104 protein-coding genes and 2 pseudogenes (2 of these 106 running past the window's edge) are annotated in these 112,279 nt (G+C 71.1%); 44 read left to right on the top strand and 62 right to left on the bottom strand.

Going from position 1 to position 112,279, the window contains the following annotated elements; all coding sequences use genetic code 11:
• On the bottom strand, nt 1-84 hold the beginning of the coding sequence (locus OHA64_RS45095) for a dienelactone hydrolase family protein (RefSeq protein ID WP_405623043.1). 624 nt of this gene lie to the left of the window's left edge; only the first 84 of its 708 coding nucleotides appear in the window; the start codon lies at nt 82-84; the stop codon falls past the left edge of the window.
• 186 nt (nt 85-270) lie between these two features.
• On the opposite strand from OHA64_RS45095, the gene OHA64_RS45100 reads away from it, so the two are divergent.
• Complete coding sequence (locus OHA64_RS45100) at nt 271-666, top strand: VOC family protein (RefSeq protein WP_405623044.1); 396 nt, start codon at nt 271-273, stop codon at nt 664-666.
• 29 nt (nt 667-695) lie between these two features.
• Nucleotides 696-1,793, top strand: coding sequence for an adenosine deaminase (locus OHA64_RS45105; RefSeq protein WP_405623045.1), 1,098 nt, complete (start codon nt 696-698; stop codon nt 1,791-1,793).
• On the opposite strand, the gene OHA64_RS45110 is transcribed toward OHA64_RS45105, so the two are convergent.
• Both OHA64_RS45110 and OHA64_RS45115 read right to left on the bottom strand, forming a co-directional pair.
• On the bottom strand, nt 1,757-2,272 hold the full coding sequence (locus OHA64_RS45110) for a DUF664 domain-containing protein (RefSeq protein WP_405624380.1): 516 nt from the start codon (nt 2,270-2,272) through the stop codon (nt 1,757-1,759). The genes OHA64_RS45105 and OHA64_RS45110 overlap by 37 nt on opposite strands.
• Nucleotides 2,273-2,300: 28 nt before the next feature.
• Complete coding sequence (locus OHA64_RS45115) at nt 2,301-3,185, bottom strand: LysR substrate-binding domain-containing protein (protein WP_405623046.1); 885 nt, start codon at nt 3,183-3,185, stop codon at nt 2,301-2,303.
• 126 nt (nt 3,186-3,311) lie between these two features.
• On the opposite strand from OHA64_RS45115, the gene mgrA reads away from it, so the two are divergent.
• Nucleotides 3,312-4,307 carry an L-glyceraldehyde 3-phosphate reductase gene (gene mgrA, locus OHA64_RS45120; protein ID WP_405623047.1) on the top strand — a complete coding sequence of 332 codons (996 nt, stop codon included), beginning with the start codon at nt 3,312-3,314 and terminating at the stop codon, nt 4,305-4,307.
• Nucleotides 4,308-4,479: 172 nt separating this feature from the next.
• Here the strand turns inward: mgrA and OHA64_RS45125 are convergent, their stop codons facing one another.
• A complete protein-coding gene (locus tag OHA64_RS45125) occupies nt 4,480-4,863 on the bottom strand; it encodes a nuclear transport factor 2 family protein (protein WP_405623048.1) in 384 nt (127 codons plus the stop codon).
• 336 nt (nt 4,864-5,199) lie between these two features.
• Here OHA64_RS45125 and OHA64_RS45130 point away from each other — a divergent pair, with 336 nt between their 5' ends.
• Complete coding sequence (locus OHA64_RS45130; RefSeq protein ID WP_405623049.1) at nt 5,200-5,610, top strand: hypothetical protein; 411 nt, start codon at nt 5,200-5,202, stop codon at nt 5,608-5,610.
• A gap of 128 nt (nt 5,611-5,738) precedes the next feature.
• Here OHA64_RS45130 and OHA64_RS45135 read toward each other — a convergent pair whose 3' ends face one another.
• Nucleotides 5,739-6,155: a nuclear transport factor 2 family protein gene (locus OHA64_RS45135; RefSeq protein WP_405623050.1), complete on the bottom strand. Its 417-nt coding sequence runs from the start codon at nt 6,153-6,155 to the stop codon at nt 5,739-5,741.
• A complete protein-coding gene (locus OHA64_RS45140) occupies nt 6,152-7,480 on the bottom strand; it encodes a streptophobe family protein (protein ID WP_405623051.1) in 1,329 nt (442 codons plus the stop codon). Before OHA64_RS45140 ends, OHA64_RS45135 begins: the two co-directional genes overlap by 4 nt.
• A 224-nt stretch (nt 7,481-7,704) precedes the next feature.
• Here OHA64_RS45140 and OHA64_RS45145 point away from each other — a divergent pair, with 224 nt between their 5' ends.
• The gene (locus OHA64_RS45145) at nt 7,705-8,172 is read left to right on the top strand and encodes an ATP-binding protein (RefSeq protein ID WP_405623053.1); all 468 of its coding nucleotides are present in this window, start codon (nt 7,705-7,707) and stop codon (nt 8,170-8,172) included.
• A gap of 124 nt (nt 8,173-8,296) precedes the next feature.
• Here the strand turns inward: OHA64_RS45145 and OHA64_RS45150 are convergent, their stop codons facing one another.
• Entirely contained in the window at nt 8,297-9,187 is an 891-nt protein-coding gene (locus OHA64_RS45150) for an RNA polymerase sigma factor SigF (RefSeq protein WP_405623054.1), read from the bottom strand.
• Nucleotides 9,188-9,724: 537 nt separating this feature from the next.
• Here OHA64_RS45150 and OHA64_RS45155 point away from each other — a divergent pair.
• The gene (locus tag OHA64_RS45155; protein ID WP_405623055.1) at nt 9,725-10,177 is read left to right on the top strand and encodes a helix-turn-helix domain-containing protein; all 453 of its coding nucleotides are present in this window, start codon (nt 9,725-9,727) and stop codon (nt 10,175-10,177) included.
• A gap of 22 nt (nt 10,178-10,199) precedes the next feature.
• Here the strand turns inward: OHA64_RS45155 and OHA64_RS45160 are convergent, their stop codons facing one another.
• The 3 genes and pseudogenes from OHA64_RS45160 to OHA64_RS45170 form a co-directional block, all read right to left on the bottom strand.
• Nucleotides 10,200-10,802, bottom strand: coding sequence for a ClpP family protease (locus tag OHA64_RS45160; protein ID WP_405623056.1), 603 nt, complete (start codon nt 10,800-10,802; stop codon nt 10,200-10,202).
• Between the two features lie 2 nt (nt 10,803-10,804).
• Complete coding sequence (locus tag OHA64_RS45165) at nt 10,805-11,443, bottom strand: ATP-dependent Clp protease proteolytic subunit (protein WP_405623057.1); 639 nt, start codon at nt 11,441-11,443, stop codon at nt 10,805-10,807.
• Nucleotides 11,444-11,562: 119 nt separating this feature from the next.
• Nucleotides 11,563-12,775 (bottom strand): annotated as a pseudogene (locus OHA64_RS45170) (epoxide hydrolase family protein).
• Between the two features lie 123 nt (nt 12,776-12,898).
• Between OHA64_RS45170 and OHA64_RS45175 the strand changes: the two are divergent.
• Entirely contained in the window at nt 12,899-13,381 is a 483-nt protein-coding gene (locus tag OHA64_RS45175; protein WP_405623058.1) for a VOC family protein, read from the top strand.
• Nucleotides 13,382-13,527: 146 nt separating this feature from the next.
• Here OHA64_RS45175 and OHA64_RS45180 read toward each other — a convergent pair whose 3' ends face one another.
• Nucleotides 13,528-14,445 (bottom strand): SGNH/GDSL hydrolase family protein, encoded by a 918-nt coding sequence (locus OHA64_RS45180; RefSeq protein WP_405623059.1) that lies wholly within the window; start codon nt 14,443-14,445, stop codon nt 13,528-13,530.
• 197 nt (nt 14,446-14,642) lie between these two features.
• Here OHA64_RS45180 and OHA64_RS45185 point away from each other — a divergent pair, with 197 nt between their 5' ends.
• Nucleotides 14,643-15,443: a VOC family protein gene (locus tag OHA64_RS45185; RefSeq protein ID WP_405623060.1), complete on the top strand. Its 801-nt coding sequence runs from the start codon at nt 14,643-14,645 to the stop codon at nt 15,441-15,443.
• A gap of 31 nt (nt 15,444-15,474) precedes the next feature.
• On the top strand, nt 15,475-16,203 hold the full coding sequence (locus OHA64_RS45190) for a ribonuclease H (RefSeq protein WP_405623061.1): 729 nt from the start codon (nt 15,475-15,477) through the stop codon (nt 16,201-16,203).
• 10 nt (nt 16,204-16,213) lie between these two features.
• On the opposite strand, the gene OHA64_RS45195 is transcribed toward OHA64_RS45190, so the two are convergent.
• Nucleotides 16,214-16,666, bottom strand: coding sequence for an SRPBCC family protein (locus tag OHA64_RS45195; protein WP_405623063.1), 453 nt, complete (start codon nt 16,664-16,666; stop codon nt 16,214-16,216).
• A gap of 204 nt (nt 16,667-16,870) precedes the next feature.
• On the opposite strand from OHA64_RS45195, the gene OHA64_RS45200 reads away from it, so the two are divergent.
• Nucleotides 16,871-18,082, top strand: coding sequence for an FAD-dependent monooxygenase (locus OHA64_RS45200; RefSeq protein ID WP_405623065.1), 1,212 nt, complete (start codon nt 16,871-16,873; stop codon nt 18,080-18,082).
• 130 nt (nt 18,083-18,212) lie between these two features.
• Nucleotides 18,213-19,196 (top strand): aldo/keto reductase, encoded by a 984-nt coding sequence (locus OHA64_RS45205; RefSeq protein ID WP_405623066.1) that lies wholly within the window; start codon nt 18,213-18,215, stop codon nt 19,194-19,196.
• 74 nt (nt 19,197-19,270) lie between these two features.
• On the opposite strand, the gene OHA64_RS45210 is transcribed toward OHA64_RS45205, so the two are convergent.
• Together OHA64_RS45210 and OHA64_RS45215 are read right to left on the bottom strand one after the other, a co-directional pair.
• Complete coding sequence (locus tag OHA64_RS45210) at nt 19,271-19,618, bottom strand: hypothetical protein (protein ID WP_405623067.1); 348 nt, start codon at nt 19,616-19,618, stop codon at nt 19,271-19,273.
• Between the two features lie 140 nt (nt 19,619-19,758).
• The gene (locus tag OHA64_RS45215; protein ID WP_405623068.1) at nt 19,759-20,184 is read right to left on the bottom strand and encodes a hypothetical protein; all 426 of its coding nucleotides are present in this window, start codon (nt 20,182-20,184) and stop codon (nt 19,759-19,761) included.
• 143 nt (nt 20,185-20,327) lie between these two features.
• Here OHA64_RS45215 and OHA64_RS45220 point away from each other — a divergent pair, with 143 nt between their 5' ends.
• Nucleotides 20,328-20,828, top strand: a complete 501-nt coding sequence (locus OHA64_RS45220) for a DUF6328 family protein (RefSeq protein WP_405623069.1) — start codon at nt 20,328-20,330, stop codon at nt 20,826-20,828.
• A 211-nt stretch (nt 20,829-21,039) separates the two neighbouring features.
• Here the strand turns inward: OHA64_RS45220 and OHA64_RS45225 are convergent, their stop codons facing one another.
• From OHA64_RS45225 to OHA64_RS45235, 3 genes are all read right to left on the bottom strand, one after another.
• Nucleotides 21,040-21,465 (bottom strand): SsgA family sporulation/cell division regulator, encoded by a 426-nt coding sequence (locus tag OHA64_RS45225; RefSeq protein ID WP_405623070.1) that lies wholly within the window; start codon nt 21,463-21,465, stop codon nt 21,040-21,042.
• Nucleotides 21,466-21,527: 62 nt separating this feature from the next.
• Nucleotides 21,528-22,559 carry a hypothetical protein gene (locus OHA64_RS45230; RefSeq protein ID WP_405623071.1) on the bottom strand — a complete coding sequence of 344 codons (1,032 nt, stop codon included), beginning with the start codon at nt 22,557-22,559 and terminating at the stop codon, nt 21,528-21,530.
• A gap of 93 nt (nt 22,560-22,652) precedes the next feature.
• Nucleotides 22,653-23,624 (bottom strand): LLM class F420-dependent oxidoreductase, encoded by a 972-nt coding sequence (locus OHA64_RS45235; protein ID WP_405623072.1) that lies wholly within the window; start codon nt 23,622-23,624, stop codon nt 22,653-22,655.
• 87 nt (nt 23,625-23,711) lie between these two features.
• Between OHA64_RS45235 and OHA64_RS45240 the strand changes: the two genes are divergently transcribed.
• A complete protein-coding gene (locus OHA64_RS45240; protein WP_405623073.1) occupies nt 23,712-25,157 on the top strand; it encodes a serine hydrolase domain-containing protein in 1,446 nt (481 codons plus the stop codon).
• Here the strand turns inward: OHA64_RS45240 and OHA64_RS45245 are convergent.
• The 5 genes from OHA64_RS45245 to OHA64_RS45265 all read right to left on the bottom strand — a co-directional run bounded on the left by OHA64_RS45245 (nt 25,149) and on the right by OHA64_RS45265 (nt 31,533).
• A complete protein-coding gene (locus OHA64_RS45245) occupies nt 25,149-26,786 on the bottom strand; it encodes a serine/threonine protein kinase (protein WP_405623074.1) in 1,638 nt (545 codons plus the stop codon). The genes OHA64_RS45240 and OHA64_RS45245 overlap by 9 nt on opposite strands.
• Before the next feature lie 198 nt (nt 26,787-26,984).
• Nucleotides 26,985-28,010 (bottom strand): polyprenyl synthetase family protein, encoded by a 1,026-nt coding sequence (locus OHA64_RS45250; RefSeq protein WP_405623076.1) that lies wholly within the window; start codon nt 28,008-28,010, stop codon nt 26,985-26,987.
• Entirely contained in the window at nt 28,007-29,110 is a 1,104-nt protein-coding gene (locus OHA64_RS45255) for a tetratricopeptide repeat protein (RefSeq protein WP_405624381.1), read from the bottom strand. Before OHA64_RS45255 ends, OHA64_RS45250 begins: the two co-directional genes overlap by 4 nt.
• A 175-nt stretch (nt 29,111-29,285) precedes the next feature.
• Nucleotides 29,286-29,963 (bottom strand): AIM24 family protein, encoded by a 678-nt coding sequence (locus tag OHA64_RS45260; RefSeq protein WP_405623077.1) that lies wholly within the window; start codon nt 29,961-29,963, stop codon nt 29,286-29,288.
• Nucleotides 29,964-30,009: 46 nt separating this feature from the next.
• A complete protein-coding gene (locus OHA64_RS45265) occupies nt 30,010-31,533 on the bottom strand; it encodes a CAP domain-containing protein (protein WP_405623078.1) in 1,524 nt (507 codons plus the stop codon).
• Between the two features lie 199 nt (nt 31,534-31,732).
• Between OHA64_RS45265 and OHA64_RS45270 the strand changes: the two genes are divergently transcribed.
• The 3 genes from OHA64_RS45270 to OHA64_RS45280 all read left to right on the top strand — a co-directional run bounded on the left by OHA64_RS45270 (nt 31,733) and on the right by OHA64_RS45280 (nt 36,091).
• A complete protein-coding gene (locus OHA64_RS45270) occupies nt 31,733-32,905 on the top strand; it encodes an ROK family protein (RefSeq protein ID WP_405623079.1) in 1,173 nt (390 codons plus the stop codon).
• Nucleotides 32,906-33,022: 117 nt separating this feature from the next.
• The gene (locus tag OHA64_RS45275) at nt 33,023-34,711 is read left to right on the top strand and encodes an alpha-galactosidase D (protein WP_405623080.1); all 1,689 of its coding nucleotides are present in this window, start codon (nt 33,023-33,025) and stop codon (nt 34,709-34,711) included.
• A 156-nt stretch (nt 34,712-34,867) separates the two neighbouring features.
• On the top strand, nt 34,868-36,091 hold the full coding sequence (locus OHA64_RS45280; RefSeq protein ID WP_405623081.1) for an SGNH/GDSL hydrolase family protein: 1,224 nt from the start codon (nt 34,868-34,870) through the stop codon (nt 36,089-36,091).
• 44 nt (nt 36,092-36,135) lie between these two features.
• On the opposite strand, the gene OHA64_RS45285 is transcribed toward OHA64_RS45280, so the two are convergent.
• The 5 genes from OHA64_RS45285 to OHA64_RS45305 form a co-directional block, all read right to left on the bottom strand.
• Entirely contained in the window at nt 36,136-39,108 is a 2,973-nt protein-coding gene (locus OHA64_RS45285; RefSeq protein WP_405623082.1) for a helix-turn-helix transcriptional regulator, read from the bottom strand.
• Between the two features lie 84 nt (nt 39,109-39,192).
• Nucleotides 39,193-39,555, bottom strand: a complete 363-nt coding sequence (locus tag OHA64_RS45290; protein ID WP_405623083.1) for a UBP-type zinc finger domain-containing protein — start codon at nt 39,553-39,555, stop codon at nt 39,193-39,195.
• Nucleotides 39,552-41,018, bottom strand: coding sequence for an ATP-binding protein (locus tag OHA64_RS45295; RefSeq protein WP_405623084.1), 1,467 nt, complete (start codon nt 41,016-41,018; stop codon nt 39,552-39,554). The genes OHA64_RS45290 and OHA64_RS45295 overlap by 4 nt, the downstream gene beginning before the upstream one ends.
• A complete protein-coding gene (locus tag OHA64_RS45300; protein WP_405623085.1) occupies nt 41,015-42,691 on the bottom strand; it encodes an FAD-dependent oxidoreductase in 1,677 nt (558 codons plus the stop codon). Before OHA64_RS45300 ends, OHA64_RS45295 begins: the two co-directional genes overlap by 4 nt.
• Nucleotides 42,692-42,862: 171 nt before the next feature.
• Nucleotides 42,863-43,216, bottom strand: a complete 354-nt coding sequence (locus OHA64_RS45305; RefSeq protein WP_405623087.1) for a VOC family protein — start codon at nt 43,214-43,216, stop codon at nt 42,863-42,865.
• 64 nt (nt 43,217-43,280) lie between these two features.
• Between OHA64_RS45305 and OHA64_RS45310 the strand changes: the two genes are divergently transcribed.
• Nucleotides 43,281-44,153 (top strand): universal stress protein, encoded by an 873-nt coding sequence (locus OHA64_RS45310; RefSeq protein ID WP_405623088.1) that lies wholly within the window; start codon nt 43,281-43,283, stop codon nt 44,151-44,153.
• A 1-nt stretch (nt 44,154) separates the two neighbouring features.
• Here the strand turns inward: OHA64_RS45310 and OHA64_RS45315 are convergent, their stop codons facing one another.
• The 3 genes from OHA64_RS45315 to OHA64_RS45325 all read right to left on the bottom strand — a co-directional run bounded on the left by OHA64_RS45315 (nt 44,155) and on the right by OHA64_RS45325 (nt 47,006).
• Nucleotides 44,155-45,393 (bottom strand): DUF4032 domain-containing protein, encoded by a 1,239-nt coding sequence (locus OHA64_RS45315; protein WP_405623089.1) that lies wholly within the window; start codon nt 45,391-45,393, stop codon nt 44,155-44,157.
• Between the two features lie 41 nt (nt 45,394-45,434).
• Entirely contained in the window at nt 45,435-46,181 is a 747-nt protein-coding gene (locus OHA64_RS45320; RefSeq protein WP_405624383.1) for an MBL fold metallo-hydrolase, read from the bottom strand.
• Between the two features lie 198 nt (nt 46,182-46,379).
• Nucleotides 46,380-47,006: an alpha-ketoglutarate-dependent dioxygenase AlkB gene (locus OHA64_RS45325; protein ID WP_405623091.1), complete on the bottom strand. Its 627-nt coding sequence runs from the start codon at nt 47,004-47,006 to the stop codon at nt 46,380-46,382.
• A gap of 140 nt (nt 47,007-47,146) precedes the next feature.
• Here OHA64_RS45325 and OHA64_RS45330 point away from each other — a divergent pair, with 140 nt between their 5' ends.
• Together OHA64_RS45330 and OHA64_RS45335 are read left to right on the top strand one after the other, a co-directional pair.
• The gene (locus tag OHA64_RS45330) at nt 47,147-47,770 is read left to right on the top strand and encodes a TetR/AcrR family transcriptional regulator (RefSeq protein WP_405623092.1); all 624 of its coding nucleotides are present in this window, start codon (nt 47,147-47,149) and stop codon (nt 47,768-47,770) included.
• 79 nt (nt 47,771-47,849) lie between these two features.
• Entirely contained in the window at nt 47,850-49,523 is a 1,674-nt protein-coding gene (locus tag OHA64_RS45335) for an FAD-binding dehydrogenase (RefSeq protein ID WP_405624384.1), read from the top strand.
• 19 nt (nt 49,524-49,542) lie between these two features.
• Here OHA64_RS45335 and OHA64_RS45340 read toward each other — a convergent pair whose 3' ends face one another.
• Nucleotides 49,543-49,893, bottom strand: coding sequence for a DUF488 domain-containing protein (locus OHA64_RS45340; RefSeq protein WP_405623094.1), 351 nt, complete (start codon nt 49,891-49,893; stop codon nt 49,543-49,545).
• A gap of 162 nt (nt 49,894-50,055) precedes the next feature.
• On the opposite strand from OHA64_RS45340, the gene OHA64_RS45345 reads away from it, so the two are divergent.
• Genes OHA64_RS45345 through OHA64_RS45360 form a run of 4 tightly spaced genes read left to right on the top strand, consistent with a single transcriptional unit; the run spans nt 50,056 to nt 54,850 of the window.
• Nucleotides 50,056-51,468 (top strand): M1 family metallopeptidase, encoded by a 1,413-nt coding sequence (locus tag OHA64_RS45345; RefSeq protein WP_405623095.1) that lies wholly within the window; start codon nt 50,056-50,058, stop codon nt 51,466-51,468.
• Nucleotides 51,469-51,525: 57 nt separating this feature from the next.
• Complete coding sequence (locus tag OHA64_RS45350) at nt 51,526-52,296, top strand: L,D-transpeptidase family protein (RefSeq protein ID WP_405623096.1); 771 nt, start codon at nt 51,526-51,528, stop codon at nt 52,294-52,296.
• A gap of 38 nt (nt 52,297-52,334) precedes the next feature.
• The gene (locus OHA64_RS45355; protein WP_405623097.1) at nt 52,335-53,033 is read left to right on the top strand and encodes a response regulator; all 699 of its coding nucleotides are present in this window, start codon (nt 52,335-52,337) and stop codon (nt 53,031-53,033) included.
• The gene (locus OHA64_RS45360; RefSeq protein WP_405623098.1) at nt 53,030-54,850 is read left to right on the top strand and encodes a sensor histidine kinase; all 1,821 of its coding nucleotides are present in this window, start codon (nt 53,030-53,032) and stop codon (nt 54,848-54,850) included. The genes OHA64_RS45355 and OHA64_RS45360 overlap by 4 nt, the downstream gene beginning before the upstream one ends.
• A 95-nt stretch (nt 54,851-54,945) precedes the next feature.
• Here OHA64_RS45360 and OHA64_RS45365 read toward each other — a convergent pair whose 3' ends face one another.
• A complete protein-coding gene (locus OHA64_RS45365; protein WP_405623099.1) occupies nt 54,946-55,197 on the bottom strand; it encodes a WhiB family transcriptional regulator in 252 nt (83 codons plus the stop codon).
• 124 nt (nt 55,198-55,321) lie between these two features.
• A complete protein-coding gene (locus OHA64_RS45370; RefSeq protein WP_405623100.1) occupies nt 55,322-56,542 on the bottom strand; it encodes a saccharopine dehydrogenase family protein in 1,221 nt (406 codons plus the stop codon).
• 136 nt (nt 56,543-56,678) lie between these two features.
• Here OHA64_RS45370 and OHA64_RS45375 point away from each other — a divergent pair, with 136 nt between their 5' ends.
• Entirely contained in the window at nt 56,679-57,449 is a 771-nt protein-coding gene (locus OHA64_RS45375; protein ID WP_405623101.1) for a TetR/AcrR family transcriptional regulator, read from the top strand.
• Nucleotides 57,450-57,796: 347 nt separating this feature from the next.
• On the opposite strand, the gene OHA64_RS45380 is transcribed toward OHA64_RS45375, so the two are convergent.
• The gene (locus OHA64_RS45380) at nt 57,797-58,696 is read right to left on the bottom strand and encodes a LysR family transcriptional regulator ArgP (RefSeq protein ID WP_405624385.1); all 900 of its coding nucleotides are present in this window, start codon (nt 58,694-58,696) and stop codon (nt 57,797-57,799) included.
• A 69-nt stretch (nt 58,697-58,765) separates the two neighbouring features.
• Here OHA64_RS45380 and OHA64_RS45385 point away from each other — a divergent pair, with 69 nt between their 5' ends.
• Nucleotides 58,766-59,383, top strand: coding sequence for a LysE/ArgO family amino acid transporter (locus OHA64_RS45385; protein WP_405623102.1), 618 nt, complete (start codon nt 58,766-58,768; stop codon nt 59,381-59,383).
• Between the two features lie 93 nt (nt 59,384-59,476).
• Nucleotides 59,477-60,796 carry an MFS transporter gene (locus tag OHA64_RS45390; protein ID WP_405623103.1) on the top strand — a complete coding sequence of 440 codons (1,320 nt, stop codon included), beginning with the start codon at nt 59,477-59,479 and terminating at the stop codon, nt 60,794-60,796.
• A 51-nt stretch (nt 60,797-60,847) separates the two neighbouring features.
• Here OHA64_RS45390 and OHA64_RS45395 read toward each other — a convergent pair whose 3' ends face one another.
• The 3 genes and pseudogenes from OHA64_RS45395 to OHA64_RS45405 form a co-directional block, all read right to left on the bottom strand.
• On the bottom strand, nt 60,848-61,303 hold the full coding sequence (locus tag OHA64_RS45395) for a cyclic nucleotide-binding domain-containing protein (protein WP_405623104.1): 456 nt from the start codon (nt 61,301-61,303) through the stop codon (nt 60,848-60,850).
• Nucleotides 61,304-61,594: 291 nt separating this feature from the next.
• A pseudogene (locus tag OHA64_RS45400) lies at nt 61,595-63,039 on the bottom strand (aminotransferase class I/II-fold pyridoxal phosphate-dependent enzyme).
• Between the two features lie 60 nt (nt 63,040-63,099).
• Nucleotides 63,100-63,321, bottom strand: coding sequence for a hypothetical protein (locus OHA64_RS45405; RefSeq protein ID WP_405623105.1), 222 nt, complete (start codon nt 63,319-63,321; stop codon nt 63,100-63,102).
• A gap of 200 nt (nt 63,322-63,521) precedes the next feature.
• On the opposite strand from OHA64_RS45405, the gene OHA64_RS45410 reads away from it, so the two are divergent.
• The 5 genes from OHA64_RS45410 to OHA64_RS45430 all read left to right on the top strand — a co-directional run bounded on the left by OHA64_RS45410 (nt 63,522) and on the right by OHA64_RS45430 (nt 66,831).
• Nucleotides 63,522-63,965: an ATP-binding protein gene (locus OHA64_RS45410; RefSeq protein WP_405623106.1), complete on the top strand. Its 444-nt coding sequence runs from the start codon at nt 63,522-63,524 to the stop codon at nt 63,963-63,965.
• Between the two features lie 181 nt (nt 63,966-64,146).
• Nucleotides 64,147-65,004 carry a SigB/SigF/SigG family RNA polymerase sigma factor gene (locus OHA64_RS45415; protein WP_405623108.1) on the top strand — a complete coding sequence of 286 codons (858 nt, stop codon included), beginning with the start codon at nt 64,147-64,149 and terminating at the stop codon, nt 65,002-65,004.
• A gap of 20 nt (nt 65,005-65,024) precedes the next feature.
• A complete protein-coding gene (locus tag OHA64_RS45420) occupies nt 65,025-65,249 on the top strand; it encodes a DUF5133 domain-containing protein (protein ID WP_405623109.1) in 225 nt (74 codons plus the stop codon).
• Between the two features lie 284 nt (nt 65,250-65,533).
• Nucleotides 65,534-66,367, top strand: a complete 834-nt coding sequence (locus OHA64_RS45425) for a DUF1206 domain-containing protein (RefSeq protein ID WP_405623111.1) — start codon at nt 65,534-65,536, stop codon at nt 66,365-66,367.
• 29 nt (nt 66,368-66,396) lie between these two features.
• Entirely contained in the window at nt 66,397-66,831 is a 435-nt protein-coding gene (locus tag OHA64_RS45430; RefSeq protein WP_405623113.1) for a hypothetical protein, read from the top strand.
• A 46-nt stretch (nt 66,832-66,877) separates the two neighbouring features.
• Here the strand turns inward: OHA64_RS45430 and OHA64_RS45435 are convergent, their stop codons facing one another.
• The 8 genes from OHA64_RS45435 to OHA64_RS45470 all read right to left on the bottom strand — a co-directional run bounded on the left by OHA64_RS45435 (nt 66,878) and on the right by OHA64_RS45470 (nt 76,002).
• On the bottom strand, nt 66,878-69,124 hold the full coding sequence (locus tag OHA64_RS45435; RefSeq protein WP_405623116.1) for an FUSC family protein: 2,247 nt from the start codon (nt 69,122-69,124) through the stop codon (nt 66,878-66,880).
• Nucleotides 69,125-69,289: 165 nt separating this feature from the next.
• Entirely contained in the window at nt 69,290-70,666 is a 1,377-nt protein-coding gene (locus tag OHA64_RS45440; protein ID WP_405623118.1) for an NAD(P)/FAD-dependent oxidoreductase, read from the bottom strand.
• A gap of 210 nt (nt 70,667-70,876) precedes the next feature.
• Nucleotides 70,877-72,595 (bottom strand): PP2C family protein-serine/threonine phosphatase, encoded by a 1,719-nt coding sequence (locus OHA64_RS45445; protein WP_405623119.1) that lies wholly within the window; start codon nt 72,593-72,595, stop codon nt 70,877-70,879.
• Nucleotides 72,592-73,638 carry a SpoIIE family protein phosphatase gene (locus OHA64_RS45450; protein ID WP_405623121.1) on the bottom strand — a complete coding sequence of 349 codons (1,047 nt, stop codon included), beginning with the start codon at nt 73,636-73,638 and terminating at the stop codon, nt 72,592-72,594. Before OHA64_RS45450 ends, OHA64_RS45445 begins: the two co-directional genes overlap by 4 nt.
• A complete protein-coding gene (locus OHA64_RS45455; protein WP_405623123.1) occupies nt 73,638-74,075 on the bottom strand; it encodes an anti-sigma regulatory factor in 438 nt (145 codons plus the stop codon). Before OHA64_RS45455 ends, OHA64_RS45450 begins: the two co-directional genes overlap by 1 nt.
• Nucleotides 74,075-74,494, bottom strand: a complete 420-nt coding sequence (locus OHA64_RS45460; RefSeq protein WP_405623124.1) for an STAS domain-containing protein — start codon at nt 74,492-74,494, stop codon at nt 74,075-74,077. Before OHA64_RS45460 ends, OHA64_RS45455 begins: the two co-directional genes overlap by 1 nt.
• Nucleotides 74,491-75,390, bottom strand: coding sequence for an STAS domain-containing protein (locus OHA64_RS45465; RefSeq protein ID WP_405623126.1), 900 nt, complete (start codon nt 75,388-75,390; stop codon nt 74,491-74,493). Before OHA64_RS45465 ends, OHA64_RS45460 begins: the two co-directional genes overlap by 4 nt.
• A gap of 186 nt (nt 75,391-75,576) precedes the next feature.
• The gene (locus tag OHA64_RS45470) at nt 75,577-76,002 is read right to left on the bottom strand and encodes an STAS domain-containing protein (protein ID WP_405623127.1); all 426 of its coding nucleotides are present in this window, start codon (nt 76,000-76,002) and stop codon (nt 75,577-75,579) included.
• Between the two features lie 370 nt (nt 76,003-76,372).
• On the opposite strand from OHA64_RS45470, the gene OHA64_RS45475 reads away from it, so the two are divergent.
• Nucleotides 76,373-76,699: an STAS domain-containing protein gene (locus tag OHA64_RS45475; protein WP_405623129.1), complete on the top strand. Its 327-nt coding sequence runs from the start codon at nt 76,373-76,375 to the stop codon at nt 76,697-76,699.
• A gap of 71 nt (nt 76,700-76,770) precedes the next feature.
• Here OHA64_RS45475 and OHA64_RS45480 read toward each other — a convergent pair whose 3' ends face one another.
• Together OHA64_RS45480 and OHA64_RS45485 are read right to left on the bottom strand one after the other, a co-directional pair.
• Nucleotides 76,771-79,224 carry a SpoIIE family protein phosphatase gene (locus OHA64_RS45480; RefSeq protein WP_405623130.1) on the bottom strand — a complete coding sequence of 818 codons (2,454 nt, stop codon included), beginning with the start codon at nt 79,222-79,224 and terminating at the stop codon, nt 76,771-76,773.
• Nucleotides 79,221-83,498: a HAMP domain-containing protein gene (locus OHA64_RS45485; RefSeq protein ID WP_405623131.1), complete on the bottom strand. Its 4,278-nt coding sequence runs from the start codon at nt 83,496-83,498 to the stop codon at nt 79,221-79,223. Before OHA64_RS45485 ends, OHA64_RS45480 begins: the two co-directional genes overlap by 4 nt.
• 415 nt (nt 83,499-83,913) lie before the next feature.
• Here OHA64_RS45485 and OHA64_RS45490 point away from each other — a divergent pair, with 415 nt between their 5' ends.
• Nucleotides 83,914-84,285: a PRC-barrel domain containing protein gene (locus OHA64_RS45490; protein ID WP_405623132.1), complete on the top strand. Its 372-nt coding sequence runs from the start codon at nt 83,914-83,916 to the stop codon at nt 84,283-84,285.
• 346 nt (nt 84,286-84,631) lie between these two features.
• The gene (locus tag OHA64_RS45495; protein ID WP_405623133.1) at nt 84,632-85,087 is read left to right on the top strand and encodes an ATP-binding protein; all 456 of its coding nucleotides are present in this window, start codon (nt 84,632-84,634) and stop codon (nt 85,085-85,087) included.
• A 20-nt stretch (nt 85,088-85,107) separates the two neighbouring features.
• Here OHA64_RS45495 and OHA64_RS45500 read toward each other — a convergent pair whose 3' ends face one another.
• The gene (locus tag OHA64_RS45500) at nt 85,108-85,542 is read right to left on the bottom strand and encodes an ATP-binding protein (RefSeq protein ID WP_405623134.1); all 435 of its coding nucleotides are present in this window, start codon (nt 85,540-85,542) and stop codon (nt 85,108-85,110) included.
• A gap of 206 nt (nt 85,543-85,748) precedes the next feature.
• Here OHA64_RS45500 and OHA64_RS45505 point away from each other — a divergent pair, with 206 nt between their 5' ends.
• Both OHA64_RS45505 and OHA64_RS45510 read left to right on the top strand, forming a co-directional pair.
• Nucleotides 85,749-85,925, top strand: coding sequence for a hypothetical protein (locus tag OHA64_RS45505; RefSeq protein ID WP_107056526.1), 177 nt, complete (start codon nt 85,749-85,751; stop codon nt 85,923-85,925).
• A gap of 160 nt (nt 85,926-86,085) precedes the next feature.
• Nucleotides 86,086-86,373 (top strand): DUF4190 domain-containing protein, encoded by a 288-nt coding sequence (locus tag OHA64_RS45510; protein ID WP_405623135.1) that lies wholly within the window; start codon nt 86,086-86,088, stop codon nt 86,371-86,373.
• 111 nt (nt 86,374-86,484) lie between these two features.
• Here OHA64_RS45510 and OHA64_RS45515 read toward each other — a convergent pair whose 3' ends face one another.
• From OHA64_RS45515 to OHA64_RS45545, 7 genes are all read right to left on the bottom strand, one after another.
• Complete coding sequence (locus tag OHA64_RS45515) at nt 86,485-88,389, bottom strand: AMP-dependent synthetase/ligase (protein ID WP_405623136.1); 1,905 nt, start codon at nt 88,387-88,389, stop codon at nt 86,485-86,487.
• A gap of 264 nt (nt 88,390-88,653) precedes the next feature.
• Nucleotides 88,654-89,742, bottom strand: coding sequence for a glutamate--cysteine ligase (locus OHA64_RS45520; RefSeq protein ID WP_405623137.1), 1,089 nt, complete (start codon nt 89,740-89,742; stop codon nt 88,654-88,656).
• Nucleotides 89,743-89,856: 114 nt separating this feature from the next.
• Nucleotides 89,857-92,067 (bottom strand): 1,4-alpha-glucan branching enzyme, encoded by a 2,211-nt coding sequence (glgB, locus tag OHA64_RS45525; protein ID WP_405623138.1) that lies wholly within the window; start codon nt 92,065-92,067, stop codon nt 89,857-89,859.
• Nucleotides 92,068-92,070: 3 nt separating this feature from the next.
• Nucleotides 92,071-93,429: a maltokinase N-terminal cap-like domain-containing protein gene (locus OHA64_RS45530; RefSeq protein WP_405623139.1), complete on the bottom strand. Its 1,359-nt coding sequence runs from the start codon at nt 93,427-93,429 to the stop codon at nt 92,071-92,073.
• 28 nt (nt 93,430-93,457) lie between these two features.
• Nucleotides 93,458-95,194 carry a maltose alpha-D-glucosyltransferase gene (gene treS / locus OHA64_RS45535; RefSeq protein ID WP_405623140.1) on the bottom strand — a complete coding sequence of 579 codons (1,737 nt, stop codon included), beginning with the start codon at nt 95,192-95,194 and terminating at the stop codon, nt 93,458-93,460.
• Nucleotides 95,191-97,188, bottom strand: coding sequence for a maltotransferase domain-containing protein (locus tag OHA64_RS45540; RefSeq protein ID WP_405623141.1), 1,998 nt, complete (start codon nt 97,186-97,188; stop codon nt 95,191-95,193). The genes treS and OHA64_RS45540 overlap by 4 nt, the downstream gene beginning before the upstream one ends.
• A 77-nt stretch (nt 97,189-97,265) precedes the next feature.
• Nucleotides 97,266-97,565, bottom strand: a complete 300-nt coding sequence (locus OHA64_RS45545) for a DUF5133 domain-containing protein (protein WP_405624388.1) — start codon at nt 97,563-97,565, stop codon at nt 97,266-97,268.
• 297 nt (nt 97,566-97,862) lie between these two features.
• Between OHA64_RS45545 and OHA64_RS45550 the strand changes: the two genes are divergently transcribed.
• Complete coding sequence (locus OHA64_RS45550; RefSeq protein WP_405623142.1) at nt 97,863-98,375, top strand: pep a2; 513 nt, start codon at nt 97,863-97,865, stop codon at nt 98,373-98,375.
• On the top strand, nt 98,372-100,510 hold the full coding sequence (gene glgX, locus OHA64_RS45555; protein ID WP_405623144.1) for a glycogen debranching protein GlgX: 2,139 nt from the start codon (nt 98,372-98,374) through the stop codon (nt 100,508-100,510). The genes OHA64_RS45550 and glgX overlap by 4 nt, the downstream gene beginning before the upstream one ends.
• A 150-nt stretch (nt 100,511-100,660) precedes the next feature.
• Here the strand turns inward: glgX and OHA64_RS45560 are convergent, their stop codons facing one another.
• The gene (locus OHA64_RS45560) at nt 100,661-101,464 is read right to left on the bottom strand and encodes a VOC family protein (protein ID WP_405623145.1); all 804 of its coding nucleotides are present in this window, start codon (nt 101,462-101,464) and stop codon (nt 100,661-100,663) included.
• 165 nt (nt 101,465-101,629) lie between these two features.
• Between OHA64_RS45560 and OHA64_RS45565 the strand changes: the two genes are divergently transcribed.
• Nucleotides 101,630-101,965, top strand: coding sequence for an ANTAR domain-containing protein (locus OHA64_RS45565; RefSeq protein WP_405623146.1), 336 nt, complete (start codon nt 101,630-101,632; stop codon nt 101,963-101,965).
• A 19-nt stretch (nt 101,966-101,984) separates the two neighbouring features.
• Here OHA64_RS45565 and OHA64_RS45570 read toward each other — a convergent pair whose 3' ends face one another.
• A complete protein-coding gene (locus tag OHA64_RS45570) occupies nt 101,985-102,776 on the bottom strand; it encodes an RNA polymerase sigma factor SigF (RefSeq protein WP_405623147.1) in 792 nt (263 codons plus the stop codon).
• A 262-nt stretch (nt 102,777-103,038) separates the two neighbouring features.
• On the opposite strand from OHA64_RS45570, the gene OHA64_RS45575 reads away from it, so the two are divergent.
• From OHA64_RS45575 to OHA64_RS45590, 4 genes are all read left to right on the top strand, one after another.
• Nucleotides 103,039-103,494: a MarR family winged helix-turn-helix transcriptional regulator gene (locus tag OHA64_RS45575; protein WP_405623149.1), complete on the top strand. Its 456-nt coding sequence runs from the start codon at nt 103,039-103,041 to the stop codon at nt 103,492-103,494.
• The gene (locus tag OHA64_RS45580; protein ID WP_405623150.1) at nt 103,491-104,339 is read left to right on the top strand and encodes an ABC transporter ATP-binding protein; all 849 of its coding nucleotides are present in this window, start codon (nt 103,491-103,493) and stop codon (nt 104,337-104,339) included. The genes OHA64_RS45575 and OHA64_RS45580 overlap by 4 nt, the downstream gene beginning before the upstream one ends.
• Complete coding sequence (locus OHA64_RS45585) at nt 104,299-105,159, top strand: ABC transporter permease (RefSeq protein ID WP_405623151.1); 861 nt, start codon at nt 104,299-104,301, stop codon at nt 105,157-105,159. Before OHA64_RS45580 ends, OHA64_RS45585 begins: the two co-directional genes overlap by 41 nt.
• A 190-nt stretch (nt 105,160-105,349) precedes the next feature.
• Nucleotides 105,350-105,865: a hypothetical protein gene (locus OHA64_RS45590; protein WP_405623152.1), complete on the top strand. Its 516-nt coding sequence runs from the start codon at nt 105,350-105,352 to the stop codon at nt 105,863-105,865.
• Nucleotides 105,866-105,908: 43 nt separating this feature from the next.
• On the opposite strand, the gene hemC is transcribed toward OHA64_RS45590, so the two are convergent.
• From hemC to OHA64_RS45615, 5 genes are all read right to left on the bottom strand, one after another.
• Nucleotides 105,909-106,844 carry a hydroxymethylbilane synthase gene (hemC, locus tag OHA64_RS45595; protein ID WP_405623153.1) on the bottom strand — a complete coding sequence of 312 codons (936 nt, stop codon included), beginning with the start codon at nt 106,842-106,844 and terminating at the stop codon, nt 105,909-105,911.
• Between the two features lie 90 nt (nt 106,845-106,934).
• The gene (locus OHA64_RS45600; protein ID WP_405623154.1) at nt 106,935-107,951 is read right to left on the bottom strand and encodes a questin oxidase family protein; all 1,017 of its coding nucleotides are present in this window, start codon (nt 107,949-107,951) and stop codon (nt 106,935-106,937) included.
• Nucleotides 107,952-108,064: 113 nt separating this feature from the next.
• The gene (locus OHA64_RS45605) at nt 108,065-108,841 is read right to left on the bottom strand and encodes an NPP1 family protein (protein WP_405623155.1); all 777 of its coding nucleotides are present in this window, start codon (nt 108,839-108,841) and stop codon (nt 108,065-108,067) included.
• Between the two features lie 197 nt (nt 108,842-109,038).
• Nucleotides 109,039-110,019 carry an ATP-dependent DNA ligase gene (locus tag OHA64_RS45610; RefSeq protein WP_405623157.1) on the bottom strand — a complete coding sequence of 327 codons (981 nt, stop codon included), beginning with the start codon at nt 110,017-110,019 and terminating at the stop codon, nt 109,039-109,041.
• A gap of 305 nt (nt 110,020-110,324) precedes the next feature.
• Nucleotides 110,325-111,806 (bottom strand): MFS transporter, encoded by a 1,482-nt coding sequence (locus tag OHA64_RS45615; protein WP_405623158.1) that lies wholly within the window; start codon nt 111,804-111,806, stop codon nt 110,325-110,327.
• 187 nt (nt 111,807-111,993) lie between these two features.
• Here OHA64_RS45615 and OHA64_RS45620 point away from each other — a divergent pair, with 187 nt between their 5' ends.
• A protein-coding gene (locus OHA64_RS45620; RefSeq protein WP_405623159.1) for a TetR/AcrR family transcriptional regulator crosses the window boundary here: on the top strand, nt 111,994-112,279 show its start. Its footprint extends 371 nt past the window's final position; the window shows 286 of its 657 coding nt (coding positions 1-286); it begins with the start codon at nt 111,994-111,996; the stop codon falls past the right edge of the window.

Here is a 112,279-nt window from a genome sequence, read left to right on the forward strand (position 1 = left end):
ATAGCCGTGCGCGGTGGTCCCGCCGCTGGGAAAGGTGACGTTCTGGCGGGCGGGGGCACCGGTCGACTTCGGCAGTTCGGTCATGACGCTCGACTCCTGTGCGGAAGTGCGGGTGGGGGCACCGGGGCGGTTTCCCCCGGTGTGATCACCAGCCTGCCACGCCCGGGACGGCCCTCTCGGGGCACCCGCGGTCTCCCCGCCCCGACCGACTGGCGCCCGCGAAGTTTTACGTATAACCTCTCCCGTCATCACCCGCTCCGAAAGGTCCCGATGAGACGCGTCGCCCTGGTCACCCTCGTCGTCGACGACTACGACGAGGCGCTCCGCTTCTACACCGAGGCGGTCGGCTTCCATCTCGTCGAGGACACTCCGCGTCCGGACGGCTCCCGTTGGGTGGTCGTCCGGCCGGGCCCTCACCAGGAGGCCACCGAACTGCTGCTCGCCCGCGCCAAGGACGAGAGCCAGCGGGCCCGCGTCGGGGACCAGACCGGCGGGCGGGTCGGCTTCTTCCTGCACACCGACGACTTCGCCCGCGACCACGCCCGGATGCTCGCCGCCGGCGTGACCTTCCTGGAGGAGCCCCGTCACGAGCCGTACGGCTCGGTCGCCGTCTTCCAGGACCTGTACGGAAACCGCTGGGACCTGCTGCAACCGACCACCGGCTGAGTCCCGACCCGAGAGAGAACACCACGCACATGACCGCGCCCCGCATCGACACCGACACCATCCGCCGGCTGCCCAAGGCCGTGCTGCACGACCACCTCGACGGCGCGCTGCGCCCCGCGACCCTGGTGGAGCTCGCGGACGCGGTCGGTCACACCCTGCCCACCACCGATCCGGACGCCCTCGCCGCCTGGTACGTCGACGCCGCCAACTCGGGTGACCTGGTGCGTTACATAGCCACCTTCGAGCACACCCTCGCCGTGCTGCAGACCCGGGAGGGCCTACTGCGCACGACCGAGGAGTACGTCCTCGACCTCGCCGCGGACGGTGTCGTCTACGGGGAGGTGCGCTACGCGCCCGAGTTGATGCTGAAGGGCGGGCTGGCCCTGCCCGAGGTCGTCGAGATCGTGCAGGAAGGCCTGGCGGCGGGCATGGCGAAGGCGGCTGCCGCGGGGACACCTGTGCGGGTCGGCACCCTGCTGTGCGGGATGCGGATGTTCGACCGCACCAAGGAGACCGCCGAGCTGGCCGTGGCCTTCCGGGACGCCGGTGTCGTCGGCTTCGACATCGCGGGCGCCGAGGACGGGTTCCCGCCCGCCGACCACCTCGCCGCGTTCGAGTACCTGCGGCGCGAGAACGTCCCGTTCACCATCCACGCCGGCGAGGCGCACGGTCTGCCCAGCATCCACCAGGCGCTCCAGGTGTGCGGCGCCCAGCGCATCGGACACGGCGTCCGCATCACGGACGACATCCCCGACCTCGTCGGCGGCAAGCTCGGCCGTCTGGCGGGCTGGGTGCGCGATCGTCGCATCGCCCTGGAGATGTGCCCGACGTCGAACCTGCAGACCGGCGCGGCCACCTCGATCGCCGAGCACCCGATCACCCGGCTGAAGGACCTCGGCTTCCGGGTCACCCTCAACACGGACGGCCGTCTGGTGTCGGGCACCACGATGACCCGGGAGATGTCCCTGCTGGTCGAGGAGGCGGGCTGGACGGTTGAGGACCTGCGCACGGTCACGGTGAACGCCCTGAAGAGCGCGTTCCTGCCGTTCGACGAGCGCAGGGCCCTCATCGAGGACGTCGTCCTGCCGGGCTACGAAGCCGCGCTCCGCAGCAGCCCCCTGAGGTAGGCGGCCTGTCCGACGTGCTGGAGATCGTCGGACAGGACGCTGATCAGGCGTACCGCCAGAGTCACCGGTGGATCCCAGTGCTCGTCCACGACCTGCTCGAAGTCCTTGGCGGCGAGGGTGCGCAGATATCCGAGTGTCTGCTCGTGCACGGCGTCGTAGTACCCGGTCAGCAGTTCACCGGAGTCGACCCGCACCTTGGCGACCTTCACGGCGCTGTGCCCGTAGCCGGTGTCGCGGCGCGGAAGGTCGAGGCCGAACCGCTTCTCCCAGCCCTGGGCCGTCCAGACCTGGTCGAGCCCGGAGACACCGGCCACATGGTCGTCCTGGACCCGGGTGAGATGCCAGATCAGCCAGGCGACGGAGTTGGCGTCGGGCGCGGGGCGGGCGTGGAGGTCGTCGGGACCCAGGTCCTCGACGGTGGCGTGGACCTCTTCCTGGATGCGGCTGAACGCGTCGATGAGGATGTCCTTGGCATGCATACGGTCCACCATCGCGCATCTTCGTCCGTCATGCGCCCTCGGTTTCCAGAAGCGTCATCAGCGCCCGGGCGGCGGGACTGGCCGCCTGCGGAGGCGGCAGCAGCGCCACCGTCTCGTACGCCGCGTCGTCGGTGCCCTTGAGGGGGAGGGCGGTGAGGGCCTCCCGCTTGTGCCGGAAGTGCCGGGGCACGACGGCGATGCCGAGGTTCTCGTCCACCAGGTCGAGGAGGCTGTGCACGTCGTTCACCTCCAGTGCGACCGTTCGCCGCACTCCCGCCGAGGCGAACGCGGCGTCCGTGATCCGGCGCGGCCCCCAGTCCGGGTGGAAGTCCACGAAGACCTCGCCGCCGATCTCCTCCGGCGTGACCGCCGCGCCGACGGTCGCGAGCCGGTGGTCGGGATGGCACAGCACGGTCATCGGCTCACTGGTCAGCGGTACGGAACGCAGCTGGTCGGAGTCGGCCCGGGTGCGCACCGCGAAGGCCAGATCGAGACGGCCGGCGGCGACCTCCTCGGCGAGCGCGCCCGCTCCGGCCTGCCGCAGCCGGATCTCCACGTCCGGGTGATGCCGTCTGAAGACGGCCAGCAACCGCGCCACCTGCACGCCCGCGATGCACTGTTCGGTGCCCAGTGCGAGGGTGCCGCGCAGCACGCCCTGCACGGCGGCGACGGCCTCGTGCGCGGACCGGACCTGTGCGAGGATCCGTTCGGCCTCGCTCAGCAGCGCCCGCCCGGCCTCGGTGAGCGTCACCCGGCGGGTCGTCCGTACGAACAGCGGGGTCTGGAGCTCCCGCTCCAGCGCCCGGATGGAGGCCGACAGGCCCGACTGGGACACCATGAGGCGTTCCGCGGCCCGGGTGAAGTGCTGGTCCTCGGCGACCGCGACAAAGTGCTGGAGATGACGCAGTTCCATGATTGAGAAGCCTATCCGCTGAATTCCATCGGATTCTTCTGTTGGACCACTGTCCCAGGTCACGACAGAGTGGGCACCGGTTCCCTGGGAACCAGGTTCCACCGTGCCAACCCCTCTGGAGTCGCGTTGTACACCGCACACCCCGACCGTTACGCGGACATGCCCTACCGGCGCACCGGACGCAGCGGTCTGAAGCTTCCCGCGCTGTCGCTCGGCCTGTGGCACAACTTCGGCCCGGCGGACCGCACGGTCGAGACGCAGCGCGTCATCCTGCGCCGTGCCTTCGACCTCGGGGTCACCCACTTCGACCTGGCCAACAACTACGGCCCGCCGCCCGGCGCCGCCGAGTCCGCCTTCGGCGAGGCCCTGAAGGCCGACTTCGCGTCCTACCGCGACGAGCTGGTCGTCTCCACCAAGGCCGGCTACCTGATGTGGCCCGGTCCGTACGGCGAGTGGGGCTCGCGGAAGTACGTGCTGTCCTCGCTGGACCAGAGCCTGAAGCGGATGGGCCTGGACTACGTCGACATCTTCTACTCGCACCGCCCCGACCCGGAGACTCCCCTGGAGGAGACGATGGGCGCGCTGCACTCGGCTGTCCAGCAGGGCAAGGCGCTGTACGTCGGGATCTCCAACTACTCGGCCGAGCAGACCCGCGAGGCCGCCCGCATCCTGGGCGAGCTGGGCACCCCGCTGCTCATCCACCAGCCCCGCTACTCGATGCTCGACCGCCGCCCGGAGGACGAGGGCCTCCTCGACGCGCTGGACGAGCTCCAGGTCGGCTCGATCGTCTTCTCCCCGCTGGAGCAGGGCCTGCTGACCGGCCGCTACCTCGACGGCATCCCCGAGGACTCGCGGGCGGCGAGCGACAGCCCGTTCCTGAACTCGGACGCGGTCACCGAGGACCTGGTGGGGCAGTTGCGTGAGCTGAACGACATCGCCAAGTCCCGCGGCCAGACCCTGGCCCAGCTCGCCCTGGCCTGGGTGCTGCGGGGCGGCCGGGTCACCTCCGCCCTGGTCGGCGCGAGCAGCGCGCAGCAGCTCGAGGACAGCGTCGGTGCCATCCGCAACCTGGACTTCGACGCGGAGGAGCTGGCGCGGATCGAGGCGATCGTTAGGCGGTGAGCCTCAGGGTGTGCGGGGCATGACCCCGCACGATCTCGTCACCGGCCGGGCGCCGACCTCCAGGTCGGTGCCCGGCCGCGTCAGCCGGGCCGCTCTTCCAGCCGCAAGGTCATCGTGTCCCCCGCTCCCAGAAGACCACCGGCAGCGCGGAGACTCATCGTGGCGACGTCCCTCAAGCTCCTGCGGGCACCCGGTCCAGGAAACCCAGCACGGCCTTGATCCGGCCGTCCGCGTCCAGGGTGATCACGTCGGAGCCGGCCACCGGCGCCGAGCCGTCGGTCTCGTTCACCAGCTCCCAGGAGAAGCGGGCGGTGTCGTGGTGCCCGTCCACCGCGCCGGTCAGCCGGAAGACGAAGCCCGGGAACTGCTCATGGGCCCCCGCGATCACCGCCGCGATCTGCTCGTGGCCGCCTGCATCGGAGACCGGGTCGGTGTAGGTGCCGTCCTCGGTCCAGACGGCGGCGACCGCCTTGGCCCGTGCCTCGGGCTCCCGGGTGTTCCAGGCCTCGAAGTAGTGGGCGACGGCACTCTCGTAACGGTCGGTGTTCGCGGGCATGGGAGATCAGCCTCCATCGAGGACGTACCTGCTGGTCGGAAGCCGGATCCGGGCTCTCGCCGATCCGGTACCGCAACTCTGCCCGGATCGGCGGCGCCGGTCGATTACCCCTCAGGTCATGACGGCCGTGCAGAGCACCCATGGCATTTCGGCCATGTCGGGCGGTGAATATGCCAGGAGACTGGCCGGAAAGATGTGGTGACAGTGTTTCAGTAGTGAACATACTCAACAGCTAGGCACTTCACATCCAGCGAAGGGTCGATCACGCACAGCGCATGAACCGCACCGAGGGCGAGGCCCGGCCGACAGGCCGGCAGAGCAACGGGGGAGTGGATCGTGCACGACGAGTTCCTGTGTCACGTCACGGGGTACGGCACCTGCGACGGTCGGCGCATCGGCGTACCCCTGGGGACCTACCGAGCCCCCACCCTCGCTCTCGCCCTGTGGTGGCTGCGCGACCGAGCCTCCTGGATGGCCGACCGGCTCGACCCCCGGCCGGAGGCCGAGCACTTACCGGCCGGTGCGCTCGTCCCCGTCGGCGACACGGTGACCGACGTGCCCGCCGTACTGCGCGCCTGGTGCGCGGATCCGACCCAACAGGAGCGGGTCGCCGATGAGCTGGCCGCCGGGCGACTGGTCCGGATCGCCGCCTTCGACGACACCACCGAGTACGAGCTGCTGGCGGAGTCGGTCGACGCCCTGCGGATGCAGCGCACCGCCGCGGCACTCTTCACGCCCGTCGCCTGAGCAGCGCCCTCGAGAAAGCCGCATCAGGCGCGCGAGTTGACGTATCGGTAGATTTCAGCCACGACGGAGTGGCCGGTCGTACCGAGGTCACTGGTCGTCTCGCGTCGGCCTGCCGAGCTTCGTGCCCATCAGGCCTGACCGAGCCCGTTCAGCGGCACCCGCCGTGCCACCACCCTGCGGCGGCTGATCCGCCAGCCGTCGGCGACCCGCACCACGAGGTCCTCGTACGTCACGGACCCGCACGAGCCGTCCGACATGACGCCCAGTCCCTTGGATCTGACCCGCAACCCGCCATCAGCCGTCCGCCCCTCGATCACCACATCGGTGACGTGGTGTGCGACCGGGTTCCGCGCGCCCCGGGCCAGCGCCGCCTTCATCAGGGCGGCGAGGCCGACGACCTCGCCCTGTCCGAAGTCGGACAGGTCGTAGACGACGTCCGTGGTGAAGACCTCCGCCGAACGCTCCAGCTCCCCGGCGTCGACCAGGTGCCCGTACAGCGCGATCAACTCGTGGACGGCCAAGCGGTCTTCGAGCGTCGGTGTCATGCCCTGCCCTTTCGTCGACGGATCGCACGCTCCCACATCCGGCCGCACCGGTTCCAGCCGTTTTTGGCCGCGACGCGCCGCCGTACGGGGCGCGCCGGCAGCCCGCCGAGAAAGCCGGTGACCAGGCCCCACAGCGCGGCCAGACCGAGCGCCGCCCACAGCTCGGGCTCGAGGAACAGCTCCCCGCGGAGGCCGCCCCCGAGATCGCCGATGCCGAGCAGGGACAGGCCGTAGTGCGCGGAGATGGGGCCGACGAGGCAGATCATGAGCACCGTGAGGGTGAGGGCCACCGCCATGTGCAGGGCGTGCTGCCAGGAGCGCGTCCGGGCCGGTGACCGGGCCGCCATGGCGAAGGCCGCGGCCGACAGCAGGACCGCGTTCACAGCCACCAGCCACCACACCCGGCTGTCGTACTCGGCGATCGTGCCGAGGTTCAGCGACGCGGTGTCCCGGCCACGCAGCACCTCGTCGAGCACATGCGGCACGGGCAGCCCGAACGGTCCCTCCACCCGGCCGTTCCAGGTGGCGCCCAGACCGATCGTGAGTGTGAGCCAGGCCAGGTTCGGCATACCGAGCAGGATCAACGCGCAGGTCTCCGCCGCGTGGCCTCGGGTCGCCGCGACGACGAGGCCGATGAGGACGCCGAGGACCACGCACGCGAGCAGCAGCACCGCCATGGCGTGCGCGGCAGGGCGCACCGACTGCTGGAAGCGGAGCAGCCCCGGCGGCAGCGGAGCCCCACGCGACACCAGCAGCGCCAGCACCAGCACACCGCCGAGCCACAGTAGGCCGAGGACGAGGGTCAGCGGTACGTCCGTGGTGAAACCCACCTTCGGCGCCACGCCGAGCAGGTCTCCGAGGTCGGCCGGCATGCCGTCCCCGAGGGAGAGTGCGAAGGTCTGGCGTGCCCCGTAGGCCAGACCGAGGAGCGCCGCCAGCCACAGCACGGCGATCCGGGCCGCCCAGCCGGCCAGTTCGGTGGTCCGGGCGACCGCTCGGTGCCGCAGCGGACGCAGGAAGCCCGCGCCGAGCGCCAGGACACCCACGAGCGTGACCGACAGCGGGATCACAGTCAGCCCCGCGCGCGTGTCCGCCAGCGCCCCGGCGTTTGCCGACAACTCGATCGTGCCGCCCACGGCCGTCACGATCGTGGCCGCGACCACCCGGGGGAACGCGTTGTCGGGGAGGTCCGCCGCACCAGCCGCCCACAGTCCCAATGCGGCCGTCACACCCATGACGATCACCGCGCCCACCACCGTGGCCGCGGCCTGCACCCAGCCGTGGCGTGCGAAGACTGCCTGGTCATCAGGGGGCGGCGGACTCACGCTGCCACGCTAAGCAGCCGTCGGGTCACGCGCCCGCCGGGAGGGCCGTCCGCGTCGGCCTGCCGGCGACCGGTAGGGCGGCGCGCCCCTCGGGCCGGGCACCACGATCACCACCGGTCCGGCGTAAGGGGCGTCACGGGGACTCGGGGACTGCGATGCTCGGCTTGGGGTACGAGCACTGGTGCAGCAGCGTCCGGCCAGTCCGGCTTCCGAGAGAGAAACGCATGATCGAGCACCTGGACGGGGCAGTGATACCGACTGGTTTCGACGTGCCCGTGGAACCGCTATGGCGGGCGGCACACTACACCGGTGAGCCGGGATGTATTGCCGAGGCGCGGGCTTTCGCCGCGGGCTTCCTGGAGCAGCTCAGGACCGAGTGGTGCGCCGACGTGGGCCGTCGCACCGAGGGGGAGTTGCTCCTCGTGGTCAGTGAACTGGTCACCAACGCGGACCGGCACAGCGACGGTCCGTACATCCTTGAACTGGAAGGCACGGACACGTCGGTCGCGGTGGTGGTCTACGACAGCAGCGCCGCCCTGCCCCGGCGCTTCCCCAAAGACCCGCAGCGCATCGGCCGGCACGGACTGGAGATCGTCCACGCGCTGGCCGCCGAGATCGCTGTCGAGCGGGTGCCGGTCGGCAAGCGGGTACGCGCCGTCATCGGGCTGAGCGGGGAACGACCGACGCCCTGACCGCTGACTGCGGCCCACCGAGGTCCTGGGACATTGAGAACATTGACGGCACACTGAATCGCGGGTGCCGCCCCCCCCTTCCGTGTGGGGGCGGCACCCGCGATTCAGTGTCCGGTCCGGGTGGTCAGGCGCAGCCCAGCTCGCCCAGCATGCCCTGGCGCAGTCGGGTGATGATCCGCTTGATCAGTCGGGACACGTGCATCTGCGAGCAGCCGAGACGCTCGCCGATCTCCGCCTGGGTGGCCTCCTCCACGAACCTCATGTGGATGATCTCCCGATCGCGTTCGCTCAGCTCGGCCATCAGCGGGGCGAGGGACTGGAAGTCCTCCACGAGCCGCAGCCCGTCCTCCTCGACACCGATGAAGTCGGCGAGGACGGCCTCGCCGCCCTCCGCCCCGTCTCCGGTGAGCGCCGCGTCCAGCGAGGAGGAGTTGTAGCCGTTGGAGGCGATCTGGGCCTCGACCACCTCGTTCTCGGCGATGTTCATCAGGGTGGCGAGCTCGGCCACGGTCGGCTCGCGGTCCAGGCGGCTGGCGAGCTCCTCCCGGGCCTTCGCCAGCTCCACGCGCAGCTCCTGCAGCCGCCTCGGCACGTGCACGGCCCAGGTGGTGTCACGGAAGAACCGCTTGATCTCGCCGACGATGTAGGGGAGCGCGAACGACGTGAACTCGACCTCGCGTGACAGCTCGAAGCGGTCGATGGCCTTGATCAGACCGATCATCCCGGTCTGGACGATGTCCTCCATGTCGTCGCCGCGACCGCGGAACCGGCCCGCCGCGAACCGCACGAGGGACATGTTCATCTCGATGAGCGTGTTCCGCGCGTACTGGTACTCGTGCGTGCCTTCCTCAAGCTCGGTCAGTCGCTTGAAGAACTGGCGGGAAAGCGCTCGGGCGTCACGAGGTGCCACGGTCCGCGGGTTCTCGACTCCAGGCAGCGGCCCGTCACCCGTCGTCCTGGTCCCGGCGGTCTGCCTCACGACCTGTGCCTCAGACCGGATCACGGCGGTGTCCATTACCTCTCCCTCGAAAGTCACGGCTCGACCTCTGCCTCTTCGTCCTGGGTCGTCTCGGGTCCTGCTCCGGCTTCGCGGCCTACGGGTACCCGCATCGCGGTGACATATGCATGTCGGCCGCGAACCGACGAACCGTTCCAGGTCCTTCGGTCTTGCGCCTACCCGGGCCATCATGACGCATTCCCATGAAGTTGCCGAGAGGCGGAAAATCGGCGGTGGGCCGCAGCCGCGACCACGCACGCCTGCCCGTGTCACCGATCTCCCGGAGACAGACGGGATTTCTGCGGGCCCCGGACCTTCACCCCTGGAGATGGCAGGGCGAAGGTCCGGGGGCCGCCGACCGCTCGATGCCGCCGCCGAATCTCTCGCTGCCGGGGTCGCTGCGCCATCTGGCCGAAAAGGTGCGATTCCGGTTCCGCGGAGTGCCGGCCGAGGAGCACGGTCGTGAACGTCCTACGGCACCACCGCATCGCGCCGTGATTCCACCCAGGGCGGAATGCCGGGCCGTTCACGGTTGAGGAAACCTAGTCTTGAGAGGTGAGCGACCAAGCGCCGAACCAAGCCCGCGTGATTCCCCTGCGCCCGCCTGCCGCGCGCCCGGGGAACGCCCGCCCCGCGTCCGAACGGCCCGCCGCGTCCCCGCCCCGCCAGGCGCCGCCGGCCCCCTCTCCCCTCGAACCCCGCGCGCCGAAGGAACCCCTGTGGCGCGACCTGGTCGGCGACGTCCTGCGCCGTGAACGCCTCGCCCAGGACCGCACCCTCAAGGACGTCGCCGACGCGGCCCGGATCTCCATGCCGTACCTCTCGGAGGTCGAGCGCGGCCGCAAGGAGGCCTCCTCGGAGGTCCTCGCGGCCGCCGCCCACGCCCTCGGCCTGGGGCTCGGCGACCTGCTGTCGCTGGCGCAGGGCGAGCTCACCCGCCAGACCCGGTCCGTCCGGAGCCGCGGCCGGTCCACCGCTCCGTACAACGGGCTCTGCCTGGCCGCCTGACGAACCGCTCGGGGCCGGCGCCTCAGACCGTCACGAGGCGCCGACTCACCACCTCGTCGGCCAGGCCGTACGCCACCGCCTCCTGGGCGGTGAACACCTTGTCGCGGTCCATGTCCGCGCGCAGCGTCGCGACGTCGTGGTGGGTGTGCCGTGCCAGCACCTCCTCCACCTGGGAGCGGATCCGGACCATCTCCTTGGCCTGGAGGGCGAGATCGGACACGGTGCCCTGCCGTCCGCCGCTGGCCGGCTGCCCGAGCAGCACGCGCGCGTGCTCCAGGACGAACCGCCGTCCGGGGTCCCCTCCGGCCAGCAGCACGGCCGCCGTGGAGGCCGCCTGTCCGACGCAGAACGTCGAGATCGGAGCCTGCACGTACGTCATCGTGTCGTAGATCGCCATCAGCGAAGTGAACGATCCGCCGGGCGAGTTGATGTAGATCGCGATCTCGTTCTCCGGGGCGGAGGACTCCAGGTGGAGGAGTTGCGCGATCACGACGTTCGCCACGCCGTCGTCGATCTCGGTCCCCAGGAAGATGATCCGCTCCGACAGGAGCCGGCTGAACACGTCGTACGACCGCTCGCCCTGCGGGGTCCGCTCGACGACGTTCGGAATCGTGTAGCTCCCCATGGTCACAGCCCCATCCGTCGCTTCGAGGCGGCCGGGCGGACGTCCGCGAGGGACTCCACGACCCGGTCCACCAGGCCGTACTCCCGGGCCTGTTCGGCCGTGAACCAGCGGTCGCGGTCGCCGTCCCTGGAGATGGTCTCCGGGCTCTGGCCGGTGTGCTCCGCGGTGATCCGCTCGATGGTCCGCTTGGTGTGCTCCAGGTTCTCCGCCTGGATCTCGATGTCCGCGGTGGTGCCGCCGATGCCCGCCGACGGCTGGTGCATCATGATCCGCGAGTTGGGGAGCGCGTAGCGCTTGCCGGGGGCACCGACGCTCAGCAGGAACTGGCCCATGCTCGCGGCGAAGCCCATGGCGAGGGTGGAGACGTCGTTCGGGATCAGCCGCATGGTGTCGTAGATGGCCAGCCCCGCGTGCACCGAGCCGCCAGGGCTGTTGACGTACAGGCTGATGTCGGTGCGCGGGTCCTCCGCGGACAGGATCAGCAGCTGGGCGCAGACCCGGTTCGCGGAGACCTCGTCGACCTGGGTGCCCAACAGGACGATGCGCTGCCCGAGCAGCTGTGCGGCCAGCTGGTCGTCGAAGCGGGAGGGCGCGGTGTCGCCCTCCTCGGCCCGCGGAGCGAGCGTGGTGAGTGGAGTCATCGGTTCTCCTTGTGGTCGCGGGGATGCCGTCGACTCCACTCTTGACCTCGGACGGTGCCAGGACGCTGAATCTCTGCCCGCGGCAGATTCGCTGAGGGCAGAGGGCCGGAGGCGGGCGGTCAGCCCTTCTCGCGCAACTGCCGGAAGAAGGCGCGCACGTCGCCCACCAGCAGGTCGGGCTCCTCCATCGCCGCGAAGTGACCGCCCCGGTCGAACTCCGTCCAGCGCACGATGTTCTCCGTCCGCTCCGCCTTGTGGCGCAGCGGGATCTGCGGGTCGCCGAAGAAGGACGCCACCGCCGTCGGCGCGGTGGAGGGCTCGTGCGGGGCGGCGATCCGCTCGCCCCGGGCGTGGGCCCGCTCGTAGTAGACCCGGGCGGACGAACCCGCCGTGCCCGTCAGCCAGTACAGCATCACGTTCGTCAGCATCTGGTCCCGGTCGACGGCCTCCTCGGGCAGCTCCCCGGAGTCCGTCCACTCCTGGAACTTCTCGACGACCCAGGCGAGTTGGCCCACCGGTGAGTCCGTGAGCGCGTACGACAGGGTCTGCGGCCGGGTGGACTGCACGTGGAAGTAGCCGGTGCTGTCGCGGGACCACTCCTCCCACCGACGCCAGGAGATGAGCGTGCGCTCCCTCTCCGCGGGACCCAGTGCCTGAAGCTCCTCGGCGGTCGGCTCGGTGGCCTGCTGCCCACCGGGCAGCAGGTTGAGGTGGATGCCGAGGACCCGGTCGGGGTGGGCGCGTCCCAGCTCGCGGGAGATGCCGGCGCCCCAGTCGCCGCCCTGCGCGCCGAACCTGTCGTAGCCGAGGCCCGTCATCAGCTCCACCCACGCGTCGGCGATCCGGCGCGCCTCCCAGCCGGTCTCCCGGGTGGGCCCCGAGAACCCGAAGCCGGGAATGCTCGGCAGCACGACGTGGAAGGCGTCGGCGGGGTCACCGCCGTGTGCGGCCGGGTCCGTCAACGGCCCGACGATGTCCAGGAACTCGACGATCGACCCCGGCCAGCCGTGTGTGATGACCAGCGGGGTGGCGTCCGGCTCGGGGGAGCGGATGTGCGCGAAGTGCGCCCGCGCGCCGTCGATCTCGGTCGTGAACTGCGGCCACTCGTTCAGCCGCGCCTCCGCCGCCCGCCAGTCGTACTCGTGCCGCCAGTACCGCACCAGGTCGCGCAGGTAACCCGACCGGAACGCCGTACGCCCAGCCCACCCCTGGCAGCTCGTCCGGCCACCGGATCCGGTCGAGGCGGTCGTGCAGGTCGTCCAGTTCCCTCTGCGGTATGTCGATGCGGAACGGATGGAAACTGATGCCACCGTGGGCGGGAGAAGACGTCATGATCGCGATGGTAGGTGCGAACGGTGTAGCGGCCACCTGGATTAATCGCCCACGCGACCGATGAGTTTCGGGGCGAGGATCGGTCGACACAGGTGACCGTGTTCCACACGCCCAGGAGGACTCATGACCACCGACGGATTCACCACGTGCCTCTGGTTCGACGGCCAGGCCGAGGAAGCCGCCCACTACTACGTGTCGATCTTCAAGAACTCCAGCGTCGGACGCGTCGGCCGCAACGTCGAGGGAGGAGCAGGGCCCGTAGGCTCCGTGCTGGCCGTGGAGTTCACCGCCAACGGCCAGAAGTTCGTCGCGCTGAACGGCGGCCCGCAGTTCAAGTTCAACGAGTCGGTCTCCTTCCAGATCTTCTGCGCGAACCAGGAGGAGATCGACTACTACTGGACCAAGCTCACCGAGGCCGGCGGCGAGCCCGGCCCCTGCGGCTGGCTCAAGGACAAGTACGGCCTGTCCTGGCAGGTCGTACCCGACCACCTGATCGACATGATCAGTGACCCGGACCCGGAGAAGGCGGCCCGTACGACCAAGGCCTTCATGGCGATGGGCAAGTTCGACATCGCCGCCCTGGAGAAGGCCTACGCGGGCGAGTGACGTCCCGGTGCCGGGGAGCGGCCACGGACCACGTAGGGCCCGTGGCCGCCCGCAGTCATCCCGCCTCGGCCAGGACCTCCGCGATCACATGCCGTGAGTCCCGGCGATTCCACGGCCCCCGTGTCGAAGGTTTTTGCCCCCTCCGCTCACGGCTCGCCGGCCCGTTCCGCGATCGCCCGCGTGATCTCGCGGGCGATGCGCAGGATGCCCGGTGAGCGAACCGGACACGGCCGGGGAGTGGACGTGGTGGGCGCCAGGCAGAAGTGCAGGTAGTCCTTGTCGAGGTGAAGGGCCGTGCGGTCGCGGTCGGGCTGGGTGCAGTAGTCGGGGTGGGCGTGCTCGTAGTCGGTGCACGGCAGGTACTGGACCCAGGTCTGGCGGGCGCCGGCGGGGCTCACCGCCCGGCCCGCGTCGACGACGAGATCGCCGGAGGCCGCGGCCTGGTTCTCGTAGAGCGTGTTCACCCGGCGGACGCGGTCGGGGGTGAGCGGGTCCGGGCCCTGCGAGACCCACACGATCCGGGGCCGCTTCGCCCCGCCGGCCGCCGTGATCTGCTCGGTCAGCCGCTCGGCGTCGGCCGCGTACCGCGCGAAGTAGGCGGTGCGGGAACCCGCGTACGTGATGCCGTCCATGCACCAGGTGTAGCCCCACGCGTTGCCCCAGAACTGCAACACCACGAAGTCCGGGTGCGAGGCGCGCACCAGGGCGGCCGCCTTGTCCCGGTCCGGCACCAGGGAGCGCGCCCCGGTGCCCTCCAGGTAGTCGCACAACGTGGTCCCGGAATACGGCGCGCTGGTGTACCGCGCGTCCAGATCCCGCCGTAACTCCTGGCCGAGGACCCGCTGGCTCTCCATCGCCAGCGAGTCGCCGAGGTACAGCACGGTGGGCGCCCGCGCGGGGGCGCGTGAGGTGGCGGGTGGGCTGGTGGCCGGCCTGCGGTGTTCGGTGGCGGCCGAGGGTACGTCCGGGGAGGGCGGCGGCTCCTTGGGGCCGGACGCCGGGTCCGTGCACGCACTGAGCAGCAGCCCGGCGAGGAGCACCACCACGATCCACGCACGGCGCATGCGACCACTCCCGTCCCGGCCGGCGAAACGGCTCCCCAGGCAAGCACAGCCGGGTCCCAGGAGGAAGACGTACGACCCCTGGGGCAGCCGCCCCACCGACAGGACGCAGCGGATCTACGCGTTCGGCGCGCGGCGGGGCGAGCGGATGGATAGCGTGAGAAACCGGACCATTCACCGATCGGGAGAGGGCCGCAGCCATGGCCGTACAACCTGAGGGAACCCCCTGTTGGGCCGATGCGATGTTCAGCGACATCGAGGGAGCGAAGAGCTTCTACGGTGACGTTCTCGGCTGGACCTTCGGCGAGTCGTCGTCGGAGTACGGCAACTACACCCAGGCCTACGCCGACGGAAAGGCGGTCGCCGCCGTCGTACCGCCGATGCCGGGTCAGGAGGGGCACTCGCAGTGGTGCCTGTATCTCGCCTCCCCGGACGCCTCGGCCACCGCCGGCAAGATCCGTGAGAACGGCGGCGAGGTGGTGATGGAGCCGATGCAGGTGGGCGACTTCGGCACCATGTGCCTGGCCCGCGACCCCAGCGGCGTCGTCTTCGGCGTGTGGCAGGCGGGGACCCACGAGGGGTTCGAGGCGCCGCCCGAGCAGGCCGGCGCGTACTGCTGGGCCGAGGTCTTCACCCGTGAGCCCGGGAAGTCGGATCCGTTCTTCCCGGCCGTCTTCCCGTACACCGTGAAGCAGATGCAGGACGAAGCGGTCGACTTCCGTATGTTCGAGGTCGACGGCAACATGGTGCTCGGCCGGATGAAGATGACGGAGGAGTTCCCGCCCGAGGTGCCGCCGTACATCAACGTGTACTTCACCGTCGACAACTGCGACGACGCCGTCGCGCGGGCCACCAAGCTCGGTGGCGTGCTGCGATTCGGGCCCATGGACACCCCGTTCGGGCGCTTCGCCGCCATCAGCGACCCGCAGGGCGCGAGCTTCTCGGTGATCGACGTCACGACGACGACGGGGGAGATGCCGCAGGTCGCGGACGTCTCCTGACGGGTGTCCGGACGCCCCGCGCGGCCATGGCATGATCGGGCGTATGCGTGAACGTGTTGTGGCCGCGTGTGACGGGGCTTCGAAGGGAAACCCCGGGCCGGCGGCCTGGGCCTGGGTCGTCGCCGACGAGTCGGAGTGCCCGACCCGGTGGGAGGCGGGGCCGCTCGGCAAGGCCACCAACAACGTGGCCGAACTGACCGCTCTGGAACGGCTGTTGGCGTCGACCGACCCGGACGTGCCGCTGGAGGTCCGGATGGACTCCCAGTACGCGATGAAGGCCGTCACCACCTGGCTGCCCGGCTGGAAGCGCAACGGCTGGAAGACCTCCGCGGGCAAGCCGGTCGCCAACCAGGAGCTGGTCGTCCGTATCGACGAACTGCTCGACGGCCGCTCCGTCGAGTTCCGTTACGTGCCCGCCCACCAGGTCGACGGGGACCGGCTCAACGACTTCGCGGACCGCGCCGCGAGCCAGGCCGCGATCGTGCAGGAGCCCGCGGGCAGCGGACTCGGTTCGCCGGAGCCGCCGGCCGCACCGGACACGCCCACAACGCGCGCCCCGCGGGCGCGTTCGAGCGGGACGAAGACCGGAACCAAGGCCGGCGCCAAGGCATCCGGCGGGCGCGGCGGCTCCGCACGGACCATCAAGGCGAAGTTCCCCGGCCGCTGCGTCTGCGGACGCCCGTACGCGGCCGGGGAACCCATCGCCAAGAACGATCAGGGCTGGGGCCATCCGGAGTGCCGTACGGCGGCCGCCGGATAGCGCGCGGCGGTCACACGACCGTGCCGCGCCACTCCCCGGTCTCCTGACCGCGCTCCTCGATGAACTTCTTGAAGCGTTCCAGGTCGCCCTTGGTCTGCCGCTTCACGACCCCGAGCTTGTCGCCGACCTTCTCGGTGACGCTGTCGGGATGGAAGTCCATCTGCAGCATCACCTTGGTGTGCTGCTCGTCGAGACGGTGGAACGTCACCGCACCCGCCTGCTTGGCCTCGCCGCCGACCGTGGTCCAGGCGACCCGCTCGTCCGGGATCTGCTCCGTGATCTCCGCGTCGAACTCCCGGTGCACCCCGTTCACACTGGTCACCCAGTGCGTCAGCGTGTCCGTGCGCTGCTCGATGCGCTCCACCCCGTTCATGAACTCGGGGAACGACTCGAACTGGGTCCACTGGTTGTAGGCGGTGTGCACGGGGACACCGACCTCGATGGATTCCTCGACCTGGGACACAGGTCATCGCCTCCTTCGTCTCGTCGGATGGTCCCGCGCGGGTACCCGTGACCTGCGGGGCAAACCGCGAACCGGAGATCGTCAGTCGGTGTCGAAGGTGTTGGGGGCGGCGCGATTCACGAGCCCGTGGGCCACACCTCTCCTGCTACCCTGCGTTGCCGATCGACCACTTTGAGTAATCGAGCAACTGAACTAGGGGTGCGCGTGAAGGTCGCCTGTGTCGGTGGCGGGCCCGCCGGGCTGTATCTGTCGATCCTGCTGAAGCGGCGGGATCCCTCCTACGACATCACCGTCCATGAACGCGACCCGGAGGGATCGACCTACGGCTGGGGTGTGACCTACTGGCGCGGACTGCTCGACAAGCTGTACACGCACGACCCCGAGTCTGCCGCCGCCGTCCTGGAACACTCGGTGCGCTGGAACCACGGCGTCGCCCACGTCCGGGGCGTCGCCACGCGACACCCGGGCGACGAAGGCTTCGGCATCGGCCGGCACCGTCTGCTGGAGATCCTTGCCGGGCGCGCCCGGTCCCTCGGCGTACGGCTGGAGTTCGAGCACGAGGTGACGGAGCGGAACCTCCCGGAAGCCGACCTGGTGGTGGCGGCCGACGGGGTGCGCAGCGCACTGCGCGGCGGGCGCGCCGACCGCTTCGGCGAGGAGATCAGAGCCGGCCTCAACCACTACGTCTGGCTCGGCACCACCAAGGTCTTCGACGCCTTCACCTTCGCCTTCGTCGAGACCGACCACGGCTGGATCTGGTGCTACGGCTACCCCTTCAGCCCCGAGCGCAGCACCTGCGTCGTCGAATGCGCCCCGGAGACCTGGGCCGGACTCGGGCTGGACCGGGCCGACGAGGCCGACGGACTCGCCCTCCTGGAGAAGCTCTTCGCCGATGTGCTCGACGGGCACGCCCTGATCGGCCGCTCCGCGGGCCAGGGCGGCGCCCAGTGGCTGAACTTCCGTACCCTCACCAACCAGACCTGGCACCACGACAACCTCGTCCTGCTCGGCGACGCGGCCCACACCACGCACTACTCCATCGGCGCCGGAACCACTCTCGCCCTGGAGGACGCGATCGCTCTGGCCGAAGTCCTGCACGAGCACGCGGCCCTCCCGCAGGCTCTCGCCCACTACGAGCGGGAACGCAAGCAGGCCCTCCTCTCCATCCAGAGCGCGGCCCGCCACAGCGCCCAGTGGTACGAGAACCTGCCCCGCTACATCCAGTTGCCCCCGGACCAGATGTTCGCCCTGCTAGGCCAGCGCCACTCGCCCCTGCTGCCGTACGTCCCGCCCCAGCTGTACTACCGGATGGACAAGGCTGCCGGGCAGCTGGAGGCGTTGCGCCGGTTCAAGCGCTGGCTGGGCCCGAAGGTGGCGCGGACCGTGCACGCGCGGGCGCTGGCCTCCCGCAGGTAGCTCCCGTACGGCGGCTGCGGTGGTGGCGGGGCGCGGGAAACCGCGACGGTTCCAAGAGGTGTCCGCCGACGGGTCACCGGGCGGAGCGTCCCCTTCCGCGGGTCCATGGGACGGATGACAGACTGACGCCATGGACGAGCGCACATTCGGTAGGTCGCAACAGCACGCATCCGTCGTCGGTCTCGGGACCTGGCAACTCGGCGCCGACTGGGGAGACGTCGACGACAAGGAAGCGGTGGCGGTGCTGGAGGCGGCGGCCGAGTCGGGGGTGACCTTCTTCGACACGGCCGACGTGTACGGCGACGGACGCAGCGAGCAGACCATCGCCGCCTTCCTGGGCGGGCGCCCTGATCTGCATGTGTTGGTCGCGACGAAGATGGGCCGCCGTGCCGACCAGCTCCCGGAGAACTACGTCCTCGACAACTTCCGTGCCTGGAACGACCGTTCACGCCGCAACCTCGGCGTCGACCGTATCGACCTGGTGCAACTGCACTGCCCGCCGACGCCCGTCTACTCCACGGACGAGGTCTTCGACGCCCTCGACACCCTCGTCGAGGAGGAGCGCGTCGCCGCGTACGGCGTCAGCGTGGAGACCTGTGCGCAAGCCCTGACGGCCATCGCGCGGCCGGGTGTGGCGAGCGTGCAGATCATCCTGAACCCGTTCCGCATGAAGCCCCTGCGTGAGGTGCTCCCGGCGGCCCGGGAGGCCGGCGTCGGGGTCATCGCCCGGGTCCCGCTGGCCTCGGGCCTGCTGTCGGGCAAGTACACCAAGGACACGATGTTCCCCGAGAACGACCACCGCACCTACAACAGGCAGGGTGAGGCCTTCGACGTGGGGGAGACCTTCGCAGGCGTGGACTACACGACGGGCGTCGAGGCCGCCGCCGAGTTCGCCGCGCTCGCCCCGGAGGGATACACCCCGGCCCAGCTGGCGCTGCGCTGGATCGTCCAGCAGCCCGGTGTGACCAGCGTGATCCCCGGTGCCCGCTCGCCCGAGCAGGCCCGCGCCAACGCGCAGGCCGCCAAGTTGCCCGAGCTGTCCGAGGCGACGCTCACCGCGATCGACGATCTCTACGACCGGCGGATCAAGGAGCAGGTCGAAGCACGCTGGTAGGACGCCGGAACGGGCTCGGCGGCCCGGCGCACCGGCCTTCAGAGCCCGACCTTCAAGGCCTGCCCTTCGTGGGTTCAGGGCTCCAGGACCAGCTGCCTCTCCTGTTCCTGGTCGCCCGAGGCCACCCCCTGGTCGTGCGTCGGGAAGGCCTGGGCCAGTGTGCTGCTCGCCTTCTCCACGGCCTGCGGTGTGCCCTGCACGGTGACGGTCACCGGCGCGGATAGGCGATCGGCGGTGTCCTGCGCGACCGCGGCCGACCGGTCGGTCGTACCGCTGTCGAACGTGGCCGTGTGGACCGTGGCGTTCTTGTCGGCGGGCAGTTCCCGCGCGGAGCCGAAGGCAGGCTCCAGGGCCCGCACGACCGCCCGTGCGTCGGCGGTGCTGCCGCCGCTGAGTGTGACAGTGAGCTCGGTGCCGGACATGGTCAACGGGACTCCTCGGATAGTGGACGTCGGACGGGCCGGAGGCGTGCCGGCCAAAGCCGACACGCCATCCGTCCCGCGGTCCGTGTAACCGTCCGGTGATCGCTGAAACAGTCGCCCGGCCGGCCGGTGTCCACCGCTCAGAAGCGGCCGCCGGTCAGGCGGGTGACCGGCCCCTGGGTGTGGCGCTCGGTGCGGCGGCCCGCCGCGAAGGACACGGCGCCCAGTGCGGTCAGACCGGCACTGACGCCCGCGGCGACGAGCTTGCGGTGGCTGATCACCGTCCAGGCCGTCTTCGCGCCGGCGGCCACCTGTCCCGAGGCCGAGACTAGCGCCTGGCGCCCCACCTCCACGCTCTTGGCCGCGGTGTGCGCGGCCGTGCTGGTCGCGTCGGCCGCCCGCTGGGCGCCCGCCTTCGCGGTCGAGGCCGCCTCGTCGGTCTTCGTGGCGGCTGCCCGCGCGGTCCGTGTCGTCGGGGCCGTCGCCTTGTCCGCGTTCTGCCGTGCCTTGGCGGCGGTGGTGGCGGCGGCTGTCTTCTTGTTCGTTTCCTTGTCCGAATCCGTCATGGGAACCGGTTTGCCGTTCACCTCCGTCGCAAACACGTTCGTTGCGCCGCCTTGTGGTCCCCGTCATGACCGGTCAAGAAGGCGTAAAAGAGGGAACTCGGTGCACAAGAACGAAGCGAGGTTCGATCGGGAAGGGAGGAAGCTTGTCGGCCATCGGGAAAGAACCGGACACGAACAACACGGGGCGCAACGAGACGGAGGAGGAGAGAGCCGACCGCAAGTGGGGGGAGCTCATCCAGGAGGTCAGGGTCGCCCAGACGGGCGTGCAGATCCTGTTCGGCTTCCTGCTGACGGTCGTGTTCACACCGAGGTACGCGGACCTGGCTGACACGGACAAGACCATCTACATCGTGACGGTGGTGCTGGGCGCGTGCGCCACCGGCGCGCTGATCGGTCCGGTGTCCCTGCACCGTCTGGTGTCCGGTCGGCGGGTCAAGCCGCAGTCGGTGGAGTGGGCCTCCCGGATGACCTTCGTCGGCCTGGTGCTGCTGCTCGCCACCATGACGTCGTCCTTGCTGTTGATCCTCCGGGTGGCCACGCACGACGGGTATGTGCCGTGGCTGGTCACCGGAGTGGTCGCCTGGTACCTGCTGTGCTGGTTCCTGGTACCGCTGCTGGTCCGGCAGCGTCATACGACGAAGTGACACCGAGCGCGGCGAGTTGACGGTCGTGCGGGCGGCCGAACAGCAGGACGGACACGCTCGCGGCGATCAGCGCGGAACATGTCCCACAGGGGGTCGGACATCACCCGGGTGGCCAGGAAGGCGTCCGCCGCCTGGCCACCGATCACCGCGGCCACCCACTCAGGCACGAGCCCGCCGGCACGACCAGTACGGCCGCCGGCCCGCGCCCGCGTCAGCCGCCGGCGAGGACGTCCTGGAGGAAGTCGTCGATCCGGACCTCCTCCCGACCCGGGGGCACCGCCTCCCGGGTCTCCCGCAGGAAGGCCGCCACCGCCGGAGCCCACGCGAACACCACGGCGCGCTGACGGCCGCCGTCGGGGCGGGCGTCGCCGAGGAACTCGACGCACAGCTCCTCCCACATGCCGGTCGACACCGGCCGCATCCGCACGTCCCCCACCCCGACCCGCCGCCGCAGGCCCTCGGTGAGCATCTCCCGGTCCAGCCGCCACCGCGCGAGCACCCGGCCGTCATGGCTGAACACGGCGGTGACGGCGAACGGGTCCGCCGCGTCGTAGCTGAGGTGGGCGAGCACCGGGCAGCGGTCGGCGGCGCCGGCCTGGAGCTGCACGACGAGCGTCTTGTGGACCAACGAGTTCACGAGAGGGCCTCCGGGGAGAACAGTCGTAGAGACCTCTAGTACCCCCGTCGTGCCCAAGATGCTCAGCTCTCCGGGTGATTCCCTCGCGCTCCGCGCAGCGAGGTGATGCAGGAGGCGATGGCCTGCTGGAGTTCCTCGAGCTGTTGGACCATGTCGTCCTCGTAGAACTCCTGGGCGTCGTCGAAGGTGAGCTCCTCGAACACCTTGGTCGCCCGCTGGAGGCTGCTGTAGAACTTCGTCCGCCGTTCCTGGACGCGCAGTTCGGGATCGGACTCCACCGCCTCGACGACGAGCGACTTCATCGTGTCGTAGGCCTCCGTGGCCCACTCGTTTGTGCCCTCGTCCTCCTCCAGCTCGTCGAGCAGGGACAGGTGTCGTTCGGCCTCCTGGCGGATGTCGACGGGCGCGTCGATGGTCTGCCCCGCCGGGGTCTTGACCTGGCCCGACTCGGCGATCTGGCGGACGTATCCGATCCGGTCGGCGGACCTGCTCTCGCTGGCGACGGCCTTCTTCAGATCGTCGGTGCGCACCACGTCCCGGGCCAGCTCCGCCTGCAGCTCGGGGTCTTCGCGGACCCGGTCCAGCAGGGCCTGGCGGGCCGCCCGGGCGGTGGAGGGGTCGGCGAGGATCGCGGCGCGCAGCGCGGTCGGGTTCTCGGCGACCTCCAGTGCCTTGGTCGGCCGGATGCCCTCGGCCTCGGCCGCCTCCGTGATGGCGGTGCCCCGTTCGGAGGTGGCGCTGCTGCGGGAGACGTAGTAGCCGAGCCACACGTCGGCGTCCGGCAGTTCCACCTCCTGGCCGGGCGTCAGCGCCTCGAAGTGCGGGACGAGACCGTCGTCGGCGGCCCGGTCCCACGCCTTGTAGTAGCGCAGGACGCGCTCGGGCGAGCAGCCGGCCAGTTCGGCGAACTCCTTCGCCGACACCTTGGGCGTCTCGTCCGCGCCCTGGCCGCCGGGCCGCACGCTGCGCGCCACCATCAGGCCGAAGGCCCATCCTCCGGTGCGCGCGTAGACGCCGAACTCGCGCGCGTCCCGCGCCACGAGGTCGGACAGGGGCACGGGGGACGTCTCGGACGGGACGATCGACAGTGTCACGGGTGCTTCTCCTGGGCAGGCTGGTCGAACTGCGCTGGTGCGGTTCGGAAGCCTATTGCACCTCCGGCGACGCCCCGGCCGGCCCCTGTGCCGTCAGTCCAGCGCGTCGTGCAGCGCGGGGAGCAACGTCTTCGCCGACCAGTCCAGGTACTCGGGCTGGGACTCGCCGCCTATCTGCACCAGGGCGACCTCGGTGAACCCGGCCTCGGCGTACGGCCGTACCGCCTCGACGAAGTCCTCCGGGTCGTCGCCGCACGGGATCGAGGCGGCGACGTCGTCGGGCGTCACGAACTGGGTGGCCGACTCGAAGGAATCCGGGTGCGGCAGCTCGGAGTTGACCTTCCAGCCGTTGCCGAACCAGCGGAACTGGGAGTGGGCGCGCTTGACGGCCGCGTCCCGGTCCGGGTCGTAGCACACCGGCAGTTGGCCCACCCGCGGCTTGTCCTGGCCGCCGTGCCGGTCGAAGGCGTCCAGGAGGCCCGCCTTGGGCTCGGTGGCGATCACCAGGTCGGCCAGCCGGCCCGCGAGAGCGCAGGACTGCTCGCCGGAGACGGCGATGCCGATCGGCGGCGGCTGGTCCGGCAGGTCCCACAGACGGGCCGACTCGACGTCGAAGTGCGTACCGCGACGGTTCACATGGCCGCCCTCGAAGAGGTCACGGATGATCTGCACCGCCTCTTCGAGCATCTCGTGCCGTACGTCGACCGACGGCCAACCACCGCCCACCACGTGTTCGTTGAGGTTCTCCCCGGAGCCGAGCCCCAGTCGGAACCGGCCCTCCGACAGCAGCTGCATCGTCGCCGCCTTCTGCGCCACCACCGCGGGGTGGTAGCGGAAGCTCGGACACGTCACGTACGTCATCAGCGGAATGCGGGAGGTCGCCTGGGCGGCGGCTCCCAGCACACTCCACGCGTACGGCGAGTGACCCTGCGCGCGCAGCCACGGGAAGTAGTGGTCCGAGGTCACCGAGAAGTCGAAACCCGCCTCCTCGGCCTGGACCAGGTGGTCGACCAGGTCACGGGGGCCGGCCTGTTCGGTCATCATCGTGTATCCGATTTGCACCATAACGGCTGGGTCCCCGGTCAGCGGAAGGGGAAACGGACCGATCGAAACCCCCTCGATCGCCGCGCCCGATCGGGAGAGGATGCTTCCATGAGTAGCCGCGCCCTGCCCGCCAGTGCCCCCGCCGCCCAGGCAGTCGCCGCGTCCGGCGTCCACGCCTTCCTCGACGCCCTGGAGGCCGCCCCGGGCATCGAACCGCACAGCCTGATGATCCTGCGGCACGACCATGTGGTCGCGTCCGGCTGGTGGGCGCCGTACAGCCCGCAGCGCGTCCATCTCCTCTACTCGCTGAGCAAGAGCTTCACGGCGACGGCCGCCGCTTTCGCCGTCGCCGAGGGACTGATCCGGCTGGACGACCCGGTGATCTCGTACTTCCCGGAGTTCGAGGCCGACATCACCGATCCGCGCAGCCGCGCGATGCTCGTCCGGCACGTGGCGTCGATGGCCGCCGGACACGAGGACGAGGCCCTGGACGGGGCACGCGCGCTCGATCCCGAGGAACTGGTCCGCGGCTTCCTGCTGCTGCCTCCCGACCATGAGCCGGGGACCGTCTTCGCCTACAGCCAGCCCACCACCTACACGCTCGGCGCCATCATCCAGCGCGTCACCGGCCAGTCGTTGACCGAGTATCTGCGGCCGCGGCTGCTGGACCCGCTCGGCATCGGCGAGGTGGCGTGGACTCGTGACCGGGCGGGCCGCGAGCTGGGTTTCAGCGGGCTGCACGCCGCCACCGACGCGATCGCCCGGCTCGGGCAGCTGTATCTGCGGGACGGGGTGTGGGAGGGCGAGCGCGTGCTGCCCGAGGGGTGGGCGGCCGAGGCCACCCGCGTGCACATCGCGAACGCCGACGGCACACCTGAGGGCGAGCTGTCCGACTGGCAGCAGGGCTACGGCCTCCAGTTCTGGAGGTCCCGGCACGGATACCGCGGGGACGGGGCCTACGGGCAGTTCTGTCTGGTGCTGCCCGAGTACGACGCGGTGGTCGCGATGACCTCCCAGAGCGAGGACATGCCGGGGATCCTGAACTTGGTCTGGGAGCATCTGCTGCCCGCCTTCGGACCCGAACCGCTGCCCGGGCGGCAGGAGGAGGACGCGGCGCTGGCCGAGCGGTTGGCGCGGCTGGCGCTGCCGCCCGCCCCGGGCAAGCCGGCCCCACCGGAGCGGGAACAGTCCTGGTCCGGCGTCGAATTCGTGCCCGACGAGGTGGTTCGCGCGAACGTTCCGAGCGAGACCCGGGTGCTGGTCTCGGCGACCGGGAGCGGCTGGCGGGTGACGCTCGTCGAGGACGGCCACCGGCTGGAACTGCCGCTCGGGCAGGGGGACTGGGCCGTGGTCGAGGAGCCGGTCCCCGTCGCGGTCAGCGGGGGGTGGGCCGACGCGGAGACCCTCGTGGTCGAGGTGGCCTTCCTGGAGACGCCCCATCACCTGGTGGTGAGCTGCTCGCTGACGGACCGGACGTTCACCGCGCGCTGGCGCACCCAGCCGCTGCAACCGGCACGGCTGCGATCCATGCGGGCGCCCCGCGGCTCAGTCTGAGGTCTGCCGGAAGGTTCTCAGGAAGGTGTCCAGGGCCTGCCGGTTCGCGGCGTCGTCCCAGTCCGCGGCCGGCGTGGTCCAGCGAAGCGAGAAGCTGCGGCTCTCCCCGATGAGGAAGCCACGGCCGAACGTGCGCAACCGGGCGCCGTGAGAGTCGTCGGCGAGCCATTCCATGTCGGCGGCCTTGCGCCCCTGGTAGGTCGTCGCGCGGATCTCGCCGATCCGCCGGAAGTCGATGTCCGCCTGCTCCAGCTGCGGTTGGACGTCGTCGCGCCAGACGGCGACGGGGTCCGGGCCCACGCGTTCGCTGTAGGTGACGGCGAGTGTGCGCGGGTCGTCGTCCTTTCCGAAGGTCACGCGATACGCCAGGTCGCCCGCGCGCGAGGTGTCCAGCGCCTTCCAGCCCGCCGGGAGCGCCACGGAGAAACCCTCCGGTGACTGGTACACGCGGAAGCCGGCCGGGAGCGCGTTGCCGGTGGGAGACGGTGTCGGTTTGGGGGGCGGTGTGTCGGACCGTGTCGGCGTGGGGGTCGGTGTGTCGGAGGGCGTCTGCGTGGTGGGTGTCGGCGTCGGTGTCCTGGGCGGGAGGGAGGTCCGTCCGTCGGTGACCGGGGTCGAGGCGCTCGGCCGGGATGCCGCACCGCTGGAGCCGGAGTCGGTGCCCGGCAGTTGACGGGTCACGGCGAGGACCGCGACGGACACCGTGACGACGGCCAGGGCGGTCCCGGCGACCATGGTCCGTCGACTCCACACCGGGCCCGTCTGGTACAGGCCGCGCAGACGGGGCTTGGGCAGCGCCCGCAGAGCGTCCCCCGGCTCCTCGTTCAGGACCCGGGTGAGAGCCTCACGAACCACCGGGCGGGTCAGCCGTTCCCGGGAGTCCTTGCGCAGCAGCCCCTGCACGGTCTGGGCGAGGGGCCCGGCGTGCACGGGGCTGCGCAGCGGAAGCCGGTCCACCCCGCGCAGAGTGGACTCCGGCCGGTCCCGGTCGCGGAACGGGGGCCGGCCCTCGACCATCGTGTACAGCATCGCCCCGAGCGCCCACAGGTCGGCGGCCGGTCCGATGCGCTCGTCGCGGGCCTGCTCCGGCGAGGCGTACGACGGTGCGGTGACGCGGGGCGCCAGGGTCGCGCCGGTCAGCCCGAACCCGGTGAGGACGACGGAGCCCTGGTCCCCCACGAACACCTGGCCGGGACTGAGTTCGCCGTGTGTGATGCCCTCGCCGTGCGCGGCCTCCAGCACGTCGAGCACCTCCAGGCCGATGCGCGCAGCCCGGGCGTAGTTGAACGCGCCCTGCTGGACGAGGAGTTCCGTCAGAGGTACGCCGTCGATCCATTCGGTGACGACCCACAGGTTGCCGTACTCCACGACGGCGTCGACCACCTCCGCGACCTGGCCCGGACACACCCGGCCCATGGTCTCGGCCATCCGGACGACACGGGCGGTGGCCCGGCGCGCGTCCTCCCCGTCCAGGTCGGCCGGCAGCCCGATCTGGGTGAGGAGACGGGGCCGGCCGGCCCCGACGTCCTCGCCGTACCAGCAGACGCGGTTGGTTTCGCGGTGGAGGACCTCCATGAGCCGGTACCTTCCGGCGACCAACTCGTGTGTGGACACGTGCGCCTTGACCATGTCATCCCTCGCTGAACCCCTGGCTCTCACCTTTCCCAGAGGTACGAGGGGTACGACGGGGTGCGTTCAATGAAATCGCAACTGAAGAGCAGTGCTTCCCTTTTGTTCAACTGTTGTACGGCAGGTCAGCAGAACTGCGCGGGCGCTGAACGGGGTTGACACACTCCCGGCGCGGACCGGGTCGGCGACGGCACGCTCTCAGAGATCGCGGCGCACCAGGAAGTCCAGCAGGGACCGCAGATCGCCCCTGGCCGCCGGTTCCAGCGGCACCTCGGCCAACAGCGCGTCCACGGCGGCGATGTGCCGCCGCGCCTCGGTCACCGCGGCCGACCTGCCGCCCGCCTCCTCGATCAGCGCGGCCGCCCGCGCGGGCTCCGCGTCGGACTCCAGGAGGGCGGCCAGCCGGCCGGCCACCGGAGAAGGGGAGTCGAGCGCGGACAGGACGGGGAACGTCTTCTTCCGCTCCCGCAGGTCGCCGTGCACGGGCTTGCCGGTGACTTCGGGGTCGCCCCAGATGCCCAGCACGTCGTCGACGATCTGGAACGCGACCCCGAGATGCCGTCCGGCCCGGTCGAGTGCGGCGACCACGGTGGGCGGCGCGCCGCCGAGCAGGGCGCCCAGCGCGACCGCGCAGCCCAGCAACGCACCGGTCTTGTGCTCGGCCGTCGTGCGGTACTCGACCGGCCGCACCCGGCGCGGCCCCGTCCAGGGGCGCGCGGCGAGCAGGAGGTCGTCGGCCTGGCCGCGCACCAGGTCGCCCAGCGCCACGGACAGCAGGCGCAGCGCCTCGGGGCCCGCCGACACGCCGGCGAGGGTCTCGACGGCCAGCGCGAACAGCGCGTCGCCCGCGAGGACCGCGGGGCCCGTGCCGTACGCCTTCCACACGGTGGGGCGGCGGCGCCGGGCCGCGTCGCCGTCCATGATGTCGTCGTGCAGCAGCGAGAAGGTGTGCACCAGTTCCACCGCGACCGCCGCGGGCACCCCGGTCAGTCCGGGCGAGCCGGCGGCCTCGGCCCCGAGCACGGCCAGCGCCTGGCGCACCCCCTTGCCGCCGGCCGCCCTGGTGGGCGCGCCTCCGACCTCGCACCAGCCGAACGCGTATCCGGCCATCTCGCCCACCCACGGGTGCAGGCGCCCCACCGCATCCTGGAGCGCGGGCCGCACCAATCCGCGGCAACGGTCCAGTACTTCGGGGGCGGCGACCGCCGACGTCAGCACGGTCACCGTACGGCCTCCGCCCGCGCGCCGAACGCTTCCCGCGGCTGCTGTGGTGTCCCCGGTGAGCACTCGGGCGAGTCCGCCCGGATACCGAACTCCTCCTGTGCCCGCGCCACCATCTCCCTGGCGTGCCGCAGCCCGAGCCGTTCCAAGGTGCGGGCCAGATCGGCCAGTTCGGCGGCGGTCTCGGCGCGGTCGCGGCCCAGTCGGGCCCGGCACTTGGCCAGTCCGAGCCGCGCCAGCGCCGTACCGCGAGGTTCGCTCATGTCACGGAACTCCGCGAGTGCCTGCTCGTAGCAGTCCCGCGCCTCGGCGTGCCGCCCGGCGCGGTACAGGACGTTGCCGCGCATCTTGTGGTTGTACGCCAGCGCGCTGGACAGCTTCATCGCACGGCAGGTCTCCTCCGCCTCGGACAGCAGGACCAGCGCGCGCTCCGTGTCCCCGTCGCGCACGGAGACCACGTCGGCGAGCCCGCGCAGGGCCCAGGCGTGCCCGCGCCGGTCGTCGGCGCCTGCGGCTATCTGGGCCGCCTCCTCGAACAGGGCGTACGCCGTGTCGAAGGAGCCGGTGTTGCGGTGGATCTGCGCTATGCCCTCCAGCGCCCACACGGTGTGCCGCGCCTCGCCCCGCCGCCGGGCCTCGGCCAGCAGCTGCTCGTGCAGCCGGCCCACCGCCTCGTAGTCGCCCTGGATGCGTCCGGTCTCGGCGAGTCCCGCGAGCGAGTAGCCGCGGACGACGATGTCACCGCCGCGTTCGCCGAGTTCGGCCGCCAGCTCCAGCAGCCGCCGGGCCAGGGCGAAGGCACCGCGCTGCCGGGCCAGGGTGCCGCCGCTCCACAGCGCCCAGGCCATCGCCGCGGTGTCCCCGGCCTGTCGGGCCGCGCGGTAGCTCGCCTTCCACGCCCGGTCGGCCTCCCCGATCCGGCCCAGTCGGCGGTGTGCCTCGGCGACCGCGAGCCCGGAGCGAGCCGCCTCCCCGTGCTGCCCCGCCCGTTCGGCGGCCCGCAACTGCTCGGTGCCGGCGGCCAGTACCTCGGTCAGCGAGGAGTTCACGGACAGGGTGGTGAGGGCGCCCTGGTACTCCGGGGCGAATGCCTTGCCGTACATGCCTGCCTCTCGGTCGGTGGACGCGCCCTGTGTACACACCGCGTCTACATGGGGTGTATACGTCATGTGCATAGCGCGTCGGGAACCTGCCCCGGCCTATTGGACCGGGGCATCGTCTGATGTCGATCAAGACGTCGAGACAGTCCTCGGGGTTGCCCGTGAGGCGTAGATCACCTCAGTGCTGCTGGGCCTTCTGCGGGGTCGCCTCACTCGGCCGTACGACGACATGGCCCTGGCCCCGCAGCACCAGTTGCACCGCCTCGCCCGAACCGCCGCGCAGCATCGAGCCTATGGACTGCGAACGGTGCAGCGAGGTCGCCAGGCCCGCCGTCCAGCCGACGACCGCGTCCGTGTCGACGTACACCGGGTACTGCTCGGAGACCGGGATGACCAGCGGGTTTCCCTCGCACACCAGGCCCAGTCGGCCCTGCCCGGTGAAGACACTGTTGAACAGGCCGCCGCCGGCGATCCCGGCGCCCTTCACCGTCGCGATCCGGTACGCCAACGTGGCGTCGAAGCACAGGACGTTGCGGCCGTTGACGGTGAACTCGTCGCCCTGCTCGACGTCCACGACGAAGCAGTTCTGCGCCTCGTGCGCGAACCAGGCCTCGCCCTGTCCGCGCACAGCCATCAGCGGCAGGCCCTCACCGGTGACCGCGCGCTTGAGCATGCCGCCCACGCCCTGGCCCTTGCGTTCGAACTGGAGGTTGCCGCGGTAGGCGATCATCGCCCCCTGGCGGGCGAGCATCTCGCCGTTCACCGTGTACCGGACGCACTTGGAGTTCTCGACCGTCATGCCCGCCTGTGTGGCCGGCTGGACCAGGTGCTCGCTGGAGAAAAGATCGCTCTTCATGGGGGCATGGTGGCCCGGAGGGATGCGCTCCGCCAAGGTCGTGACCTCAGGCGCCGAAGAGCTGTGTCCAGTAGGTGCCCGCGGGGCCCCCGCCCGCGAAGCCGACCCCCAGGTGGGTGAAGCCCGGTTTGAGGATGTTGGCGCGGTGGCCGGGACTGTTCATCCAGCCCGTCACGACCTCGGCGGGGGAGCGTTGACCGCAGGCGATGTTCTCGCCGATGGAGCGCCGGGTGGAGCCCGCCGCGGCGGCCCGGTCCCAGGGCTGGGTGCCCTCGGGTGAGGTGTGGGAGTAGAAGGCGCGGGCCGCCATGTCCGCGCTGTACGCCTGCGCGGCGGCGCCGAGCGAAGGGTCCGCCGCCAGCGGGGCCAGCCCTGCCCGGGCACGCTCCAGGTTGGTCAGGTCGACGACCTCGTCCTGGGTCCGCGCCAGACCGGCCGGGCTGAACGGTGTGGCCCACAGCGCCGTCCAGTACGTGTCTCCGGAGCGGCCGTCGGTGACGTGTGCCAGCCCGGCGTGGCGGAACACCGGGTCGTGCAGGGTGTGGCGGGGCTGCTCGGTGCGCAGACAGTACGCGACGAATTCGGCCGGCGTACGCGGGCCGGAGACCAGGTGCTCGCCCACGGTGAGATACGCGTATCCGGCGGCGACGACGCGCTGGTGGACGGAGACGCCGTCCGGGCCCTCGACGCCGAGGCGTCCCGCCGAGGCCATGGCGGACGCGTGCGCACGCGCCGCGGCGGTCAGCCGCCCGTGGAGCGAGACCGGGGGCGAACCGACGGTGGAACGGGCGGAGTTGACCAAGCCGAGGAAGCCCTCCGGGTCCCCGGCCCGTTCGACGTGTCCGCGCTCGTCACCGGCGACGGCGGCAAGGGAGTGGCTGTGGGTTGCGAGGCGTATGCGCGAGGGCTGTTGGGGTGCCGGAGCAGTGGACGAGGGTGTGCCGGGTGCCGGGCGGGCCGGGGAGGACATGCCCGTTGTCGGCAGGGTCGCAGATCCCCCGTGCGACGCCCGGCCTGTCGTGGAGTGGGCGTTCGGTGCCGGGTGCGCCGGTGGCGGTGCCGGTGTGGTCGGGGCGGGGGGCGGTGCCGGTTCGTCGGCGACGTCCACCCCGAAGTCGCGGGCCAGTCCCGCCAGTCCGTCGGCGTACCCCTGTCCCAGCGCCCGTAGTTTCCAGCCGTCGCCACGCCGGTAGAGCTCCGCGAGCAGCAGCACCGTCTCCTGACGGGGGCGCGGCGGGGTGAACCGGGCGAGCGGGCGGTCACCCGGGCCGGTGACATGCAGGGTGGGGGCGGGCAGGCGGCCCAGGGGAGTGGCCGGGTCGGCGGGGCTGATGACCACCGTCACCCGGGCCGCGCCCGCGCGCAGCCCCGGCGGGTCCACGGTGAGCGTGTCGCCGTGCAGTCGGGCGCCCGGGGCGGCCGGCTGGTTGTAGAAGACGAAGTCGTCGTCGCTCCCGACCCTGCCGCTGTCGTCCGTGATGAGCGCGGACACGTCGAACGGGCCGGGGACCCGGACGGTGACGACACCGCCCGGAAGGGGCACATTGCCCCCGGGGACCAACTCGCTCATCGCGCCGCCCAGATGTCGTCCTACGGGACCTCGAGGGGTCGTCCGGACAACGCGCACCGGGGCGCGGGGGGTTCCCAGCGCGAGGGCTCCCCGCCCCCGCCGGTCGGTCCAGGGCGGTCCAGGGCGGTCCCCGGAGCCCGGACACCGGATCCTGTTTCTTTTATTGACGACGGAAAATAATGCCCCTAGGTTCCCGGGCATGCTTCCGACACCCAGGGCGGAGAGGTTCCCGGCCAACACGCCCGCCGCCTCGCAGATCTTCACCACCGTGCTGTCCCAGGGGCCCCTCACCCGCCTGGAGGTGGCCCGGCGGGCGGGGCTGTCGGCGGCCGCCGTCACGAAGGCGGTCCGGCCCCTGATCGAGGCGGGCTACCTGGTGGAGGACGCTGACGCGCAGGCGCAACCCGCACTGGGGCGGCCCGCGAACCTGGTGCGGGTCGACGGCGGACGGGCCCTGTTCGTCGGGATCAAGGTGACCGGCGACGAGATCATCGGCGTGCTCACCGACCTGTGCTGCCGGATCCGCGTCGCTCGCCACGCGCCGCTGACCAGCCGCGACCTCACAGCGGTGCTGTCGGCCGTCGCGGACGTGGTCCAGGAACTACGCACCGAGGCGGACGAGTCGGGGGCGGCCGTGCACGGCGTCGGCATCGCGGTCTCCGGCGATGTGGACCGGGGCGAGGGCACCGTCCGCTACTCGCCGTTCCTGGAGTGGCGTGACGTGCCCCTCGCCGAACTCGCCGCCACGACCACGGGGTTGCCGGTCACCGTCGACAACGACGTGCGCGCCCTGACCGTCGCCGAGCAGTGGTTCGGCGCGGGGGCCGGGCTGTCCGACTTCGCCGTGGTGACCGTCGGCGCGGGGATCGGCTGCGGTCTCGTCGTGCACGGGCAGGTCGTCGCCGGTGCCCACGGGGTGGCCGGTGAGATCGGGCATGTGACCGTCGACCCGACCGGGCCGCCGTGCCACTGCGGCAACCGGGGATGCGTGGAGGCGATCGCCGGCGACGCCGCGATCGTCCGGCGCATCCGCGAAGCCACCGGCGTCGAGGTCGAAGACACCGCCGAGGCGGTGCGCCTCGCCCACCGCGGGGTCGCCGGGGCGCGGGAGGCCTACGCCAGGGCGGGCGAGGCCATCGGCCGCGGCATCGCCACCGTCGCCAACCTGCTCGGCCCCGAACGCGTGATCATCTCCGGCGAGGGCCTGGCGGCCTACGACCTGTTCGCCGAGCAGATCCGTGACGCCTTCGCCGCGGCCGCCTTCGGCTCCGCCGCCCAGTGCGACGTCCAGACCCGTCCGCTCCCCTTCGAGGAGTGGGCCCGCGGGGCCGCCGCCACCGCGATCCAGTCCTTCATCCGAGCCGACACCTAGTGCCGTGGCAGGCGTCGCGACGGGGCGAATGCCTGCCGCGGCACTGGTCATGACCCGTCCCCCTGCCCACAGTCACTTCCCCCGCCGAGCCGATCCGACCTTCAGGAGGTACGCCCCATGCGCTCACCCTCGTACGCCCTCCCACCCGCGCGTGCCCTGAGAGCCGTGGTGGTCCTGGCCCTCGCGGCCGGCGCCACCACCGCCGTTCCCGCGGCCCACGCCGAGACCTCCACCCCCGCTGCGGCTGCCGCCCCCGCAGTCGTCGCCGCGAAGCCCTATATGGGCTGGTCGAGTTGGAGCATGCAGTCGTCCAAGTACCCCGGCCTCAACCCGGACGGCGACTACAGCTACCTGACCGAGGCGAACGTCCTCAAGCAGACCGACGCCCTGGCCGGCAAACTGAAGAAGTACGGCTACGAGTACGTCAACATCGACGCGGGCTGGTGGAGCGACAACGCCTGGAAACCACACTACGACCAGTACGCACGCCAGCAGGCCGACCCGGTCCGCTTCCCCAGCGGCATGAAGGCCGTCGCCGACCGCATCCACGCCAAAGGCCTGAAGGCCGGCATCTACCTGCCGGCAGGCCTGGAGAAGGGGGCGTACGGCGACGGCACGGTGCCGGTCTGGAACGCGGACGGCTGTACCACCGCCGACATCGTCTACAGCGACCTGCGCACCACCAACGGCTGGGACAGCTCCTACAAGCTCGACTTCTCCCGCCCCTGCGCCCAGAAGTACATCGACTCGCAGGCACAGCTCATCGCCGACTGGGGCTACGACTTCCTCAAGCTGGACGGCGTCGGCCCCGGATCCGGAAAGAGCGGCGCCCAGTACAACAACGTCGCCGACGTGGCCGCCTGGAACAAGGCGATCGCGGCCACCGGCCGACCGGTCCACCTCGAACTCTCCTGGTCCCTCGACATCGGCCACGCCGCCGACTGGAAGAAGTACTCCAACGGCTGGCGCGTCGACACCGATGTCGAGTGCTACTGCAACACCCTCGTCAGCTGGGAGAACTCCGTCAACGACCGCTGGGACGACACCCCCGCCTGGACCCGGCACGCGGGCCCCGGCGGCTGGAACGACCTCGACGCCCTGGACGTCGGCAACGGCGAGATGGACGGCCTCACCAAGGCCGAGCGGCAGAGCTACGCCACCCTGTGGGCCATCGCCAAGTCCCCGCTCTACACCGGCGACGACCTCACCCGCCTCGACTCCTACGGCCTGTCCCTGCTGACCAACCGCGAGGTCATCGCCGTCGACCAGGGCGCCGCCCCGCCCGCGCGCCCGGTGACCGCCTCCGATCCCCAGCAGGTGTGGGCCGCGAAGAACCCGAACGGCACCTACACCGTCGCCCTGTTCAACCTCGCCGACGCGTCCGCCGCCGTCACCGCCGACTGGTCCACCCTCGGCTTCACCGGCAAGGCCGCCGTCCGTGACCTGTGGAGCCACGAGGACCTCGGCACGTACAAGAACAACATCACCCAGACCCTGCCCGCGCACGGCTCGCGCCTGTTCACCGTCACCCCGCCCAGTGGTCGCCTCGACTGGAACGGTTACGAGGCCGAGGCCCCGGCGAACACCCTCAGCGGCAACGCCACCGTCGCCGACTGCGCCACCTGCTCCGGCGGCAAGAAGGTCGGCAACCTCTACCTCGGCGGCAAGCTCACCGGCGACTGGGGAACCGTCAGTAGCGTCAGTGTGCCCGTCACGTTGAAGGCCGGCCCCAACACGATCACCTTCGACAGCGGCACGAGCTACGCCCCGGACATCGACCGGATCGACGTCCCCCGACTTCCCTGACCGACTCGGCCCTACGAGTTCACCCGCTCGTCATCGGGTCGGCCCGGGCACGATCCGCGGCGCGGGTGGGCGAACACCACGGTGGCGTACGACGGTAGGGTCCGGAACGTGATGTTGAAGCCCGGAGAGTCCGTCCCGTTGAAGGGCCTTTGCACGATGACGGTTCGGTTCGCCGCGAAGGTGGGATCGGTGGCCGGGGTGCTGCTGGTCGCCAGTGCCTGCCAGTCCACGTCCATGCGGGCCGGGGCGATCGACGCCCCGGCCGGCGTGATCACCTGGGGGGCGAGCGCCAGCAGGCTCGGCGAGGCCGTGGCCGACCGCGGATACCGGCTCGTCGTGCACACCAGCGTCGCGGGCAGCGACGCGCGGATCCGGCTCTCCAACGCCTTCGGGGACCGGCCCGTGACCTTCGACAGTGTCTACGCCGGCCTCCGCAGGACCGGTGCCGAACTGGTCCGCGGCAGCAACCGCCGGCTGACCTTCGGTGGGGCGCGCTCCGTCACCGTCCCCGCCGGGGAGACCGTACTCAGCGATCCGCTGCCCGGCCACCTGCCCGCCGCGAGCGACCTGGCGGTCAGCATCCACACGCCCGACGCGGCCGGCCCGGTGACCGGCCACTGGATGGGGATGCAGACGTCCTACGTCACCTCGGGCGACCACACCGCCGAGGAGAGCTCCACCTCCTGGGCTCGGACCACCGGTTCCTGGTTCTACCTCGACGCGGTCTCCGTGCGGGCGAGACGCGGCACTGGAGCCGTCGTGGCCCTCGGCGACTCCATCACGGACGGCTGGCACTCGACCGCCGACCGGAACCGCCGCTGGCCCGACTACCTCGCCCGCCGCCTGCGACGGGCGGACACCGGCGTGAAAGGCGTCGCCAACGAGGGCATCGCGGGCAACAAGGTCCTCGCGGACGGCGCCGGACAGAGCGCGCTGAACCGGCTGGACCGGGACGTGCTGTCCCAGCCCGGCGTACGGACCGTGTTCCTCTTCGAGGGCGTCAACGACATCAAGGCCCCCACCGGAGTCACCGACGATGACGTGATCGGCGGCTATCAGGAGGTCGTCGAGCGTGCGCACGCGGCCGACAAGTGCGTGGTCGGAGCCACCGTCGCCCCCTTCAAGGGCTGGTCAGAATGGGACCAGGACACCGAAGCCGTACGCCGAAAGGTCAACACCTTCATCAGGACCAGCGGCGAGTTCGACGCCGTCACCGACTTCGACCGCATCCTGCGCAGTCCCTCCGACCCCGCACGGATCCGGCCCGCCTTCGACGGCGGCGACCACATTCACCCCAACGACAAGGGAATGCGGGCGATGGCCGACGCCGTCGACCTGAAGAGCCTCGACTGCGTCGACCCGGGCCCGGACCCGGACTAGGACGACGGCCGCAAGCCGCAAGCCGCAAGCCGTGGCCCAATTGTTCAGGGCGCCCCGTGCCCCGATCCGCTCCGCTCCGGACTGATCAACCCCTGCCGATAGGCGACCGCCACCGCCTCCGTGCGACTCGCCGCGCCCAGCTTGGCGAGGATGTTGGAGACGTGGACGCTCGCTGTCTTGGCGCTGATGAACAGGTCCTCGCCGATCTGCCGGTTGCTGCGGCCGAGGGCGAGGAGCCGCAGGACATCCTGTTCACGGGCCGTGAGGATCGTGGTGCGGGCGTCGGCGCCCGGAGTCTGAGCCAGACGTCCGCGGCGGATCAGGGCGTCCACCTGCTCCAGCAGAGGCGTGGCGCCCAGCCGGACGGCCGCCGCCCGGGCCTCGCGAGCCGCCACGCCCGCCTCCTCGCGCCGCTCGCCCGCCAACAGGGCTTCCGCGAACCGCACTTGGCAGCGCGCCCGCTCGTACACGTCACCGAAGTCGAACGCGTCGACTGCCCTGCCCCAGGCCGCCGCGTCGGGCCCGGACACCGCCCGCGCCCACTCCGCCTCGGCCCGCGCCAGCCACGCCTGTCCCTCCGGCCCCTGCGGCGTGCGGTTCTCACCGCGGACCGATGAGACCTGGGCGAGGTCGCGCAGTTCGGTCGCGGTGTCCGTCCAGCGACGCGTCTGCGCCTCGTCACCGGTCGACCGCAGCGCGGCGGCCCGGTCGGCGACCGCGGACAGCGCGAGGGCGGCCAACCGGACCGTGACGTCCGGCGCTCTGCCCGCGTCGTCGGTGAGGGCCGCCACCGTGGACCGCATCCGCTCCACGGCAGCCTCCGGCGCGCCCCGCTGTGCCGCCGCGTCGGTCAGCACGATGCCCGCGACCATCGTGCCCATCCAGTCGAACGGCCCCTCCAACAGGGCCTCGGCCCGGTCGGCGGCCGTGCGGTCACCGCGTGCCAGCGCCGCGTACAGCGCGGGCCCGGCCGTGTACCCGCCGGCCGCCGGAAGCAGCTCGGCGTCCGCGGCCGCCGCGCGTACGCACTCCTCCCAGCGGCCCAGTGTGTAGAGCACCAGCAGCCGGAGATAGCGCATCTCCAACGGATACGTCGAGGACAGCAGGCCGGCACGGCGGGCCCGGTCGAGCCCCTCGGCCAGCCACGGCAGGCACTCGTCGAGGTCACCGGATTCGAAGCAGCCGATGGCCAGGCTGAACAGGGCGCGCAGTTCCACCAGTGCGTTGCCCGAGCCGCGCGCGAGATCCCGGGCCTCCCGCAGCCGCTCCCGGCCCTCCGGCGTCCGGCGGCCACCGCCCTCCAGGACGGCCAGCGAGATCAGCAGATCGGCCCGCGCGTCGGGCATGTCCAGCCGCTCCGCGACGCTCAGGGCCTCCCGGGCCACCCGCAGCGCAGTGTCGTATTCCCCGACCTGGCGGGCCGCCAGCGCATGGGTGGCCGCCGCCCACACCCAGGTGCGCGACGGAGGTTCGGCCGGGATCATGGCGAGCGCCTCGCTGCTGTACCGGAACGCCGCCGTCAGGCTGTCGACGCTGATCAAGTTGTCGGCGAGCGTGTACCGCACCCGGGCGGCCAGCTCGGAGTCCGCGTCCTGGCCGACGCCCGCGAGCGCGGCGCGGGTGAGGGCGACCGCCCGGTGCAACTGTCCGGCGTGCGCGGCCGCCGCCGAGGCGCGCAGGGTCAGGGTCACCCGGTCGACGCCCTCGCCGGTGGGCCGCGCGGACGGCTCCACCGCCGACCACAGGTCCAGGGCCGCTTCGAGGTGCCGCAGTTCCTCGGCGGGCGCGCCGAGCGACCCGGCGTGGCCTGCCGCCTCCAACGAGGCGGTCAGCGCCTCGGCCAGGTCATGGCTCTCCCGGTAGTGGTGGGCCCGCTCCGCCGCGCTCTCGGCACGACGGCCCCGCCCGGCGAGCAGCCGGGCGAACGCGCCGTGCAGCCGGGCCCGTTCACCCGGAAGCAGATCGGCGTAGACCGCCTCGCGGGCCAGAGCGTGCCGGAAGGCGTACGTGTCTCCGTCCCCGGAGACCAGCAGTTGCCGGCCGATCGCCTCCCGCAGGGCCGACTCCAGCTCGTTCTCCGGAAGCCCGACCGTGTCCCGCAGCAGGTCGTGCTCGACCCGGCGGCCCGCCACCGCGGCCGTGCGCAGCACCTGCTGGGCGGTGTCGGAGAGCTGCTCGAAGCGGATCAGGAGGACGTCCGCGAGGCCGCTGGGCACGCCCCCGGCCTCCGTGTCGGTGGCCGCGAGCAGCTCCTCCGCGTAGAAGGCGTTGCCCTCTGCGCGCTCGACGATCCGCCGGACCGTGGCGTCCGGCAGCGGACTCGCCCGCAACGCGCGCACCAGACGGGCCACTTCGGGATCGGCCATGGGCCGCAGCTCCAGCCGCTCCACTGCGGGCAGCCGCACCAGCTCGGCCAGCAGCGGACGCAACGGGTGGCGGCGGTGCAGGTCGTCCGCCCGATAGGACGCGAACACCGCGAGCCGGTGGGTGGGCGCACCGCCCGCCGACCGCTGGAGGATGCCCCGGCTGAGCAGGAACCGCAGCAGGTCCCGGGAGGACTGGTCCGCCCAGTGCAGGTCCTCCAGGACGAGCAACAGGGGCGCGATGTCCGAGAGGCCGGCCAGCAGCCCCGCGATGCCCTCGAACAGCCGCAGCCGGCCGCCGGTGTCCCGGGCCGTGTCCGTGCCGCCGCCCAGCAGCCGGTCCACCACCGGATGCGTGGCGAGGACGTCCGCGAACCGCTCGTCGGCGGCGAGCAGACCCAGGATCTCGGTGAACGGCAGATACGGCAGACCCACGTCACCGAGGTCGACGCAGTGCCCGGTGAGTACCGTCATGCCGGCGCGGTCGGCTTGACCGGCGACCTCGTCCAGCATCCGGGTCTTGCCCACGCCCGCGTCCCCGGCGATCAGGACCGCCCGGGCCTCACCGCCCCGGGCGCGCCCCAGCACACCGGCGAGGCGGGCGAGTTCGTCCTCCCGGCCGATGAGCGGTGCGGTGCTTGAGATCGTCGGCACGGTTCCATCCTGGTACGTGGCACTGACAGAGCTTCTGTGGCCGAGGGCGACCGGGCCGGCCGGTGAGGTGGCGGGGCCGGGCGCTCACTGCCGCAACGACCGAGCCCAGTCGGCCGGCACCCGCCCCGCGGGGCCCGGGGTGGGCTGGTCCGCCGGGTGACTCGCCGGCGGCGCGAGCTCAGGTCCCGACTCGTACAGCTCGTTCGTCGCGAAGTTCCAGTACCAGCCCTCGCCCGGCTCGAAGCTCTGCACCAGGGGATGCCCGGTGGCCTTGTAGTGGCCGGTCGCGTGCTGGGCGGGGGAGGAGTCGCAGCAGCCGATGTGCCCGCACTGCGCGCAGCGCCGCAGATGGAACCACCAGCCGCCGGCCGCGTCGCACTCCACGCATCCGGCGCCGCTCGGCGGGTTGGCCGGGTCGAGGCCGTCGATCGGGTTGTCGCTGGTCATACGGTCTCCTCGGACGGTGTGTCGGTGTCGGGTTCCGCGGCCGTGAGCGGCAGCAGGACCTGGAAGCGGGTGTCGCCCGGCTCGGACTCGACGTGGAGGGAGCCGTGGTGTTTGTTGACGACGATCCGCCAGGAGATGTCCAGGCCCAGCCCGGTACCCTCGCCCACCGGCTTCGTGGTGAAGAACGGGTCGAAGATGCGGCCGCGGATCTCCTCGGGCACACCGGGCCCGGTGTCGCGGAACTCCACCAGCAGCCGGTCGTGTTCGAGCGCCGTCCGTACCGTCAACGTCCCTTCTCCGCCGACGCTGTTGACGGCCTGTACCGCGTTGTCGATCAGGTTGGTCCACACCTGGTTGAGCTCCGCCGGGTAGGCCGGCACCTTGGGGACCGTACGGTCGTACTCCTTGACCAGCTTGATCCGCGGGCCGATCTTGCCCGACAGCATCAACAGGGTGCTGTCGAGGAGTTCGTGCACGTCGGCGACCTGGTAGGGGGCCCGGTCCAGCTGCGAGTACTGCTTGGCGGCGTCGACGAGATGGGAGATGCGGTTGGTCGAGTCGTTGATCTCGTCCATCAACAGCTCGGTCTCGACGGTGTAGTTGAGCCAGCCGATCGCGTTCGGCAGGATCTCCTCGTCGACGGCGGCCGCGACCTGGTCCAGCCAGTCCGCGTCGAGACCGGCCTGGACGAAGGTGGGCGCGATCCGCCAGCCGTCCACGATGCCGTGGTCGTCGAGCCAGTCCGTGAGGGCGTCCTCCCGGTCGGAGGCCTCCAGCGGGCTCAACGTGGGGGCCTTGGCCACGCGTTCGGCGGTGCGTTCCTGGATGTCGATGAGGTTCGCCAGGGCCTCGGGGGAGTAGGAGCCCTGGGTGATGACGGCGAGCTTGTGCCGCATCTTGCCCACTCGTTCCCGCAGGGTCGCGGTCGCCCGCACGGCCGCGGCGGCGGGGTTGTTGAGCTCGTGCGTGAGCCCCGCCGACAACGAGCCCAGCGCCAGGAGCCGTTCGCGCTGTCCGATGGCCCGCTGGGTGCTCTTCGCCCCGAAGAACAGTCCCTCCAGCAGATGAACCGCCATCGGGAACCATTCCTGCATGAAGTCCGAGAACTTGTCCGCGGGCAGCACGAAGAAGCGCGTCGGCTCGGTGACCCGCATCGAGTTGTTGTACACCTGGCGCACCCGGTCACCCAGGTACGCCTGCATGGATCCGGCGTAGACCCCGCGCTGGGAGGTGCGGCTGACCTCCACGTCATCGCCGCCGACCCGCCGGTAGAGCACGACCGTGCCCTCGAGCATCACGTAGAAGCAGGTGGCGGGGTCGCCCTCGGTGTAGACCGGGCCGGGCTCGAACCTCTCCACCCGGCCCTGGGTGCACAACTGCCCGAGCTGCTCCGGGGACAGCTTCTCGAACAGGAACAGCGACCCGACCTCCCGCGGGCTGCACGGCATCGGCTGCCCGCTCACGACTGCTCCAGATACCGGTGGACGAGCATCACGGCCATGGCTCCCTCTCCGACGGCGGACGCGACCCGCTTCGCGGACTCGGCTCGGGCGTCGCCCGCTACGAACACGCCCGGGATGTTGGTCTCCAGGTGATACGGGGGCCGGTCCAGCTCCCAGTCGGCCGGTGGCCGCCCGTCGGGGGTCAGATCGGGACCGGCCAGGATGAACCCGTGCTCGTCGCGAAGCACCGCCCCGTCCAGCCAGTCGGTCAGCGGGGCAGCGCCGATGAACACGAACATCCACTGCGCGTCGACGAGTTCGGTCCGCCCGCTCTCCACGTCGCGCAGCGTGAGCTGCTCCAGGTGCTCGGAGCCGTGCGCGGCCTCCACGACCGTCCCGCAGCGCACCGAGATGTTCGGCGACTCCTCGATCTGCTGGATCAGGTAGTGCGACATCGACGCCGACAGCGAGGCCCCGCGCACCAACAGGGTCACCGACTTCGCGCCCCGCGCCAGGTACATCGCGGCCTGTCCGGCGGAGTTGGCGCCGCCCACGATGTACACGTCGTGGCCCTGGCAGGAGGCCGCCTCGGTCAGTGCCGAGCCGTAGAACACCCCGCAGCCCGTCAGGTCGGTCGCGCCGGGCGCCTGGAGCTGCCGGTACGACACACCGGTCGCCAGGATCACGCTGTGCGCGGCGATGGCCGAGCCGTCCGAGAACCGTACGACCCGCGCGGCGCCGTTGATCTCCAGTCCCGTCACCTGCCGCGCGGTGAGGATCTCGGCGCCGAACTTCGTCGCCTGCCGCCGCGCCCGGTCGGTGAGCTGGGCTCCCGACACCCCGTCCGGGAAGCCGAGGTAGTTCTCGATGCGGGAGCTCTGCCCGGCCTGCCCGCCGGTCGCCGACCGTTCCACGAGCACCGTCCGCAGCCCTTCCGAGGCCCCGTACACGGCCGCGCCGAGCCCGGCCGGGCCGCCGCCGATGACGACCAGGTCGTAGAAGTCCGCCTCGGGTGTCGTCGCCAGACCGACCCGCGCGGCCAGCTCGGGCGCCTCCGGTTCGACCAGCGGGGTGCCGTCGGGGGTGATCACCAGCGGCAGCCGCCGCGTGTCCTGTCCGGCCGCCGCCAGCAGCCGCCGCCCCTCCGGCTCGTCCGCCGAGTACCAGCGGTACGGCACCTGGTTGCGCGCGAGGAACTCCCGCACGTCCGAGGAACGCGCCGACCAGCGGTGTCCGACCACCTTGGTGGCGGGTACCGGCCGGAAGTCGCTGCACCGCCACGCCTCCAGGAGGTCGTCCAGCACCGGGTACAGCTTCTCCTCGGGCGGGTCCCAGGGCTTGAGCAGGTAGTGGTCGAGGTCGACGACGTTGATCGCGTCGATCGCCGCGTTCGTGTCCGCGTACGCGGTCAGCAGCACCCGCCGGGCACCCGGATACACGTCCAGCGCCTGTTCCAGGAACTCGATGCCGTTCATCTGCGGCATCCGGTAGTCCGCCAGGATCACCGCCACCAGGTCACCGCGCAGCTTCAGCTCCCGCAGCGCCTCCAGTGCGGACTCGCCGGACTCCGCGCGCACGATCCGGTACGACTCGCCGTAGCGTCGCCGCAGGTCGCGGGCGACGGCTCGGGAGACCCCCGGGTCGTCGTCCACGGTCAAGATGACGGTCCGCGCTGCGTCCGCGGCCTGTGCCATACGTCTCCCACCCCGAGGTCGGACCGACGGCGCGGCGGTTCACGTGGTGCTTCGATCACCGCGCCGGCTCCAGGCCATCGTATGTTCGATCGTCGCGGTTCGCTCCGGGATACCCGGAGGGGTTCGCTCCGGGCACAGGGCCGGGCGCGGGGAGTCAACAGGGGCGGGACGTCAGCCGCGTCGCGGGCCCAGCACACAGAACTCGTTGCCCTCGGGATCCGCCAGCGTCACCCACGGCTGCTCGCCCTGGCCGACGTCCGCGTGCCGCGCCCCGAGAGCGATCAGACGGGCCACCTCGGCCTCCTGGTCCTCGGGCCGGAAGTCGAGGTGGAGACGGTTCTTGACGGTCTTGGCCTCCGGCACCGGCACGAAGAGCAGCCCCGGGAGGCGGTCCTTCTCCGGGCGGATCTCGTACTCGTCCGGGAAGTCACCCACGACCACCCACCCGAGCGCCTCGGCCCACCAGCGTCCCAGCGCCGCCGGATCGGCCGCGTCCACGATGACCTGCTCCCATTCCAAAGTCATGTCGTGAGCGTAGTGAAGACTGGGTTACCCGGCACATGGACGACGACACAAGGAGGCCGACAGCATGACGCGCCCGATCACGGCAGGGGTCGACGGAACCGAGGAGAGCCTGGCCGCGCTGGCCTGGGCGGCTCGGGAGGCGGTCCGCCGCAAGCTGGCGCTGCGGGTCGTGCACGCCTGGCAGTTCCAGGCGCACGAGGCGATCGAGGCCACGGACCCCGAGGTCCAGGTCGGCTGGGCCCGGGAGGCGGTGGGCGAGGCCGCCCGGACCGTCACCGAGCGCCATCCGGAGCTGGAGGTCTCCACCGACGTGCTCGAGGGCGCCGATGCCGAGACGCTGGTCGCCGCCGCGGCGGAGGCCGAGATGCTGGTCCTCGGCTCGCGCGGCCATGGCCGGGTCATGGGCTTCCTGCTCGGATCGGTGGGCCAGCAGGTGATCGTCGAGGCCGCCCGGCCGGTCGTCCTGGTGCGGGCCGGTGACGAGCCCGCGGCCGAGGCGGCGGGCCGCGAGATCGTCGTCGGCCAGCGGGGTGAGCCGGAGGACACCGCCGAGGCGCTGCGGTTCGCGTTCGAGACGGCGGCGACGCGCGGTGCCACGGTGCGCGCGGTACGGGCCTGGACCCTGCCGCCGGTCTTCGCCTACAGCCCCGGCTCGCTCAAGCTCCTCGACGAGACCGGTGGCATGGAACCGTACGAGAAGAAGGCCCTGGCGACGGCGTTGCAGCCGTGGCGGGACCGCTTCCCGGACGTGCCGGTCGTCGAGCACGTGGAGATGGGCAGCGCGGGGCAGGTGCTGCTGTCGGTGGCCGGCGGGGCCCAGCTGATGGTCGTCGGGCGCCGCGCCCACCGTACGGCCGCGGGCGCCCGTATCGGATCGGTTGCCCATGGCGTGCTGCACCACGCGGGCTGCCCGGTGGCCGTGGTGCCGCACGCCTGAGTCAGTCGCTGGCGGGGCTGGGCTGGAGTGTCTCCCGGGCCTTGGGAAGGATGTTCTTGATGTAGTCCGCCACGGCCATGTCAAGGCCCAGGTCGTGCTGTGCGCGCTCGGACAGGTACCAGCGGTGTTCCAGCAGCTCGTGGTAGATCTCGGCCGCGTCCATCGAGCCGCGCATTTCGAGGGGGACGGCCCGCACGGTGGGGCGGAAGACATCCCGCACCCAGCGGTGGGCGAGCACCTCCGGACGGGCCGCGAGGGGGTCGCCCGGGGCGTAGTCGTCCTGGGTGGCCATCCAGCTCTCCAGGTCGTTCAGGAGCCGGCGGGCCTGGTTCTCCTCGGCGTCCAGGCCGGTCAGCCGCAGCAACTGGCGCTGGTGGTGGCCGGCGTCCACGACCTTGGGCACGAAGGTGACGGAATCGCCGTTCGAGGAGTGCTCGATCTGCATCTCGGCCACATCGAACCCGAGGTCGTTCAGACGGCGGATCCGGCGCTCGATGAAGTGGTACTTGCCCGCCGGATAGACGGACCTGCGGGTCAGCTCCTCCCACAGGCCGCCGTAGCGGGCGCAGATCTCCATGCCGAACTCGATCGGGTCCACGGACGGGTGCAGGGCCCCGGACGCCTCCAGGTCGAGCAGTTCGCCGCTGATGTTCACCCGGGCGAGGTCCAGGTCGTAGTCGCGCTGGCCGACGCTGAGTTGCGGGTGCAGGTCGCCGGTCTCCGCGTCGACCAGGTAGGCGGCGTACGCGCCGGCGTCCCGCCGGAACAGTGTGTTGGACAGCGAGCAGTCTCCCCAGGCGAAGCCGGCGAGGTGCAGCCGCACCAGAAGCACGGCCAGGGCGTCCATCAGGCGGTGCATGGTCGCGGGCCGCATGGTGGTCTCGAACATCGACCGGTACGGCATGGAGCCGCCCAGATGCCGGGTGACCAGCACCGGCTCCAGCGGGGCGTCGTCCCCGGCGGTGCGTCCGGTGACCACGGCCAGCGGGTCCACGGCGGGGATGCCGATCCGGTCCAGGTCGCGCAGCAGCTCGTACTCGCGCAGCGCAGGGCGTTCGGCGAGCTCCTTGACGGCGATGACCTCGTCGCCGGCGCGGGCGTAGCGCACGACGTGGCGGGAGATACCGCGCGGCAGCGGCACGAGGTACTCCTCGGGCCACTCCTCCAGGGGGAGGTGCCAGGGCAGTTCGAGCAGGAGCGCGGGATGCTCCGGGTTGGTCGCGCTGATCTGCAGGGCCATGGGTCGACTGTCCTTGCTTCGCCGGTGATCGTCACCTCACCTTAGAACGCGCGCTCCCTTGCCTGAAGTGCCGCTTCACGGACCGGACCGCGGTGCACGGGACCGTGCCCCGGCAGGAGCAGGTCCGCGTCCAGCGCCGCGATCACGTCCAGCGAGGCCACGGTCCGGGGCCGCTCGTGGTGGAACATGTCGGGCAGCAGCTGCGGGCCCTTGATCCGGGAGGTCGGGTGGCCGCTCACCAGGGCGTCGCCGGAGATCAGTACGCCCCGGTCCGGGAGGTGGAAGGCGGAGTGCCCGTCCGTGTGGCCGGGCGTGTGCACGGGGACGGGCCGGCCGGGCAGGTCGAGCGCGCCCGGCGCCGGGAAGGTCTGGGGGGAGGCGACCGGGACATGGGCGGTGCCGCCCGAGCGGATCGCGTGCACGGCCCACGGCAGGACACCGGGCCGCCAGCCGTTCTTCACGACCGTGCCGACGCTGACCTGGTGCAGGAACTCCCGCCGCGCGTGCGGCACTTCGGCCTCGTGCAGATACACGGGCATGCCGTAGGCGCCGCGCAGGTACTCGGCGGAGCCCAGGTGGTCGTTGTGGGCGTGGGTGATCAGCACCGCCTCGACGGCCTCCGGTGAACTGCCCAACTCCGCGAGCGAGGCGAGGAGTTGCTCCCGGTCACCGGGGTAGCCGGTGTCGACCAGCGTCACGGCGTCCCCCTCGGTGAGGATCACCCAGTTGGTGTTGCTGCCGTGCACCAGGTAGGCGCCGTCGGCTACTTGCTGCACATCTGCGCGCATCATCGTCCCGCGTGTGAGGTACCTGCTCGACGGAGACAGCAAAGCAGACCAGGAGGCGGGCGGAGTCGCCGGGTCCGGCAAGGATCATCGGGCGGCGTTCCCCGGAGTGAGGCCGCCTCCGGCACCTGTGCCGGAGGCGGCCCCCCGCGCGCGGCCGGAGCGGCCGCCTTTCCGCCCGGCCGCGCGCCGTCCCGCGTGTCAGTGCACGTCGTGCGGGCGGAACTGGACGCTGATCCGCGGCCCTGTGGCGCTCGTCGTCTTCGGTACGGAGTGCTCCCAGGTCCGCTGGCAGGAGCCGCCCATCACGATCAGGTCGCCGTGTCCCAGGGGCCGGCGGACCGAGTCGCCGCCCCGCATCGGCCGCAGCAACAGGTCACGGGGCGTGCCCACGGAGAGGATCGCGACCATGGTGTCCTGGTGCGCGCCGCGTCCGGTCCGGTCGCCGTGCCAGGCGACGCTGTCGCGCCCGTCGCGGTAGTAGCACAGCCCGGCCGTGGTGAAGGGCTCGCCCAGTTCCTCGGCGTAGTGCGCGGACAGTGCCTCGCGGGCCTCCGTCAGCAGGGGGTGCGGGAGTGGGTCGCCGGCGCCGTAGAACGCCAGCAGGCGTGGTACGTCGACGACCTGGTCGTACATCTTCCGGCGCTCCGCGCGCCACGGCACGTCGGCGGCCAGCTGCTCGAACAGGGCGTCGGAGCCGCTCAGCCATCCGGGCAGTACGTCGATCCAGGCATCCGTGCCGAGCGCGGTCCGGCGGATCCCGTCGAGGGGACCGAGGCTCAGCTGGTCACTCTGGTCGAAGAGGGAAGCCTGGAGGTGCCTGGTCATGGGTTCAGCGTACTCCTTATTCGAAAATATGTTCTCACTGATGTCTCGGTCTCTGGGGCGGTGTCCGACAGGGGCTCCAGGGCTTTCGATACATCGACGTATCGGATACATTCCCGTATCGAACGGAAACAGGGAGTGGCATGGCGGTGCGGGAGACGACCGGACGCGTGACCAGACGCCGTGTCCGCACCCGGGCCAACCTCCTGGACGCGGCCTTCGCGGTCTTCGCCGCCAAAGGATTCGGGCGGGTCTCCATCGAGGAGGTCTGTGAGGCGGCCGGGTACAGCCGGGGTGCCTTCTACTCCAACTTCGACAGCCTGGACGAGCTGTTCTTCGCCCTCTACCAGCAGCGGGCCGACCTGATCGCCGAGCAGGTGGCACAGGCGCTGGCTCTCGACGGACCCGAACTCGACGTGCCCGCCTCGGTGGACCGGGTCTCCGAGGTGCTTCTGCTCGACGTGGACTGGCTGCTGGTGAAGACCGACTTCCTCGTCCACGCCGCCCGCGATCCGGCCGTCGCTCAGACCTTGCTGGAACACCGGGAACGGCTGCGGCGGGCGATCGAGGAACGGCTCGCGCGCGCCACCGGACCCGCCGCCCTGCCCGCCGCGCTCGGCGACATCGACGGCGCGGCCCGCGCGGTCGTCGCCGCGTACGACGGAGTCACCACCCAACTGCTGCTGGACAAGGACGTCGAGCGCGCCCGCGTCTGGCTGGGACAGCTGCTCACCGCGCTGTTGACCGACGGCGGCGCATCCGAATGACATCCCACGAACACACACCCGAAGCCCCCAAGACCCACCCGAAGCCCCAAGAAACCCCATGAGAAAGGCAACGGTCGCCATGGATGCGGACGTCATCGTCGTCGGAGCCGGACTCGCGGGCCTGGTCGCGGCGCACGAGCTGACCAGCCGGGGCCGCCGGGTCGCGCTGGTCGACCAGGAGAACGCCGCCAACCTCGGCGGGCAGGCCTTCTGGTCCTTCGGCGGGTTGTTCCTCGTCGACTCCCCGGAACAGCGGCGCCTGGGCATCAAGGACTCCTTCGACCTCGCCTGGAACGACTGGCAGGGCAGCGCGCGGTTCGACCGCGTCGACGACGAGGACTCCTGGGCGGTGCGCTGGGCGCGCGCCTACGTCGAGTTCGCGGCGGGGGAGAAACGTTCCTGGCTCCAGGGGCACGGCATCTCCTTCCTGCCCACCGTCGGCTGGGCCGAGCGCGGAGACCTGACGGCCCACGGACACGGCAACTCCGTACCCCGCTTCCACGTCGCCTGGGGCACCGGAACGGGTGTGGTGGAGCCCTTCGTCGACCACGCCAAGCAGGCCGCACGAGACGGACTGCTCACCTTCTACCACCGCCACCAGGTCGACGAACTGGTCATCGAGGAGGGCGCCGCACGCGGGGTGCGCGGCACCGTGCTGGCCGAGGACCACTCGCCCCGGGGCGTCGCCTCCAGCCGTGAGCGCCTCGGCGACTTCGAACTCACCGCACAGGCCGTGGTCGTCACCACCGGCGGCATCGGGGCAAACCACGAGATGGTCCGCCGCCACTGGCCGGAGCGCCTCGGCACCCCGCCCGCCGAGATGGTCACCGGCGTGCCCGCCTACGTCGACGGCCGGATGCTCGACATCAGCGCCGGCGCCGGGGTGCGTCTGGTCAACCGGGACCGCATGTGGCACTACACCGAGGGGCTGCGGAACTGGGACCCGATCTGGCCGGGGCACGGCATCCGCATCCTGCCCGGCCCGTCCTCGATGTGGTTCGACGCCCTCGGCCGCCGGCTGCCCGAGCCGTGCCTGCCCGGCTACGACACCCTCAGCACCCTCGAGTACCTGCGCACCACCGAGGACATCGCCGGATACGACCACTCCTGGTTCATCCTCACCCAGAAGATCATCGAGAAGGAGTTCGCCCTGTCGGGCTCCGAGCAGAACCCCGACATCACCGCCAAGGACCGCGCCGGCTTCCTGAAGGAGCGCGTGCTCGGCAAGGGGGCGCCGGGGCCGGTCGACGCCTTCCTGCGCAAGGGTGCGGACTTCGTGACCGCTTCGAACCTGGAGCAACTCGTCGACAAGATGAACGACCTGACCGACAAGGCGCTCCTCGACGCGACCGGGATCCGGCGCCAGATCGAGGCCCGCGACCTGCAGATCGCCAACCCCTACAGCAAGGACGCCCAGGTGCAGGGCATCCGCAACGCCCGCCGCTACATCGGCGACCGGCTCGGCCGGGTCGCCACCCCGCACCGCATCCTCGACCCGGCGGCCGGACCGCTGATCGGCGTCAAGCTGCACACCCTCACCCGCAAGACACTCGGCGGCATCCAGACCGATCTCGACTCCCGCGCCCTCGGCGCCGACGGCAAGCCCCTGGAGGGTCTGTACGCGGCGGGCGAGGTCGCCGGCTTCGGAGGCGGGGGCGTCCACGGCTACAACGCGCTGGAGGGCACCTTCCTCGGCGGCTGCCTCTTCTCCGGGCGGGCGGCGGGGCGGGCGGCCGCTCGGCAGACCGACTGACCGCGAACGGCCCGTCTGCTCACGTTGTCAGGAGACGGGCCAGCACCGGCGCGTGGCTCTGTTCGGGGGACTTGGCGGCGGTCAGCAGGGTGACGGCGCCCCGGTCGGCCAACTCACGCAGATGGTCGAGGAGTTCGGCCGCCTCGGGAGCGGCAAGCTCCGCCTCGTACCGCTCGCTGAACTCCTCGTACGACCCCTCGCCCGCGTGGTACCAACGGCGCAGTTCGGTCGACGGGGTGAGGTCCTTGGGCCACTCGTCGACGTGTGCGGCGTCCTTCGACAGGCCGCGCGGCCACAACCGGTCGACCAGGACACGTACGCCGTCGTCCGGCTCGGGCGGTTCGTAGACGCGACGGACACGGACGCTCACGGGCGGGCCTTTCTCGGGCGGCGGGCGGTTTCCGCAGCGTATAGCCGTGCCCCGGTCAGAACGGGTGGGCGCGACGGGACTTGACCCGGTAAAGGTCGATACGGGGGAGGCGGCCCCTTTAGTGTGAGCGCCGTTGGTACCCCCCACCGTGTAGGAGCCCGCGTGAGACCGTCCGTCAGACGCACCGCCGTCCTCCGCCGAGAGGCCGTGATCGTCACCGTCCCCGTCGCCCTCGCGGCGCTGCTCGCGGCCGCCGGGCCCGCTTCGGCGGGCCCCATCGGCTCGGCCGGCGTCGGTGACCCGTACTTCCCGCTGGCCGGCAACGGCGGCTACCACGTCGGCCATTACGACCTGACGCTCGGTTATGACCCGGGCAGTCGGCACCTCACCGGCAAAGCGGTGATCACCGCCCGTGCCACCCAGCGGCTCAGCCGCTTCGACCTCGACCTCGAAGGGCTGAAGGTCACCGGGCTCACGGTCGACCACGCCAAGGCGGAGTACCGGCGCGACGGCCAGGAACTCGTCGTCACTCCGCGCCACACCCTGCGCAAGGGCGAGCGGTTCAAGGTCACGGTCACCTACGCAGGCAAGCCCGCGCCGGTCACCGACCCGGACGGCTCGCTCGACGGCTGGATCCCCACCGACGACGGCGCCTTCGTCGTCGGTGAACCACAGGGCGCCATGACCTGGTTCCCGGCGAACAACCACCCCCTCGACAAGTCGTCCTACGACTTCACGATCACCGTCCCCAAGGGCCGCACCGCCGTCGCCAACGGCGTCCTGCTCGGGCAGCGCACCAAGAACGGCACCACCACCTTCCGCTGGCGCCAGAAGGAACCCATGGCCGCCTACCTCGCCACCGCGACCGTGGGGACGTTCCAGGTCGAGCAGTACACGACCCGCGACGGCATCAAGGTCTACGACGCCGTGGACCCGCGGGAGGCCGCCGCCGCGAAGCCCGTACTGAAGAAGCTTCCCTCGGTGCTGGAGTGGGAGAGCAAGCTGTTCGGGCCGTACCCCTACCGCGCCGCCGGCTCCATCGTCGACCACGCCCCGAACGTCGGCTACGCGCTGGAGACCCAGACCCGGCCGGCGTACGACAGGGCCCCCGACCTGAGCACCCTCGTCCACGAGAGTGCCCACCAGTGGTTCGGCGACTCCGTCTCCCTCACCTCCTGGAAGGAGATCTGGCTCAACGAGGGATTCGCCACGTACGCGGAGTGGCTGTACAGCGAGCAGCACGGCGGCCCGAGTGCGCAAACGGCCTTCGACGAGCTCTACCAGCGTCCGGCGAGCGACGATCTGTGGGCCTTCCCGCCCGGCGACCCCGGCAGCGGCGCCAACATCTTCGGCACCCCCGTCTATGCCCGCGGCGCCATGACCCTGCAGGTCCTGCGCACGGCCGTCGGCGACCGGACGTTCTTCCGGATCCTGCGGGCCTGGGCCGCCGAACACCGCTACGGACACGGCACGACCCCCCAGTTCGTGCGCCTCGCGGAACGGCTCTCGGGCAAGGACCTGGACGCGCTGTTCCACACCTGGCTGTACACGGCGGGAAAGCCGAACACGCCGTAGTCCGAAGAGGATTGCGATCCTGACGAGTTCCTCACAAGTGTCGGTCAAGGTCGAATCGTGATCAGACACAGCCCTCCGGCCGCGCTGCTGGCCGCGTCCCTGTTACTCACCGGATGCGGCGGTGGCGCGGCGGCGGTTCAGGACCACCGGCCCGGCCCCGACCCGGCGGCGAGCACGTCGCGGGCGCCCGGCCGGCCCTCACCGCCCGCGGCCTCGCCGGAGACCTCCGTCGAGGCCGCCCCGCGGCAGTTGCCCGGGCTGGGGCCGAAGACGCTGTCCGAGGTCCCCTCCGACGCCCGCCAGGCCGTCCTCGTGACCGGACGGGGCAGCAACTCCCCGATGTCCACGGTCGTCCTGTACGAGCGCACCCCGGCAGGCTGGCAGGCCGGCGAGAGCTGGCCCGCGCACAACGCGCTCAAGGGCTGGACCGACCATCACCGGGCCGGCGACCTGCGCTCACCCGTCGGCGTCTTCACCCTCACCGACGCCGGCGGCCGGCTCCGCGACCCCGGTACCCGGCTGCCGTACGACCGGGGGAGCGGTTTCACCGCGACCGGCACGGGTTTCGAGGGCGAGCCGCTCGCCGGGTCCTTCGACTACGTGATCGCCATCAACTACAACCGCAAGCCCGGCACGACCCCGCTGGACTGGACCCGGCCCCTCGGCGCGAGCCGCGGCGGCGGCATCTGGTTCCATGTCGACCACGGCGGCCCCACCCACGGCTGCGTCAGCATCGCCGAACGGCACATGATCGAACTGCTGCGGGCGCTGGATCCCGCCCGTCACCCCGTCGTCGTCATGGGCGACGCCGACTCCCTGGCCCGCTGAGTCCGCCGAGGTCTCCCCAACCGCTTAGGATCCGCCGGGTGTGCGCACATGTGCTGGTCGCCGAGGACGATGAGATGCAGGCCGAACTCATCCGCCGGTCCCTGCTGGCGGAGGGACACACCGCCACCGTGGTCCACGACGGCCGGGCCGCCCTGGAAGCGGCCCACCGGCTCCGGCCGGACCTCGTCGTCCTGGACCTGATGCTGCCGGTGATCGACGGCTTCGGGGTGTGCCGGGTGCTGCGCCGGGACGACGACATCCCCGTCCTGATGCTCACCGCCCGGACCGCCGAGGACGACGTCCTGCTGGGTCTGGAACTCGGCGCGGACGACTACATGACCAAGCCGTACAGCCCGCGCGAGCTGATGGCCCGCATCCGCACGGTCCTGCGGCGCAGCTCTCGTGCCCCCGCCGAGCGGCGGGACGACTCCGTCGTACGGGCCGGGGGAGTCACGGTCGACCGGGTACGGCACGAGGTGCGCTGCGAGGGAGCCCCCGTGGAGTGCACGCCGGCCGAGTTCGAGATCCTGCTGGCGATGGCCGGCGAACCGGAACGGGTGTTCTCCCGGCGGCAGTTGCTGGAGGTCACCCGGGGCACCGACCGGGCCTCCACCGAACGGGCCGTCGACGTCCACGTCATGAACCTGCGCCGGAAGATAGAGGCGGACCCGCGCCGGCCCGCCCGGCTGCTGACCGTCTTCGGGGTCGGCTACAAGCTGAGCGGCGGCCACGGATGAGCGGCTGGATACCCCTGCGCAAGCGCCTGCTGGTGCGGCTGCTCATCGCCTCCGGCCTCATCGCCGTGTGCTCCGTGGCGGCGACGGCCTGGCTGGCGGTGGAGACCACCACCCGCGCCCTGCGGGAGGAACAGGGGCAGGTCCTCGCCGACGACATGGACGTCCTCGCCCGGCTCAGCGGGTACGCCGCGACCCACGCCGACTGGCGGGGAGTCGGGACGACCGTACGGGAGCTGTCCGCCCGGACGGGGCGGCGTATCGCCCTGACCACCGCCGACCGCACCCCCCTCGCCGACTCCGCGCCGCGCGGTACCGCACTGCCGGTGAGCGCCGCCGCCACCGTCGACCCGCTGCGCACCGACACGTTCAGCGAGCGTGGCGCCCAACTCAGCGGCACCGACCCCCGCGTGGTGGGCCCGTACCGGCTCACGGCGGTCGAACGCACCAAGGTCGACGCGCTGGCCGAGGCACGGCAGCGCTGCTTCGCCCGCCACGGCATCGACCTCAGCCTGACCCACGCGCCGAGCGGCCGCGCCGTCCTCACCGAGACGGACGGCACCGCCGAACCCGGCTATGTGCCGGACGAGTGCGCCGACGGCCTCTTCAACACGCCGACCCCCACCGAGGAGAAGGCGCTGACGGCACTCCAGAAGGACGCCCGGGGCTGTCTGACCCGGGTCGGCCTGGACCCCAGGACTCCGTTGTTCTTCGGGATGGACGACACCAGCCCGGCCTCGCGGGGCCCGAGCTACGCGCCCGCCTTCGTCAAGGTGGGGGACCGGACCAAGCGCGCGGCCCAGGCCTGCCTCGACACCGCCCGTCGCGTGCAGCTGGACCCGTACGTGGCTCCCGCGGCCCAGCTGTTCCTGGGGGGCGGCGGAGACACCCCCGCCGTCCGCTTCGACATGTCCACGGGCAACAAGGCCAAGGTCGTCGGCACCGCGGGCCTCGTCTTCGCCGTCACCGTGGCCGTGACGGCGGTGGTCGCCACCCGGCTCGTCCGGCCGCTGCGGGCGCTGACCGAGGCGGCCCAGCAGCCGCCGGAACGGCACGTTCGGGTCCCCGTCACCACCCGGGACGAGACCGGCATCCTGGCCGCCGCCTTCAACGAGCTGACCGAGCGCCGCGAACGCCTGGAGGCCCAACGCAAGGCGATGGTCAGCGACATCGCCCACGAACTGCGCAGCCCGCTGACCAACATCCGCGGTTGGCTGGAGGTCACCCGCGACGGCGTCGTCGACCCGGACCCGGCCCTGCTCGCCGCCCTGCACGACGAGGCCCTCGTCCTGCAGCGGGTCATCGACGACCTGCGCGACCTCGCCGACGCCGACGCGGACGCGCTGCGCCTGCACCCGGAGGCGCTGCGCTGCGACGAACTCCTCGACCAGGTGGCGGCGGCCCACCGCGTCGCGGCCGACGCGGCCGGCGTCCGCCTGCGCACCAGCGTGGACGGCATCCCGTGGCTGGACGCCGACGTGGTGCGGATGCGGCAGGCGCTGGGCAACCTGGTCTCCAACGCGCTGCGCCACACGCCCGCCGGCGGCACCGTCACCCTGGCCGCGCGTCGCGCCGACGGCGACGTCCTGCTGGAAGTCACCGACACCGGCACCGGAATCGAGGCCGACGACCTGCCGCATGTCTTCGACCGGTTCTGGCGCGCGGAGAAGTCCCGCAGCCGCCGCACCGGCGGCAGCGGCCTGGGCCTGCCCATCGTCCGTCACCTCGTCGCCGCCCACGGCGGCAGCGTCGAGGCGGCGAGCGAGCCCGGTGCCGGAAGCGTCTTCACCCTGCGGCTGCCGGGCGGTTCGCCGCGGTAGCGGTCCGATGGTCGTGGCTGTCGGCCGACGTCCTGGATGCGCGGGCCCGCTGTCGCACGACACCGGGCCCGCGCCTGCCGCCTCACGTCACCGCGTCACGCGGAGCGCCTCCGGGCCGCCGTGCGCCGCTTGATCGCACGGCGTTCGTTCTCGCTCGTTCCGCCCCAGACGCCGAGGGTCTGCCCGGTGTCGAGCGCCCACTGCAGGCACTCGTCCCGGACCGGGCAGGGCCGACACACGGCCTTGGCCTGTTCCTCCTGCACCAACGCCGGGCCAGTGGTGCCGATCGGGAAGAAGAGATCGGGGTCCTCGTGGCTGCACGCGGCGTGTTCGCGCCAGTTCTCCATGAAAAGTCACCTGCGATCGAATCGAACGTGCCCTCGGGGAAGCCTTACTCGTTTCCGGGTCACCTGTCGATGCTTGGGTGAAACAACCGAGCCCAGTGGGACCTCGTGAAGATATGGCGGGGGTTCACTGCTCGCGCATGCCCCAGGGCGAGCCGTACGCGGTCAGCAGGTCGAGGAAGGGGCGGGCCGGGAAGGCCTCCGGGCCCAGGACACCCGCGCCGGTCCAGGCGCCCGTGGCGAGCAGTTCGAGGGCGACGACCGGATTGACGGCGGTCTGCCACACCACCGCCTGACAGCCGTACTCGGCCATGGACCACTGGTTGTCGACCACGTGGTAAAGGTAGACCTCGCGCGGCCTCCCGTCCTTGACGCCCCGTACCCAGGTGCCCGCACAGGTCTTTCCGTGCATCCGCTCGCCCAGCGTCGCCGGGTCCGGCAGACATGCGGCGACGACGTCCCGGGGCGAGACCGAGACCGGCCCGGCGAGGCCCGGCACCGTCACCGGGTCGGTGCGGTCCAGACCCAGCAGGTGCAGCGTCCGCAGGGTCCGGATGAACTCCTCGCCCAGCCCGTACTTGAAGGTGACCCGGCGGGCGTCCACCCAGCGCGGCACCAGCAGCACCTCCTCGTGCTCCACGTTCACGCACTCGACCGGACCGATTCCCTCGGGGAAGTCGAACACCTCGGGCTCGCTGAACGGCTCGGTGGTGAACCAGCCTCGGTCGGCCTCGTAGACGACCGGAGGGTTGAGGCACTCCTCGATCGTGGTCCAGATGCTGAAGGACGGGGCGAACTCGTAGCCGTCGACGGTGAGGTTCGCGCCGTCGCGGACACCGATCTCCTCGATCTCGTCGAAGAGTTCGTCGGCCGCGTGCCGGGCGAAGACGTCCGACAGGCCCGGCTCCACGCCCATCCCGACCAGGGCCAGAGCGCCGGCCATCTCCCACTCGGGCGCCCGCGTGAACTGCTCGTCGCCCAGCTTGACCCCGCACTCCTCGTACGGGCGCTCGGTGTGCGGCCGGGACAGTGACATCGCCATGTCGACATAGGTCGCGTCGGCGGTACGCGCCGCCAGGAACAGCGGCATCACGAACCGCGGGTCGGTCGCGTTGAGGAGGACGTCACAGCGGTGACGCACCATCAGCGCCGCCACGGCGGCCTCGTCGCCGGCGTCCACGCGCTCGGCCAGGAACCGCGCCCCGTCGTCTCCGAGCGCCGCGACGGCCGTCTCCGCCCGCGTCGGATCGTGGTCCGCGACCACCATCGCCTCGAAGAACGGCCGCCGGGCAGCGATCCGGGTGATGGCGGTGCCCACACCGCCTGCGCCCACGAGCAGTACACGCATGACAAGAACTCCCTGCCGGTTCGAACGTCGCTGATGTGTCGTCGATGCATCGCTGATGTGGGGGCCCTTGGCGCAGATACAACGCCGTACGCTCACACAAGGTCAATGCCGTTGGCATAAGAAAGGGAGGTCGGCGATGGCGCCGAAACCCGTGGTCCCCGAGGAGAAGCGGCGCAGGCGCCGGCCCACCAGAAGCGGCACCGTGCTGTCGGAGCGGCTGATCGTCGAGACCGCGCTGCGCATGCTGCGCGAACACGGCAGCGACGGACTCACCGCCCGCCGCCTCGGCCTCGCCCTCGACGCCGACCCGTCCACGCTCTACCGGTACTTCCGCGGCATGGACGACCTGACGCTGGCCATCGGTGACGCGCTCATCGGCCAGGCTCTCGAGGGCTGGGAGCCGACGGGGGAGTGGCGGTCGGACCTGCGGACCGTCGGGTTGCGCATCCACGCCGCGTACCTGGCGCACCCGCAGGCCGCGCTGCTGACCACGAACCGGGTCACCGGCCGGGCGAACGAACTCGCCGCCGACGAGACCGTGCTGGACGTCCTCAGAACCGCGGGGTTCCCGCTGCCGGACACCGTGCGGGTGTACCACGCCTTCATCGACCAGACCCTCGCCTTCGCCGCGCTCGACGCGGCTTCGCTGACCTTGCCGAGTGCCTCCCAGCACGCCGACGAGGAGATGTGGCGCTCGACGTACGCCCGCCTCCCTCGCGCCACCCACCCCCGCATCGCCGAAGCGGCCCCTCTCCTGGCCACCCGCATGGTGACCAGCGCCTACCCGACGGCCCTGGAGATGCTCCTGGAGAGCGCGGAGGTCCGGCTCACGGCGCTCAAGGCCCGGCCGCGCCCGCGAGGACACGGCCGAGCGCCGCACGCCCAGCATCCCGGCCGCAAACCGTGAACCGCCGACGGCACGCCGTTTCGGTGCGGGCGGGGAGGACGGGGCCGTGCGTCGCTGCGGCCCGTACGGGCGGTGACTGGGCAGGGTGTCGGCGGACCACGGGATACGGCCGGCCGCGCGTTGCCGTGGCTCGTACCGGCGGGCGTTGACCGCGCACGTCTTGGTTCAGGTCGGCGGGCGTTGACCGCGCACGTCTTGGTTCAGGTCGGCGGGCGGCTCACCGGACAGGATCGCGGCTCGTGCCGGTGGTCGGCGGGCCCCGCGCCATCGCGGCTCAGTCGGCGGACGGTCGCCCGTGCGCCTTCTCGCCCAAAGGCCGTCAGGCCGAAAGCCCGCACCGCGCACCGCTACCCGCGCAGCGTCTCCGCGGCGGTTGTCGCCACCGCCTTCGCGACCGCGGCCAGTGCCGGTGAGTCGAGCTTCCACTGCTGCCAGTACAGCGGCACGTCGACCGTGCGCTCCGGCGCCAGGGGGACGAGGCGGCCCGCGTTCAGCAGGGGCCGCGCCTGTACCTCGGGCACCAGTCCCCAGCCGAGACCGGCCGCCACGGCCTCGGCGAAGCCCTCGGAGGCGGGGACGTGGTGCCGCACCTGACTCGTCCCGTGCCGGCGGCCGCGCAGCCCGCGCACGAACGCGTCCTGGAGGTCGTCGTCGCGGTCGAAGGCGAGCACCGGCGCTGTCGCGAGCGCGTCCGGCAGCGGTCCGCCGAGATGCCGCGCGGCGAAGTCCGGGTTCGCCGCGGCCACATAGCGCATCCGCCCCAGTGCCCGCACCGAACAGCCCGCCACCGGATCGGCTGACGAGGTGACGGCGGCCATCACCAGTCCCTCCCGCAGCAGTTCCGCCGTACGGGTCTCGTCCTCGCGGCGCAGCTCGAAACAGAGCCGCAATTCCTGGGGGACCCGCGTGAGCGCCCCCAGGAACCAGGTCGACAGGGAGTCCGCGTTCACCGCGACCGTCACCCGGGTGGGCTCCGAGGCACCGCTCATCCCGAGCTCGGCGCGCGCGTCCCGCTCCAGCCGGGCCAACTGCCGGGCGAACCGCACGACCACCTCGCCGGACTCGGTGGGCCGCACCGGCTTCGTGCGCACCAGCAACACCCGCCCCGTGCGCTGCTCCAGAGCCTTCACCCGCTGGCTCACCGCCGACGGTGTCACATGCAGAACGGCGGCCGCCGCGTCGAACGTGCCCTCGTCCACCACCGCGAGAAGCGTCCGCACCTGGTCGACAGGAAGCTCGGTCATCATCACGACAGCTAATGGTACGTAAGAATCCTTAGCTGTACACGCAGTGATCGTTTCCCTAGCGTCGACGTCATGACCGCTTCCCTCTCCGCCGCGGCCGCCGGCTTCGGTACCGGCCTCTCGCTGATCGTCGCCATCGGGTCCCAGAACGCCTTCGTGCTGCGTCAGGGGGTCCGTCGCCACGCGGTCCTCGCCGTCGTCGGCATCTGTGCCCTGTCCGACGTTCTCCTCATCGCCCTCGGTGTCGGAGGGGTCGGCGCGGTGGTGGTCGCCTGGCCGGGAGCGTTGACCGCGATCGGCTGGATCGGCGGCGCGTTCCTGCTCGGGTACGGAGCCCTGGCCGCGCGTCGGGTGTTCCGGCCCGGCGGCGCCCTGCGTACCGAGGGGGAGTCGGAGGGATCGGTCCGGCGTGCGGTGCTCACCTGTCTGGCGCTGACCTGGCTGAACCCGCACGTGTACCTCGACACCGTCTTCCTGCTCGGTTCGGTCGCCGCCGACCGGGGCCCGCTGCGCTGGACGTTCGGGTTCGGAGCCGCCCTCGCCAGCCTGTGCTGGTTCGCCGCGCTCGGCTTCGGAGCCCGGCTGCTGGGCCGCTTCCTGACCCGCCCGGCCGCCTGGCGAGTCCTGGACGGCCTGATCGCCGCGACGATGATCGCCCTTGGCGTCACGCTCGTCGCGGGGACGACCTGATGTCCACAACCTGAGATATCGCGTCCCGACTCTCGGGCTCTGCTGCGATAGTGAACCCGGACCCGGTAGGTGTAACAAGCAACCAGGAAGCCCGTGGACACCAGCGAGAGCAGCAGCACCGAACCACAGACGGCCGCGGCGGAAAAGGCGGAAAAGGCCGAAGAGGCGAGACGGCCCCGGCGCGGCTGGCGCCGCTGGGCCATGGACACCCGCCCGCTGCGCATTCCGGCTTACCGCAGACTGTGGTCCTCGACGATCGTCACGGCCGTCGGCAGCCAACTCACCGCCGTCGCCGTGCCGAAGCAGATCTACGACATCACCGGGTCCTCGGCCTGGGTGGGCGCCGCGAGCCTCGCCGGGCTGCTGCCGCTGATCGTGTTCGCCCTGTGGGGCGGGGCGGTCGCCGACACCATGGACCGGCGCAAGCTGCTGCTGATCACCAACAGCGGTATCGCCGTCACCTCGGTCCTGTTCTGGCTCCAGGCCGTCAGCGGGCTCGACTCGGTGGCCGTCCTGATGGTGCTGCTCGCGGTGCGGCAGGCGTTCTGGGGACTGAACGCCCCGGCCCGCAACGCCTCCATCGCCCGCCTGGTGCCCGAGGACCAGCTGCCCGCCGCCAGTGCCCTCGGCTCCACCGTCATGCAGACCGGACAGGTCGTCGGACCGCTGCTCGCCGGTGTCCTGATCCCCGTCATCGGCCTGCCGGAGCTGTATCTCGTCGACGCCCTGGCGTTGTGCGTCACGGTGTGGGCGGTCTACCGGCTGCCCTCCCTGCCGCCTCTGGCATCGGCCTTGGCGCGCCGGGCGGGAGTGCGGGAGATCGTGGCCGGGTTCCGCTACATCTCCGCCCACAAGGTGCTGCTGCTGTCCTTCCTCGCCGACATCATCGCGATGGTCTTCGGTATGCCCCGCGCCCTGTTCCCGCAGCTCGCCTCCCAGACGTACGCCCCCTACGGCGAAGGACTCGCGCTCGGCCTCCTGTTCGCGGCGATCCCCATCGGCGCGGTGGTCGGCGGGCTGTTCTCCGGCACGTTCTCCCGGGCCCGTCGGCACGGCTGGATGGTCATCGGCGCGGTCGTGGCCTGGGGCGCCGCCATCACCGGCTTCGGCCTGAGCGACAGCCTGTGGCTCGCCGTCCTGTTCCTCGCCGTGGCCGGCGTCGCCGACATGGTCTCCATGGTCTTCCGCGGGGCGATCCTGCTGTCCGCGGCGACCGACGAGATGCGCGGCCGTATGCAGGGCGTCTTCACCGTCGTCGTCGCGGGCGGTCCGCGGCTGGCCGACGTCCTGCACGGCACGGCGGGCTCCGCGTTCGGCGCGCGCACGGCGGTCGTGGGCGGCGGGCTCCTGGTGGTGACCGTCATGCTGAGCCTGGCGTTCGCGGTCCCCGCGCTGCGCCGCTACCGGATCTGAACTGGGCGCCCTACCGGATGCCGTGCCACCTCCGGGTCTGACCCCGGCGCGCTACCGGCCGCTGCGGCGCTTCAACGCGTACTGCTCCATCAGCTTGCCCCGGGTCGTCTCCAGCCGATGCGCCAGGATCTCGGCCACGGTCCGCACCAGGATCATCCCGAGCTGTCGGTCCTCCTCGCACAGCCGGAGCACCGCCGCCGCGTCGAACTCGTAGGCGCGCACCGGGCTGAAGGCCTCCCCGCCGAAGTCCCACCGGTACGGCGGGAACAGCCAGGACCAGCCGAGCAGGTCACCCGCGCCGAGACTGGCGACCGTCACGCGCTGCTGGGACGTCACCTGCTGGGTCAGCGAGACCGCGCCCGAGCGGATGACCCAGAAACGGTCGGCCGTGCCGCCCGCCTCGAAGATCCGGGCGTCCTCGGCGAAGGAGACCTCCCGGGCCAGGGCCATCAGGCGCTGGCGCTGCGGCGGCGGAAGGGCGCTCAGCAGTTTGATCGCTTTGGTCATGGCACGGGGCTCCTCGCCGGCGACGGATTCCGGTTCTTCCCTACGTCCATTGGAGCGGCTCGCCACGCACCGGGCACCTCGGCGGACATGAGAATCGAACACGTTCGTGCGGGAACCGGCTCCGGGGCATTAAAAAGCCCTGGCTGGACGGGGGAGGCCAGCCAGGGCCGTTGAGCGGTGGCTCAGGAGGACGGTACGGTCGACTCCGTGGCCACGTATAAATGAACCGTAAACCACCCACCGTGCTGGTGCGAAGCCAAATGCGGGGCAAGTGACCTGTTTCACTCGGTGTCACTCTGTGTCACGGCTCAGGACCCTGATCGTCTCCATCTCGGAGTCGGTGGCGTCGGGGAGGTTCATGTCCGCGTCCAGTCCGGTACGCAGATGGCGCAGCACCGGCTCGCTCAGCCGCTCGCCGGGCAGCACCGCGGGAATGCCGGGCGGATACGGCGTGATCATCTCAGCCGCGACCCGCCCCGCGGCCTCGGACATCGGAACCTTCTCGGCGGGCCCGAAGAACGCGTCCCGCGGCAGGCGCGCCTGCACCATCCACAGCTCGCCGGGCGACGGCACCTCCACCCGCGGCGCCGGGCGCAGTTCGGGCGCGGCCCGCACCAAGTCCTGGAGCGCGGCGAGCAGTTGCCGGGTCGTCTCCCGGTCGTCGCCGTGGGTGATCTGCGCGCCGATCCGACGGTGGTCGGCCAGATGCACGTTGATGTCACGGTGCTCGCGCAGCCAGTCCGCCGCCTGGTACCCGGTGATCCCGAGCGCCTCGATGTCGATCACGGCGGGCAACGGGTCGAAGTCGTCGGCCACTCCCGCGCCGCAGAAGTCGTCCCGGTCGTTGACATGCATCCCGTCGAACTTCTCGATCTGCTCCCGCACCTCGGCGGCGAGCTCCAGCGCGCCGCCCATGAGTTCCTTGCCGTGCAGGGCCATCTGCCGACGCCACCCGTCGAGGCCCGCGTACAGCAGCACCGACGGACTGGTGGTGCCCAGCAGATCGGCGCGCATCCGCAGCAGGTCCGCCGGGACCAGGCCGCCCTGCAGATGGAAGACGGAACCCTGCTCCAGTCCGCTGCCCATCTTGTGGATGCTGGTCACGCAGATGTCGGCGCCCGCGTCCATGGCCCAGGACGGCAGATCGGGGTGGAAAGGCAGATGGGCACCCCATGCCTCGTCCACGATCAGCGGAACCGAACGACGGTGACAGACCTCGGCGACCGCCCGTAGATCCGCACAGGCGCCGTACGGCGTCGGGATGGGCGTCGAAGGCCGCGTCGAACTCGGCGGCGGACGGCGGATGCGCCAGACGCCGCCCGGCGTCCCATCGCGGCTCGACCCAGACGGGCTCGACACCGGACAGGATCAGTCCCGACACGACGGACTTGTGGGCGTCCCGTCCGATCAACAGCTTCTCGTGCTTCCCGGCGACGGCCAGCATCGCCGCCTTGACGGACAGGGAACTCCCGCACGTGGTGAAGAACGTGTGCTCCGCGTGCACGGCGTCGGCCATCAGTTCCTCGGCCAAGCACCCTGCCCCGGGTGAGCCGGTCGTCGAGTCCGCCCGAGGCCAGCACGTGCCCCAGGAAGACCGCGTCGCCGAGCACCTCCCGCACCGCGGGATCCGCGCCCCGGGCCTGCTTGTGACCCGGAGGCGCGAACGTCAGCCGCCCCTTGCGGCGATAGTCGGCCAGGGCTTCCAGAACGGGTGCGCGGGTGTGATCGATCGCCATGCGGCCCGGGTTCCCCATGCGGCGCCGATCGACGCGTGCGACGGGAGCCCGGGCCGAAGGTCACGTCTCTTCGGCGGACCTGCCCGGCGTCAGGATCTCGTCCAGCACCTTGAGCACGCTCTCGTAGACCACGCTCCGCACGGCCGCGTCCCGGGCACCGTCCGGATCGGTCATCCGAAGGTCCTCACGGCGGGTCCGCCACGCCCGCTCCTCCTCCTCGGCGCGGGCCCTGGCCCGCTGGATGCGCCGCAACAGCTCGTCTGAATCCACCACATCACTCATGGCAACCGCGTACCCGCTTCCGTCGCCCGAATGGCCCTGGGGTCCGCTCGGAACGAAAGGGTTTGGCCTGCCAGGGAGGGGTGAGCCGAAGTAGTGAGACCTGCGGGAGCCCGCCCGACGAGGGACGAATCCGCCGGGCCGGGGCCGCCACCGGTGACCCGAGCCGACCTCATACCTTCGGCAGTCAGGGAGTGAAAGGGATGTGCGAACAGCACAGGACCGAGTTCGTCCTCGAACCGTCGGCCGCCGAGCGGCGCGGCCGTGCTGGACCGTGCAAACCGGCCGAGGCGCGCAGGGCGGTGGAGCGGGCCGTCGTCGAACGCTGCCGTGCAACCGACTGCCCGTGCGACGCGGACGCCCTTTCCGACGCTCTGCTGGTCGCCTCGGAACTGACCACCAACGCGATCCTGCACGGCGGCGGGATCACGGACTTCCACGTCGACGTGGTGGGGCCCGGCGTACGCGTGTCGGTGAGCGACCGCAGTGACCGGCTGCCGGTGGTCGCCCCGCCGACGGACCGGCAGGGGCGCCGGCGGGTCGGTGGCCACGGCTGGCCCATCGTCTGTCGGCTGGCACGCGACGTCCGGGTGACCGACCTGCCGTCCGGCGGGAAGTGCATCACCGCCGTGGTCCCCCTGTCCTGACTCATTTCCAGGGATCGGAGTTTGGTCCCCGGGGTGCAGGGCAGACGCAATTTCGTGCTTCGGACCGGAGGCGCGCCAGCGGGAGCGGTGTGGCTGCTCCGGGGCCGTCAGGTCATCCGGGCGCGGCAACCCTCCCGCGGCAATTCCCTGAACCGACCGACCGCTTCAGGAGCGATTCCGCATGCTCATCGATATGTCGACCAGCCGTCCCGGCACGCCCGCTCAGCCGACCTCCCCGAACCGGCGCCGTCACGACGACGCCCCTGACACGGCCCTCCTCTTCACCCGGTTGGCCGCCTTGGAGGACGGTCCCGAACGGGACGCCGTCCGCGACGAGCTCGTCACCGCCTGGCTGCCCATGGCCCACCGGATCGCCGGCCGCTTCCGTGACCGCGGTGAGTCGGTCGAGGACCTGCGCCAGGTGGCCGCCCTCGGACTGGTGAAGGCGATCGACCGCTTCGAACCCGAACGCGGCGCCTTCGAGAGCTATGCCGTGCCCACCATCACCGGCGAGGTCAAGCGGCACTTCCGAGACCGGATGTGGGCGCTGCGCGTGCCCCGCCGGGTGCAGGAACTGCGCAACAAGGTGCGAGTGGCGCGCCGCGAACTGACCCAGAACCCGGGCTCTCCCGAGCCCTCGACGTCCGACATCGCCGCCCACACCGGGCTGACCGAGGACGAGGTCGCCACCGGGATGGAGGCCCTCGAAAGCTTCAGCACCCTGTCGCTGGACGCCGAGCTCTCGGCCGGCGAGGACGGCTACAGTCTCGCGGACACCCTGGGCGGCGCGGACACCTCGTACGACACCGTCGTCGACCGCGAGTCCGCCAAGGAAGGCCTGCGCAGGCTGCCCGAGCGGGAGCGCGCCATCCTCTACATGCGCTTCTTCGAGGACATGACGCAAAGCCGCATCGCCGACCAGCTCGGCATCTCCCAGATGCATGTCTCCCGTCTGATCAGCCGCAGTTGCGCCCGGGTGCGCGACGAGGCGCTGGGGGAGCGGGCCAACAGCCGCGGGCCCGGCGGGCGGGCCGTCTGAGTGGACGAGGAGCGAGTCGGATGCTGATGCCCCATCCCGGATTCCTGCGCGACGTCGTCGACGAGTACGAGGCACTGTCCGCCGAGGAGGCCGCCCGGGCGAGCGAGCCGAGCCCAAGGGCGCGCGACCTCGCCTACACGCTCTGCGTGTCCACCTGCACGCGGGACGTGAGAGTGGCGATGGAGGCCGCGCGACGTCTGCTCGCGGCCGGGCCGGAGTCCGAACGGGCCCGGTTGGTCGAATAAGTCGAACAACAGGAGACCGCGGGCGACGAGGCCCGCGGTAACGGGGGGAGCCGGAGAGGCTGCGGGCCGAGGTGTGTGATGTGCGCACCTCGGCCCGTGCCCTCCCGCTCACCTCCCGCTCACCAACCAGGTTCGCGGCATGCGCCAGAGGCGACACACGTGGCCCGGGGAGACGGCGGTCGTGAGACCGCGCGGGCCCGGCCCGCGGACTTCACCTCGAACACCACCCCATGCGCCGGGTGTGCCCGCTCGCGACCAGGGCAACCGGCCTTCAGGAGGATGACATGAACACGAGTGCCACGGTGCGCAGTGGTCGGATGGGCGCCCGCAGGATGGCGAGGGGATCGGCGGTGGAGAGCGGCGCGCGGGCGGGACTGACCGCGCGGGGCGTCATCTACCTCCTCGTCGGCGTCCTCGCGCTCCAGATCGCCTTCGGCGACGGCGGGAAGCAGGCGGACCGCGGCGGCGCCCTCGCCGAGATCTCCGAGAAGCCTTTGGGAGCCGTCCTGCTGTGGGCCCTCGGCATCGGCCTGATCGGCATGGCCCTGTGGCGACTGTCCGAAGTCGTCTTCGGATCGCTCGGACCGGACGGCCGCAAGGCCGGGAAACGCCTGATGGCAGCCGCGCGCTGTGTCTTCTACTCGTTCGTCGCCTACTCGGTGCTGTCCTTCGCCGCGGGTTCGGGCGGCAGCGGATCCAGCGACAAGCAGTCCAAGGACATCACCGCCCGGGCACTCGAGGCCCCCGGCGGGCAGTGGCTGGTGGGCGCGGCCGGCGTCGGCATCGTCGCCGCCGGTGTGTGGATCGCAGCCCGGGCGATACTGCGCAAGTACCACGACAAGATGAAGCTCGGGCAGATGTCCCCGCGCACCCGACGACTGGTGGACGTGACGGGCGTGGGCGGCGGCGCGGCCCGCGGTGTGGTGTTCGCCGTCGCGGGCGGCTTCGCCGTACGCGCCGCGGTCGACTACGAACCCGACAAGGCGAAGGGGCTGGACGACACCCTCCGCTCGTTCGCCGAGACCCCGCTCGGACCGCGGCTGCTGGTCTGCGTCGCCGTCGGGCTCGTGCTGTTCGGACTGTTCTCGTTCGCGATGGCTCGCTGGCGCAGGGTCTGAACCGGCCCTACCCGGGGAACCCGCACAGGATGAACGAACCCGAGCTTCCGCCCGACGGCCGGCCCGTGGACGTCTACCTGGGCCTGCTGCGTATCCGTATGGACACCGAGGACTACGACCTGCTGCTCAGCGTGGTCGAACCGGTCCTCAGGGCCATCGAGGAGGAACGCCTGCCCGCGCTCGACTTCGCGCTCGACGAGGACCGTCCCGGCGGGCTGCCCCAGGAGGTCCGCGACGAGGCCGCCCTGGTCATCGCCACCGCGGTGACGGGACGGCTGGACAACGAGGTGGTCGAGCTGGACATCGACGACGACACCGGACCGGTCCGGGTGGTCACCGACGCGGCCACCGCGTCCGATCCGGTGCGCCTGGGTGAAATCGCCGACTACATCCGCGAACGGCAGCAGATGAACGACGAGCTGCGGGGCATCGCCGAAGCCAGTGACCTGCCCACGGACATCTGACGGACCCGGACCCTGAACCCCGGGTACCCGAGGCACGCGCCCGTCGTCACCGCCGCGGCTCGGCCACCGGAACGCCCAGCGGCCGGGCCAGACCGGCCACGGTCTCGTCCAGACGCTGCAGATGCCGCAGCACCCGGTCGGTGATCCGGCCGTACCTCGGGCTGCCCGGCACGTCCGGCTCCAGCAGCGAGGCGATGCTCGGCCCGGTCTCGATCTCGACCGGCGCCTGCTCGTCGGCCAGACGCGCGGCGATCGCCCCGATGTTGTGCGCGATGCGCCGCCCGGCCCGGCGCAGCCGAGGGTCGGCCGCTATCGACGGATGCGTGGGCAGCAGCTCTGCCGTCGCCGCCAGCGAACGCGCGTGATACGCGCAGCTCTCCAGCAGCGCGACGACATACCGGGCGGTGTCGCGCCGGGCCCGCAGCGGCGTGACCGGGTGGGTGAGCGGCTGGGTGGCCGCCCGTAGATCCGCCAGCGCCTGGTCCAGGTCGCGGGCCTGGTCGAGCAGATCGACCGGAGGCCCGCCGCTGAGCTGGTCCACCGCCGTCTCGGTGACGTCCCCGAGTCGGTCCAGGACGGTGACCAGCAGGTCGTTCGTACGGCGATGGGTGTGCACCGGCAGCACGAACGCCGCCGCCACGATCCCGCAGGCCGCGCCGAGCGCCGTCTCCTCCACGCGCAGCACGAGCACCGAGAAGGTGTAGGTGTGCAGCAGGGTGTACAGCAGCCCCAGTGCCGCGGTGACGAAGAAGGACATCAACGTGTACGACAGGGGCGCCGTGTAGAACATCGCGAAGACGAACACCAGCACCAGCGCGAACGCCGTCCAGGTGTGCTGGCCGACCAGGCCCGCCAGCACGATGCCCGCCACCACGCCCAGCACGGTGCCCACCAGCCGCCGGTAGCCCTTGACCAGGATCTCGCCCGTGGACGCGGTGTTGATGAAGACGATCCAGCAGGTCAGCACCGCCCAGTACCAGCGCTGGCTGGAGAGGAACTCACCGCCGACGATGGCGAGCGAGGACCCCACCGCGACCTGGACGGCCGCCCGGGTGGTGGGCCGGCGCAGCCCGGTGGCCTCGTCGTCCTCGCGGTCCTCGTCCTCGCCGGCGTCGATCGCCGCGTCCTCGGCGTCCAGCTCCTCCCGCGAGCGGGCCGTCGCCGGTGTGTCGTCCGACTCGTCCTGCGCACCACCCAGCGCGATCCGCAGCCCCAGCACCGCGCGGGCGGCCTCGCCGACGCCCCGGAACACGTCCTGGACGACCGTCGGGGCGGCCGGCAGATTGTCCTCGTCGCGGTAGCCGATCAGCCGGTTGCGCACATGGGACAGCGCGGTCCCGTTCTCGGACACCGGCCGCAGCACCAGCATCCGCAGTGCGTCGAGATCCCGGCGCAGGGTGGCGGTCGCCTCGTCGCGCTCCGGCAGGGGAGTGCCCGCCGGGACGGGGGCGCCCGGCAGGTGCATGGTCAACGTGTCGGCCCGCTCGGCGCTGCGCGCGGTCAGCAACAGCAGGCCCAGCCGCTCGGCGGCGATCTCGGCGTCCGCGATCCGGCGTTGCAGCAGCCGGGCCGTGGCCTTGTCGGCGGTGCCCTCCTCCAGCCGGCCCTGGATCATCATCGCCGTCTCATGCAGCCGGGCGGTGCCGTCGCGCACGTCCTCCAGGGCCTTCTCCAGCTCGTCCGGACCGGCGTCGAGCAGATCGACCTGCGCGGACACCAGCTGGGCCAGCCGGGCCCGGAACGCCTCGCGCAGCCGCTCCAGGATGCCCGCGGGCGTCTCGGGCACGAGCACGAAACGCACCAGCGCGCTGCTCGCGAAGGCGATGCCGAGGACGCCGTACAGCTCCGGAAGGCCGGAGACGGCGACGCCGACGAACAGGGACAGGAAGTAGGTCTGGAAGCCGATCAGGCCGAGCGCCGTGCCGCGGTCGCCGAACCGGCGGCCGTAGACCGCGCAGAAGATGAGGACGACGAAGAAGGCGTCTCCGCCCACCACCCGGGAGCTGAGAACCGCCCCCAGTGTCACGGACGCCAGCGCGACGGGCAGCCCGAGCGCGAGGGTCACGGCCTGTTGCCCGCGCTGCTTCTCCCGGATGGCGAAGGTCGCGACCATGGCCGCCATGGCCCCCGCCACCAGATGCGTGACGTCGGAGCCGAGCAGGCCGAGCACCGTGATCGTGAGGGCGATGGCGCCCACCGTTCTGAGGCCCGCGGCCAGTCGCAGGAGTCCGGGATCGGACGCCGCGACGCCGTCCCGTAGTCGTGCCCGGACCGACTGTCCCGCTGCCTTCACGCCGCCGTACTCATTCCCGTGTCACGTCATGATCTCCGGCTCAGCATGTCATGACAGGGCGGACCGCCTGCGTCCGGCCTTGTCGCTCCCGTGACCGCGACCGACCGCCGACCGTCAGAAAACGATCGGCGGTCGGGAATCGCCCGCGTCAGGTGAGCCGGATCGTCACTGCTCCAGCCGTACTGAGCCCTCCACATGGGCCTGCACCTGTTCCGGCTTCAGATACGAGTCGGTGTACTCGAAGTCCTTCAGCTTGGCGGGCTTGCGGGCCTGGAAGCCGGTGCGGACGAAATCGTCGCCGGCGATCGCGTTGAGCACCCAGTTCGTCATCACGCGCGTCTTGGCGACACCCGTGCGCAGTGCCTGCCAGTGGTAGCCGCGCGCCACGGCCTGCGCGGGCAGTCCGCGCAGTTCGATGCCGAGCGGCTTGGACACGGCGTCCTTGCCGCCGAGGTCGACCACCAGACCGAGGTCCTTGTGGACGTACGGGTTCAACGGCTGGTTGCGCAGGGCCGCCATGACGTTGTCGGCGACGTGCCTGCCCTGCCGCATCGCGTGCTGTGCGGTGGGCGGGCACACCGCGCCCTCCTCGCCCTTGGCCTCGTCGGGCACCGCGGCGGCGTCGCCGAGCGCGAACACCCCGTCGTGACCCGCCAGGTTCATGTCGGCGGTGACCGCGAGCCGCCCGCGCACCGTCTCCGCGCCGAGCGTGGCGATGAGGGGACTGGCAACCACACCGGCGGTCCAGATGAGGGTCCGGGTGGGGATCACCCGCCCGTCGGTGAAGGTGACCTCCTCCGGACCCGCCTTGGCGATGGAGACACCGAGCGAGATCTCGATGCCCCGCCTGCGCAGGATCTCCTGCGCGCTGCTGCCGAGCTTGTCGCCCAGTTCCGGCATCAGCTTCGGGGCGATGTCGATCAGATGCCACTTGATCAGCCCCGGGTCCAGCCGGGGGTAGCGCTTGACGGCGGCGTGCGTCAGACGCTGCAGGCAGGCCGCGGTCTCGGTGCCCGCGTAGCCGCCGCCGACCACCACGAACTGCAACCGGGAAGCCCGCTCCGCCGGGTCCTGGCTCGCGTCGGCCAAATCGAGCTGCGAGATGACGTGGTCGCGGACGTAGGCGGCCTCGGCGAGGGTCTTCATGCCGAAGGCGTTATCGGTGAGGCCGGGGATGTCGAAGGTGCGGGTGATGCTGCCGGGGGCCAGCACGATGTAGTCGTACGGCTCGTCGACGATCTGGTCGGTGATGGTGCGGATGACGCAGACCTTCGACTTGAGGTCCACGCCGATCGCGCCGCCCGGAATGATCCGGGTGCGGTACTTCTTGCTGCGGCGCAGCGAGACGGCGATCGACTGCGGCGTCAGTACGCCGGAGGCGACCTGGGGCAGCAGAGGAAGGTACAGCTGGTAGGCGAACGGCGTCACCAGCGTGACGTCGGCCTCGTCGGGGGAGAGTTTCCGTTCCAGACGGCGCACGCACTCCACACCGGCGAAACCTGCTCCAACCACCAGGATCCTGGGTCGTGTCACGGTGTTCATCCCTTTCTGCGGCTCCAGGCGGTCTGCCTCGAACGCCATTCGCCTGCCCGTGGATCGCTGCTTCGCACCTCATTGATCCAACCGGATGCCGACCGTCCCGCCGGGCCACGGCGGGCAGACGAACGCGTCGATCACCACCATGCCCGCCCGGCCGCCGAAGCGCACCGGGGCGGGAGGGAAAGAAGAGGAGAGAATTTCGCGGACGAGACCTCAGGCGCGCAGGTGACAGAGCAGCAGACACACGTCGTCGTCGCGCTCTGAGTCGCTCAGCAGCGGGGTGAGGATCCGGTCCGCCGCGCCGTCCAGATCCGCGTCCAGCTCCGCCGAGCCGAACGTCCCGAGCGCGTCCGCCAGGCGCTCGATGCCGGGGTCTATGCCCTGTGCGCGCCGCTCCACCAGTCCGTCGGTGTACAGAGCCAGCGTGGAGCCTGGAACCAGCGGCGCGGTGTGGTCGGCGATCACCTGCCGCAGCGGGATGCCGAGCATCGCGCCGGGTTTGGCGTCCAGCGTGTGCACGTGTCCGTCCGGGGTACGCAGCACGGGCGGTGGATGGCCCGCCGCCGCCCAGGTCAGGGTGGGATCGCCGGGCCGGAACCGTGCGATGACCGCGGTGGCGTACAGATCGGGCTGGAGATGGTGCAGGAACGTGTGCAGTCGGGTCAGCAACTGGCCGGGGCTGCCGCCGTCCACGGCATAGGCGCGCAGTGCGGTACGCAACTGGCTCATCATCACGGCCGCGTGCAGACCGTGTCCGGTGACATCGCCGATGACGGTGATCAGACTGCCGTCGGGTTGCCGGAAGGCGTCGTACCAGTCGCCGCCGATGTTGAGCCCGTGCGTGGCCGGAAGGTAGCGGGCGGCCAGACTGAGGCCCGACGTGGTCGGCAGGTCCGTGAGCAGCGCGCGCTGCAGAGTCTCGGCGATGTCGCGGTTGTGCTCGAAACGCCGGGCGTTGTCGATGGCGATGCTGGCCCGTCTGGTGAGCTCGATCAGCATCACGGCGTCGTCCGGGTCCCAGCTCCCGCCCGGCGGGGACAGGGTCAGCACGCCCAGCGGCGCACGGCGCGTCGGCAGCGGGACGCACAGGAGGGGCCGGGCGGGATCCAGCGCCGAGGGCGGCTGGTCGTCGACGCCGGGCAGGCCTCCCGGGTGGTCGGCGGCGTACTGGGGACGCCCGGTGCGGGCGGCGCGCACGGCGGCCGCCGGATGCGGGGCGGGCGGGTGCCGGTCGCCGTCGCCGTCGAACAGCCAGACGTCCACGCTGTGGGCGTACTCGGGCACCAGCAGGTCGGGCAGCCGGCGCACGATCTCGTCGTGGTTGAGGGAGGCCGTCAGCACCGCGCTGGCGTCCGCCAGGAAGGTCAGCCGGCGCCGGGCGCTCTCCGCCTCGGTGCGCGCCTTGCGTTCGGCGGCGAAGGCCTCCCGCTCGGCACGTCCCGCGGCGTCCAGTTCGGCGTGCAGGGCGAGCACGCCCTGGTTCGTCTGGTGCAGTTCCTCACGGTGGAAGGCGACCAGGTCCTCCTGCTCGGTGAGTTTCTCCAGCACCAGCGCGGTGTCCTCGTCGGCGCCGAGCAGGGCCTCCGCCAGGACCGCGGGGTCGGCGGCGACCGTGGCGGCACCGGCCGCGTCCTTCGCCTCGGGGCAGCGGACCGTTGTCCGCCACGGAGGGTGCGCGGCGGCGGCACCCGTGCCGTCGGCCGGGGTCACCAGCGCGTGCAGGAGCCCGTCCTCGCCGGGCGCGGCCGTGACGTCCAGGGTGAGCCACCAGGTGCCGCCCTTGGTGAGGCACTGCCGCAGATGCGCGCTGAGCGCGCTGGTCAGGCGGGTGCGGTCGAGAGCGGACACCCCGTGCGCGGCGGCCAGCCGGGCGGTGGCGATCCTGGCCCGGGCCGCGTCGAGGGCGGTGGCGATCGGCAGACTTGGGGTCATCGATCCTCCGACGGGGTCGGAGCCAGCACCGCCACGGCGGTGTCGTCCCGCACCGGCCGGGCGGAACTGCTCGCGTCACGTAGGGTCACGGCGGCCACGACGGCGGGGTCGGCCGCCAGCAGGCTCGGGTCGGACGGGGCCGTCCAGCGGCTGGGCAGGCCGTCGCTGTGCAGGATCAGCATGCGGTCGGCCGCCCAGGGCATACGTTCCTCACGCTGTGTGGCGTGCCGGTGGACGCCCACGATCCCGGGCCGTGACAGCAGCGAACGCCAACGGTCGCCCTCGCGGAGCCGGGCCCCGATGTTGCCGATGCCGGCGAACCGCAGCACCCCCGCGCGGGTGTCGACCTGGGCCACCGCGACGGCCGCCCCCCTGGTGCCGTGCAGTGCCGAGTCCAGGTGGACCAGCGCCTCGGCGGGCGGGAGGTGGGCCGAGCCGTGCAGGGCCCGCGTCGCGGCCGTCGAGGCTCGGGCCGCCTCGGGACCGTGGCCCAGTCCGTCGGCCATCATCAAAGTCAGCAGGTCGCCCGACCGGGCCCACGCCCAGGCGTCGCCCGAGTACTCCGCCCCGGCGAGAGGGACGTTCACCCCACCTACCCGTACCGGTGCGGCCGGGTCGGCCTCCTTCGTGCGGGTGCCGATCCGGGCCAGCGCCACCGTGCCCCGCCCCGGCACGCTGTACAGACCGAAATCGTCCGCTATACGGCGGCACGTGCCGAGCCCGGCGCCCAGGGAACGCGCCGTCGAATAACCGTCACGCAGGGCCACGCGGACGTCGGCCATGCCCTGCCCGTGATCGATCGCGGCGATCTGCACCGTCATCGGGGCTCCCTCCTCGGGCAGCGGCGGGTCCACGACGTCGATGAGGACCTGTCCGCCTCCGGCGTGCTTGAGCAGGTTGGTCGCCAGCTCGGTCGCCACCAGCGCGGCGGCCGCCGTACGAGGCTCGTCGAGCCCCGCGCGGACGGCCGCGCGCTCGGCTGCCACCCTCACGTCACGCACCCGGGTGGAGTCGTGCACCGGGATGTCCCACACGCGCGGCATCAGTGCTCCTCGCGCGGCCGCGGTACCGACGCCCAGGAGACCACCGTGACCTTGGTGCCGACCCCCGGAGTGCTGTCGACGGCGAACTCGTGCACCAGCCGCCGCGCGCCGCCCAGCCCCATCCCCAGACCGCCGCCGGAGGTGTAGCCGTCGCTCAGCGCCCGCTCCAGGTCCGGGATGCCCGGTCCCTCGTCGGAGAAGGTCAGCCGCAGCCCGCGGGCCCGTCCGCTGGTGACGGGAGCGGTCTCCAGCTGTCCGCCTCCGCCGTGCACGAGGGTGTTGCGGGCCAGTTCACTGGCCGCGGTGACCACCTTGGTCTGCTCCACCAGACCGAAACCCAGCAGGCCGGCGGCGTGCCGTACATGCTGTCGCACCCACACCAGATCCATGTCCGAACGGATCGGCAGGCAGGCCTCGACGCCTGCGGCTGTGTTCATCACCGGCTCTCCCGGCGCCGGCCGCCGGAGCGGGTGTCGGGATCCAGTCCCGCGAGGAGGTCCATCGCCGCCTCGGTGGTGAGCGCGGTACGCAGTCCGGGGAGCGTCAGCCCCAGCTCCACCAGCGTGATCGCGACCGCCGGACGCATACCGGCCACCACGGTCCGCGCGGCCAGCAGCCGGGCCTGCGCCGCGATCTCGGCCAGCACCCGCCCGAGGAAGGAGTCGACGATCTCCACCCCGGAGATGTCGATGACCACCCCGGTCACCCCGGTGCTGACGATGGTCTCGCCGAGGTCCTGCTGCAACTGCTGTGCCGCACTGTCGTACAGATCCCCCTGGAGGGTGACCAGGAGGACGTCGCCGAGCCGTAGGACCGGCACATGGCCCGTGACGGGCCGGGAGAAGTCATGGCTCACCGTGAACTCGCACCGCCGGGCGCCGCGTTGACGATGTTGGCTCCCAGCTCGTGCAACGCGTACGCCAGGGCGTCGGCCAGGCTCGCGCGGGTCAGCACGGTGCCCAGGTCCAGGCCCAGGTGCACGATGGTCTGCGCGATCGCCGGACGGATACCGGAGACGACGCACTCCGCGCCCATCAGCCGGGCGGCCGCGACCGTCTTCATCAGATGCTGGGCCACCAGCGAGTCGACCGTCGGCACACCGGTGATGTCGAGGATCGCGAACCGGGCGTGCTGGTCGACGATGGCCTCCAACAGCGTCTCCATCACCACCTGGCTGCGGGCGCTGTCGAGGGTCCCGATCAGCGGCACCGCCACGATGCCGTCCCACAGCTTGATGACCGGCGTGGCCACTTCCATCAGCTGCAGCTGCTGCCGCTCGATCAGGGCCTGCCCCTCGCTGAGCGCCGTCTCCAGCACCACCAGCCTCAGGGTGCCCATCAGCACGGTCAGCGCGGTGGTGCATTCCCGGACCCGGTCCGTGTCGTCCTCGGGGAGGTCGGCGAGCAGCAGGCTCTCGACCGGCGGACGCAGCGCGTTCACGTCGTTGGACACCTGCGCGGTGGTGAAACCGGCCCGGGAGCGGGCCGCGCCCATCCGCGACAACTGCTCGCGCACCACGGTGAATCCGGCGGAGTCGGGATCGTGCACCAGGCCCGTGTCGGCGACCTGGGCCAGCGCCTCGACGACGATCCTGCCCGCTTCCACCGCCTCGTCCCGCGAGACGGTGAACACCGTCCGGAAGAGGGGTTCGTCGGCCCACCGCTGGGCGATCTGCTCGGTACGGCTGCGCAGGAAGTCCGCGACCTCCAGCGCCGGCGATCCGTGCTGCCCTACCGTTTCGTGCTCCGGCACCTGTATTGCTCCTCAGAGTCCTCGTCGTCGTTTCGTCGCACCGAACCCGCTGGAGGCAACGAGACGGCGTGGTGACCCTGCCGGGCGACCACTGTAACCATGCCCCCACCTCGCAGGACACCGCGTCCCGTGCCAAACGATCAGGTGGGCGACAAGTGCTCGGACGGCCTTGGGCCGCCCGTCGGATCAGGTCTGGGGTCCGTCCTGCCGGACCTTCTCCTCCGCGTCCGCGTCGTCCGCGTCCGCCTCGTGCGCGTCGGCCCGGGAGAGCGCCTCGTCGAGGCTTTCGGACACCGGGACCGTGATGCTCACGCCGGTCAGGTCCAGGATCCGACGTACCGCCGGCGTGGGGGAGATGATGTGCACGCTGCCCGGTATGTCGCGGGCCTGCTGGTACACGCGCAGGATGATGTTCATGCCGGACGAGTCCATGAACGGGACGGCCGACAGGTCGAGCAGGAAGTGCCGTCGGCCGTGGTGGAGTTGGTTGGCCAGGTGATGCTGGAACTCCGTCGCGGTGTCTACGTCCAAGTAGCCCTCGACCGAGATCAGGGCCACGTCCTCCCGAGGCAGGCTGACCTCGACGGACAAGGGGTTCTGGGCAATGGACACGAGTACCTCCACAAGTCTTACGGCCAGGGCTGGTTACCCCTGTGCGCGGCTTCGATGCACACCGATTCCGACGGTGTCCCGTGATCAAACTCTCAGCGGTCCGGCGGGCGGCGGGAGGCACCGTCCACAGGCCCACGCCATGGGCCGCGGTTGCCGCGTCTCATCCTCTGCCTTTCCGCCGTCGCTCGTCGTCTGTCACCGCCCCGCGTTTACCCCCGAATCCACCTGGTATGCGGAGGAGGTGTGCGGGCCGTTCGCCGGAGCACCACACAAGTGGCTTCGACCGAATCCCGCACCTGTGAGACGGTGGTCGGTGCCCACCCGGCCCGGCAACGGGCCTCAAGCCCCGACGAGAGGGGGCCCCAAAAAGATGGGCGCGTACATCTCACTGCGCCGTGACGGCACTTCGGCCCTGGTGACGGTCGACACGGACATCGACCACCAGTCCCGCCCGCACCTCGAGTCCGCCGCCGACAACCTGCCGGACACCGTCCGCGACCTCACCCTGGACCTGGGTCACGTGGTCTTCGTGGACAGTGCGGTCCTGCACGTGATCCGCGGCATGCAGCGGGCCGTCGACCGCAACGGCGGACAGCTGTGTGTGGCCGGGCTGACCGGCCAGCCCCGCAGAATGCTCCGGCACGCCGCGGACCTGTGGCCCGAGGCGGACTGGGACACGTACCTGCGAGCCTGCTGAACCCGGCGGCTCCCTTTCCGCCGGACTCTCCGGCGGACCCCCATCGCACGTCCGGACATCCGTCGGAACCGTCAGCCCACCCGGATACCGACGAGACAGGTGTCGTCGTCGGTGTCCGACCTGCTGTAGGTGAGCAGTCGGTCCAACTGCTGGTCGAGTGTCCTGGGCACCGTACGAGCGGTGGTCAGCAGATGTCGCAGCGACTCCTCCACGGAACGGTCCCGGCGCTCGATCAGACCGTCGGTGTACATCAACAGGGTGTCCCCGGCCGCCAGTTGTACCTCGGTCTCCTCGTAGACCGCGTCCGGTACGGCACCGAGCAGCATGCCCTTGACCAGAGGCAGGGGCGCGGCCTCCGCGGCCCGCACGAGCACCGGCGGGAGATGACCCGCTCGCGCCCAGCGAAAGGTGTGGCGGGAGGGGTCGTACAGTCCGCAGATCGCCGTGGCGGTGACGGCGCCGGTGAGGTGGTGCGCCACGATGTTGAGCCACGACAGCAGCTGCCCCGGCCCGGCACCGGTGACGGCCAGCCCGCGCAGTGCGTTGCGCAGCACGACCATGCTGGTGGCCGCCCCTATCCCGTGCCCCGCCACGTCACCGACGCACAGCAGCACCATCCCGGACGGCAGCACCACGGCGTCGTACCAGTCGCCGCCCACGAGCTGCTCGGTCTCCGCGGGCCGGTAACGGACCGCCACCTGGAGATCGGGCACCTGCAACGGATCCTGGGTGGGCGGCATGATGGCGTGCTGCAACTGCAGGGTCAGCCGGTTGCGTTCGGTGGCCTGCTGTTCGCTGTGCGCGAGTTGGTCGCGGGTGGCCGCGAGCGCGACCTCCGTCCAGTGCTGCGCCGAGATGTCCTGGTAGGCCCCGCGGACGGCGAACAGCCGGCCGTCCGTGTCCAGCACCGGTTCGGCGACCACCCGGATGTGCCGGGTCACCCCGTCGGGCCGCTGCAGCCGGAACGCCGTGGACGCCGGACGCCGTCGGTGCAGCAGCGTCCGCAGGAACCTGCGGATGGCGCCGGTGTCGTCCGGATGGGCATGGGCCGGGAGTTCCTCCAGCGGCACGGGGGCGCTCGTCTCGGAGAGGCCGTACAGGTCGAAGAGCTGACCGTTCCAGGTGATCTCGCCGGTCAGCAGGGTCTCCTCGAACCCGCCGATCCGTCCGAGCCGTTGGGCGTGCTGCAACAGGCTCGCCAGCCGGGCCGTCTCGTCCTCGATGCGCCACAGCAGCAGGACGGCGCTGCCGTGCCGGCTGACGCTGATGTCGGCGACCGCCGAGAGCGGGACCTGGTCGACGAGGGCGGTGAGGTTCATCCGGCGCGCGCGGAAGGGCTCGCCCGTCGCGTACACCCGCTCCACCCGTTGGAAGAGCTCGCTCTCCCCGGCGGCCATCGGGTAGGCCTCCAGTAACAGAGCGCCGTTCACGACGGCACGCGGCCGGCCCGCCGGATCGAGGAAACGGCTGTTCGCGTGCTGGATACGGAAGTCCACCAGGTGACCGGAGCCGTCGAACTGCGGCACCAGGACCAGGGCGGGATCGTGCAGTCCGTCCGTCAGGTCCATCAGCTCCGCGGCGTCCGGCAGCACCCCGGGCTCTTGCGCGGAGCCGTTGAGCACGGTGTACGTCTCCAGTGTGTGTGCGCACAACTCGGCGAGCGCCTCCACCTGACGGACGATCCGCTGCGGTTGGGGCGCGAGCGGTGTGGGCCAGACGATCTCCAGGACGCCGTGCACGCGCCCGCCGGTCCCCGCGGGCAGCGCCACCCGGCCACCGTCCGGATGGTGGTGCCCGCCGATGCTGGGCAGACCGGTCCGCGCGAGGGAGGCGATCCAGTGCCCACCGCGCTCGGTGAGGCCGCGCCGCGCCACCGTCGCCACGTCCGGCGGCACATAGCGCCAGCGCGCCGCCTCGACCGGGGAGAACCCGGCGCTGCCCGCCAGCGTGAGGGAGCCGTCGGGGCCCGCCGCCCAGATGGCCACGGCCACCGCCCCGAGAGGCTGCAACGCCTGCTGCAGCAGGGAGTCCGCGACGGCCTGGGTGTCGTCCGCGGCCAGCGCACCGCTCTCGGCGGCCCGCAGCCGTACGGCGGGCGAGTCGCCCGCCGGTTCCGCGGTGGCCGAGGTGGCGGCGAGGAAGGCGTCCGTCACCTCCGACATCCGGTCCCGGGCAGCCTGGTTGATGACCTCGACCGCGAACTCCAGCGGTGTCACCTTCGCCTGCTCGGCCAGCTCCGCGAGCTGACGGGCGGCCTGCGCGGGGCCGCACTGCAGACGTTCGACCAGGATGCCCTTGGCGAGCTCGATCAGAGCCCGCCCTTCGGCCTCCGCCTGGGCCGCCCGCACCTCGCGGCGCAGCCGCTCGACGGTCGCGGCCAGCCTCCCCACGGGGGAGGCCGGGGGGACGGCCCCCTCGGAGCCGGCGGACCGGCCCTCGGGAAGAGGCGGGGGAGCGGCTGCGGACCCGGGAGACGCCTCCGCGTCGCCGTGCTCCCGCGGGTGCTCGGAACTCGGTGGCCTCATGCGGACAACCACCGGCGGACGCAGGCGATCAGGTCCCGGGTGTCGACGGGCTTGGTGACGTAGTCACTGGCGCCCGAGGCGAGGGACTTCTCCCGGTCGCCGGGCATCGCCTTCGCGGTGACGGCGATGATGGGCAGTCCGACGTACTGGGGCATCCTGCGGATCTCGGCCGTGGCCGTGTATCCGTCCATCTCCGGCATCATCACATCCATCAGTACGAGCGCGATGTCCGGGTTGTCGACCAGGGCCTCGATGCCCTTGCGGCCGTTGTCGGCGTGCAGGACCCGGAAACCGTGCAGTTCGAGGATCCCGCTCAGCGCGAACAGGTTGCGCGCGTCGTCGTCGACGACGAGCACGGTACGGCCGGCGAACGAGTCGTCGACCGCGTGGGGCGTCAACTGCTGTGGTTCCTCCGCACGCACCAGGGACAGCACGTCCCCGGGCTCCTCCGCCGAGAGGTGCAGCGCGATGCGCTCGCGCAACTCGTCCAGGCTGGACAGGAACTCCAGGGCCCCGCCCGCCGCGCGGGACCGCAGGGTCTCCTCCGTGGCCAGGTCGGCCCGGTGACCGCTGTGCACCAGCACCGGAACACTCGCCAGGGCGGAGTCGCCCTGCAGGGCCTCCAGGAACCGGGAGGCCTCACCGTCCGGCATGCCCAGTTCGAGTACGACGCAGTGGTACGGCTCGTCCGCCAGTGCCCCCGCGGCCTCCTGCGCCCCGACGGCGGTGATGATGTCGACCGCGGCCCCCGCCCCGCTTCCGTCCCGGCTGTGCGCCACGTCCGCGACCACACTTTCGGCGACGAGGGTCAGCAGCCCGCGAGAGCGCTCCTCCACCACGAGCAGACGGCGTCGACGCTCCCCGGCACCGGCCGGGAGCCCCGCCGCCTGACGACCTCTCAGAGCGTGGGGGTCGAGTGCGGTGTCCGGCGCCTTCTGCAGCGGCGGGTCACTGCTCACCAGCTCCTCGAAGTCGGGACGCGCCACCGGGAGGAACAGGGTGAACGTGCTGCCCTGACCCGGCGTGCTGTCCACCGTGACCGCGCCACCGAGCAGATGTGCGATCTCCCGGGTGATCGACAGACCGAGCCCGGTGCCCCCGTACTTCCGGCTCGTCGTGCCGTCCGCCTGCTGGAACGCACCGAAGATCGTCTCCAGCTGCTGCTCCGGAATGCCGATCCCGGTGTCCTTCACCCGGAAGGCCACGACGGTGCTGTTCCGCAGCACGCCCTGGGGCACCTCGTCGTCCGCCGCGGGCTCGACACGCAGCTCCACACTGCCCTGTTCGGTGAACTTGACCGCGTTGGACAGCAGGTTGCGCAGTACCTGACGCAACCGGGACTCGTCGGTCAGCAGGTCCGCGGGCGCGCCCGGGGCCGTGGTCACCGTGAAGTCCAGGCTCTTCTGCGTCGTCATCGGCCGGAAGGTGGCCTCGACGTAGTCGATGAGCTGGCGCAGGGAGACGACCTCCGGCGCCACGTCCATCTTTCCGGCCTCGACCTTCGACAGATCGAGGATGTCGTTGATCAGCTGGAGCAGGTCCGACCCCGCGGAGTGGATGATGCCCGCGTACTCGACCTGCTTCGGCGTGAGGTTGCGCGAGGGGTTCTGGGCCAGCAACTGGGCCAGGATCAGGAGGCTGTTGAGCGGGGTGCGCAGCTCGTGGCTCATGTTCGCCAGGAACTCCGACTTGTACTTCGAGGCCAGCGACAACTGCTGTGCACGGGCCTCCAGTTCCTGACGGGCCTGCTCGATCTGGAGGTTCTTCGCCTCGATGTCCCGGTTCTGCGCCACCAGCAGCGAGGCCTTCTCCTCCAGCTCCGCGTTGGAGTGCTGCAGTTCCTCCTGCTGTTCCTGCAACTCCGCCGACCTGGCCTGGAGTTCGGCCGTGAGGCGTTGCGACTCGCCCAGGAGCTCGTCGGTGCGGGCGTTGGCGACGATCGTGTTCAGGTTGACGCCGATGGTCTCCATGAGCTGTTCCAGGAAGTCCTGGTGGATCTGTGTGAACGCGGTGACCGAAGCCAGTTCGATCACGCCGAGGACCTGGCCCTCCACCACGATGGGGAGCAGCACGAGCGCGGTGGGCACCACCTGGCCGAGCCCCGAGGAGATGGTGACGTAGTCGGGCGGCAGTTCGTCCACCGTGATCGTGCGGCGGCTGCGCGCGGCCTGGCCGACCAGGGTGCGGCCGAAGGCGATCCGGGTGGGCCTGCTGTCGTCGTCGGGATAGCCGTAGGAGCCGACGAGCCGGAGTTCGGGGCCGTCGTCACTCTCCTCGGCGAGGTAGAAGGCGCCGTACTGCGCCGATACCAGCGGAACCAGCTCGTCCATGATCAGTTCGGCCACGACGGGGAGGTCGCGGTGGCCCTGCACCAGGCTGGAGATCCGGGCGAGGTTCGTCTTGAGCCAGTCCTGCTCCTGGTTGGCCCGGGTGGTCTCGCGCAGCGACCCGACCATGGAGTTGATGTTGTCCTTGAGTTCGGCGACCTCGCCGGACGCCTCCACGGTGATCGAGCGCGTCAGGTCCCCCTCGGCGACGGCGCTCGCCACCTCGGCGATCGCGCGCACCTGGCGGGTCAGGTTGCCCGCGAGTTCGTTGACGTTCTCGGTGAGACGCTTCCAGGTACCCGACACGCCCTCGACCTCGGCCTGTCCGCCCAGGCGTCCCTCGGTGCCGACCTCGCGGGCGACGCGGGTGACCTCGTCGGCGAAGGCGGAGAGCTGGTCGACCATCGTGTTGATCGTCGTCTTCAGTTCGAGGATCTCGCCGCGGGCGTCGACGTCGATCTTCTTCGACAGGTCGCCCTTGGCCACGGCGGTCGTCACCAGCGCGATGTTGCGCACCTGGCCGGTGAGGTTGTTCGCCATCGAGTTGACGTTGTCGGTGAGGTCCTTCCACGTGCCGGCCACGTTCGGTACGTGCGCCTGTCCGCCGAGACGTCCCTCGGTGCCGACCTCGCGGGCGACGCGGGTGACCTCGTCGGCGAAGGCGGAGAGCGTGTCGACCATGGTGTTGATGACGTCCGCCAGGGCCGCGACCTCCCCCTTGGCCTCGACCGTGATCTTCTGCGAGAGGTCACCGCGGGCCACGGCGGTGGCGACCTGGGCGATCGAACGGACCTGACCGGTCAGGTTGGACGCCATCACGTTGACGTTGTCGGTGAGGTCCTTCCAGGTGCCCGAGACGCCCCGGACCTGGGCCTGTCCGCCGAGGTTTCCGGCGGTGCCGACCTCGCGGGCGACGCGGGTGACCTCGTCGGCGAAGGCGGAGAGCTGGTCGACCATCGTGTTGAGGGTGTTCTTGAGTTCGAGGATCTCGCCGCGGGCGTCGACGGTGATCTTCTGGGAGAGGTCACCCTCCGCGACGGCGGTCGCCACCTGGGCGATCTTGCGGACCTGTGAGGTCAGGTTGCCCGCCATGAAGTTCACCGAGTCGGTGAGGTCGCGCCAGGTGCCCTTGACGCCCTTGACGTCGGCCTGTCCGCCGAGGCGTCCCTCGGTGCCGACCTCGCGGGCGACGCGGGTGACTTCGTCGGCGAAGGCGGAGAGCTGGTCGACCATCGTGTTGATGGTGTTCTTGAGTTCGAGGATCTCGCCGCGGGCGTCGACCGTGATCTTCTGGGAGAGGTCGCCCTGGGCGACGGCCGTCGTCACCTGGGCGATGTTGCGGACCTGCCCCGTCAGGTTCCCCGCCATCCCGTTCACGGAGTCCGTGAGGTCGCGCCAGACACCGGCGACGCCCGGCACCTGCGCCTGTCCGCCGAGCTGCCCCTCGCTGCCGACCTCGCGGGCGACGCGGGTGACCTCGTCGGCGAACGCGGAGAGCTGGTCGACCATCGTGTTGACGGTCTCCTTCAGCTGGAGGATCTCGCCCCGCGCGGGGACGTCGATCTTCTGGGACAGGTCGCCCTTCGCCACCGCCGTGGCCACCTGGGCGATGTCGCGCACCTGTGTCGTCAGGTTGCCCGCCATGGCGTTGACGGAGTCCGTGAGATCGGCCCATGTGCCCGAGACACCCGGTACTTCCGCCTGTCCGCCGAGCGTTCCCTCGGTGCCCACCTCGCGGGCCACCCGAGTGACCTCGGAGGTGAACACGGACAACTGGTCGACCATGCCGTTGAAGACGGTGGCGATGTCGCCCATGAGGCCCTGGCCGTCGTCCGGCAGGCGGGTGCCGAAGTCCCCGTCCCGGACCGCCGTCAGCCCCGCCAGGAGCTGTCTGAGTTCGTGATCTCCCGGGACCGCATCAGCGACCTCGGTGGTGTTGGTGGTCATGCGCACCCTCGTTCCGCTCCCCAAGAGTCCCCGCGGCCGGGGACTCGGAACCAAGTCGGGCCGCCGGGCGGCCCTCCGCAAGTAATACATGCGTTTCCGCAGTTCACGGAACCGCGCGATGAGAAAGACGACGCAGGCTAACCCAGGTGTCGAGTGGTGGACAAAGTGTGGCGTCGAGTTGTACTCACGGTACGGAAAGTCGGCAGGAGTCTGCATGCCCGGGCTCGACAGGGGTACTGGGTTCAGTTTCCCCATCGGGCCGGCCGGTCGGCGTTCGGCCGTTGTGGCGCGATGCTCAGAATGCGAGCGCGGCTGGAGGGTAATTGCTGCTGTGGAGCGGGCGGGCAGGCCGTCCGCACGCGGGCTCATGACCCGTCATCGGCACCCGTCATCGGCTCGGGGAGGAAGGAGCGGTGTGGTCATCGACGGAATCTGGTCGTACTCACCGGACAGCGGTTACGCGGAGGGACAGGAGCTCACGGGCTACACCGTGGCGGCGACCGACGGCACGATCGGTCACGTGGACCGACAGGCCGACCACTTCGGAATGCGGCACCTGGTCGTGGACACCGGGGTGTGGGTCTTCGGCCGAAGCGCCCTGGTCCCGGTCGGCGTCGTGACGGGTGTCGACACCGAGGGCCGGAAGATATCCCTGTCGTGCACGCGGGGCGAGGTGAAGGCGGCGCCCCGGTTCCGGACGGACAGCGAGACCATGGACGCGGCCTATCTGACGAGCGTCGGCGACTACTACCACCGGCTGCCGCCGCGCGAGACGACCACCACCTGACCGGGACGGCCGAAGGCCGTACAGAGCGCACACCGGCATCGGGCGGGAGAAGCCGATGCCCCGAGCGGGAGCCCGCGTCACGAGCGTGCCCCGCCGAGGCTCTCCGCGCGGCCGTCGACCGGATTGGTGCGGTCGACGGCCGCGCGGACTTCGACCGGCCGCACGGGCCGCACGCCCGGCGGGCCCACTGGACGAACGGTGAGGCTCGCGGTGGTGGCGGAGGCGGGCGACGAGAACGGGAAAGGCTGATCGAGGTGACAGGAACGGCAGGGTTCTTCGACCAGGCCGACGAGGTCGAGACCGTGACCGAGAGCGTGACGGAGGCGCTTCGGGCAGTGACGAAGCCGTGAGGCCCGACGAAGCCGTGACGGCGGCGGACCGCACCCTGACCGAGACCCGGACGGCGCCCAGGGTGGCGACCGCCGCTGCGGCACGCGCGTACGCGCAGTCGGTGGTTCGCGAGCAGTGGGGCGCGCAGTCCCGCACCGTGCGGGAGGAGGACCTCATCGACCTGCAGCTGGTCGTGTCGGAACTGGTCACGAACGCCATCCGGCACGGTGACGGACTGGCCGGGTTCGACGTCTCGCCCACGGCCGAAGGAGTCCGGCTGGCCGTCCACGACCACAGTGCGACGGTGCCCGACGTGGCCTATGGATCTGGCGCCCTGCCCGTCGGGCACCATGGCAACGGCTATGGCTGGCCATTGATCATTCGTCTCGCCCGTGAGATCGGCGTCGAGATGCGGCCCGAGGGCGGCAAGACGATCAGCGTGTTCGTGCCGTTGCGCGAGGTGTCCGGCTGAGAGACGTCTCACCAGACGTCTCACCAGGGAAGGAAGACGTGGATCTCCTTGCCGCGCTCACTGGTGACGACGCTGACCTGGTCGCACAGCGTGTGGATCAGATGCCATCCGATACCGCCCCCACCCTGACTGGGGTGGAAGGGGCGGGGCGCCGGAGGCGTCGTGTTCGTGTCCTGCATGACCACGTGAACGCCGTCGAAGGTCCGGCGCATGGACAGCTCGAAAGGACCCGGCGCGTACTGGACCGCGTTGGCGGCCAGCTCCGTGACCACAAGGAGAATGTCGTCCCAGTACTCCGGAGTAGCCGGCGGCGCGGTACGTGCCAGATCGGAGAGGAATTTCTCCGCTTCGAGGCGTGCGCCCGTCACATTGCGCAGCTCGCCCGAGAAGCGGCTGCTGCGGCTCGGGATCTCCTTGGAAGCCAGTGTGTCGTCCCTATGCGGCTCGCTTGCCATCTCGCCTTCCCGGCCCGGCGTCTGCAGGGCTGTAGTCCTTCCCCTTGCGCCCCCACCGTTTGCTAGTTCCCAGGCGGACGGAGCCTACGCGCGCCGACGCGATCAGACTCGCGAACCAGGTACCGCCGTCGGGAGCCTGTCGCCGCGGATCCGGGGCAGAGGGACGCGGAAAGACCTCGTAGGACACGACGAACGGAGGGTGACCCGTGCTCGCCATAGCAGCGGCAGTACTGTTCTTCATCGCGTTCCTGATCAACGCGGCCGAGATCTCGACCAACGACGTCTTCACGTCGACGAACGTCATGCTTCTCGGCCTCACCGTGCTGGCCCTGCACCTCGCCGGGGTGGGCACTTCCTGGGCGGCACGCGGCCGCAGGCGCTGAAAAGCGGAACCAGGAATTTCGGAATTGTGCGTGGGCTGGTTTTCCCCGGCAGGAAATCACGCTCCTGTGCTTCAGGGCAACTCGCCGGTGTGCAAGGCGTGTTGAAGGGAACTCGGACGGTAATCCAAACACCGGAAACACCGGACAGTGGGAGAATGTGATGACGAGTTACGGCAGTTCCCCTGCCGCGTCCTCCAGGTCACGCACCAATGGTCTGGCTGTCGCGAGCCTCATCTGCGGAATTATCGGACTGCTCTTCTTCAACGTGGTTCTCGGCCCGGTGGCGATCGTGCTGGGCGCCGTGGGACTGCGTCAGGCAGGGGCCAAGGGCGGGGCGGGCATGGCCAAGGCCGGCATCGTTCTCGGCATCCTCGACCTGGTCGTCTTCGGGGTCCTGCTCGCGCTGGCCGCGTCGAACGGCGGCTTCACCTGGTACGTCGGCGGCTGACCCCCAGCCGTCGTCCCGGCCAAAAGGGCGCATGCCGCAGTACGGGCATGCGCCCTTCGTCGGGTCCGGCGAGAGAAGGCCGCACGCGCCCACCGCGCCACCGGCCCGCCCTCAGCGGAACACGTTGTCCGCGTCGTCCCAGGCCGACGACTCGTCCGGGACACGGACACGACCGGCCCGTGAGCGCGCCTGGTACATCGCGTCGATCTCGAACGCGTACGTCCGCACGATGAGGTCGCGGCGCAGCTTCATCGACGGTGTCAGTAACCCGCTGGCCACGTCGAAGGGCTCCGGGAGCACCCGGAAGACCCGGATGGACTCCGGCCGCGACACCGCGCTGTTGGCCGCCGCCACCGCCCGCGCGATCTCCTCCCGCAGCGCGTTCTCCTCCCGGGCCTCCCGGCTCGGCGTGTCGCTCTGCAGGGTCAGGGCCGCCCGCCAGTGCGCGAGGAAGTCCGGGTCCAGCGTGATCAGCGCCCCCACGCAGGGGCGGTTGTCGCCCACGACGACCGCCTGGTGGATCAGCGGGTGCATCCGCAGCCGGTGCTCCAGCGCGGCCGGGGCGACGGTCTTGCCGCCGCTGGTGATGATGACGTCCTTCTTGCGGCCGGTGATCGTCAGATAGCCCTCGGGATCCAGCCGCCCGATGTCCCCGGTGGCCAGCCAGCCGCCGTGCAGCGCGGCGCGGGACGCCGGCGCGTCGCCCACGTAGCCCTGGAACATCGACGGCCCGCGCACCAGGATCTCCCCGTCCTCCGCGACCCGGATGTCGGTGCCCGGCAGGGCCTGCCCGACGGTCCCGGACTTCTCCCGGCCCAGCGGCTGCATCGTGATCCCGCCACTGGTCTCGGTGAGGCCGTACCCGTCGTGGACGTAGATGCCGATGCCCTCGTAGAACAGCGAGAGGTCCCGGTTCAGGGGTGAGCCGCCCGAGGTGGCACGTCGTGCCCGGCCGCCGAGCGCGCCACGCAGTCTGCGGTACACGGTCCGCTCGTACAGGGCGTGCTGGAGCCGAAGGTCGAAGCCGGGGCCCGGCCCCTCGCCGAGCCGCTGCCGCTCGCACGCCGCGGCGAAGTCCCGGGCCGTCTCCGCGGCCCGCTCGAAGAGCGCGCCGCGGCCCGACTGCTGGGCCGTGCGCAGGAAGTTCTTGTAGATCTTCTCGAAGACCGACGGCACGGCGTAGAAGTAGGTCGGGCGGAACGACTGCAGCGCCGTCGCCAGCGCCGCCCCGCTCAGCTCGGGCTCGTGCCCCATCAGCAGGCCACCGCGCAGGCACAGCGCCTGGATCATGAGGCCGTACACATGGGAGAACGGCAGGAAGGCCAGCACCGAGCCCTGCTCCCCGGATGGGGCGGTCGTCCGGCCCCAGCCCGCCAGCAGGGTGTCGCAGACGCTCGCGAGACCGCGGTGGCTGAGCGCGCAGCCCAGCGGACGGCCCGATGTGCCGGAGGTGTAGGCGACGACCGCGGTGGAGTCCGGCAGCACGATGCGGCGCAACGAGTCGACCGTGGCCAGCGGGATGAACTCGCCCCGCGCCGCCAGCTCCTCCAGCGCCCCCGAGTCCAGCTGCCAGACGTGCCGCAGCCGGGGCAGGGACGCGCACACCGATCCCACCGTCATCACCGCCTGCTCGTCCTCGACGAGTACGGCGACGCAGGCCGCGTCCCGGAGGATCCACTCGACCTGGTCGCGCGAGGAAGTCGGATAGATCGGCACGACCTCGGCGCCCACGGCCCACAGCGCGTAGCAGACGACCGTCCACTCGTACCGGGTGCGCGCCATGATCGCGACGCGATGCCCCGGCGAGATCCCGGACGCGATCAGCCCCTTGGCCACGCCGACGACCTCGTCCCGCAGCTCTGCGGCGGTCACCTCGTCCCAGCCGGAGGAGGCGGCGTCGGGCCGGCGCGCCAGCACCGGCCGGGTCGGTTGGACGGCCGCCGTGTCGAAGACGCTGTCGGCGAGGCCGCCGGGCGCGGGTGGGGCGGTGGGGGGCGGGGGAGCGACGTCGCGCATGCTGATCCTGACGTGTACGGGGTGTGACTCCGCCGACGAGCACGGTCATCTGCGGTGCTCGAATGTAGCCGAGGTGACCGCGCGGGGTGCCGGGATTCGACAACTGGCCCGGCGTCGGTGATCCGGCCGAGTCCGAGGACTCGAAGCGCATGAGTCACACGAACCGCGATCCCGGGCCCGAGCGCACCACAGGTCCAAAACCGGGCGCCGACGATGTGCCGGGGGAGCCTCCGCAGGCCGAGAGCAGCTTGCCAGGGGCGGGGCTCACCCCTGGGTCTGGCGCACGCATTCGGTGACGACGTCCCTCAGGCTCCCGGTCTCTTCCAGCAGTTCACGCTGCATCCGGTCGCCGTTGCGCCCGCGCAGCAGCTCGGCGCAGGTCTCGCGGGCCCGGTCCAGGTCCCCGCTGTCGGCGAGGGCGTCCTCGACATGCTCCAGCAGCGCCCGGACCACCGTCTCCGCGGGCATCCGCCGCATGGTCGCGGGGTGCAGCAACTCCTCGTTGAGGCCGGAGCGCGCGGCACGCCAGGAGGCCAGCCGCAGCAGGCTCACGCTGTGCCCGGCGGGGTCCACGCCCGCCCGCCACTGTCGTGCGGCGGTCTCGACGAGCCCGCGCGTGAGGGTGGCGACGAGAACCGCGGTTTCGGCCCGCAGGCAGACGTCCGACACCCGGATCTCCACGGTCGGGTAGTTCCGGGAGAGCCGGGCGTCGAAGTAGATCATGCCCTCGTCGAGGATCACCCCCGTGGCCACCATCTCCGAGACCCTGCGGTGATAGCGCTCGGCCGACCGGAAGGGTTCGGTCGGACCGGCCGACGGCCACCGCTGCCACACCCGGCTCCGATAGCTGCTGTAGAGCGTGTCCTGGCCCTGCCAGAAAGGGGAGTTGGCACTCAGCGCGGACAGCACCGACAGCCAGGGCTGGATACGGTCGATGACGGCGACGCCCTCCTCGTCGGACTCCACGGACACATGCACATGACAGCCCATGACCATCTGTTCCTGGGTGGCGATCCCGTACTGCTCCGCCATCCACTGGTACCTGCGGCCCGTGGCCACGGAGGGGCTGACGGGCAGTGGTGACGTGGCCAGCGCGGCGACGGCACAGCCGCTCCCCCCGGCGTGCCGGGCCGCCTCCTTGCGGCAGCGGACGATCTCCGTGCGCAGCTCCTCCATGCCGGACTGCGGATGCGTCGCGAACTCGAGCATCTGGTTGTGCAGTTCCTTCTCGAAGACGTCCTGATCGGGGCCGTCCTGTGCGGCACTGGCGAGGACCGCGGAGGACATCGCCTGCGGTTCGCCCGTCTCCGGGTCGACCAGGAGGAGTTCCTCCTCCACTCCGACGGTGCGCACGTGATGCACCCCTTCTCTGGTCTCTCGGCGGCGGTGACGACCAGCCTGGCCCGGCCGTACGACCCCGACTGCCCCTCCGGAGCCGTCCGAACACCTTCCGTCGCCGTACGGGCCCTACAAGGAGTGCGATGTCAGCCAGACCGTCGCGAGGGGCGGCAGGGTCAGCCGGACGGCGCCGTCCTCGGGCTTGAGCGGCTCGGGGTGGGTGACGTCGCCACCGCCGTACCGGCCGGCGTCGGTGTTGAGGACCTCGTACCAGGCGTCGACGTCGTCCGGGACGGCCAGCCGGTAGTCGTGGCGCACCACGGGGGAGAAATTGGAGACAGCCAGCAGGGGGGAGCCCTCGGCGTCGAACCTCAGGAAGGCGAAGACGTTGTCCTCGGCGGCGTCCCCCACGACCCACCGGAATCCGGACGGGTCGGTGTCGCGCTGCCACAGTGCCGGGGTGTGCAGGTAGACGGTGTTGAGGTCGCGGACCAGGTCACGGACGCCGCGGTGGTCGGCCTCCGCCCCGTACGCCGGGTCCAGCAGCCACCACTCCGGCCCGTGTGCCTCGGACCACTCCGCGCCCTGTGCGAACTCCTGGCCCATGAAGAGGAGTTGTTTGCCGGGGTGGGCCCACATGAAGCCCAGGTAGGCACGGTGGGTGGCGCGCCGCTGCCACCAGTCGCCCGGCATCTTCGACACGAGGGCCTGCTTGCCGTGGACGACCTCGTCGTGCGAGATGGGCAGGACGAAGTTCTCGCTGTAGGCGTACACCATCGAGAAGGTCATCTCGTTGTGGTGGTACTTGCGGTGCACCGGCTCCTTGCCGATGTACTGCAGAGAGTCGTGCATCCAGCCCATGTTCCACTTCAGTCCGAATCCCAGACCGCCGCTGTCGGTCGGCCGGGTCACCCCGCCCCACGCCGTGGACTCCTCGGCGATCGTCACCACCCCAGGGGCCCGCCGGTACACGGTCGCGTTCATCTCCTGGAGGAACGCCATGGCGTCCAGGTCCTCGCGGCCGCCGAACACATTGGGCGTCCACTGTCCCGAGTCACGCGAGTAGTCGAGGTAGAGCATGGAGGCGACGGCGTCCACCCGCAGGCCGTCGATGTGGAACTCCTCGCACCAGTACACGGCGTTGGCGACCAGGAAGTTGCGCACCTCGACCCGACCGAAGTCGAACTCGTAGGTCCCCCAGTCCGGATGCTCCGCCCGCCGGTCGTCTCCCGGCTCGTACAGTGGGTCCCCGTCGAACCGGGCCAGCGCCCAGTCGTCCTTGGGGAAGTGCGCCGGCACCCAGTCCATGATCACGCCGATTCCGGCCCGGTGCAGGGCGTCGACGAGGTACCTGAAGTCGTCGGGGGTGCCGAGCCGGGCGGTGGGGGCGTAGAAGCCGGTGACCTGGTAGCCCCAGGACCCGCCGAAGGGATGCTCGGCGACCGGCATCAGCTCCACATGGGTGAAGCCCAGGTCCTTCACGTACGCCGGCAGCTCCTCGGCGAGCTGACGATACGTCAGTCCGGGTCGCCAGGACGCTAGATGGATCTCGTACACCGAGAACGGTGCCTCGTGCACGGGGACATCGCCACGCCGGGCCATCCACTCCCGGTCACTCCACTCGTAGTGCGACGAGGTCACGATGGACGCCGTGTCGGGCGGCGTCTCGGTGCGGCGGGCCATCGGGTCCGCCTTCAGGAACCGGCCGCCGTACCGGGAGGTGATCTCGAACTTGTACCCCGCCCCCTCGCCGATGCCGGGCAGGAAGAGTTCCCACACACCGGACGAACCGAGGGACCGCATCGGGAACGCCTGCCCGTCCCAGAACGTGAACTCGCCCGCGACCCGCACGCCTCGCGCGTTCGGCGCCCACACCGTGAACCGGGTTCCGGCGACGCCCTCGTGGTTCATCGGCTCGGCACCCAGCGCCTTCCACAGCTGCTCGTGCCGGCCCTCACGAATGAGGTGGAGGTCGGTCTCGCCGAGGGCGGGCAGGAACCGGTACGGGTCGTGCACCTCCTGCTCCTCGTCCGCGTACGCCACCAGCAGTGTGTACGCGGGGATCGCGTCGAGCGGCAGGACGCCGGCGAAGAGCCCGTCGCCCTCCGAGGCCAGCCCGCTGCGCTCGCCGTCGATGACGACGCTCACCGAGCGGGCGAACGGGCGCAGTGCCCGGAAGACGATCCCGCCCGGGACGGGGTGGGCGCCCAGCAGCGCGTGCGGGTCGTGATGGGCGCCCGACAGCAGACGCCCGCGTTCGGCGGGGTCGAGGGGTGGGGCCGTACCGCATCGGGCGGGTCCGGACGGCTCGGGCAGCGAGGTGTCGTCGCGCAGGGCCACGGGTCAGTCTCCTCTCACGGCGAGACGTTCGATCGCCGCCATGGGTACCGGGAGCCAGTTCGGGCGGTGCCTGGCTTCGTAAAGGACTTCGTACACAGCTCGGTCGGTCTCATAGGCACGCAGCAGTCCGTGTTTCTTGCGCGGATCCCATCCGGCGCGGCCGGCGTAGCCCGCGCAGAACGCCTCCCGGCAACGACGCGCCCACTCCGGACGCCACGGGCGTCGCTGGCGGGCCGCGTAGTCGAAGGAGCGCAGCATCCCGGCGATGTCCCGCACCGGGGACTGGACGCCGCGCCGCTCGGCGAGCGGGCGGGACGGCTCGCCCTCGAAGTCGATCACGAACCACTCGCGACCGGCCCGCAGCACCTGCCCCAGATGCAGATCGCCGTGGATGCGCTGGGCCGGCGGGCCAGGGTCGCAGGCGACCAGCGCGCCGAAGGCGCCTCGCAGCCCGGGGACGAACGGCTTGAGGGCCGGGACACAGTGCGCGGCGGCGTCCAGCCGCTCGGTCATCGCCGCCGCCGTCCGGCCGCTCTCGTCGTGGGCACCGGTCGGAAAGGCCGAGGCCAGCGCGAGGTGCACCTCCGCCGTGGCCTGCCCCAGCTGGTGCGCCTGCACGGTGAAGTCGTCACCGGTGGCCAGCGCCCGCAGGGCCAGCGCCCAGCCGTCGGAGGCGTCCCGCAGGTACGGCTGCAGCACCCCCAGCGTGGCCTCCTGCGGATGCGTGGTCCGGAACCAGGCCACCGGGGCGGGCACCCGGCGGCAGCCCTGACCGGCCAGCGCGCCCGGCACCTCCAGATCGGGGTTGATCCCGGGCTGGACGCGTCTGAAAAGCTTCAGGATGAACTCGTCGCCGTACACCAGCGAGGAGTTGGACTGCTCGGCGTCCAGCAGCCGCGGCGGCAGCCCGCCCGGCACCGGCACGGACGGGTCGCCCTCGAAGCGCAGCGGACCGGCGGACCCCGGGTGCCGCAGCCTTTCCAGGAGCAGCTGCGCCGACCGGGGGTCGTGCAGTGCGTCGTAGACCGTCAGATCGGCGAACGGCCCCTGCTCCGCCCGGCCGATGAGTGCCCGGCCCAGACGCGGCGACAGGTGCTTGCGTATGCCGAGCAGCAGTTGGTAGCAGTCGCCGTCGGGGGCGCCGCCGGGGATCGGCGCCGCCGAGCGACCGGTGTGCACCAGCAGGTGCAGACAGCCCGGGAACAGTTCGGTCATCGACAGCAGACCGAGTTCCGTGACGGGCTGGTCCTTGCCCGCGAACCAGCGCTGCCGGGGCAGCCACTCCCGCAGCAGGTCGCCGAGCGACAGCATCGGGTCGGCGACGACCGTATGTCCGGGGCCGAGGAATGCGGTCTTCGGCATGGTGACCCTTCCTTTCGTCGGCACACGCTCAAAGTCGTCGACCGATGCGGGATGCCACTCGGGAGAGCCTGAACCAGTAGAAGCCGTGGCCGCCGAGGGTCAGCAGATACGGCAGTTCTCCGATGGCCGGGAAACGGACGCCGCCGAACAGCTCGACCGGGTGTCGGCCGGAGAACTCCCGCAGATCGAGCTCGGTCGGCTGCGCGAACCGGGAGAAGTTGTTCACGCACAGGACCAGGTCGTCCCCGTTGTCCTCGGTCGAGGGGGCCTCCCGCAGGAAGGCCAGCACCGCCGGGTTGGAGGACTGGAGCTCGGTGAAGGAGCCGAGGCCGAAGGCGGGGTTCTGCTTGCGGATCTCGATCATGCGGCGGGTCCAGTGCAGCAGCGAGGACGGCGAGGCCATCGCCGCCTCGACGTTGGTGACCTGGTGGCCGTAGACCGGGTCCATGATGGTCGGCAGACAGAGCCGTCCGGGGTCGGCCGTCGAGAAGCCGGCGTTGCGGTCGGGGGTCCACTGCATCGGGGTCCGTACGGCGTCCCGGTCACCGAGCCAGATGTTGTCGCCCATGCCGATCTCGTCGCCGTAGTAGAGGATCGGCGAGCCCGGCAGGGACAGCAGCAGGGCGGTGAACAGCTCGATGGTGTCGCGGTCGTTGTCGAGGAGGGGGGCGAGGCGCCGGCGGATGCCGATGTTGGCGCGCATGCGGGGGTCTTTGGCGTACTCCGCCCACATGTAGTCGCGTTCCTCGTCGGTGACCATTTCGAGGGTCAGCTCGTCGTGGTTGCGCAGGAAGATGCCCCACTGGCAGTTCGACGGGATCGCGGGCGTCTTGGCGAGGATTTCCGAGACGGGATACCTGGATTCCCGTCGCACGGCCATGAAGATGCGGGGCATGACCGGGAAGTGGAACGCCATGTGGCATTCGTCGCCGCCGCCGGCGTAGTCGCCGAAGTAGTCGACGACGTCCTCCGGCCACTGGTTCGCCTCCGCCAGCAGCACCGTGTCCGGATACATCGTGTCGATGTCTTTGCGGACCCGCCGGAGGAACTCGTGCGTGGCGGGCAGGTTCTCGCAGTCGGTGCCCTCCTCCGCGTAGAGGTAGGGGACCGCGTCGAGGCGGAAGCCGTCGATGCCCAGGTCCAGCCAGAACCGGAGGGCGGCCAGGATCTCCTCCTGGACCGCCGGGTTCTCGTAGTTGAGGTCCGGCTGGTGGGAGAAGAAGCGGTGGAAGAAGTACTGCTGCCGGACGGGGTCGAAGGTCCAGTTGGAGGCCTCGGTGTCGACGAAGATGATCCGGGCGTCCTGGTACTGCTTGTCGTCGTCGGCCCACATGTAGTAGTCGCCGTAGGGGCCGTCGGGGTTGGTGCGGGACTCCTGGAACCACGGGTGCTGGTCGCTGGTGTGGTTCATGACGAAGTCGATGATGACGCGCATGCCGCGGTGGTGGGCGGCGTCCACGAACTCCACGAAGTCGGCGAGGTCACCGAACTCCGGAAGTACGGCGGTGTAGTCCGAGACGTCGTAGCCGCCGTCCCTCAGGGGTGACTTGAAGAACGGCGGCAGCCACAGACAGTCGACCCCGAGCCACTGCAGATAGTCGAGCTTGGCCGTGAGGCCCTTGAGGTCGCCGACGCCGTCGCCGTTGCTGTCCTGGAAGGAGCGGACGAGGACCTCGTAGAAGACGGCGCGCTTGAACCACTCGGGGTCCCGGTCCTTGGCGGGAGTGTCCTCGAAGGTGTCCTGGACGGGCTCGTTGACGGTCATGACGCGGGGGACCCTCCGATCTGTGGCGAGGCGGCCGTTCGCTGGACGTGGAACACGTGCGCGGGCGCCCGACCGGGCTCCAGCCGCACATAGTTGCTCCTGCTCCAGCGATAGACCTCACCCGCCAGTTCGTCGTGCACGGACACGGACTCGTGCCGTTCCAGGCCGAGCCGCGGCATGTCCAACGAGACCGTGGCCTCCTGGGCGTGGTGCGGATCGAGATTGACGACCACCAGAACCGTGTCCTGGCCGGTCCGCTTGCTGTAGGCGATCAGGGCGTCGTTGTCGGTGTGGTGGAAGTGGATGTTCCTGAGCCGGTGCAGTGCGGGGTGCCGGCGCCGGATGGTGTTGAGTCGGGTGATCAGGGGGCTGAGGCTGCGTCCTTCGTGTTCGGCCGCCTCCCAGTCGCGGGGTTTGAGCTGGTACTTCTCGGAGTCGAGGTATTCCTCGCTGCCCGCTTTGAGGGGGGTGTTCTCGCACAGTTCGTAGCCGCTGTAGATGCCCCAGGTGGGGGAGAGGGTGGCGGCGAGGACCGCGCGGACCTCGAAGGCGGGCCGGCCGCCGTGCTGGAGGTACCCGTGCAGGATGTCGGGGGTGTTGGCGAAGAAGTTGGGCCGCATGTACGAGGCCGCCTCGCCCGACAGCTCGGTCAGGTACTCGGTCAGCTCGTCCTTGGTGGTACGCCAGGTGAAGTAGGTGTACGACTGCTGGAAGCCGATCTGGGCCAGCGTGTGCATCATCGCCGGGCGGGTGAACGCCTCGGCCAGGAAGATCACGTCGGGGTCGGTGCGGTTGACGTCCGCGATCACCCGTTCCCAGAACACCACCGGCTTGGTGTGCGGGTTGTCGACCCTGAAGATCCGCACCCCGTGCGCCATCCAGTGCCGCAGCACCCGCACCGTCTCCGCGATGAGGCCGTCCAGGTCCGCGTCGAAGGCGACGGGGTAGATGTCCTGGTACTTCTTGGGCGGGTTCTCCGCGTAGGCGATCGTCCCGTCCGGCCGGTGGTGGAACCACTCCGGATGTTTCTGCACCCAGGGGTGGTCGGGCGAGCACTGCAGGGCGAAGTCGAGGGCCACCTCCAGGCCCTGCTGCCCGGCCTGCTCCACGAACCACTCGAAGTCCTCGAGGGTGCCCAGGTCCGGGTGGACGGCGTCGTGACCGCCCTCGGGGGAGCCGATCGCCCACGGCACGCCGACGTCGTCGGGACCGGGAGACAGGGAGTTGTTGCGGCCCTTGCGGAAGGTGTGCCCGATCGGATGGATCGGCGGCAGGTAGACCACGTCGAAGCCCATCCCGGCGATCGCGGGCAGCCGCCGGGCGGCGGTGCGGAAGGTGCCGTGCGGCTGCTGCGCGGTGCCCTCGGAACGGGGGAAGAACTCGTACCAGGCGCCGTACAGGGCCCTCTCCCGCTCGACCAGCAGCGGCAGCGGGTCCGAGGCGGTGACCAGTTCCCGCAGCGGATACCGGGCCAGGACCGCGTCCACCTCCGGCGTCAACGCCGCGGCCAACCGGGTCGCGACCGGCAGCGAGTCGTCGCGCAGGACCTCCACCGCGGTCGGCAGAGCGGCCTGCCCCGGCCCCCGCGGCACTCCGGCCGCCGCCCGTTCGTGCAGGTCGGCGCCCTCCTCCAGGACCAGCCCGCAGTCGATGCCGGCCGGAACCTTGATGCGGGCCGTGCGCCGCCAGGTGGACAGCGGATCGCTCCACGCTTCGACGCGGTAGGTCCAGTGGCCCGCGACGTCCGGGGTGACCTCGGCGCCCCAGCGGTCGGAACCGGGGGTCAGCTCCCGCATCGGCGTCCACGGGCCGTGCCGGCCTTCGGGGTCCGTCAGGACGACATTGGCGGAGACCGCGTCATGACCCTCGCGGAACACGGTCGCGGTGACTTCGAACGTCTCGCCGACAACCGCCTTCGCCGGCCGCCTGCCGCAGTCCACGGCAGGCCTGACGTCCCGGACGGGAATGCGGCCGATGGCCGGGAGCGAACTCATATGTGACACCTCCACCGTGCTCGACTGGGCCGGGCGCATGGCCCGGGCAGGGGGAACGAAGCTGCGCCGGAAGGTGTCTACCTTCCGGCGGGAGACCGCCGACTCGATACCGGTGGGCCCCGTCTGGCCACCGGTCGCGGACCGGGTCGCTCGCTCTCCTCCCGGAGGTAGGCGACGAGCGTGGACCGCAGATAGCGTTCCGCGGCGTCCGCGGCCTCGCGTGCGCATCGCTTCCCCATCAGCACGCAGAGGGTGTAGCCCGAGTCCTCGAAGGTGGACCGGATCCGGCAGTCGGCGGGGGCCGCGAGCATCCTGCGTTCCCACGCCCGGTAGCGCCGCAGATGCCGGGCCACTTCGGTTTTGGCCGGTAGCAGCATGGTGCCGTTCACCTTCCCGGGCTCGATGGCGCGTCTCCCGACCGTCGGGCGGCCGTGCGCGGACACGCGCGGATCCGTTGCGGACATCGAGGTCTTCACACATGGTGCATGCGTTGTGACTCAACGTCTTGTTGGATCTTCAATCACCTCGGTCGGGTGCTCGTGTTGCACGAATGGCGTAGCACGCCGACGCTTGAGATGACTCAGAAGCGATCAGTGCTCACGCTTCGTGTCCGGGGCCCGGCCCCGCAGGGGACGAGGCGAAGCGAGAGCTTCGCCGGTGAGGAGCCAACGACGATGAACACCGCAGTGCCCTGCTACTACCACCTCGACCTCGAGGTCAGCCCGGAACGCGTCGGACAGGTCGGGCGCATCCTGGCCGCCCATCTCCGCCATTGGGACCTTGAGCCCCTGGTCGAGCCCGTCTGTCGAGGCACAGAACTGCTGCTGAGGGCCATAGACGAGCACGCCACCGACAAGAACACGTCGATCGAGATGTGGTGGAACGGCCAGCACCTCATCACCGCCATCAGTGAGAACGACTGTGACCTGCGCCCCGACCAGGACCTGCGCGGCTGTCTCGAGCACATCGCCGCGATGAGCGACGGTTGGGGCTGCTGCGCCACCGGCACCGGCAGCAAGGTCATCTGGTTCTCCCAGCGAGCCCGCGCCGGCGAACGCGTCCCGCTGGTGGCCACCGCGCCCGAGCCCGATCTGCGTGAGGTTCTCCAGGTACCGCGAGAGGTCCGGGTCGCGGCCCTGGCCGGACCGGTCAGCACTCCGGACGGCGTCCTGGAGAACGCCCTGTGACCGCGAGACCACGCCGGAAAGGGGTGCCCGCCTGGAGCGGGCACCCCTACCCGTTGGGTGCCGCTCACGACGGCAAGGGCACCAACTTCGCGTTGTTCAGCGAGGTCGCCGAGCGCGTCGACCTGGTCCTCGTCGACGACGACGGTGGCCACCGGCAGGTCCCGATGGCCGAGGTCGACGGGTTCGTGTGGCACTGCTACCTGCCCGGGATCGGACCGGGGCAGCGCTACGGCTATCGGGTGCACGGCCCCTGGCAGCCGCCCCTCGGCAACCGCTGCAATCCGGCCAAGCTCCTCCTGGACCCGTACGCCCAGGCGGTGGACGGTCAGGTGGACAACCACGCCTCCCTCTTCGAGCGCGCGGACGGTCCGTCCCGGTCCGACAGCGCCGGGCACACCATGCTCGGCGTGGTCACCGACCAGGCCTTCGACTGGGGCGACGATCAGCCACTCGGACGGCCGTACGCCGACAGTGTGATCTACGAGGCCCATGTCCGCGGCATCACCGCAACCCACCCCGACGTCCCGCCCGACCTCCGCGGCACCTACGCCGGTCTGGCCCACCCGTCGGTCGTCGAGCACCTGACCTCGCTCGGGGTGACCGCCGTCGAGCTGATGCCGGTCCACCAGTTCGTGCAGGACGGCGTGCTCACGGACCGCGGCCTGTCCAACTACTGGGGCTACAACACGATCGGCTTCTTCGCGCCGCACAACGCCTACGCCGCGCAGGGCACCCGCGGCCAGCAGGTCACCGAGTTCAAGACGATGGTGAAGGCTCTGCACGCGGCCGGCCTCGAAGTGATCCTGGACGTCGTCTACAACCACACCGCGGAGGGCAACGAGAAGGGCCCCACGCTCTCCTTCCGGGGCATCGACAACGCCTCGTACTACCGCCTGGTGGACGGCGACTGGGGGCACTACTACGACACCACCGGCACCGGCAACAGCCTGCTGATGCGGCACCCCTACGTCCTTCAGCTGATCATGGACTCCCTGCGGTACTGGGTCACCGAGATGCACGTGGACGGCTTCCGCTTCGACCTCGCGGCCACGCTGGCCCGGCAGTTCCACGAGGTGGACCGGCTGTCGGCGTTCTTCGACCTGATCCAGCAGGACCCGGTGATCAGTCGCGTCAAGCTGATCGCCGAGCCGTGGGACGTGGGGGAGGGCGGGTACCAGGTGGGCAACTTCCCGCCACTGTGGTCGGAGTGGAACGGCAAGTACCGGGACGCCGTACGGGACTTCTGGCGGGGCGGCGAGCACACGCTCGCCGAGTTCGCCTCCCGGCTGACCGGCTCCTCCGACCTCTACCAGCACACTGGGCGCCGTCCTCGTGCCAGCGTCAACTTCGTCACCGCGCACGACGGATTCACCCTGCGTGACCTGGTGTCGTACGACGAGAAGCACAACGAGGCCAACGGCGAGGGCAACCGGGACGGCGAGAGCCACAACCGGTCCTGGAACTGCGGGGCCGAGGGCGAGACCGACGACCCGGCCGTCCGGGAACTGCGTGCCCGCCAGCAACGCAACTTCCTGGCCACCCTGCTGCTCTCGCAGGGCATCCCGATGCTCAGCCACGGCGACGAACTGGGCCGTACCCAGCGCGGCAACAACAACGCCTACTGCCAGGACAACGACGTCTCCTGGATCGACTGGCGGCTGACCGACGAGCAGCGCGACCTCGTCGACTTCACCCGGCACCTCATCGGGCTGCGCGCCGTCCATCCCGTGCTGCGCAGGCGCCGCTTCTTCCGCGGGGAGACCGTGACCCACGCGGGCCAGCCGCTGCCCGACCTGGTGTGGCTGCTGCCGGACGCGCGCGCGATGAGCGACGAGGACTGGCAGCGCTCCGACGCCCACTCGGTCGGGGTCTTCCTCAACGGCGACGCCATCGCCGAACCCGACCCGTGCGGGCGGCCCGTCGTCGACGACTCGTTCCTGCTGCTGCTCAACGGCTACTGGGAGCCGGTGGAGTTCCGGCTGCCGGACGTCACCTACGGCGAACGGTGGACGACGCTGATCGACACCGCCGAGACACAGGGCACCGACGAGTCCGAGCACAAGGCGGACTCGGCGGTGACCGTCGAGGCGCGCAGCCTGGTACTCCTGTCAAGACCCTCAGGCACCCGCGGGTGAGGCGGGTTGGCGCGGAAGGCTGGGGGCGGGGGCATCACGCCCCTATAGGGGCGCGGGGAACCGCGCGACCAGCCAACACGGACCCGCAGCCGAGGCACGGCCTCACCGATACGGCGTCGCATGACCCGGCTCCCTCAGCCGGAGGCGGGGTCAGCGTTCGCGGCGCGAGGTCACCGTGAACTGTGCCCCGTCCGGGTCGCGCAGTACGGCCTCGTCGCTGCCCTTCGACAGCACGCTGCCGCCGTGCACCTCCGCGGCCCGTGTGCAGGCCGACACGTCCGCGACCGCGAAGTGGACCTGCCAGTGCGGCCGGATCGTCGGATCGGGAGCCGACCCCAGCGCCCCCGACTCGATCCGGGCCACGATGTCCCCGCGGCTGCGCAGCACGACCTCGCCGCCCTCGTAGTGGACCTCGCAGCAGCCGGGGTGCTCCGACGCCCAGTCGAGGACCTCGCCGTAGAAGATGGCCGCGTCGAAGGCGTCCCGGGTGTGGAGCCTTATGAAGGCGGGCTGGGCCTCCCGCCAGCTCTCCCAGTCGGCGATCAGCTCACCCTCCCAGATGCCGAAGGTGGCGCCGTCCCGGTCGGCCAGCAGAGCCGCCCGTCCGGGCGGGAGGGACAGCGGCCCGACCGCCGTCGTGCCGCCGCGTTCCTGCGCCCGCGACGCGGCCTCGTCGGCGCTGGGCACGGCGAAGTAGGGAGTCCAGGCGACGGCCATCTGCCACATGCTGGCCACCGCGGCGATCCCGGCCACCGGGGTGCCGTCCGCCAGCGCCATGCGGAAGCGGTCACCGAGCCTCGCCCGCTGCCACTGCCAGCCCAGCACGGCCGTGTAGAACCCCACGGTCGCATCCACGTCGCGGCTGGTCAGGCTCACCCAGCAGGGCGCACCGAACACCGAGTGCGTGGACGTGACGTCCTTCGTCGCGCGGTAGGGACTCGCGTGGTGCTTCATGTCAGTCGCGTCCTGCTCTCGTCGGCCGGGGGCCACGGTCTCGTCCCAGTGTCCGACCGGAACCGCTCGGGGCGCCTGCCGAGTACCCCGGTGGCGCCACCGAAACGATGGCCCGTATGCGCCTCGTCGGGTGGCGAGGGACCGGCCGGGTGACAGGATGGAAACGTGTCCCGCGTACCGCACGGGCCCGGCGACGAGTCGGACCGCATCTTCGCACTGCAGGAAGAGGTCGACCAGCTCAAGGAAGCCGTCGCCTCGCACGCCGTCGTGGACCAGGCGATCGGCATGGTCGTCGCGCTCGGCCGGGTCGCCCCCGACCAGGGGTGGGAGGTACTGAAAGACGTCTCCCAGCACACCAACATCAAGCTCCGCGACGTCGCGGAGCTGATCCTCCTCTGGGGACGGGCCGGAGAAATGCCCCCGGAGATCCGCGCGGAGCTCGAAGACGCCCTCGACCGGTACGGGCCCACACAGATCCCGGGAGCGCCGCCGCACGAGTGACGGCGGCGCTCCGCGCGGCTCAGCCGACGTCGGCGAGGACTTCCTCGCGCAGCCGGTCGAAGCAGCCGCTGAGCAGTCGGGAGACATGCATCTGCGAGATGCCGAGCTGCTCGGCGATGGTGCTCTGGGTCATTCCCCGGAAGAAACGCAGATACAGAATGGTCCGCTCGCGCTCCGGCAGCGCCTCCAGGCAGGGCCGGACGGCCACCCGGTCGACGACGGTCTCGAAGGCGGGGTCCGGACCGCCGATCGCGTCCCCCAGGGCGTACCCGTCGGTGCCGGGCATCTCGGCCTCCAGCGACAGCGCGGAGAAGCACTCCAGCGCCTCCATGCCGGTACGGGCCTCGTCCTCGGTCATCTGCGCGTACGCCGCGATCTCCGCCACTGTCGGGGCTCGCCCCGGAATCGTCTGCGACAGCTCCTTCGCGGCCCGTCGCACCCGGTTGCGCAGGTCCTGGACACGGCGCGGGACGTGCAGCGTCCACATGTGGTCGCGGAAGTGGCGCTTGATCTCGCCGGTGATGGTCGGCACGGCGTAGGCCTCGAAGGCGCAGCCCCGCGCCGGGTCGTAGTGGTCGACGGCCTTGACCAGCCCGAGGGCCGCCACTTGGTAGAGGTCCTCCAGGGACTCGCCGCGCCCCCGGAACCGGACCGCGATGCGTTCCGCCATGGGCAGCCAGAGCTCGACCACCGCGTCCCGCAACGCCTTGCGCTCCGGACCGTCAGGCAGCGCAGTGAGCCGTTCGAAGTCGGCAGCGGTGTCGGGGGCGTCGTCGTGCGGGTGCGGCTTCGTTCGGCCAGTGACAGGCATGCTGCCCGCCTCCCTCAGCAGGTGCCGGATGGACAGACTCCGTGGGGGTCCGGGCACGGCCCTCGCGGAGTACACCCGGGGCCCAGCCGGCCGGACTTCCCACGGACGTGCCTCCTGTCCGAAGCACATATGCCCATATTCCCGGCACTAGCGGCTCAAAACAACCCCGGGTATCGCCGTGCCGACCCGCGACCGCCCCGCGCGCAGCTCTTGACCGTCTCTTGGGGTTTATTACCTCTGCTACAGAGGTAATGTCGATCGTGTGGAACCCGATCCCTTCCCGGAGGAGCTGGCCGACGCGCTCGTCGGAGTCCAGCGGCTGATCCGACGCCGACTGCGCCCCCAGATGGCCGCCCCACCGCTGCGCGGGGCCGAGGTGGAGCTGTTGCGCCTCGTCGCGGCACAGCCCGGCATCGGCATCTCGGACGCCGCCAAGGATCTGCACCTCGCGAGCAACTCGGTGTCCACACTGGTCAACCAGCTCGCCCGGGAGGGGTATCTGACCCGTGAGACGGACCCGGCCGACCGGCGGGCCGCGCGACTGCTGCCCACCCCCGCGGCCGAGGCCCGACTCGGCGAGTGGCGCGCACGGCGTGCCGAACTCGTACGAGGCCAGGTCTCCCGGCTCGACGAGGTGGACCAGGAGGCGCTGCGCGCGGCGCTCCCGGCCCTGCGCAAGCTGGCCGGCAACCTGCACGAGGAGGCCGAGGACTCATGACACAGGACGCCGACCCCGCCGTCACCTGCGTGAACCTCGTCTACACCTTCGGTGAGACGACCGCGGTGGACGGCCTCGACCTGACCGTGACGGAGGGTGAGGTGTTCGGGCTGCTCGGCCCCAACGGCGCCGGGAAGACCACCGCCATCCGCTGCATCACCACCCTCCTGCCGGTACCGCCGGGGCAGGTCCGCGTCTTCGGCCGCGACACCGCCAAGGACGCCATGGCCGTACGCCGCCTGCTGGGCTATGTGCCGCAACAGCTGTCCGCCGACGCGGGCCTCACCGGCCGGGAGAACGTCGCCCTGTTCGCCCGCGTCTTCGACGTGCCCCGCCGGGAACGCGCCGAACGCGTCCAACAGGCCCTGTCCGCGGTCGGTCTCACCGACGCCGCCGACCGGCTGGCCGGCACCTACTCCGGCGGTATGGTCCGCCGACTGGAACTCGCCCAGGCCCTGGTCAGCGCGCCCCGACTGCTGATCCTCGACGAACCCACCATCGGGCTCGACCCCATCGCCCGGACCGACGTGTGGGAGCACATCAACGCCGTCCGCGCGGCCACCGGCATGACGGTCCTGGTGACGACCCACTACATGGACGAGGCCGACCAGTACTGCGACCGGGTCGCACTGATGCACCGCGGCCGCGTCCGGGCGCTCGGCACCCCGACCGAGCTCAGGAAGGGACTCGGTGAACGCCGGCGTGCGGCCGGCGCCCCGGCCACGGCCCCGCTGCCCACGCTGGAGGACGTCTTCCGCGACATCGCCGGCAGCGGTCTCGACGACCAGTCAGGAGGTTTCCGCGATGTCCGAAGCACCCGCCGAACTGCGAACCGCGTCGGCTGACCGCGCCCGCGAGGACGGCATCGGCCTGCTGGTGCAGCCGCCCCGACCCCGCGCGGGGTGGCGCGTGTTGCCTGCCCGGGTCGTCGCGATGTGCGCCGTCGAACTGCAGAAACTGCGCCACGACCGCACCGAGTTGTACACCCGCGCGGTCCAGCCGGCCCTGTGGCTGCTGATCTTCGGTCAGACCTTCACCCGGATCAAGGCGATCCCCACGCAGGGCATCCCCTACGTCGACTACCTGGCGCCCGGCATCATCGCCCAGTCCGCGATGTTCATCGCGATCTTCTACGGCATCCAGATCATCTGGGAACGGGACGCCGGCATCCTGAACAAGCTGCTGGTCACGCCCACCCCACGCTCGGCGCTGATCACCGGCAAGGCGTTCGCGGCCGGGGTGAAGTCGCTGATCCAGGCCGTGGTCGTCATCGTCATCGCCGCGCTTCTCGGGGTCGCCCTGACCTGGAACCCGCTCAAGCTCCTCGGCGTCGCCGCAGCGGTGATCCTCGGATCGGTCTTCTTCTCCTGCCTGTCGATGACCATCGCCGGCGTCGTGCTCAGCCGCGACCGGCTGATGGGAATCGGGCAGGCGATCACGATGCCGCTGTTCTTCGGCTCCAACGCCCTCTACCCGCTGTCCGTCATGCCGGGCTGGCTCCAGGTGGTCAGCAAGGGCAACCCCCTCAGCTATCAGGTCGACGCTCTGCGCGGCCTGCTCCTGGGGACGCCCGCGCATCTGGCGCTCGACTTCGCGGTGCTGTTCGTGGCCGCCGCGCTCGGCATCACCGCGGCCTCCTCGCTGCTGGGCCGGCTGGCACGCTGAGCGGCGGCCGGAAAGTGATGTGCGGCACGCGCCGGGAACAGGTCGCCCGCCCGGTCGGCGGATACCTGCTGCGCACGGCTTGATCAGCGATCAAGGGGACGAAATCGCTGGCCACAGCTCATTCTGCTCATTTGACAGTGCGCTGAGCACCCAGATAGGAAGCAGCTCTCTGAGGTCGGAGAGGTGCACTGTGTACGAGCCGAACGTGGTCGGGGACTGGCAGGAGTACGACGAGCATGCCGGTCTGCGTGTCCGCGTCCACAGCCTGGAAGCGGCCGAGCCGCCGCGCGGACGGGACGACGCGGCCGAGGGGCTCGCGTACTTCCGGCTGCGCGTCACCGTGGAGAACCGGGGCGACCGCCACCTCGGTATCCACCTGGAGGACGGTCAGATCGACGTGCGGATCGGGCCCGACGGCGAGAGCGCGTTCATCGACTGGCGCAACTCGCAGTTCATCGAGGGCTTTGACGTCTACCCGCTGCGCCGGGCCACCGCCGTGCTGTACGCGGCCGGCCCGGAGGCGTCCCTGAGCCAGGTGGACATCCAGATCCAGCTGCGGGTCGACGAGGAGTGGGCGGACCGTCGGCTGTGGGCGGGCGGTATCGGACTGCAGGAGGGGGCCGTCGGCACCGGCACGGTGCGTGAGGGCCTCGCCTGTCAGGTGAGCAACTTCCTGCGCGACCAAGCCGAAGAGGGCACCGCCTGACCTGGGCCCGCCCCTGAGGGCGGGCCACCTCGGGGCATCCGTCTCAGTGCGGGATGCCGTCGATGATCTCGCGGGCGCCCTGCCGCAGCAGGGCCACGGCGACCGACGTGCCGAGCGTCGCCGGGTCGAGCGGGCCCGCCCATTCGTGGGCGTTGATCCGGGTCTTGCCGTCCGGTGTGAACACGCAGGCCCGCAGGGACAGTTCGCCGCTGCGGTCCACGCGGGCGTATCCGGCGATCGGGCTGTTGCAGTGCCCCTGAAGGACGTGCAGGAACATACGCTCCGCGGTGGCCTCCCGGAACGTGTCCGGGTCGCCGAGCGCGCTGACCGTGTCGATGGTCGCGGTGTCGTCCTCACGGCACTGGAGCGCGAGGATGCCCGCGCCGATCGGCGGCATCATCGTCTCGGGGGAGAGGACCTCGCTGATCACGTCCCGCCGGCCGATGCGCTCCAGGCCGGACACCGCGAGCAGTAGCGCGTCCGCCTCGCCCGCCGCGAGCTTCTCCAGGCGCCGGTTGGCGTTGCCACGGAACGGCACGCAGTCCAGGTGCGGGTGGGTGGCGGCCAGTTGGGCGACCCGGCGCACCGAGGAGGTGCCGATCCGGGTACCGGCCGGAAGCTCGTCCAGGGTGAGACCACCCGGATGGATGAGGGCGTCGCGGATGTCGTCCCGCTTCAGGAACGCGGCGAACGTGGTTCCCGCGGGCAGCGGCCGGTCGGCGGGCACGTCCTTGACGCAGTGCACCGCCAGATCGGCCTGGCCGGCCAGCAGCGCGGCGTCGACCTCCTTGGTGAAGGCCCCCTTGCCCTCGACCACGGACAGATCGCCCATCCACTTGTCCCCGGTGGTCTTCACCGGTACGACCTCGGTGCGCATCTCGGGATACAGGGCGGCCAACTCGGCGCGGACCCGCTCCACTTGGGCGAGCGCCATCGGTGAGTCGCGGGAGACGATACGGATCAGTTCGGGCACGGACATGCGGACACGATAGTCCCTTCGGGCGGTGCGCCCTTGCAGTACCGCTCGACTTCCGGACGAGGAGGCGGATCCAGGCGTCGGCTGACCGTTTCAGGACAACGGCGTACTGAGTTCGACCGAGCGCAGCGCGGAGGCCAGGGCCTGTTCGTCGCCGACGTCCAAAGCCGTGTCGGTGAGTTTGATGACGTGCTCGTCGCCGTGCGCGAGAGCCCGCTCCAGAACCTCCTCGGCGGTCAGCCGTGCGGGCGGCGTGTAGGCCGTCGGCTGCGCGGGCGCGTACATCGCGGTGACCGCGGCGGAAGCCGTCCAGGCCGCGCGCAGGCTCGGCGCCCACATCTCCCGCGGCAGCGAACCCAGCGTGCGCAGCACGGCGTTGGGGGCCGTCGCCGCGTGCACCAGCATGGTGTGCTCGCCGTGGCCGTGGGTGGCGTAGCGGTGGGTCGCGGCGCGGACGAGTTCGGTGAGCCGTTCCCTGGCCGTGTCCGGGTCGGTGACGTCGTCCGCCCAGACCGGCAGACGGCGCAGGGCGGCGAGCCGGGCCGGGAAGCCGCCCTCGGCCGCCTCGATGGCGGGTGTCGCGTCCAGCGACCGCGCCGCGGAGCGGTCGCCCGGCAGCGGGGCGATCCCGGACACGGGGTGGTGCCGGGCCGCCCAGTAGCCCAGTCCGTGCGCGAGTTCGGCGAGCCGGGGCGGGTTCGGTGCGGCTTCGAGGGCGCGTACGGCGTGGCCGACCCGGATGACCGGATGGGTGGCGCCGCCGTAGATCCCGGGCAGCAGGCGCGGCCACCACCGGGCGAGGACGTCGTGCCACGGGTGTTCGGCGAGGGCGCGGGAGAAGTAGCCGATCCAGTCGGCGGCCCGGCGCGGATCACCCAGCGCCGAGGGCCAGTTGTCGTCGGTGACGGGGGCCACCGGGGTCGGGAAGTCCTCCAGCTTGCCTCGGTAGAGGTCCAGCCAGCGGTGCACGGCGCCCGCCCGTCCGTGCGCGGCGAGTGCCTCGACGACCATGGGTGCGTGGTTGGTGAGCCGTCCCAGCCGCTCCGGTCCCGAGGAGTGGAGGCGTTCCAGGGCTTCTTCGAGCTGCCCGCTCGTGTCGCTGGTGTCCATGCACGGGACGCTAGGCCGCGCAGGGACGGGGCGGATCGGGCGCGGGACGGAACCCCTGGGTACATGGGTCCTACGTCCCGCGCCCGATGCCGTCGCCGGGTCGGTCGTCCGGGTCAGGCGCTGGGGTCGAAGGCGATGCCGGACGGCTTCGCCGACGCGAGGCCGTTCGCGAAGTTGGCGTCCTTGAGGGCGAAGTTGGCGCTGCCGAAGTCGTACGCGCTCAACTTGTCGCGCAGGCCCGCCGGGTAGCCGTTCCAGCCGACCAACGGCGGGTACTGCCAGGTGCCCTTGTGGTTCTCCGGCGGCTCGTCGCCCGAGTTCGCCAGCCGGAAGCAGTGCGTGCTGACGCCGTCCTTGTGGTAGACGACCTTCGCGTGCGTGCCGTCGAAGCGGACGCCGGACGCCGCGGTCACGGTGTACGAGCCGTGGTTGGACGTCGAGACGTACTGGACCTGGTTGTTCTGCACCCAGACCACGACGTGCTCCCAGTCGTTGCGGTGCCCGCCGATGCTGCTGCCGGCGACGGCCTGGTCCTTCTCGAAGTACAGGCCGTACATGTAGGCGCACCAGCCGTTGTTGCACTTGGAGCGCGAGTAGCTGTTGGTGTTGTCGAGGTCCGAGGCGTCGCGGCATTCGCCGTTGAGGGCGCCGGTCGGGTTGAGGCCGCCGTTGATCGTTCCGTCGGGGCCGATGGCGGGCGTGGGGTAGCACCCGTCCGTGTCGTAGTCGAAGGCCGGCTGGAAGGTCTTCTCGGCCGTGTCGGCGTTGGCGGGGAGCGCCGGAGGCGGGGCGGCGAAGGCGACGGTGGGGAAGGCGACGACCAGGGCGGCGGCGCCGGCCAGGCCGGTGAACCATCTCCTGCGGTGAGCCTTGAACGACGGTGACGACACTGCGTCCTCCTCTTGGTCCGGGCGCAGCCCAACGGCTGTGGGGGGAAGGGGAGATCAGCTTGCCGGGGTTTCATGTCCACGCCAAGAGTTCGCGGGCGTCTCTCTGGTAACGGCAGCCCCAACAGTTGGATCCTGACACCGTGTCAGCACAGGGCGCAGGGAAGGCAGGGAAGGCAGGGAAGACGAAGGGGAGGATGTCAGGTCAGCTCGTCCGGAAGGTTCGCCGCCGAGTCCTCGGGTGCGAGGTCGGGCCGCAACCGCAGCCAGGACGGCTGGCGCAGCAGTCCGGCCCGGGTCCGGGTGCTGTAGCGGACCTCGCCGACCAGGCGGGGCAGCACCCAGTGCGCGCCGGTGACCGGCGGAACGGGGTCGAAGGGGCACACGTCCGACTCGGCGGTCCGCAGCAGCGCGGCGAGTCGCTCTCGTTCGCTCTCGCTCCAGCCGGTGCCCACCCCGCCGACGTAGCGCAGCCGCCCCCGGGTGCGCTGTCCGACCAGCACCGCGCCCGGCAGGCCGGTCAGCCGCCCCTTGCCGGGGAGCCAGCCGCCCACGACGACGTCCTCGCTGAGCATGTTCCGGATCTTGATCCAGGCCCGGGAACGCACCCCGGGCTCGTACACCGAGTCCAGCCGTTTGCAGACCAGTCCCTCCAGCCCGTTCTCGCGGGTGGCGAGCAGGGCCTGCTCGCCGTGACCGACCAGGGCGGCCGGAGTCGACCAGTGCGGCCCGTTCAGGTCCAGCTCCTCCAGGAGGATGCGCCGACGGGTGTAGGGGAGGGAGACGAGGGGGCGGCCTCCCAGGTGCATCACGTCGAACAGGACGAGATGCACGGGCACCTCCGCCGCTCTGCGCGCCGCCCTGCCGGGTGACTGCACCAGACCCATGCGGGACTGCAGCAACTGGAAGTCGGCGCGCCCCTGTTCGTCCAACGCCAGCACCTCCCCGTCCAGCACGGCGGGGGTGGGGCCGAGCGCACGGCCCAGCGGCAGCAGTTCGGGGTAGGCGACGGTGGCGACCTCGCCGGACCGGGCGCGCAGGACCACGCTGCCGTCCCCGGCGAGATAGGCCACCACACGCTGGCCGTCCTGCTTCGTCTCGTAGGCCCACCGCGCGTCCTGCGCGGTGGGCGGCAGGGCGCCGGAAGTGGCGAGCATGGGCGGGATCAGCGGGAGGCTCACGGGTCAGTTGTCGACGCTCCAGCCCCTTGTCACGCGTGCCGCCCGCCGGGTTCGCCTGAACGGCGCCGTCGACGAGGGCGCCGACGGGGGCGGAACGCCGCCCGCCCCGGTGCCGGTGTGCTCTCGGACGATGCCGCTGTTCGCCCGCAGCGCCCGGCCGTGGAGCCAGTCGCGGCAGTGGCTGAAGAAGCGCACCGTCGGCTCGGACGTCAGCGGTGCGCGGCCGAGCCGCGGTGGTTGGCGGTCGGTGGTCGGTGGTCGGTGTACCGACCGGAACCGCTCCGCGACCTCGGCTCGTCGTGCCCTCAGTTCGCCGCGGGCGCGGGGGCCGTCGGCGCGTCGGCCGCGGGCGCCGGGGTCGGTGAGACGGGGATCCGCTGCCGGGGGATGAAGGCGGCGATCGCGAAGGCGAGGAGAGCGGCGCCGGCGCCGATCGCCATGACCGTCCTGAATCCGTCCTTCGAGGGCAGGGCGTAGCCGCCCAGCGTGGTGGTCATCTGCGAGAGGATGACACCCGCGATGGCGCTGGCCACCGACGTACCGATGGACCGCATCAGGGTGTTGAGGCTGTTGGCCGCGGCCGTCTCGCTCGCGGGGACGGCACCCATGATCAGGGCGGGCATCGAGCCGTACGCGAAGCCGATGCCGGCGCCGATCACGCAGGAGACCATCACCAGGTGCCAGACCTCGGACATCAGCACGATGTTCAGGCCGTACCCGCAGGCCACGATCACCGCACCGATCATCAGCGTCACCTTCGGACCCTTGGCCTTGGACACCGCGGCGGAGACGGGCGCGGTCGCCATCATCACCAGGCCGGAGGGCGCCATCACCAGACCGGCCGTCAGCAGCGACCTGCCCAGACCGTAGCCCGTCTGCTCGGGCAGCTGGAGCAGCTGCGGCAGGACCAGGGACATCGCGAACATGGCGAAGCCGATCGCCACCGAGGCGAGGTTGGTGACCAGTACCTGACGGCGGGCGGTGGTGCGCAGGTCGACCAGCGGCTGGGCGGTGCGCAGTTCGAACACGCCCCAGGCCAGCAGCACGAGCACGGCGGCGGCGAACAGACCGAGCGTCGTGCCGCTGGTCCAACCCCAGTCGGCCCCCTTGGAGATCGCCAGCAACAGGCACACCAGGCCGGTCGCCATGCCGAGCGCGCCGACCACGTCGAAGCGACCACCGGTGCGTACCCGCGACTCCGGAACCAGGGCGACCACCAGGGCGAGGGCGATCATGCCCATCGCGGCGGAGGCCCAGAACAGGACGTGCCAGTCGAAGTTGTCGGCGATCAGGGCGGCCGTCGGCAGACCGAGGGCGCCGCCGACGCCGAGGGAGGCGCTCATCAGCGCGGTCGATCCGGCCAGTCGCTCGGCCGGCAGCTCGTCCCGCATGATGCTGATGCCCAGCGGGATCACACCCGAGGCCAGCCCCTGCAACGCACGGCCCACCACCATCGGGACCAGGGCGTCGCTGAGCGCGCACACCACCGAGCCGATCACCAGCATCACGACGCTGATCATCAGCATCCGGCGCTTGCCGAACATGTCACCGAGGCGGCCCACCACCGGAGTGGCCACGGCCGCCGCCAGCAGGGTCGCGGTGACCGCCCAGGCTGCGTCGGAGGCCGGTGCGTCGAGGAGCCGGGGAAGCTCCGGCACGATCGGAATCACCAGCGTCTGCATCAACGCGACGACGATGCCGGCGAAGGCCAGCACCGCCACCACGGCGTTGGGTCTCGGCGCTGCGGTGCCCCCGGCCGCGGCGGGTGGGGCAAGGGCGTCGGACATACGGAGCCTCCGTGGGCGTGAGGTGGCGAGACGCGGCCAAAATTAAAGCAGCTGCTTGACTTACCTTAGTGGCTCCGTTTGTCTGCGTAGGCTTCCGGTACTTGAGGCGTCGCTCGGCGGCGGACCCGTGGCGGCTCCAAGGGGCCGGCCGGCGCGGGGTGTCCCAGGCCCCGGTGCGGTGGTGATCATGGCGGGCGGGACGGTGCGAGCCGAACAGGTCAGCGCGACACGGGAGTCGATCCTGGCGGCTGCGGAGCGGCTGTTCGCCGAGCACGGCGTGTACACGGTGTCCAACCGTCAGGTCAGCGAGGCCGCGGGTCAGGGGAACAACGCGGCGGTCGGCTATCACTTCGGAACCAAGACCGACCTGGTCAGGGCCATCATCCGCAAGCACGCCGCGCCGATCGGGGAGATCCGCGCCCGGCTGCTGGCCGCCACCGGCGACTCCACCGATGTGCGCGACTGGGTGGACT

The organism is Streptomyces sp. NBC_00076, assembly GCF_045041235.1.
Lineage (GTDB): Bacteria > Actinomycetota > Actinomycetes > Streptomycetales > Streptomycetaceae > Streptomyces.

What these genes read in the sequence shown, in the direction of transcription:
- OHA64_RS45425 (WP_405623111.1), top strand. Translation starts at nt 65,534, where the DNA reads ATGAACACGAGTGCCACGGTGCGCAGTGGTCGGATGGGCGCCCGCAGG.
- OHA64_RS45190 (WP_405623061.1), top strand. Translation starts at nt 15,475, where the DNA reads ATGATCGGGCGTATGCGTGAACGTGTTGTGGCCGCGTGTGACGGGGCT.
- OHA64_RS45305 (WP_405623087.1), bottom strand. Translation starts at nt 43,216, where the DNA reads ATGACTTTGGAATGGGAGCAGGTCATCGTGGACGCGGCCGATCCGGCG.
- OHA64_RS45245 (WP_405623074.1), bottom strand. Translation starts at nt 26,786, where the DNA reads ATGGTCAAGGCGCACGTGTCCACACACGAGTTGGTCGCCGGAAGGTAC.
- OHA64_RS45330 (WP_405623092.1), top strand. Translation starts at nt 47,147, where the DNA reads ATGGCGGTGCGGGAGACGACCGGACGCGTGACCAGACGCCGTGTCCGC.
- OHA64_RS45270 (WP_405623079.1), top strand. Translation starts at nt 31,733, where the DNA reads ATGCTTCCGACACCCAGGGCGGAGAGGTTCCCGGCCAACACGCCCGCC.
- OHA64_RS45325 (WP_405623091.1), bottom strand. Translation starts at nt 47,006, where the DNA reads ATGACCAGGCACCTCCAGGCTTCCCTCTTCGACCAGAGTGACCAGCTG.
- OHA64_RS45360 (WP_405623098.1), top strand. Translation starts at nt 53,030, where the DNA reads ATGAGCGGCTGGATACCCCTGCGCAAGCGCCTGCTGGTGCGGCTGCTC.
- OHA64_RS45115 (WP_405623046.1), bottom strand. Translation starts at nt 3,185, where the DNA reads ATGGAACTGCGTCATCTCCAGCACTTTGTCGCGGTCGCCGAGGACCAG.
- OHA64_RS45235 (WP_405623072.1), bottom strand. Translation starts at nt 23,624, where the DNA reads ATGGTGCAAATCGGATACACGATGATGACCGAACAGGCCGGCCCCCGT.
- OHA64_RS45135 (WP_405623050.1), bottom strand. Translation starts at nt 6,155, where the DNA reads ATGACACCGACGCTCGAAGACCGCTTGGCCGTCCACGAGTTGATCGCG.
- OHA64_RS45275 (WP_405623080.1), top strand. Translation starts at nt 33,023, where the DNA reads ATGCGCTCACCCTCGTACGCCCTCCCACCCGCGCGTGCCCTGAGAGCC.
- OHA64_RS45500 (WP_405623134.1), bottom strand. Translation starts at nt 85,542, where the DNA reads ATGGCAAGCGAGCCGCATAGGGACGACACACTGGCTTCCAAGGAGATC.
- OHA64_RS45580 (WP_405623150.1), top strand. Translation starts at nt 103,491, where the DNA reads ATGACACAGGACGCCGACCCCGCCGTCACCTGCGTGAACCTCGTCTAC.
- OHA64_RS45180 (WP_405623059.1), bottom strand. Translation starts at nt 14,445, where the DNA reads ATGCGCCGTGCGTGGATCGTGGTGGTGCTCCTCGCCGGGCTGCTGCTC.
- OHA64_RS45485 (WP_405623131.1), bottom strand. Translation starts at nt 83,498, where the DNA reads ATGACCACCAACACCACCGAGGTCGCTGATGCGGTCCCGGGAGATCAC.
- OHA64_RS45105 (WP_405623045.1), top strand. Translation starts at nt 696, where the DNA reads ATGACCGCGCCCCGCATCGACACCGACACCATCCGCCGGCTGCCCAAG.
- OHA64_RS45455 (WP_405623123.1), bottom strand. Translation starts at nt 74,075, where the DNA reads ATGAACACAGCCGCAGGCGTCGAGGCCTGCCTGCCGATCCGTTCGGAC.
- OHA64_RS45310 (WP_405623088.1), top strand. Translation starts at nt 43,281, where the DNA reads ATGACGCGCCCGATCACGGCAGGGGTCGACGGAACCGAGGAGAGCCTG.
- OHA64_RS45160 (WP_405623056.1), bottom strand. Translation starts at nt 10,802, where the DNA reads ATGGGGAGCTACACGATTCCGAACGTCGTCGAGCGGACCCCGCAGGGC.
- OHA64_RS45365 (WP_405623099.1), bottom strand. Translation starts at nt 55,197, where the DNA reads ATGGAGAACTGGCGCGAACACGCCGCGTGCAGCCACGAGGACCCCGAT.
- OHA64_RS45375 (WP_405623101.1), top strand. Translation starts at nt 56,679, where the DNA reads ATGGCGCCGAAACCCGTGGTCCCCGAGGAGAAGCGGCGCAGGCGCCGG.
- OHA64_RS45370 (WP_405623100.1), bottom strand. Translation starts at nt 56,542, where the DNA reads ATGCGTGTACTGCTCGTGGGCGCAGGCGGTGTGGGCACCGCCATCACC.
- OHA64_RS45380 (WP_405624385.1), bottom strand. Translation starts at nt 58,696, where the DNA reads ATGATGACCGAGCTTCCTGTCGACCAGGTGCGGACGCTTCTCGCGGTG.
- OHA64_RS45445 (WP_405623119.1), bottom strand. Translation starts at nt 72,595, where the DNA reads ATGACCCCAAGTCTGCCGATCGCCACCGCCCTCGACGCGGCCCGGGCC.
- OHA64_RS45570 (WP_405623147.1), bottom strand. Translation starts at nt 102,776, where the DNA reads ATGCCTGTCACTGGCCGAACGAAGCCGCACCCGCACGACGACGCCCCC.
- OHA64_RS45440 (WP_405623118.1), bottom strand. Translation starts at nt 70,666, where the DNA reads ATGAACACCGTGACACGACCCAGGATCCTGGTGGTTGGAGCAGGTTTC.
- OHA64_RS45480 (WP_405623130.1), bottom strand. Translation starts at nt 79,224, where the DNA reads ATGAGGCCACCGAGTTCCGAGCACCCGCGGGAGCACGGCGACGCGGAG.
- OHA64_RS45100 (WP_405623044.1), top strand. Translation starts at nt 271, where the DNA reads ATGAGACGCGTCGCCCTGGTCACCCTCGTCGTCGACGACTACGACGAG.
- OHA64_RS45405 (WP_405623105.1), bottom strand. Translation starts at nt 63,321, where the DNA reads ATGAGTGATGTGGTGGATTCAGACGAGCTGTTGCGGCGCATCCAGCGG.
- OHA64_RS45395 (WP_405623104.1), bottom strand. Translation starts at nt 61,303, where the DNA reads ATGACCAAAGCGATCAAACTGCTGAGCGCCCTTCCGCCGCCGCAGCGC.
- OHA64_RS45335 (WP_405624384.1), top strand. Translation starts at nt 47,850, where the DNA reads ATGGATGCGGACGTCATCGTCGTCGGAGCCGGACTCGCGGGCCTGGTC.
- OHA64_RS45205 (WP_405623066.1), top strand. Translation starts at nt 18,213, where the DNA reads ATGGACGAGCGCACATTCGGTAGGTCGCAACAGCACGCATCCGTCGTC.
- OHA64_RS45110 (WP_405624380.1), bottom strand. Translation starts at nt 2,272, where the DNA reads ATGCATGCCAAGGACATCCTCATCGACGCGTTCAGCCGCATCCAGGAA.
- OHA64_RS45215 (WP_405623068.1), bottom strand. Translation starts at nt 20,184, where the DNA reads ATGACGGATTCGGACAAGGAAACGAACAAGAAGACAGCCGCCGCCACC.
- OHA64_RS45515 (WP_405623136.1), bottom strand. Translation starts at nt 88,389, where the DNA reads ATGCGCGACGTCGCTCCCCCGCCCCCCACCGCCCCACCCGCGCCCGGC.
- OHA64_RS45255 (WP_405624381.1), bottom strand. Translation starts at nt 29,110, where the DNA reads ATGTACGGCAAGGCATTCGCCCCGGAGTACCAGGGCGCCCTCACCACC.
- OHA64_RS45175 (WP_405623058.1), top strand. Translation starts at nt 12,899, where the DNA reads ATGACCACCGACGGATTCACCACGTGCCTCTGGTTCGACGGCCAGGCC.
- treS (WP_405623140.1), bottom strand. Translation starts at nt 95,194, where the DNA reads ATGACCGTCAACGAGCCCGTCCAGGACACCTTCGAGGACACTCCCGCC.
- OHA64_RS45165 (WP_405623057.1), bottom strand. Translation starts at nt 11,443, where the DNA reads ATGACTCCACTCACCACGCTCGCTCCGCGGGCCGAGGAGGGCGACACC.
- OHA64_RS45420 (WP_405623109.1), top strand. Translation starts at nt 65,025, where the DNA reads ATGCTGATGCCCCATCCCGGATTCCTGCGCGACGTCGTCGACGAGTAC.
- OHA64_RS45300 (WP_405623085.1), bottom strand. Translation starts at nt 42,691, where the DNA reads ATGGCACAGGCCGCGGACGCAGCGCGGACCGTCATCTTGACCGTGGAC.
- OHA64_RS45415 (WP_405623108.1), top strand. Translation starts at nt 64,147, where the DNA reads ATGCTCATCGATATGTCGACCAGCCGTCCCGGCACGCCCGCTCAGCCG.
- OHA64_RS45600 (WP_405623154.1), bottom strand. Translation starts at nt 107,951, where the DNA reads ATGGACACCAGCGACACGAGCGGGCAGCTCGAAGAAGCCCTGGAACGC.
- OHA64_RS45410 (WP_405623106.1), top strand. Translation starts at nt 63,522, where the DNA reads ATGTGCGAACAGCACAGGACCGAGTTCGTCCTCGAACCGTCGGCCGCC.
- OHA64_RS45450 (WP_405623121.1), bottom strand. Translation starts at nt 73,638, where the DNA reads ATGCCGCGCGTGTGGGACATCCCGGTGCACGACTCCACCCGGGTGCGT.
- OHA64_RS45185 (WP_405623060.1), top strand. Translation starts at nt 14,643, where the DNA reads ATGGCCGTACAACCTGAGGGAACCCCCTGTTGGGCCGATGCGATGTTC.
- OHA64_RS45145 (WP_405623053.1), top strand. Translation starts at nt 7,705, where the DNA reads ATGATCGAGCACCTGGACGGGGCAGTGATACCGACTGGTTTCGACGTG.
- OHA64_RS45475 (WP_405623129.1), top strand. Translation starts at nt 76,373, where the DNA reads ATGGGCGCGTACATCTCACTGCGCCGTGACGGCACTTCGGCCCTGGTG.
- OHA64_RS45265 (WP_405623078.1), bottom strand. Translation starts at nt 31,533, where the DNA reads ATGAGCGAGTTGGTCCCCGGGGGCAATGTGCCCCTTCCGGGCGGTGTC.
- OHA64_RS45430 (WP_405623113.1), top strand. Translation starts at nt 66,397, where the DNA reads ATGAACGAACCCGAGCTTCCGCCCGACGGCCGGCCCGTGGACGTCTAC.
- OHA64_RS45290 (WP_405623083.1), bottom strand. Translation starts at nt 39,555, where the DNA reads ATGACCAGCGACAACCCGATCGACGGCCTCGACCCGGCCAACCCGCCG.
- OHA64_RS45385 (WP_405623102.1), top strand. Translation starts at nt 58,766, where the DNA reads ATGACCGCTTCCCTCTCCGCCGCGGCCGCCGGCTTCGGTACCGGCCTC.
- hemC (WP_405623153.1), bottom strand. Translation starts at nt 106,844, where the DNA reads ATGTCCGTGCCCGAACTGATCCGTATCGTCTCCCGCGACTCACCGATG.
- OHA64_RS45550 (WP_405623142.1), top strand. Translation starts at nt 97,863, where the DNA reads ATGAACACCGCAGTGCCCTGCTACTACCACCTCGACCTCGAGGTCAGC.
- OHA64_RS45540 (WP_405623141.1), bottom strand. Translation starts at nt 97,188, where the DNA reads ATGAGTTCGCTCCCGGCCATCGGCCGCATTCCCGTCCGGGACGTCAGG.
- OHA64_RS45150 (WP_405623054.1), bottom strand. Translation starts at nt 9,187, where the DNA reads ATGGACACCGCCGTGATCCGGTCTGAGGCACAGGTCGTGAGGCAGACC.
- OHA64_RS45210 (WP_405623067.1), bottom strand. Translation starts at nt 19,618, where the DNA reads ATGTCCGGCACCGAGCTCACTGTCACACTCAGCGGCGGCAGCACCGCC.
- OHA64_RS45125 (WP_405623048.1), bottom strand. Translation starts at nt 4,863, where the DNA reads ATGCCCGCGAACACCGACCGTTACGAGAGTGCCGTCGCCCACTACTTC.
- OHA64_RS45280 (WP_405623081.1), top strand. Translation starts at nt 34,868, where the DNA reads ATGACGGTTCGGTTCGCCGCGAAGGTGGGATCGGTGGCCGGGGTGCTG.
- OHA64_RS45510 (WP_405623135.1), top strand. Translation starts at nt 86,086, where the DNA reads ATGACGAGTTACGGCAGTTCCCCTGCCGCGTCCTCCAGGTCACGCACC.
- OHA64_RS45560 (WP_405623145.1), bottom strand. Translation starts at nt 101,464, where the DNA reads ATGAAGCACCACGCGAGTCCCTACCGCGCGACGAAGGACGTCACGTCC.
- OHA64_RS45530 (WP_405623139.1), bottom strand. Translation starts at nt 93,429, where the DNA reads ATGCCGAAGACCGCATTCCTCGGCCCCGGACATACGGTCGTCGCCGAC.
- OHA64_RS45585 (WP_405623151.1), top strand. Translation starts at nt 104,299, where the DNA reads ATGTCCGAAGCACCCGCCGAACTGCGAACCGCGTCGGCTGACCGCGCC.
- OHA64_RS45260 (WP_405623077.1), bottom strand. Translation starts at nt 29,963, where the DNA reads ATGAAGAGCGATCTTTTCTCCAGCGAGCACCTGGTCCAGCCGGCCACA.
- OHA64_RS45320 (WP_405624383.1), bottom strand. Translation starts at nt 46,181, where the DNA reads ATGCGCGCAGATGTGCAGCAAGTAGCCGACGGCGCCTACCTGGTGCAC.
- OHA64_RS45315 (WP_405623089.1), bottom strand. Translation starts at nt 45,393, where the DNA reads ATGGCCCTGCAGATCAGCGCGACCAACCCGGAGCATCCCGCGCTCCTG.
- OHA64_RS45545 (WP_405624388.1), bottom strand. Translation starts at nt 97,565, where the DNA reads ATGCTGCTACCGGCCAAAACCGAAGTGGCCCGGCATCTGCGGCGCTAC.
- OHA64_RS45240 (WP_405623073.1), top strand. Translation starts at nt 23,712, where the DNA reads ATGAGTAGCCGCGCCCTGCCCGCCAGTGCCCCCGCCGCCCAGGCAGTC.
- OHA64_RS45615 (WP_405623158.1), bottom strand. Translation starts at nt 111,806, where the DNA reads ATGTCCGACGCCCTTGCCCCACCCGCCGCGGCCGGGGGCACCGCAGCG.